Below are 109612 nucleotides of genomic sequence, written 5' to 3'. Positions count from 1 at the left end.
ATTGGAGGCGCGATGCGGATAGGCGACGTGGCCCTGCACGCCGTCGACATAGAGCGTGCCGGATTGCGAGCCGCGGCGGCCGACCTTGATGGTGTCGCCGAGCGTCTCGACATTGGAGGGCTCGCCCAGCACGCAATGATCGAATTTCTCGCCGCGCTCTGCCGCCCACTTCAGCAGCTTGATGGTGCCGTTGATCGAGACGTCTTCCTCGTCGCCGGTGATCAGGAACGAGATCGAGCCCGCCCCGTCGGCGCGCGGCTTGCCGCCGTTGGCGGCCAGATGCTCCAGCACCGCCGCGACCGAGCAGGCGATGCCGCCCTTCATGTCGACCGCGCCGCGGCCGTGCAGGACGCCGTCCTTCACTTCGCCGGAGAACGCGCCGACGCTCCATGCGCTCTCATCGCCCGGCGGCACCACGTCGGTGTGGCCGGCAAAGGTGATGTGCGGGCCTTCGGTGCCGATCCGCGCATAGAGATTGTCGACGTCGGCGGTGCCTTCCTCGCTGAAGGTCACGCGGTGGCAGGTGAAGCCTGCGTCGCCCAAGGCTTTTTCGAGCACCCCGAGTGCACCGGCATCTTCAGGGGTTACCGAGGGGCAGCGGATGAGATCGCGGGCAATGGAGAGAGCATCGGTCATGCGCCCCGCTTAACATGCATGCCGCCGGGTGGGCTAGCACTGGGCGGGACAATTTCGAGCTCGCGGCTCTGGTCCCAGCCTTTCGCAGCCGGCGTTGCGGGCGTGGAATCGTTCTCGGCTTCGGCCAGCGGATCGGGGCCGAACCGGTTGGTACCCGACGTGCCGGGCACAATGAACATCTCGACGAAGCCCCACAGCCAAAGTGCGTAGCCGGCCCAGTCGAGGAAAGCGAACGCTGGAGGCAGCCGGTTCGAGAGGTGAAGCAGCAGGTTGGGGAGGAAAAAGAAAAGCACGATCCACCAGCCGCTCCTGCCGCGGTCGTGGAGCCGTTTGATCGCGGTCGCCAGATAAATCCAGAGGAATAGCGGCGTGCCGAAGCACTTCAGGATCAGCGTCACGCGGTCGGTCGAGGCCAGCAAATGCCAGGCGCCGGGATCGACCACCCGAAAGAGGTCGTCGAGCCCGAAGTCAAAGTCGAACTCGATGCCGAGCCTGGCTGCGGATCTGGTCCCGTCGAGAAGGCCGATGACGGGACTGAGGTTCTCCAGCACCGCCGCCAGCAGCGCGACGATCAGCAGCGCCTGCCACATCAGGGAGCGATTGATGCGGCCGTCGAAACGGAAGAGGTACGAGGTCCAGTCCATGGCGAAGGCTCCGGCGGAAAGGGGCCGCCCGGAAATTGGTCGCGATGGAGGCAGAGGGGGTTCGATACAGGATCAGGCCCGTCGCCCTTCGAGGGCCGCCGAAGAGGCGGCCACCCCAGGGTGACGGGCAGGGAATAGCGCTCGTGGCGCAGCTCAGTCCCGCAGCAGCTCGTTGATGCTGGTCTTGGAACGCGTGCGCTCGTCGACGCGCTTGACGATGACGGCGCAGGCGGTGCTGGGGCCGATCTGGCCGTTCTTCATCGGCTTGCCGGGCAGCGCGCCGGGCACCACCACCGAATATTCGGGGACTTCGCCCATGAAGATTTCGCCGGTCTCGCGGTCGACGACCTTGGTCGAGGCGCCCAGGAACACGCCCATCGCCAGCACCGCGCCCTTGCGCACGATCACGCCTTCGGCGACCTCGCTGCGCGCGCCGATGAAGCAATCGTCCTCGATGATCACGGGCTCGGCCTGCAGCGGCTCGAGCACGCCACCGATGCCGGCGCCGCCTGAGATGTGCACGCGCTTGCCGATCTGCGCACACGAGCCGACGGTCGCCCAGGTGTCGACCATGGTGCTCTCATCGACATAGGCGCCGAGATTGACGAAGGACGGCATCAAGACGACGTTCTTGGCGATGAAGGCCGAACGGCGGACGACCGCGCCCGGCACCGCGCGAAAACCGGCGTCGCGAAAGCGGTTCGGGCCCCAGCCTTCGAACTTCGAGGGCACCTTGTCCCACCAGCTCGCCTTGCCGGGACCGCCGCCAATGACGTCCATGTCGTTGAGGCGGAACGAGAGCAGCACGGCCTTCTTCAGCCATTGATTGACCTTCCACTTGCCGTCGGCGCCGCGCTCGGCAACGCGCGCCTCGCCCTTGTCCAAGGTCTCCAGCGCCTGGTCCACGGCCTCGCGCACCTCGCCCTTGGTCGAGGTCGAGATGGTCTCGCGCGCGTCGAAGGCGCTGTTGATGGTGGATTCGAGGGCTGCAAGGGACATCGGATTTCCTCTGGGAAGCGGGAATTTTGATGGATTGGGGCGCTTTTTCGGGATTTGGAGGAGCGGAGTCAAGGCATACTCCACTGTCGTCCCGGGCTCGCTTCGCGCCCCGCGACGGCACTATTTGTGGGACAGCCTGCCCAAAAACCCCGTCAGATCATCCGTGACGTGATCGACATGGGCGGCGTCCCGGCCCTCCAGTTCCCAGTCTTCCCGCACCACCTCCTTCGTTCCATCAGGCACCACCAGCACGGTGGTCATGCCAAGCTGATGCGGGACGGTGAGGTTGCGGGCGAGGTCTTCGAACATCGCGGCCCGGGTCGGGTCGACCGAATGGTCGGCGAGGAATTTCCGGTAGGTCTGCGCCGCCGGCTTCGGTTCGAACTCGGCGGCAATGATGTCGAACACGCCGTCGAAATGGGAGCCGAGCCCAAGTCGCGCCAGCACCGCGTCGACATGGTCGACCGAGCCGTTGGTCAGGATCAGCTTGCGCCCCGACAATTTTGCGATGGCTTCGCCGAGCGCCGGGTTCGGCTCCAGCGGCGAGTGGTCGATCTTGTGGACGTAGGCGAGATAGTCGTCGGCGGAAACGCCATGCAGGGTCATCATGCCGCGCATGGTGGTGCCGAAGCGCCGGTAATAATCCTTCTGGATGGCCCGCGCTTCCTCCGGGCCGACATTCAGCCAGTTGCAGACGAACTCCCCGATCCGCGCATCGACCTGCTGCCACAGATTGACGTGATGCGGATAGAGCGTGTTGTCGAGGTCGAACACCCAGGTGTCGACATGGGTGAAGGCGCGGGGTGAAGTCATCAAAACCCTCTCGATCACGGCACCGCAAAGCGCAGCGTCTTGCCGCCGCTCGACATATCGACCGCGCCAAATCCCGTCGCCGCGAAGCCGCGCGCGCCGCAATCGGTCTGCTCGTTGGTCTCGAACTTGGTCTCGCGCGTGCAGAGCTGCCTGTCGCCGCCCCAGTTCAGCGGCCGGTCCTTCAACTTGACGGCGCGGTTGTCGGCGTCGACGGCTTCCGCGAAGCTGAAGATCTGCTTCGGGGTGCCGGTCACATCAGGATGCAGGCAGGTCTTGGGATCGATGCGGTACCAGCCGCGGCTGGTCACGGACTTGCCGTCGTCGGTCGCGATCGCCGCCATCACCTTGTGCGGCGTGTCGTTGCACCAGGTGAGGCCGGTCGCAGACGGCGTCTGCACCGCATCGACCATGGTCTTGAAGAAGTTCGGCGAGCCCACGACGTCCGACGACAGACCGCGGCTCTTCAGGAACGCGGCCAGCGCGCCTTGCGTCTTCGGCCCGTCGACGCCGTCGATCGGCGCGGCATCATAGCCTGCGATCACCAGCAGCCGCTGGATGCCGGCAAGGCGCGCCTGCTCGTCGTCATATTCGGAATCCTCGGCGAGATAGGCAGCGAGGTTGCCGTCGGCGCCTTGCGTCGGCGTCACTTGCGTGAACGGGGCCTGGGCCTGGCCGCTGCGGCATTGCCGGGCCGCCGCAATGACGAAATTGTCCTGCGCGACACAGAGCGTGTCGCTGCCGCTCTGCGGGATCGGGGAGGCGCCATAGACGCCGAGCGCGCGGGCGTGCAGCAGAATGCGGTCGGCGGTCAGCGTCCCCTGCACCACCACGCGGCAGGTGGCGGGATCGATCCTGAACCAGCCGCGCGTCGCGGTCGCCGCCTTGTCGTCGATGCCGATCGCAGCCTCGACCACGTAAGACATGCGGTTGCAGATCTTGAGGTCGGCGAAGGCGGGAGCGGAGGAGAAGAAGAACGAGACGGCCGCGGCCGGCAGCGTCATGAGGAAGCGGGTGAGGGCAGAGCGGCGTCGTTGCTTCGCTCTCGATCCGTCAGGCTCGGCCAAAAGCGCGGAGCGCATCTGGACGGGCAAGTCCCGGGCATCCACGTTCTCGGTGCGGGCCGAAAGATCGTGGATGGCCGGGACAAGCCCGGCCATGACGGCTTTCGTTTTTTGCTTCCGCATCACTTGTGGATCAGCGTGCCCGTGCCCTGGTTGGTGAAGAGCTCGAGCAGCACCGCGTGCTGCATCTTGCCGTCGATGATGACGACGCCCTCGACGCCCTGCTCCAGCGCGTAGATGCAGGTCTCGACCTTCGGGATCATGCCGCCGGAAATGGTGCCGTCGGCGATCAGCTTGCGGGCGTCCTTCACCGACAATTGCGGGATCAGCTTCTTCGACTTGTCGAGCACACCCGGCACGTCTGTGAGCAGCAACAGGCGCTTGGCCTTCAGCGCGCCCGCGACCGCACCGGCAAAGGTGTCGGCGTTGACGTTCAGCGTCTGGCCGTCCTTGGAGGTCGCGAGCGGCGCCAGCACCGGGATCAGCTCGTAGCCGATCAGCTGGTTGAGCAGCGTGAGATCGACCTTCTCGGGGTCGCCGACGAAGCCGAGATCGATCGCTTTCTCGATGTTCGAGCCCGGATCGATGATGGTGCGCGTCGTCTTCGACGCCTTCACCATGTTGCCGTCCTTGCCCGACAACCCCACGGCCTTGCCGCCGGCCTCGTTGATGTAACCGACGATCTGCTTGTTGACGGAGCCGGCGAGCACCATCTCGACGATCTCGATGGTCGCGGCGTCGGTGATGCGCAGGCCCGCTGCGAATTCCGATTGAATGCCGAGGCGCTTGAGCATGGTCGCGATCTGCGGCCCGCCGCCATGCACCACGACGGGATTGATCGCGGTCTGCTCGAGCAGCACGATGTCGCGGGCAAAATTCTTCGCGGTCTCCTCGTCGCCCATGGCATGGCCGCCATATTTGATGACGATGGTTTCCTCGTCATACTGCTGCATGTGCGGCAGCGCTTCCGACAGGATGCGGGCCTGGTCGAGCGGGGAGATGTCGGTCATGTCGCGGTCTCGCTGGCGGGACGGTCGGTGCGCGTTCTATCCGATTGGCGGGCGGGGCGCAAAGTGTGGCTGGCATGCGATCTCGTGTCCCGGACGCGGTGCGGCGCGTAGTGCCGCGCCGCTGAGCCGGGACCCGGAAAGCAGTATGGGCCCCGGCTCGGCAACGCACCGCTAAAGCGCTGCGCTGCGTTCGGGGCGCGAGACTTATTTTCTTGCCACCACCGCCGCCAGCGTCACCGCCAGCCACCCCAAAATCATCACCGTTCCCCCAGTCGGCGCCGCCATCGGAAACAGCGCATGCCCGGCATATTGCCGCAAGCTGAGATCGCCCGCGAACAAGGCGGCGCCGATCACGAAGCCGAACGCGGCGGTGAGGCCAATTCCGCCGTGCAGAAGGCCGTGCGCGAGCAGGGCGGTGGTCGCAAGTATGGCAGTTGCATGAAACAGCAGCATGGCGCTCGCCGTGGCGAGCCGGCTTGCATCCGCGCCGTGGGCGGAGGCCGCGGCCAGCGCGACGCCGGCGGCGCCCATCAAGCCGGCAAGCCCAATCAGGAGGCGATGGGCCGCCATTACTTGCTCCGCTCTTCCAAGAGCTTCGCCATCGCGGCGCGCAAGCTTTCCATGCCGGTCGAGCTGCGTGACGATGTCGCGAGCACGTTCGGGAACGCGGCGGGATGTTTGGCCAGCGCGGCCTCGGTCTCGGCGATGCGCGCTTGCAACTCGGACGCCTTCACCTGGTCGGCCTTGGTCAGCACGATCTGGTAGCTGACGGCGGAGCGGTCGAGCGTCCCCAGCACTTCGAGATCGACGTCCTTGATGCCGTGGCGCGCGTCGATCAGCACGTAGACGCGCGCGAGGCTGGCGCGTCCGAGCAGGAATTTGTGAATCAGCTCGGTCCAGGACGCGACCTGGCTCTTGGGCGCCTTGGCATAGCCATAGCCGGGCATGTCGACGAGACGCAGGTCGGTCTTCCCTGGGACCTCGAAGAAGATCAACTCCTGGGTGCGGCCCGGCGTGTGCGAGGTGCGCGCCAGCGCGTTCCGTCCCGTGAGCGCGTTGATCAGGCTCGACTTGCCGACATTGGAGCGGCCGGCAAAGGCGACCTCCAGCCCCGCCATCGGCGGCAGCGTCTGGATCGAGGGCGAGGCCCAGATGAACTGCCAGTCGCGGGCGAACAGCTTGCGCCCGGCCTCGATCAGCTTCGCATCTTTGTCGTCGTTCTTCTCGTTCATGAGAAGGACCTATCCTCTCGTCATGGCCGGGCAAAAGCGCGAAGCGCGGCTTTCCAAAATGTCCCGGCCATCCACGTCTGGTTACTGGACAAGCTTCCAAAACGTGGATGCCCGGGACAAGCCCGGGCATGACGATGTGGAGGCATTTGCACCCGTATGACGGGGCACACTCGCGTGAGACTTACGTCGCCTTCCTCGCGAACGTCGCCTTGAGATTGTCGAACAGCTCCACCTTCACGCCGTTGCGGCGCATGATGTAGCTCTGCTGGACCACCGAGAGCAGGTTGTTCCAGGCCCAGTAGATCACGAGACCCGCCGGGAAGCCCGCCAGCATGAAGGTGAAGATCAGCGGCATCCAGTTGAAGATGATCTGCTGCGTCGGATCCGGCGGCGTCGGGTTCAGCTTCATCTGGAACCACATCGTGATGCCCATGATGATCGGCCAGATGCCGAGCGCGAGGTAATGGCCGAACACCGGAATCGTGGTCGGATCGAACGGGATCAGCCCGAACAGGTTGAAGAGGTTGGTCGGATCCGGCGCCGAAAGGTCCTTGATCCAGCCGTAGAACGGCGCGTGCCGCATCTCGATGGTGACGAACAGCACCTTGTAGAGCGAGAAGAACACCGGGATCTGGATCACGACGGGTAGACAGCCGGCGACCGGATTGATCTTCTCCTTGCGGTAGATCTCCATCATCTCCTGCTGCTGCTTCACCTTGTCGTCGGGGAAGCGTTCCTTCAGCGCCTGCAGCTGCGGCTGGACCGACTTCATCTTCGCCATCGAGGCGTAGGACTTGTTCGCCAGCGGGAAGAACAACAGCTTCACGATCACGGTCACGAGCAGGATCGAGATGCCGAAATTGCCGAAGAAGCGGAAGAAGAAGTCGAGGCCGATGAACATCGGCTTGGTGATGAAGTAGAACCAGCCCCAGTCGATCAGGAGATCGAAATGGTTCAGCCCCAGCTCCTTGTTGTAGCCGCCGTGGCCGGCCAGCGGGAAATTGAGGCCGACGACGCCGGCTTCCTTGGCACCCGCGAACAGCCGCGCATTCGCGGTCGCGGTGCCGCCGATCGCGACGGTGACGGGGTCGAGCAGGTAATCGGTCTGGTAGGTGTGGACGTTGCCTGATGGGTTCGACGAGAAGCGCGCCTGAAGCTGCGCGCTGGTGTCGGGCAGCAGCGCCGAGGCCCAGTACTTGTCGGTCATGCCGAGCCAGCCATTGGTGGCCTTGAAGTTCACCGACTTGGCTTCGTCGATCTTCTTGTAGGCATATTCCTGCAGGCCATCGAGATAGCCGATCAGGCCTTCATGCAGGATGTAATAGCCGGAGACTTGCGGCGCACCGTGGCGCGAGATCAGCGCGAACGGATAGAGGGTGACCGGCGCGTTGCCGACATTGCTCACCTCGTCCTTGACCGTGAAAAGATAATGGTCGTCGACCGCAATGGTGCGGCGGAAGGTGAGGCCCTCGCCATTGTCCCACTTCAGCACCACCGGCGTCGTCGGCGTCAGGCTGCCGCTGCCGTCCTGCTGCCAGACGGTCTGCGCGTCGGGCAGCTTCGCCGTCACGCCCGTCGCCGGCACCCAGCCGAACTCGGCGTAATAGGGTTCCGCGGTGCCCGAAGGCGAATAGAGAATGATCGGCGGCGATTTCGGGTCGACCGTCTCGCGGAACTGCACCAGCGCGATGTCGTCGATGCGGCCGCCCTTCAATGAGATGCTGCCGGCGATCCGCGGCGTGTCGATCTTGACGCGCGGGCTGGCTGCAATCGCGGCATCGCGCGCAACGACCGGCTGGGCCTGGTTCGCGGCCGGTGTCGCCGGTTGAGCTGCGCCGGGCTGCGGCGCGGCGCCGGGCGTCGCCGAGGCGCCGGGCGTCGCCGACGCGGTCGGCTGCGGGGTGCCCTTCTGAAGCTCGGCCTGGGCCTGCTGCTGGGCGCGCTGCTTCTCCATCGCCGGCACGTTGTAGAAATACTGCCAGGCGATCAGCACCAGGCCCGACAGAATGACGGCGAGGATGGTATTGCGGTTGTCGGTCATCATTCTCTCGTCATCAATCCGGTTTGCGGCTGGTCGCGGGAGTGGGGCCGGGTCTTGAGCCGTCGGTTTTCGGGCCGCGTCCCTTGTGCGTATGCCGCGCGGGCTTCGTGAACGCTATGCGCAGATCGTCGAGCATGGTCGTGAAGTCGCGCGAGAGCGCGTCCCTTCGTCCGACCAGCACATAATCATGATGGGGCTGCATCGACACCGGATCGAGGCGCTTCACGAGTTCGCGAAGCCGGCGCCGGATGCGATTGCGCTCGGGGGCGTTGCCGTTCTTTTTGGTAACGGTGAAGCCGATCCGGATCGGGCCGCCGTCATCGCGGGGACGGCTTTGCAGGACGAACGCGCGGCTGTTCACCCGCGCGCCATTGGCAACGGCGAGGAAATCCGCCCGCTGCCTCAGCCGATCCATGATGAAATCCCAAAAAGGGGGTCTGGCTCAGGCGCTCAGACGCTTGCGACCGCGGGCGCGGCGGGCGGCGAGAACCTTGCGGCCGCCGGCAGTGGCGAGACGGGCACGGAAGCCGTGACGGCGCTTGCGCACCAGTTTGCTGGGTTGATAAGTCCGCTTCACGGGTTTTTCTCCGCTGACCGGGCAATTTGCCTGTAGAATTGATGGTAAAGTCCGGAAGATGCGGCCCACAACGGACCCTTTTCGGCCCCAAGAGAGCCGCTCCCGGCGTCACACCGGGTCATCGCGGACAATTTGCGCGGCTTATAAGCGAGCGCCTTGTTTTCGTCAACGCCGCACAAGCGCGCGATTTTCGTGAATATCGCTGTTTGTGCGGGGTTTTTAACGCTTGAGGTGGCGGGTAGCGATATCAGCGCCTACATCCCACCTTGGCAGATTAGCGATCCGTAATTTGACCGGGGCCAGGGGCGGGCCGCATTCTCATACCCGCTAATCCTTCACCCGGCCCCATTCTTAACCCGGTCTAGGCAGCGAGGGCGAATTCCGTGGCAGCGACAGACCTCCAGCCGGTCCAGGATCAGGACCAGCCGGACCAGCCGGCGGCGAGTCCCCGCGGCACGCGCGGGCTCGGGCTGTCGGGCAAGCTGTTGCTGCTGACGGTTCCCCTGGTGATGATCGCGGCCAGCCTGCTGTATGTCCCAGCCATCGCCAACTTCTGGGTCAACCGGCTCAACGATCGCGTCGCGGCGGCGAATACGGCGGCGCTGGTGCTGGATGCGGCGCCGCTCGGCATGGTTCCCGATTCGCTGTCGCGCCAGATCCTGAAAAGCATCAATGCCCGCGCCGTCGCCATCAAGATGGGCCAGCAGCGCCGGCTGCTCGCGAGCGACAACATTCCGGCCGCCATCGAGCATGACATCGATTTGCGCGACATGACGGCGTGGGAGGCGATCACCGGCTCGTTCCGGATGATGCTGGAGACCGGCAACCAGGCCATTCGCATCGTCGGGCCCGGCGTCGGCAATGCCCAGTTCATCGAGATCGTCACCGACGAATTGCCGCTGCGGCAGCAGATGTACCGCTTCTCCCGCAACGTCGTGGTGGTGGCGCTGATTATTGCGGTGCTGACCGCCGGCCTCGTCTATCTCGCGCTTCATTATCTCTTCGTGCGCCCGATGCGGCGGCTGACCGCGAGCTTGGTCGGCTTCCACGAGAATCCGGAAAGCTCGGCGGGAATCATCGTGCCGAGCCAGCGCAGCGACGAGATCGGGGTCGCCGAGCGCGAATTGTCGGACATGCAGCGCGATCTGATGTCGATGCTGCATCAGAAGAGCCGGCTCGCCGCCCTCGGCCTCGCCGTGTCCAAGATCAATCACGATCTGCGCAACCTGCTGGCTTCGGCCCAGTTGCTGTCGGACCAGCTCGCCAGCGTGCCGGATCCGCGGGTGCAACGCTTCGCGCCGAAACTGGTGCGCTCGCTCGAACGGGCCATCGCCTTCTGCCAGTCGACGCTGTCTTACGGACGCGCCCAGGAGGCCGCGCCCGACCGCCGCATGATCCTGATCGAGCCTGTCGTGCTGGAAGTGCGCGAGACCGCGGGCCTCGCCTCCGATGCCTCGATCGCCTGGGTCGCCGCCATCGAGCGCGGGCTGGCGATCGATGCCGATCCCGATCAGCTGTTCCGGGTGCTGCTCAACCTCGTCCGCAACGCCGCCCAGGCGCTGGAGAGCCACGCCTCCGGCGACAGTGGCCCGCAGCAGATCCGGATCACCGGAAAACGCGAAGGCGCCGTCGCGATCGTCGAGGTCTCCGACACCGGTCCCGGCGTGCCCCAGAAGACGCGGGAGCATCTGTTCGAGGCGTTCCAGACCTCCGGGCGTCCCGGCGGCAGCGGTCTCGGCCTGGCCATCGCCGCCGAGCTGGTTCGCGCCCATGGCGGCGATATCCATCTGGTCGAAGGCACCATCGGTGCCACCTTCCGCATCGTGATCCCGGACCGCCCCGTGGAGCTGCTCTCCATCCGCAGCGAGCGGCAGAGGGCGTAAGTCGGCCAGCGGCCGAGCGGGCGGCAATTTCATTCCTTCCGTCATTCCGGGATGGCCCGAAGGGCCGGGCCCGGAATCCATAACCCCGGCTGGTGGTTATGGATTCTCGCCGCTTCGCGTCGCCACGGAATGACGGAGGGGAGAGATGAGTGAAAAACCGCGAAAATCTCCCCATCCCGGACCTTGCCAATCGGGACAAGAGCGGTTAGTCAGAGCGCTCTTTCGCACCCCCTCCGGCCCTGCCGGGGGCTGCGTCGCGGGTCCTGCCCGCGCTGTTTGCGAAACACGCGCCCGTAGCTCAGCTGGATAGAGCATCAGACTACGAATCTGAGGGTCGGACGTTCGAATCGTTCCGGGCGCGCCATTCTTCGCCGAAAGGTCAGGACAAAGCAGCATCTGGTCGCCAGACGGGCCCGAGACCGGATGGCTTCGCCGTGTGAGGAGCGGAATGAAGATATCGCAGGCGTTCAAGTTCGAGGCGGCGCATCGGCTGCCGAACGTGCCCGAGACCCATCGATGCCGCCGGCTGCATGGTCATTCCTACCGGGTCGAGGTTCAGCTGGACGGACCGGTCGACCCGCACACCGGCTTCGTTGCCGACTTCTTCGATATCGAAAAATCCTTCGCCGACATCATGGGCGCGCTGGACCACCACTGCCTGAACGACGTCAAAGGCCTCGAGAACCCGACCGCCGAGAATATCGCGATCTGGATCTGGGACCGGTTGAAGCCGAGCCTCTCACAGCTGTCGGCGGTTCGGGTCTATGAAACGGCCGATTGCTGGGCTGAATTCAACGGGCAGTGACGGACAGTCGAACGTTTCCGGCACGGCATTTCGATAGTACGTTCATCTGATGCACACCATCGATCGCCTGCTCTCCTGTCTCGTTCTTTTCCTTGCCATCGCGGCTGCCCCTGCGCGCGCGGCCGAAACCTGCCCGTTCATCAGCAGCCAGGAGCTCGCCCGCGCGATGCCGGCGTTCAAATGGTCGCTGATCTCAAATCAGGACGGCCGCGGCTGCATCTATCAGGCCGGGCGCGGCGACACGATGATGCTCACCGTGTTCCGCAATCCCGACAAGGACCGCGCCAGGGAGTTGTACGCGACCTTCGTCAAGACGCTTGGCGAGCGCATGAAGCTGAGCGCCGTGGCGGGGATCGGCGAGGAAGGCCAGGGCGGAACGAGCGCCGCCGGCGCGGAGCCCCAGGAGGCCGCGGTCGTCGTCTTGTCCGGCGATTACATTCTCCAGATCACCGTCTATCCGATCGGCCGGCGTGCCGACGATGCGCTGCTCGGGCCGCTCACCGAGGCCTCGCGCATTGCCATTGCCAACGTGAGCAAGAGCAGCGAGCGGTTCGGCACTTGCGAGTGGCTCGCGGCTGCCGATGCTGACGGTTTTCTCGACGCGAGCACGCTGACGGTGCAGCGGACCGGCGCAGGCAGCTGCATGATGTTCGATCGCGAGGCCAACACCATGACGGTCGCGGTGATCGCGACCTCGCGCGACACCGCCGCCGGCATGATGAAGCGCGCAGGCCCTTGCAAGCATGTCGCGATCCCCGATCTCGGCGGCGAAGCGTTCGGCGAACATTCCTGCACCAAGGGCAACGGCAACGCCGTCAACATCTTCGTCTGGAAGAACGGCAGGCAGGCATCGATCCTGTTCGCACCGGTCAAGCCGCACCCCGAGTCCGGATCGGTCGAGCGCCTGAAGGCGGTCGCGGCGCGGGTCTATGGAAAATTGTAAGGGCGCTGGTCGCTTCAGCCCGCCAGCACCTCCTTGCACTTCGCCGCAAACGCCTTGAGGTACGTGCCCATCTCGCTCGCCAGCGCATCGGACCGGTCGACATTCTGCAGGCTCATATTGAGGGCGTAGACCGGGAGCCCGTCCAGCACGATCGGCGTTGCGACGGCGACAACGGCGGGCTGCCATGATACGGCGCAATATCCGTCGCGCTCGACGGCGCTGATCGATCTCCTGACCTCTGCCAGCAGCGCCTTGGTGGCGGCTGCGCTGCGCCGCTTGAACTGCTTCAGCAATCGCTCGCGCTCCGTCTCGGCAAGGCCGGCGAGGTAGGCGCGGCCCAGCGACGTCAGTTCCATCGGGACCTGCTGGCCGGCGACCACGTTGCGCAGCGCCGCGCGCGGGCTGTAGCGGATCGACTCCAGGTAAACCATCATGGTTCGATCCGCGGTCGCAAGTCCGACGTTCAGCCGGCGCTTGGCCGATTCGGCCCGCATCATCGGTCCGATCGCGTTGAGCACGGGCGATCCCGTCCGCATCGCGTGACCGATGCTGATGACGGATGCGGCAAGCCGGTAGGTCCTCTCGCTGCGGACTTCGTCGAGCATCCCGGAATTGACCAGCGTTCGCATCAGCCGGCTGACCGTCGATCGTGGCAGACCTGTTCGCTCCGCGATCTCGCCATTGCCGAGCGTGTCGACACCGGGCCGGAACGCCCTGAGGATCTCGATGCCCCGTTCGAGCGACCGGTTGCCGTCAACCCCGCCCGCATATCTGGGCGCCTGCGCCACATCCAGCCTCCATCGGCATTTCCACTTAGTGGAATTAGGGGGATGTTGCGGCAGGTGCAAGCCGCTATCACCACCGGGAGAAGAATGCCCGGCCGCAACTGGCTCGACGAGGAAACGGCACGGCCCGAACAGCCATTCGACATCCGCGCTGGGTCGCGGTGATCGATCCGACTCCAACCACGGAGCCTGCCATGTCCTATCAGCTCATGCCGTATCAGCTCATCGAATTTTCCGTCGAGGCCGGTGTCGCGACGCTCGCCTTCAACCGGCCGGAACGCCGCAACGCCATGAGCGACGAGATGCGCGCCGAATTCACCGGCGCGCTCGAAACCGTCGCCCGCGACAAGGCGATCAAGGCCCTGGTGCTGACCGGGCGCGGCCAGGCCTTCTGTGCCGGCGGCGACATCAGCGGCATGAAGCGCCGGCTCGAAGCGCCGCAGGGCGAGGTCGCGTTCAACGGATGGAGCCGTCAGCAGGGCGTGCATCACGTGCAGTCGTTGCTGCTGGGCCTTCCGAAGCCGACGATTGCCGCCGTCAACGGCGCCGCCGCGGGGCTCGGTGCGGACACCGCGCTGGCCTGCGACTTCGTCATGGCAACGGAACGATCGAAATTCACCTGGTCCTACATCAAGCGCGGTTTGATCCCCGACGGCGGCGGTCTGTATTTCCTGCCGCGACGGGTCGGGCTCGCGAAGGCCAAGGAACTGATCTTCACCGGCCGCGTCGTCGAGGCCGACGAGGCGCTCGCGCTCGGCATCGTCGATCGCAAGGTGGCTTCGGCCGAGCTGCTGCCGGCCGCGCAGGCCTGGGCGGCCGAGCTGGCTCAGGGGTCTCCGACGGCTCTGGCGCTGAGCAAGAAGATCCTGAACGAGACCTTCGAGCATTCCGCGCACGACATCTTCAATCTCGGCAGCCAGGCGCAGGCCATTTGCTACACCAGCACGGAGCATCGCGACGCGGTGGCGGCGTTCCTCGCGCAATCCTCGTCGAAGGACTGAGCGATGAACGCGATCGAACGCCTGATCCGGCCGCGCAGCATCGCCATCATCGGCGCGTCCGCAGACCCCAGCAAGACGTCGGGGCGACCTGTGTCCTATCTTCAGAAGCACGGCTTTGCGGGCGCGATCTATCCCGTCAATCCCAAGGTCGCAGAGATCGGCGGCATCAAGTGCTACGCCGACGTCGCCTCGCTGCCTGATGTGCCCGACGTCGGCCTTGTCCTCGTCGGCGCCGAGCGCGCGCATATCGCGGTGCGCGAATTGTCCGAGCGGGGAGCCGCCGCCGCGATCGTTCTCGCCAGCGGCTTCACCGAGACCGGAGCGGAAGGTGCCGCGCGCCAGCACCAGCTCATGCAAGCCGCCGGATCGATGCGCGTCCTCGGGCCGAACACGATCGGTCTCGTCAATCTCACCGACAATATCGTGCTGTCGGCGTCGGGCGCGCTGGCGATGGACGACTTCCCGGCCGGGGGCATTGGGCTGATCTCGCAAAGCGGGGGGATTCTCGGCGCCGTGCTGTCGCGCGCCGCGGCGCGCGGAATCGGGCTGTCCAAGCTGGTGTCGACCAGCAACGAGGCCGATCTCGAGCTCTCCGATTTCATCGACTTCCTCGCCGAAGACGATGCGACCAAAGTCATTGCACTCTATATCGAGGCGATCCGCAATCCGCTCCGCTTTCGCGAGGCGGTGCTCAAGGCGCGCCGCGCCGGCAAGCCCATCGTCGCCTTCAAGATCGGGCGATCGGAGGCGGGTGCACAGGCGGCCGTTTCGCACACCGGCGCGCTGGCCGGCTCCGACCGCATGTACGACGCCCTGTTCCGGCAGCTCGGCGTGATCCGCGCCCGGACCTTCGAAGATCTGCTCGACATTCCCGCAGCCCTCAGTGCGGGGCGGAAGCTTTCCGGCCGGCGTGTCGCGATCCTCACCTCGACCGGCGGCGCCGGCACGATCGTATCGGACAGTCTCGGTGTCGCAGGCTTTGTGACACCCGCACCCGATGCGGAGACGGCCGCGCAATTGCGCAGCCTGCAGTCGGGCTCGCATGCCAACCTCGATCGCAATCCGATCGACGTGACCCTCGCCGGCCTGCAGCCGGATTTGCTGCGCGGCGCCATCCGCATCCTGCTCGCAAGTCCGTCCTATGACGCGCTCATCGTCATTGCCGGCTCGTCGGCCGTGGGGTCGCCGGCCCTGATGGCCGACGCCATCCATGACTGCTTGCCGCTCAGCGACAAGCCGGTCGTCGCCTATGTCAGTCCCCACGCGCCCGAGGTGGTGGCTGTGCTGACCCGGCGCGGCGTCCCCGCCTACACCTCGGCCGAGAGCTGCACTGCGGCGCTCGACGGGCTGTTGCGAGCCGCAATGCCGGAGCAGGTCCAGGCATCCGATTCGCCCCCGACGGCGGCGGATGCCAGCGGTTTTCCGGCGGGACCGCTCGATGAAGCACAGGCCAAGGCGCTGTTCGCCCGGTTTGGGATTCCTGTCGTGGCGGAGAAAGTGGTTGCAACAGCGCGCGAAGCCGAGCAGGCGGCGCGCGGCCTCGGGGGCCGTGTCGTGCTCAAGATCCTCTCGCGCGAGATCGCGCACAAGAGCGATGTCGGCGGCGTCGCGATTAACCTGACCACTGAAGTGATCGGCGATCGCCTGGCTGCGATGGCGGCTGAGGTCGAGGCCAGGGCCGGGAAGCGACCCGAGCAGTTCCTGGTTCAGGAGATGATCTCAGGCGGCGTCGAGATCATTCTCGGCATGCATCGTGATTCCCTGGGAACGGCAATCCTTCTCGGCATGGGCGGCGTCGCGGCCGAACTGTTCAAGGACACGACGATGCGTCTGCTTCCGCCGAATGGCGGCCTCGATCTGTCCGAGGCGCGCGCGATGGCGCGCGATCTCGTCACATGGCCGTTGCTGGATGGCTTTCGGGGCCGGCCGACATGCGATGTCGAAGCGCTCGCAGAAGCGGTGGTCGCGTTCTCGCGCATGGTTGCGCAGCTCGGGGATCGACTTTCGGAGGCGGAGATCAATCCGGTGTTCGTGCTGCCGGCGGGCCAGGGCGTGAAGGCAGCGGACGGATTGGTTGTTCTCAATGTCTAGACAGAGTGGGATGGAGCTCCAGATGGCCAGCAGCGGAAGCATCGATCACGACGGCGCGCGGCAGAGGAATTTCGCCGTGCGGCGCCGGCAGAGCCTCGCCATTCTCGCCTGTGCGATCGTCGCGGGGCTCGGACTGACGCCGGCGCGCGCCGAATATCCTGATAAGATCATCAAGATCGTCGTGCCCTTCGCAGCCGGCGGCGGCACCGACATCATGGCGCGTACGACGGCGCAGGAGCTGCAGACGGATCTCGGCAAGTCCGTCATCATCGAGAACAAGCCGGGCGCCGGGACCATCATCGGAACCCAGACGGTGGCGACCAGCGAGCCCGACGGCTATTCGCTGCTGATGGCGACGTTCGCGCACGCGGTCAACCCGAGTCTGTACAACAAGCTGCCGTTCGATCCGCACAAGGACTTCGCGGCGGTCTCGCTGATCGCGCGCTCCTTCAACATCGTCGTGGTCAACCCGGCATCGAAGATCAACTCGATCTCGGATTTGATCACGGAGGCCAAGGCCAATCCCGGCAAGCTCAACCTCGGCACGTTCGGCACCGGCACCTCGGCGCATCTCGCGGGCGAGCTGTTCAACTCCATGGCGAAGGTCAAGATGACGGCGGTGCCCTACAAGGGCGCGGCGCCCGCGATCAGCGATCTCCTGGGCGGCCAGATCGACGTGATGTTCACCACCGTGGCGAGCGCGGCCTCGCTGGTGGCCGCAGGTCAGCTCCGGGCGCTGGCCGTCACATCCGCCGAGCGCTCGGCGGCGTTCCCGCAGTTGCCGACCGTTGCCGAGGCCGGCGTGCCCGGCTACGCCGCCGAATCCTGGTACGGCTTGTACGCTCCGGCCAAGACGCCGGCGCCGGTGATTGCGCGCCTCAATCAGGCGATCGCAAAGGCGGTTCAGTCCGGTGCCTTCAAGAAGCTGGAGGCGAACGAGGGCCTCATCATGGTCGGCAGCGCGCCGCAAGAGCTCGACCGCTATGTCGGCCAGGAGGAGGCGCGCTGGCGCAAGCTGGTCAAGGACGCGAACATCGAGGTGCAATAGCATCGCAGGCGCGTTCGATCACCCTTGGGATGGGCCGCAACGTCTGTACCGTAGGCCGGCAGCCTCTCGCATCGCGGGGGAGGCTGCCGTCGCCTCTCATGCGTGCGTCACGGACAGGGGTGACGCAAACCGTCGTTACCTAGAAAAGTCCCTGAGCCGGGGTCATAGGAGCGATAGCGCTGGGCGCAGTAGGAGGTCGCGTTGGCCTGAGCCTGGCTGCTGGCGATTGCGCCGCCGATGATGGCGCCGGCCGCCAAGCCGCCAAGGACGGCTGCGCCGTTCCCACCGTGATGGTGCCCGTAATAGCCATGCCGATATCCATGTCCGTGCCAGTGCCGGTACTGCACTTGCTGCAAGCCGGAGTCAGCACCCGGATTCGCGATCGGCAGAGGCGCCGCAAGCACCGGTGATGCCGCGGTCCAGAGCATCGCTCCAGCGGCCGCGAGGGCGACGAAAGTTCTGCGCATTTTCATGTCGGGCTCCGTGTTGTTGAGGATGGGGAGCAACGGCCGCTTGCCCGCTCCGTTCCTTCAGCGCGAGACGAGCGACAGAGGGTCGCGGAACATGAATTGTTGGTAAGGATGCAAGCCTGAGATGTGGCTAGCGGTCCTCGCCGTCCCGCCGGCGGAAGGGATCGGCGACATCATCGTGGCCGCTGCGGCTGCTGAAGAACATCAGGGCCATCAGCCCGCAGCCGATCATCAGGGAGAAGAAGGCTCCGAGGCCCAGCGCGATCCAGCCATGCTTGCCCATCTCGACGCCGCTGCTGGTTTCCCAGACTGAGAATCCCCAGACGCACGTCAGGATCAACAAGGCTCCGAGCGCAACCAACAGGGCGATCTGGCCGGCACTGATGTTCTTCATGATTGTTTTCGTTCCCGTGCCTGACGAGGTCAATTGCGAAGGGCGACGAGGCGTTACTGACGACGCCCACCTTCGGCTGCTTCTGAGAGTTCGCCTGCGGAAAAACGCTAGCGAGCCTTGGAAGGGAGCTCGTTGTGCTACAGCAAGTTCCATCGCAGGTCGTCTGTCAAACCCGTGCGACAGGCGGGGCGCGCATCAAGGAGCGGCGCGCCCGCTAACGCGAAAGAGTCATGCTCATTTGGATCGGTCGTTCCCTTCCGATTCGGAGACGGCAAGAACGGTCAACCCTCTGATGCGCTTGTCCGGCGTCTCGAATGCGATGCGCTGTCCCACCGAGAGGCCGATCAGGGCCGCTCCGACGGGCGTCAGGATCGAGATCCGGCTGAGCGCGATGTTGGCCTCGTGCGGATAGACCAGCACGATCTCGCGGCTCGCACCCCTGTCGTCGCGATAGGTCACTTTGGAGCCCATCCTGACCACGCCGCACAAGTCGTTCTCTTCCGCGACCGTCGCGCGGTCCAGCTCGCGGGCCAGAAACTGGGCGACACGGGGAAACAGATCCATGGTCGAATTCGCCAGCGAGCTGAGACGCCGCGATTCGTCTTTTGCGAGCTTGATCGGCGGCAGCGCGGGCTGGTCCCGCCGAATCTCGGCTTCGAAGTTCTGCATTTGGCTTCTCCTATGCTGCAGTCGGTCCAGGATCATCGTCGAGCGGCCGGCTGCGCCGATTTGCGGGAAAGAGCGGAACGACGTTCGGGCTTGATCGGGTGACGTTCAAAACCCTGACGACATTCAGGCAGCCGCCGACGACGTACGGCATTTGATCGCCGACCTGCAGGCCGATCAAAGCCGCTCCCAAAGGCGTCAGGACCGAAATGCGGGCGGGATCCGACCAACATTCCTCGGGCCAGACCAATTGCACGATGCGACGCGGAACGCCCCAGTTCGTGCAAAAGGTGACCCATGATCCGACGATCACCCGCGAACGGAGATCGTCCCATTCGTCCGGCACGATGTCGGCGCGATTGACTTCACCCAGCAGGAAGATTCCGTCCAAATCACCTCGTTGGGCGGCGCGGCGGGCAAGCTGTTCGAGCCGCGGATATTCAGATGCGACGAGCGCAATTTTCGGAAGAGGCAGCACGGCACACTCCTTCTGCTTCAAGACGACCTCTCAGGCAGAGGTCACGAAAGCTGGAAAAGAGCCCGGACGGCGCGAACACCGTCCGGCTAACCGCCTGCTTGGAGGCGGCCGGCGTGAAGACCGAAACGCGCGGTGCGCGCGTCTATGTCGACGACATATGCCATGACATTCTGACTATAGTGATTCATTCCGCTGGAAACATTGCGGCGAAACCGCACAGCCGCGAGCGATCGGATATTTGCGGCAAGCTGCGATTGGGCAGCGAAGCGAGCCTCACATTCCGTGGCTCGGCCTTTCACTGCAGTCCTTGCTCGTCGATCAGGATGCGGTGAATCTCGATGCGCTGCGGCAGCTCGATCAGGAATTCCGCGTCGCGCGCGAGATGATGGACCTTGGTCGGCTCGCCCCCGGTGAAGGCCGTCATGGCTGCGATGTCCGCCCAATAGGAGATGGTCGTGAACCAGGTCTCCTCGTCGCGGTCCTCGCGTAATTGCTGCACACCGAGCGCGGTCTTGCGCAGCGGCGGAATGCCCTCGGCCTGCAGATAGGCCTGGTAGGCGTCGGCGACATCGCGGCGGGTGCGACCGCGCCAGATGCGGGCGATGGTCGGTTTGGTCGGCATGGTGATCTCCCTTCGCGCCAACGCCGTGCTTCGCATTCGCGTTCCCCGCGTCTTCATGTCACTGCTGCCAGCCGCATTGGAACCTCGCCGGGCTCCGCGCCCCGCAAGGCTCCGTCGCGCTGCTGCCCAAGCCGTCGCAGGACTCCCCATCATTGATCTGCAGCAATGATGATCTCGACCACCAATGCTAGAAGGACTCGCAAGTCGCGACTCACGGCTCCCCGGCCGGTCGCGGCCATCGCAACGCGCTTTGGAATCCGAGGGTTGAATGGGACGACTGCTGAATATCGTGACGCCGCTGCATACGGCGACCAAGCGCGATTACATGGGCCGTATGAACGACGACAAGATCGGCTGCTCGCTGAAGGCGCGGGAATACGAGGCCGATTATTGGGACGGCGACCGCCGCTTCGGCTATGGCGGCTACCGCTTCATCGAGGGGCGCTGGGCGCCGGTCGCCAAGGCGCTGATCGAGACCTATGGTCTGAAGGACGGCTCCAGCGTGCTCGACGTCGGCTGCGGCAAGGGATTCCTGCTGTACGAGATGCAGAAGATCCTGCCGGGCTTGAAGGTCGTCGGCTTCGATATCTCCAAGCACGGGCTCGCCAATTCGCACGAGCAGGTGAGGCCGTATCTGTTCAACTATCGCGCCCAGGACGTCTATCCCTATGGCGACGACAGTTTCGACCTCGTCATCTCGCTCGGCACCTTGCACAATCTGCGACTGTACGAGCTCGAGGCGGCCCTCAAGGAGGTCGAGCGGGTCGGCAAGAACAAATACGTCATGGTCGAGGGCTACCGGAACGTCGCCGAGTTGCACAATCTCGAATGCTGGGCGCTGACGGCGGAGTCCATCCTGCACACCTCGGAATGGATCTGGCTGTACGGAAAGCTGGGTTACACCGGCGATTACGAATTCATCTATTTCGAGTGATCGGGCGATCTCCATGGACATCAAGACTGCCAAGGCGGCCATTCTCGTCGAATCGGGCAAGCCGCTGATCGTCGACGAGTTCACCTTGCCGGACAGGCTCGAACACGGCCAGGTGCTCGCGCATGTGCACACGTCGAGCATCTGCGGCGCGCAGATCAACGAGATCGACGCGGTCAAGGGCGTCGACAAGTTCCTGCCGCACCTGTTGGGTCACGAGGCGCTGGCCACGATCGTCGAGACCGGACCCGGCGTCGTGTCCTGCAAAGAGGGGGATACCGTCGTCATGCATTGGCGCCCGGGCAAGGGCGTCCAGTCCAACACGCCGGTCTATTCCTGGCGCGGCAAGCGGCTCAACGCCGGCTGGGTCACCACCTTCAATGAATATGCCGTGGTATCGGAAAATCGCGTCACCCCGGTTCCGGCTTCGATCGACCGCACCAGCGCGCCGCTGCTCGGCTGTGCCGTGACGACCGCGCTCGGCGTCGTCAACAACGACGCGCAGATCGCCATCGGCGAAGCCGTCGTCGTGTTCGGCGTCGGCGGCGTCGGATTGAACATCGTGCAATTTGCCGCGATGGTCGGTGCCTATCCCGTGATCGCGATCGATCGCCTCGACAACAAGCTCGAGATGGCCCGGCAGTTCGGCGCGACGCACCTCATCAACTCCGAAGCGGTCAAGGATGTCGCCGCCGAGGTTCGATCGATCACCGGCGCTGACGGACCCGACAAGGTCGTCGAGACCACCGGCGTCAAGAATCTGATCGAGCTCGCCTACGAGATCACCGCGAAGAAGGGCCGCTGCGTCCTCGTCGGTGTTCCCCGCGAGAAGGCCGAGATCTACACGCTGCCGCTCCATTTCGAGAAGGTGCTGAAGGGTTCGGAAGGCGGGCAATGCCAGCCGGCGCGCGATATCCCGCGGCTGGTTCGCCTGAGCGACGCCGGCAAGGTGAACTACCGTGGGATCGTCACACACGAGTTCGCGCTCGACGGCGTCAACGACGCGCTGGACCTGATGCGCAGCGGCACGTCCGGGCGAATCCTGCTGAACATCAGCTGAGCGCGGCGCAGGCGCCGACGATATGTCGGCGCTGGCGCTGCAGCAGCCAGGCTGCAATCGCGATGTTCACGATATTCCAGGCGATGCCGTTGATCAGCGCCGACGCGTAGGAGCCGGTCGCATCATAGATCGCGCCGGCCATCCAGCCCCCCAGCGCCATGCCCGCGAGCGTGACCGAGATGGCGAGACTGATGCGAAAGCCGGCCTCCCGCGCCGGGAATAGCTCGCGGATGATCACGGCGTAGCTCGGCACGATGCCGCCCTGCGCCAGTCCGAATATAGCCGACACCACATAAAGCGAGACCAGGCCGTTGAACGGCAGATAGAGTGCGAGTGCCGTGGCCTGCATCGCCGAGCCCAGCAGCAGCGTCGGCAGGCCGCCGATGCGGTTCAACAGCCAGCCGAAGAACAGACGGCTCGCCACACTGAAGCCGAGCATGACCGCCAGCATCTCGGCGCCGCGCGCGGAGCCGTAGCCGAGGTCGCCGCAATAGGCGACCAGATGGACCTGCGGCATCGCCATGGCGACGCAGCAGCATATGCCGGCGAGGGCCAGCAGGCCCTGGGTGACGGAAGGGGACAGGCCGATCGACTGCATCGTGTTGCCGCGGCTCGTCGCTTCGCGCGCAGCCGCCTGGACGGGCGGCCGCCGCAGCAGCACCAGCGAGAGCGGCAGCATCGTTGCCAAACAAAACAGGCCGATGCCGACATGGGTCTGCCGCCAGCCGTAGGAGGCGATGGCCTGCTGGACAATGGGTGGCCAGACAACGCCGGCAACGGAGCTGCCGGCCGTCGCCAGGGAAATGGCGAGGCCGCGGTGCCTGTCGAACCACAAGGAGACATCGGCCACCAGCGGCGCGAAGCTCGCCGCGCCGCCGAGGCCGATCGTGACGCCTGAGATCAGCGCGAACATCGGCAGGCTCGGCGCGAAGGCGGTGAGGACGTAGCCGAGGCTCATCAGGATCGTGCCGCCGGCCAGCGGCAGCAGAATGCCGAAGCGATCGGCCAGGCGGCCGACGACGATGCCGCCGATCATGAAGCCGATGATGGTGAGCGTGTAGGGCAGGGCCGCCTCGGCACGGGGCGCATTGAAATCGGCCTGCACTGCCGGCAATGCCACCACCAGCGACCACATGCCGACGCAGCCCAGCGTGCTGAGGGCCATGGAGACGGTGAGACGAATCCAGGAGTACGAATTTTCGATCGACGGCTTTTCGAGCGGCACTGGTTTCCTCGGGCTGCGCTAGGGTCGGCCCTGGGGTATCGCTCGCCGTCGCCGGCGACAAAGCAGGATTTCTCTTTTGTCGCGCGAGCGAAACTCATGCATCCTGCCGGTCTCCCCCCCGCATCGTCCGGAGCCGGCCATGACGTATCTTCTGCCGCCACTCAATGCCCTGCGTGCCTTCGAGGCCGCCGCCCGTCATCTCAGCTTCAAGCAGGCCTCCCACGAGCTGCATGTCACGGCCGGTGCGGTCAGCCAGCAGGTCCGCCTGCTGGAGGAGCGGCTGGGGGTGCAGCTGTTCGAGCGCCGGACACGGCAGGTCATTCTGACGTCGGCCGGCGAGACCTATCTGGAGCAGGTCCGTCAGGCGTTTCGTTGCCTTGCCGAGGCCACCGCCGAGCTCAAGCCCGATGGCGTCACTGCTTTGCTTCATATCGGGCTTCACGCCAGTTTTGCCGTCGACGGGCTGCGTACGCGCCTGGCCCGGTTCCGCCGCGCCGAGCCGCAGCTCGCCATCCGCATCAGTCAGCCGGCGGGGCTGCACGAGCTGCTCGAAGGCAAGGTCGATGTCGTGATCGCGGACCGGGTGCAGCGCTGTCCAGGCTACAAATGCGAGCCTCTGGAGCGCGGCTTCCTGATCGGCCCGCTCGGGACCGCCGATTGCCCGGAGATCGAGACCCTGCGGTCCTGCCTGCTTGGCGATGTCGAGCTCGAGGGCGCCATACCCAGAGCGCCCCTGGTCGCCGGCCCAGCCAAGCCGCGCACCATGACGGCTTCGCGCCGGCCGTAACCGCCGGTTAACCATGGATATTTACGGTGTGAAAAGCCTTTGAGCTATGACAGTCAGTTGATTTCGAGTCCAACCCCATGGCGTTCGGTAGCCGCGCATCTCCGCGAAGCATCGCCCCGACGGAGCCTGCGGCTTCGTGGGAAGCGCCGCGGGCTGCGAGGCCGAAGGCCGACGCCGCTGCGCCGGGGCTGATCAAGGGATCGCTGACCGTCTCCGGAGCACTCTCTTTCCTGCGCGAGAACGGCCGGCGCATTCTCACCCTGGCGGTGGCGCTGTTTGCTCTTGGCGTCATCGTTCTCATGGTTCTGCCGGTCCGTTATGCCGCGACGGCGCTGGTCGTGCTCGATCCCCGGGAGCTGCGTGTCACGACGGAGCAGGACGTCTTGCCGGGCATCGGCCAGGACGCCGCGGCGCTGCAGAGCCAGATCGAGATCGCCAAGTCGGACGGCTTTCTCCGCCCCCTGATCGAACAGCTCAAGATCGCCGAGGACGACGACATCGCGGGCGGTCACACCGAGATGACGCGCCTGCTCGAAAAATTCCGCAGCCGCCTCGAGATCACGCGCCGCGGGCTCACCTATGTCATCGCGATCTCCTTCACCTCGAACCGCCCGGACCGCGCTGCCTACTATGCCAACGCGATCGCCGAGGCGTTCGTCGCGAGCCAGGGCCGGGTCCGCACCGAGGCCACGGACGAGGCGGCCGACTGGCTCAAGGACCGGCTCAAGATATTGAACGAGCGCCTGCGCGCCTCCGAAGACGCCGTCGCCGCCTTCAGGCTCGAGCACAAGATCCTCAATGCCGGCAAGGATTCCACCACGCAGCAATTGCGGGTGACCGATCTCAACCAGCAGGTCTCCGCCGCGCGTCTTCGCACCGAGGAAGCAAAGGCGCGCTACGAGCAGGTGCAGCGCGATCTCAAGGCCAATGTCGAAGGGCCGGTGAAGCAGGATCTCCTCAGCATGCTGCGGGCCCAGCGCTCGACCCTGAACGACCAGATCGCGCAGAAGAAGGCGGTGTATGGCGACCGCCATCCCGACCTCGCGATCTCCTACAGCCAGCTCGCCGACATCAACCGGCAGATCGAGGTCGAGCGGAAGAAGAACATCGAAACCGCCAAGTCCGAATATGAAGCTCAGCTGGAGCAGCAGAACGCTCTGGAAAAGCAGCTCAAATCGGTCGAGACGCAGATGCTGGTCGATGGCCAGGCGCTGGTGAAGTTGCAGGAGTTGCAGCGCGACGCCGACGCCAACCGCAACATCTACGAGCAGTTCCTGTCGCGGTTCAAGACCACCAACGAGCAGCGTCAGCTGCAGGCGTCGCAGACCAAGATCGCGTCACCCGCCATTCCGCCGCTGCGCTCGACGCGCCCGCCGCTGGCGCTGCTGCTGGCGGCGCTGGCGATCGGCTCGCTCTTGACATCGACCGCCGCCGTCGCGGTGATGACGAGCCTGTCCGACCAGTCCGCGCCTGCTGAAGCTCCCATGCAGGCCGCGGCGGAGAACACGCGAGGCCGGCAAGTCCAGCCTCGAGTCCAGCCGCAAGTTCAGCCTCAAGCTCAACCTCCGGCCGCTGACGCAACCCGTCCCGAGACGATGCCGCAGCTTCCGGTCTGGGCTCGCATCCCCGATCTGGCACCGGCGACCGCGACCAACACCGTCTGGCAAAGGCCGATCGCGACCTCCGCCGAGCTCGATCTCAGTGCCCATCTGCGGCCGCTGCTCGAGCGGATCGATCGCGTGCCGGCGCGCGGCTGCAAGGTCGCCCTCGTGCTGTCGGTCGGCAAGAGTGCCGGCGGCAACACCGTCGCGCGCTCGCTGAATCGCGCCGCCGTGAATCGCGGCATGATGAGCGTCCTGATCCGCCTGCAGGGCGAATTCGCAGGTCACCAGCCGCCGGTGACCGAGTGGAACGACGGCTCGACCACAGCGGGACTTCAGTCGATCGACGAGCTGCTGAGCGCCGGCCGCAAGCCCGATGCGGGGCCTGAGGACGATATCCGGTCGGAGTTCGATCTAATCATCGTCCACGCCGGCAATCTCGCCCTGCAGCCCGACGCGATCGCGCTGGCGGCCCATGCGGATCTGATCGTGCTGGTGGCGCGCGCCGGCGAGCTGGGATCGGCAGCGATGCGCCGGGTGACCGCGGCATTGTCGCGGTACGAGGCCGTGCCGACGGGGCTCGTCGTCAATCATGCGCCCGCGGGCTCGCAAGCGCCGCACCCCGAGGGCGGCGCATTGGGTCTTGCGGTCTAGCGATGACAGGCTCGCGCCGTCGTCTGCTGAGTGCTGCGATGCTGCTGTCGATCTGCTTCAGCCCGCCGGCCTTCGCTGAAACTTGCGTGCCCCTGCCGCAGACTGTCGCACCCGGCAGGCTCGCCGCATTGTCGCGCGGCTTCAATGCCGATGGCTGGATCAACGGCGAGGTGCCGAGCCGCGAATTGCTGCAGCAATTGCGCAAGTCGGGCATGAGCCATGTCCGGCTGCCGGTGCCGGCCGAGCGCGTGATGCCTCGTTTCGCATCGAAGGAAGAGCGCGAGATGACGCTGCGCGCGCTCGACAAGGCGCTGAAGCAGCTCACCGCGCTCGGCTATGCCACCTCCGTCGATCTTCATCCCGGCGATCGCTTCAATCGCCTGCACAAGGAGGATCCGGACGCGGCGCTACATCAGATGCAGGAGGCCTGGGCCGGGCTTGCCGGAGTCATTCGATCCTATCCGGCCGAGCGCGTTTTCGCCGAGCTGCTCAACGAGCCCGATATCGACGCGGACAGATGGCAGACCGAGGTCGAGACGCTCGCCGCCTTCGTGCGCAAATTGCTTCCCGCGACCACGCTCATCGTCGGTCCGGTCAATTGGCAGCGCGCGGACTCGCTGCCGCGATTCCGCCCCTTGGCGGATCCTGACGTCGTCTACGCCATCCACTTCTACGATCCCATGGTGTTCACCCATCAGGCGCATTGGGATGCACAGGATCCGCTGCACGACATCATCGATCTGCCTTATCCGCTCAACGCCAGCGATCCCAAGGTTCAGGCGATCCGCCAGGATCTGCAGGCGAGGGGCGCGACCAAGGCGCTCGGCATGATCGATGTCGCGATCACAGCCGCCAAGGACAAGCCGACGGCCGATCGCTGGCTCGCGCCCGCGCTGCAATGGCAGCAGCAATTCGCGCGGCCGATCATCGTCAACGAATTCGGCGTGTTGAAAGCCGGCGCGCCCCGGGAAAGCCGGCTCCGCTGGCTGGCGGAGGTCACTGCTTATGCCAGGGAGCATTGCTGGGGCTGGGCGCATTGGGAGCTGGCGCAGGGCTTTGGCCTGGTCGACCGCAGCACCGGCAGGCCCGATCCCGACGTGATGCGGGCGTTGCTCGGCGCGACCCGGCCCGGCCGGCGCTGATCGCCCGGCGCGGGCCGCTATCGTTAACGAATCCTTACGCATCGGCCCGCTATCGTCACCTCCGCGCGTTGCAAAGGACGATCGATGAGCGCCGGGGACTTGACCCAGGATCAAAGCGTGCAGGCCGAACCATCGGTGCCGGCCTTGCGTGAGATGATCGCGATGTTCTGCATCGCCACGGCCACGATCGGCTTTGCGCCGGTCCTGCATCTGGCCAATCCGGCGCTGGCTATCGCTGTCGAGGTCCTCGTCGGCATCGCCATCGTTCTGGCGGTCCCGACCTATGCGCCGGCCATCGCGATCTTCGTGCTGTTCTTCCAGAACCTGTTCGTCTCGATCCTGTCGCCGCTGGTGCCGCTGCCGTCCGATCTCGACTTCATCAAGGGCTACAATTTCCTCGTCTGCTCCGTCATGTGGCTGGCGACGTTCGGCCTCTACGTGCTGGGCCAGAGGAATCAGTCGGCTGAAGTGAACCGGATCATGCGCTGGGGTGTCGTGACCCTCGCCGTGGTGTCGGTGTATTTCGCGATCGGCTTCATTCAGGACGGACAGCCGGCCGCGGTCTATCTGCGCAACATCGTGCTGCCGCTGTTCCTGTTCCAGCTGTCGCTGCTGACGGCCGCCACCTACGAGGTGCGCATCACGCCGTTCCTGGTGACGCTGGCGGCCATGCTCATCCTGTGTGGGTATGTCGAGCTCGTGTTCCGCGATGTCTGGCTGGCCATCACCAACGGCTATGCGTTCTGGGGCTTCGACGAGCTCAAGGCGACCCATTCGGGTGTTTGGGAGGCCCAGATGAGGGCCACCGGCAATGTGCCCGTCGATCTCAAGGACCGATTCAGCTTCGACTTTCTGAACACACCCTTGCTCGAAGGGTTCGGCCTGTCGAAGCTGCTGCGCATCAACGGTCCGAACATGCACCCGATCAGCTTCGCTTACGGGATCGGCTTTCTCGCCCTGTTCCTGTTCTCGGTGGGACGACCGCTACTGGCTCTCGCGGCCTTGCCGCTGCTGGTGCTTTGCAGCGTGAAGGGCGCGATCATCGTGGTGATCTTCGTGGTTGCGGCCTGGATCGCGACCCGGCTGATCGGCGCCGTGCTGACCTTGTTGCTCGGCTTTCTCGGCATGATCGCCTTCGCGGTTCTGGCGATCCGCCTCGGACTGCAGATCGGCGACTATCACGTCATCGGGCTGATGGGTGGTCTGGACGGGTTCGTGCAGAGACCCTTCGGCCGGGGCCTCGGCATCGGCGGCAATTTGTCGGACAGCTATTTCTCCATCGACTGGAGCGCCGCGCAGGCGGCCGGCACGATCGATGGCGCGGTCGAGAGCGCGATCGGCGTTCTCTTGTACCAGATGGGCATCGCCGCCTTCGTGCCGCTGGCCTTCTATTTCGCGGTGGCGCTCAAGGCCTGGCGCCTCTACGCCTCGTCGGGCTATTTGACGCAGGGGCTCGCCGGCTTCGGCGTCATGGTCGTGCTGCTCAACGGATTGTTTCAGGAAGAGGCCCTGTTCGCGCCGCTCGCGCTGGGGCTCATGCTCTCGCTCACGGGCCTCGTCATCGGCAGCCATGTGAGAATGCAGGCCGTCGCCAGCGAGGACGCGGAGCCGGCGCAGCTCGCGGGCTACCAGCCCGTGACGTAAGCGGACGTTCAGCTCGATGCGCGCCGTTCAGGAACTTCCACTTTTTCCTGGCGTTGACCGACGGCCCGCACCAGCGGCCGATGCACACGATGAAGAACTTTTCCAACGCTGAATTCTCCCCCGAGGTGATCGAGATCATGACGACCGCCCTGGAAGCTGCGGTTGCCACCCTGCCGGAGCCGGTGCACGCCTCGCACGTCAACGCGCTCGCGGAATCCATCCTGCGCACGGCTGGTGCGGGCGAGCGCAACGTCGGGAATTTGCAGCGGATCGCTCTGATGGAGCTGCAACTGGCGCCGCGCAACTGATGAGGCCGACATGAAGACGATGCTTAAGACGATCCTTGCCGCCGCCCTTGCGCTGTTTGCCACCCCCTTCGTTGCCCGGGCCGACAGTTGGAGCAGCTACCGGATTCCGGAGTCGGGGACCTCCGTCGACATTCCCGTCTCGATTTTCACGGAGATGGCCGGCAAGCCCGACGGCTATGGCCAGCAGTTTCGCACGTCCGACGGCAGGGCCGATCTCACCGTCCAGGCCGTTTCCAACCGGCAGGGTCTTTCGCCGGCGCAATTCCTGGCCAGGAAGGATCCGCCCTCCGGCATCGTCTATAAGCGGATCACGCCGAATTTCTTCGTGGTCTCCAGCATCAAGCGCGACAAGATCTGGTACGACCGCTGCAATTTTACGCGGGGCTATGTGCACTGCGTGCTGGTCAATTATCCCGCGGCCGAGAAGCGGCAATGGGACCGGGTCGTCACGCGGATCAGCCACAGCCTGAGCGGCGGGTGAGCAGGCTCGAAGAAAAAAGCTGCCCGGTCGAGCCGGGCAGCAGGTCGTGAGGATTAGCGCGAGGTTGTTGACGTCGTCGACATGGTCGGCTTCGAGCCCGGCACATGCGACATCGTCTTGGTGGTCGAGCCGACCTGCTCGCCGGCCTTGACCTGGGTGCGCGTATGCGAGCGGCTGAACGTGCCGCCGTCATGGGCCTGCGCCCGGGCGTTGGAGTTCATCACGGGGCCGTTGCCCTTGTTCGTGCTGACGCCGGTCTGCGTCTTGCCGTCGACGGCCGCTGCGCTTCCGCCGGCGGCGATCGACGAGCCGGTATTGCCTGTCGCCGAGGTGGAGGTGCCGCCGGTGCCGACTGTGGAGGCGGAGGTGCCGCCCGCCGCGGCCGACCCGCCGCTTCCGCTCGTGACACTCTTCTGGGCGAGAACCGGTGAAGTGGCGGCGAGCAGCAATGCGACCGCCGAGGTCGTAAGCAGAGTTTTCATGTTTCAATCCTCTCGGTGAATCTTATGGGGATGACGTCGAGATCGTGCATCCGTTGACGGTGATGGTGCTGGCGCTGGTGGTGCCAGGACCGCCCGCCGTCGACGAGGAGCTCGAGACGCTGCCGCCGCCCGCCTGTACGTGCACGGACGATCCGCCCGCCGAGCTCGAGCTCGACAGCGAACCGCTCGACGCGGTTGATCCGGTGGTGCCTGAACCCGATGAGCCGACCGCGCTGATGCTGCCGTCGGCATGTTTTTCGACCGTGACCTTGCAGGTCTCGCCCGATGCCGTCTTGCCTGTCTTTTCCACGGTCGCCGCCTGAGCAGCGCCGGTCATCAAGGCCAACACTGCGATCGCTTTGATTGATCTGTTCATGCGAGTTCTCCTCCAACAAAGACAAAGGAGCGGCATCGCTGCCGCTCCCCGGTCAAGGCATCAATTCTTGTCCTTCTTCATCTCGTCCTTGTGGTGGCCCTTGCCCTTTTCCATGCCCATGTCGCTGGCGTGACCCGCAGACGAGCCGGCTGCGCCGACCGTCGAGCCGCTCTTGCCGTCGCCGGCCGACGAGCCGCCGGTGCCGACGGTCGATGCGGAGTTGGAGCCACTGCCAGCCGCCGAGCCACCGGTGCCCACGCTGGACGAGCTCTTGCCGCCGCCGGCCGATGAACCACCGGTGCCGAGTGTCGAAGCCGAGCCGCTGCCCGAGCCGCTACCCGCCGCCGAGCCGCCCGTGCCCACGCTCGAGCTGCTGGTGCCGCCGCCGGCCGACGAGCCGCCGGTGCCGAGCGTCGAGGCCGAGCCCGACCCGCTGCCGCCTGCGGAAGATCCGCCGGTACCGACGGTCGAGCTGCTGGTGCCGCCGCCCGCCGACGAACCGCCGGTGCCGACGGTCGAGCTCGATTGCGCAACGGCGAGCGCCGTGCCGGCGAGCAGCGCGGCCGCAGCCGCAGAAAGCTTCAGGATCCTCATGTCGTTCTCCTCCAGGTTTTCAAAAACCAAATTGCCAAATCAGGCCCGGGATAAACTGGCAATCGCGCAAACGTTCCTGTGTCGGAAGACGCTGACACACAGATTCGTGCTCGTGCTGAGTTCCGGGGCGACGCGGTCGCGCGCCGCGCTCGCTCATTCATTCGTTGTTCATCCGTGCTGAACGCTCGCGGCAACGAACGCGACGTGCGCCGGGGCAGAGTTCAATTCTCTGAGAATGCGCCGACCATCACCTGACGCTCGTAGGGCCGGCGGGCGGCGGCTGTACGCGCCGTTCGTTTCGCGCGAAAGCTCGTTGCTCGAACGGCGCTCGGCTGAGATGCAGCTGTGATCTTCGTTTCCGGCTTCTGCGGCGCCGCCATCGCAAACGCCTGGCTGGAATCGTCCCGCCGCTCGGTGGCAAGCAGGGGCGATGAGACCATGGTCGCGATCTCTGTGGACGTATCGAAGATGATCTTTTCGGGCCAGGTGCGTGCGGAGTGGATGCGGATGATGCTGCGGTCGACGCCGGGGCCTACGGAACTCTCGGCGAGCGGTGGCAGAGCGCGATCGAGTGCGAACAGCAGCGCGACGACGAATGCGCCTGCAAACAGAAAGTATCGAACAATGGGCATCAGGGAAGACCGCGGGGGGAATGAACAAGGTGCGATGACGCGGCGGGCCGCTCCTCCACGGCCCGCCGCGCGGGGCGTTAGTCGACCTCCTGGACGACCATGCGGGTCTCGGGATCGACCAGCATCACGTGGCTGCCCGAATAGACGTAGCGATACTTGGTGAGCGATGGACCCCAGTCGCTCGGAACGGTCGCGAGCTCGACGTCGCGGGGCACCGGCGAGCCGATCACGATCTTCTCGCGCGTTTCGACGGGCCGGATCTTGTGCTCGGTGACGTAAGAGCGGATCTTGGTGCGATATTCCGGCTCGATCTGCACCGCAGCGCCATGGCCGGCGCCGGTCGTGGTGACGACAGTGGTCTGGGCCATCGCGCTCGTCGACACGAGCAAAGCGGCGGCCGATATCAGTATGAACTTCTTCATCGCATTCTCCCTCGCCGCTGTGTGCGGCGCTGCAATGAACTCGCCATCTACCTGCCCGTTCCGCCGGCGAGGGAACGTTTGCCACTTTTTCCTGTTTTTATCGGTGGGAGCAGCGATTGGAGGAGAGGAAAATGCCTGTGTTGATTCTCTGGGCCGTGCCCGCCATCCTGGTCGTCGGCGGCGGCATCTATCTCATTGGCCATATGCATTGAGCGTCAAGGGCCCCGGTTCTGTGACGGAGAACCGGGGCCCGTCATCTGCCTGCTTTGAAGTAGCCGAGGTTGCACCGACCATCATGCCGGTGGCAGCCTTTTTCGCGATCGAGCCGCGGCGCGCCTTCGTAACGCAAGCTCACTTGTAATCTGCTTCACACGCAAACCCCGCCAATGACGTTAGATGAAGCAGGCCCCGCCTGCCGCGCGGCCCGGTTCGGAGCTGGCGATGATGGCTGCACTGGCAAGGGCAATATCCCGCGCGACGCGAACCAATGTCGACGTCGAAACTCTGAAGGTGCTGGCGATTTTTGCAGGCGCAGGCCTGCTGCTCTCCCTCGTTGCCGCGATGATCTACCAGCAGGCCGCGAACGCCGCCTTGTGGTGACATCGGATGGGTTGCTCCGCTTCGGCGGAGCGAACGGGACGGTGAGCCCGTCACGCCGGCACTTGGCGTGGCGGCATCATCGAATTGTCACCGGTTCGTCATTCGCTCTCTATCGATCGCTGGTTCCTTTCGCCGCCCATGCGGCTGGCTGGGCGGGTACTCATTAATCGGGGACGCCGTCCGGGGTTGGGCCAGAACCGGAAGTCGAAACTGGTCCCGAGCTATGCTTGGGCAATGGCCTATCGGTGCGCCCGCACGATGTGAGGACCAGGCCCGAGCACGATGTTTCGCCTCAGGACGCCGTAGTACCGATCCGCGATTTCGGAAAGCCCTAGATCTTCGATCACATCAAACGCCTTGCTTCGCAGCAGTTGCAGCAGTTCGATTGGATCAAAAAAGCTGAGCCAGGGTTCGCCTCTCGACGCCGCCCTTTCTGCCGTTGCCATGACGCCAGCGCGGCGTTCAACAGGATAGTTCTCGAATGGTTCGGCGTAGTCGAAAACCACGGCGGCCCGCGGCACCTCGGAAATAAACCTCAATGTGGAAGAGACCGCATCCTTTGTCAGATAGGGCACTACCCCAAGCCACTGGAAAAATGTCGGCTCATTCAGCTTAAACCCGGCTCTTGCCAACCCCTCCGCGAGGCTTTCTCGTTCAAAATCTACCGGTGCGAAAACAAGCGACGGCGGCTCCGCGAGGCCGGCGGCTTTTATCCGGTCGCGTTTCCAATTTTGTGTCGACGGATGGTCGACCTCGAAAGCGCGAACGCCGAGATGAGCATAGGGATTTCGCAACGAGAAGGTATCCAGGCCTGCGCCCAGCACGACGACCTGTCGGACGCCGGATGCGATGCAATTGCCCATCGTGTCCTCGGAAAACCGGCTGCGCGCTGCGATAAATAGGCGCCAGGGCCGCATCGCGTCATTTGCAGCGATCTCCTTTAGGGCAGCGGCTGTCTCTTGGTCCAATATCCTCGACGCCAACGGATCTTTGAAGATCGCTCCGCCCTCCAGGTCTTGATGAATGGCACGATAAGCAGCTGCACCCTGAGCGGTCTGACTAGGTTGTCCATCGCGCATGATGATCTCGGCAACGGGTACAGGGCTCGTGGCATCGCCGCTGCTCAAGTCCAGCACACCGGATTAGCTTCGCCCGGAAGGATCCCCATCATTCGTCAAGGAGACGAGCCACTGCTGCGCACGAAACGAGGTTGACGGATAATCGTCAACCCGAGCGGATCTTTCCACGCTGCGCGACACTATTCAAAGCCTTTAGCCTTCAAAACGGCCCGGCCGGCAGGCGAGGACAGGAATGCGACCAACGCTTTTGCGGCGTCAGCCTGATTGCTGCCGGTTATGATCCCGGGGGCGAACTGGGTGTAATTCTGTATATCCGGCGGCAACGGGGCAATGAGTTCAACCGTCGGCTGAGCCAGGATTTCGCTTACTTGATTGAAGCCTATCTCGACCTCGCCGTTGGCCACGCTTGCATAAAGTGTTTCAAGCGTTGACAGCCTGGTCTTGGATTTCATTTCCGCGACGATCCCCATTCGTTCGAGCAATTTGGCCACGTAGATGCCACTGGCACCTCCGCCTGCCGGATCGGGATAAGCGATCGATCTTGCGGCCAGCATGGCGCTTTTGAAAGCGTCGGCCGAACTTATATCGGGCTTCGCGGCACCCTTGCGCACAAACGCACCAACGCCGACCTTTGCGACAACGATACGGTTCCCAGGCTCGACCTTGCCTTGCGTCTCAAGCCGACCGACTGCTTGAACCGAACTCAAGATGATGTCGGCTGCCTCACCCTTTAGAATGCCCTCCGCGACAGCACCGGCGGTCCCGTACTCGACCGTCACCTTGTACCCTGAGGATTTTTCAAACTCCGGGATCAGGGCATCAATCGCGGGATGCAAGGCAGAGGCGGATAGGAGCCTGACTTCGGCGGCTTTGGCGGCAGCTCCCACTGTGACGCCGAGCGATACCAGCCCAATCGCAACTCCCGCAAATGTACTTAGCAAGTCGTGCCGGTTCATGGCATTTCCCCCTTGTACGTTTTGTTTCGGTTTCGGCGAGATGCGCAATCATCCAATGATCAGGACGCACGCTCATGGCACCCCGCGCCGAGTTCTTCGCCCAGAGTTTGGCGCAAACCGGCGCGACGCAATGGAAAAGCGCAGATTGTTTCCACATCGTGGACACTGACGAGCAGCTGTGCCACAGTAACGTCGGCACCTCACCGGGAAGCAACATCGTTTCTTGAAGGCGCATCCCATGACGTCTCCTGGCCCTCGCGATACCACCGGCGCCCCATTGCTCGATAAGCCTGGCGGCACGCAAAGTATTCAGAGAGCTGTGGCTGTGTTGCGGATCCTGGCGACGGCCCGCGAGACAGGCCTGGGACTCACCCCAATTTCGAAACAGGCGGAACTAACCCGCCCAACGACACATCGCATCTTGAACGTCTTGATTGCTGAAGGCATGGTCGAGAGGCGACATGGCTCTCGGCGATATATGATCGGCGAGCAGGTACCATTGCTGGCGCTGTCGCGGCGGATACGCGATCCCCTCCTCGATATCGTTAGCCCTCATCTGCGGGCCGCGGTCAGTGAACTCGGTGACACCGGCTTTTTCACACGCCGTGTGGGCCTTGAGACGGTCTGCGTTGCAAGACAACTGGGAGGCTACCCTATCCAGGCGCTCGCTTGGGATGTCGGTGAACGTCGCCCCCTTGGCGTTACCAATGCCGGAATTGCGATCCTATCCAGCATGCAACCCGACGCGGCGCGCGAAGTGCTCGTCAAGAACCGATCGCGTTTCTCTCGCTACGATTTGTCGACGGAAGCGATCTTGCAGGAGGTCGCAATGGCACGATCGAAAGGCTTTGCAAGTCGCGCGATATCCCTCATTCCTGGCGCAAGCCCCATATCCGTGACCATCCGGTCTACTGGTGGCCTAGCTCGTGGCGCTCTTACCATAACGCCAACAACGCGGCAGCGCTCGCCCGAACGCACCGAGGAGATCGCAGCTTGCCTTCGCAGGCACGCCGCGGCGGTTGAATTTGAACTCAGCAAGCGGCCAACCTGAGCCTCCGCGCCGTTAGCTTTGCCAGGCGGCTTCGCCAATGCAAATACGGGGGCAGGTCCGGTTCGGATCATAAGCAGGCGATGCCGACCGAGCGGGGCGACTTCCGCTTAAGCCTCGAGAGCTTACGTTCATGAGTACACGCCCTAGTTCGGCCTGCGAGAAGCCCTCCCGCAAGCGGCCCGGGGCGCGGCTCGCGTGAACAGGCTGAACGCACGGCAGTGCCTTAACGCCACCCCAGCGCAGGCGCGACGTGCTTCAGGATCGCCTCGATCGCTTGCGCGCAGTAATCGACGCCGAGCTGGTTCGGGATCGTCAGCAGCAACGTATCGGCCTCGGCGATGGCTTCGTCCTGCTTGAGCTGCTCGATCAGCACGTCAGGGTCCCCTGCATAGGAGCGGCCGAAGATCGCGCGGGTCTGCGGGTCGATGAAGCCGATCTGGTCCTCGCCGCCGCGCTCTCCGCCGAAATAGGCGCGGTCGCGATCGTTCATCAGTGCGAAGATGCTGCGGCTGACGGACACGCGGGGCTCGCGGGCGTGGCCGGCTTCCTTCCATGCAGCACGGTAGGTGCGGATTTGTGCGGCCTGCTGCACATGAAAGGCTTCACCGGTCTCGTCGTTCTTCAGCGTCGAGCTCTGCAAATTCATGCCGAGCTTGGCCGCCCACATGGCGGTCGCATTCGAGCCGGCGCCCCACCAGATCCGCTCGCGCAGGCCTTGCGCATGCGGCTCGAGGCGCAAGAGGCCCGGCGGATTGGGAAACATCGGCCGCGGATTGGGCTCGGCGAAGCCTTCGCCGCGCAAGAGGTCGAGGAAAACTTCGGCGTGCCGCCGGCCCATGTCGGCATCGCTCTGGCCCTCGGCCGGCTGATATCCGAAATAGCGCCAGCCATCGATCACCTGCTCGGGCGAGCCGCGGCTGATGCCGAGCTGCAGCCGCCCGCCGGCGATGAGGTCGGCACTGCCGGCGTCCTCCACCATGTAGAGCGGGTTCTCGTAGCGCATGTCGATCACGGCCGTGCCGATCTCGATCGTGCTGGTCCTGGCGCCGACGGCCGCGAGCAGCGGAAAGGGCGAAGCGAGCTGCCGCGCGAAATGATGCACGCGGAAATAGGCGCCGTCGGCCCCGAGCTGCTCGGCCGCAACCGCAAGCTCGATCGATTGCAGCAGCGTGTCGCCGGCGGAGCGGGTCTGCGATTGCGGCGAGGGCGTCCAGTGCCCAAAGGACAGGAATCCGATCTTCTTCATGCGGGCAATTTAGGGATGATCGGAACAGTTTGCGAGACGTTGGCCGAGGGAAAGATGGCGACAATGCGTGTCGCCCGTAACTGCCTCTTGAAGCAAGCAGGCCGGCTCGGCTGCTCGCGGAGTCCTCAGATTTCGCAGCGGGCCAAGTTCAGCGCTTTTAGCAAGCCGCCGAACGCCTTGAGCCGACAGGACTCGCTCTCGGTGGCGGCCTTTGCACGCTGAACATTGGCTGTCGGCTTGACGACAGCTGCTGTTGGCTTTGGCTTTGGCTTTGGCTTGGGCTTGGGACGTTCGGCGGTGGCAACCGGCTTCGGCTTGTTTCGCTGACGGACGATCGGCGCCGGCGCGGACGAACCGACGTGGACGTCCTGCGGAGCAACGGGGGTGCCGACCGAAGTTGGCGCCATCGGCACCGCGCTGCTTACGGCGGCGACTTCGAGGCGATCCCCCTTCTCAAGCGCGTCATGCGTAGCAGAGATGCCTGTGCTTTCGGCGGGCGGCTGGACGATCGCGGCGGAGCGACGCGGCGGGGCGCTCAGCTCCATGGCCGACAGCATTCCCACACTCAACAGGATGAGGAGGCCCAACAGCGCCATTCTCAGCATCACGCGCCTCTAACCCAAGTTAGCCCCGCGGAAAATTCTCCGCGCCAATAAGGCAACTTTGCCGGCGGCTGCCGACCTGCAGCGGATCATTTGCCGACAGGGTTAACGGGGGCGGTGCTGATGATAGCTGGCGGGTCTTTCAGTTCGGCGAGTGGGAGCTGCGACCCACCGCTACCGCTGACGCCGTGACGCTCCATGCCGGCGCAAGCCTGATCCGGGGCGGGCTCGCGGCCGCGAGCGGTGATTATTTTTCGCTTTCTTCCGCTTGCTCCCGCTCCAGGGCACTGATCAGCTTCCCGATGCGCTGGGTGGTCGTGGGGCTTTTCGCAGCCCGCAGCAGGCGCTTGGATTGCTCTAAACGAGAAGCGATCTGCTCCTGGCGCGCCAATTGGTCTTCCATCATCTGTCGTCCTCCACGGGGGATGACGATCAGCAGGGCCAATGGTTCAGATCTGTTGCATCAGCGCGCGTCGCTCCGCAGGATACCCGAGGCGCAGCAGCCACAGGAACGAGCAAGGCCAAACGGCAGAGTTGAGAAGGGGGAACGATATCTCGTTATGGTTGTTGTCATGTCGGATCCTCAGACGTGGCAGGGTCGACGACAAAAAGTCAGCAGAACAAAATGGTAGGATCTCTGTCATCCCTCGCGGCTTTCGTGCTCCTTGGAGCGTCGGTGATCGCTTTGCCGGCTTTTGCTCCAAAAGTGCAGGCGGATGAGCTTCAGGCACTGGCCAAAGGGGACCGGCTCGCGATCCAAGCCGCTTCATCGGATTGCTCAGCACAGGTCTGGCCGGACCTTACCACGTCCTGCTTGCGACGCGCCGGTGCTGGAACGAAGATCCAGGAAGCTCGCCTCGTGACTGCCCGGCGATAGATCGGTCGTCCGTCAATCCGCTCGCCTGAGGGATCAGCCCAACCTCCAGTGCTTCCATCCAATCAGCCTGGTCGTGATCGGACCGTCGCGCCGAGACGAGATACCGCTGACGCAGGCGAATTGGCTGGCCTTCTCCGCTCGAGAAGCGCAGCAATGGGTGCGGACGTCGGTCAAGTGCAATCGGCCTAGAGCATTGCGCGGGTGCCGAGACCGCTCGGGCCCGCCGAGAGAGAGCGAGATCACCATGTCGACAGATCCAATCCAGGTGCCGAACGTCCTCGTCGTGGAGGACGAGATGATCCTGCGGATGCGTGCGGTCGACATCGTGGAGGATGCCGGGTTCTGTCCCATAGAGGCGATCAATGCCGACGAGGCAATCTCGGTTCTGGAGTCCCGCTCGGACATCTCGCTGCTGCTGACCGACATTCAGATGCCCGGCAGCATCGATGGCCTCAAGCTCGCCCATGCGGTGCACGAGCGCTGGCCCTCGATCAAGATCATTCTGGTGTCCGGCCAAGTGAAGCCGTCCGAGGCGGAACGGCCAGCGGACAGCAGGTTTTTCGGTAAACCGCTCGGTGTCGAGCAAATGATCACCGAGTTGCAGGCCATGGTCGGCGCGGGTGCTTTGCAGATCGTTCCGACGGCAGGCGACTGGACGCCAAGCAGGATATTTGACGCCGCGCGGACCGCTGCGCCCACCTCCCGGTCGGAGCAGGAGGCTTCCCTGTCTGCCGAGAACGACAGCCTTCGCTTGCTGCTCGAACAGGCCGAGATCGACGCACAGGCTATGATCGTTCAGGCCGGTATCGATGCCGAGCAGCGAAGCGCCGCCGACAAGTTGCAGAAGCTGATTCTCGGAGAGCTGCATCATCGCGTCAAGAACACGCTTGCCATGGTGAGTGCGATCGCGTCCCAGAGCTTCCGCGGAGCGCCGAGTATCGAGCATGGACAGAAGGCCATGGAGGGCAGGCTGCTCGCATTGGGGCGAGCCCATGATCTCTTGATGCAGGTGAGTTGGGCCGATGCGAGCCTCACCCACACGCTGAGTAGCGCAACGGAGCCCTACGACAGTCAGGGAGACCGACGCTTCCACTTCAATGGACCGGATATCCGGATTACCTCCGTTGCCGTCATTGCGCTTGCGATGACGTTCAACGAACTGTGCACCAACACCACCAAGTTCGGCGCGCTGTCGGTCCCGACAGGCCGCGTCGAGATTTCGTGGGCGATTGATGAGGCGAAGCAAAGGCTTCGCCTTGTCTGGACCGAAAGGGGCGGTCCCCCGGTCGAACCGCCAACACGCCGGAGTTTCGGCACCCGGATGATGGGGTCTCTCGGTCAGCAACTGACCGGACAGGTAAGCCTCGCATATGAACGGGACGGATTCGTTTACGCTTTGGACGTGCCACTCGGCTCGATCGCCACGGTCGCGTGAGCTGGCTTTGGTTCGAGCCGTGCGCGAGCTCTGTCGAAAGCGTCCGATACCCTGGCTTGCCCAGCTGGGCCGGCGCTGCTTGGCTCGCCGATCGCCTGAGAATCAAACAAAAAGGCCGCGGTTTGCACCGCGGCCTCTTGAATCCACTCGCTTCGCCGCTCAGTAGGTGCCGATTCCGACACTTACGCCCGGAGCACGGAAGCCAACGCCGCTGCGTTCCTCATAGCCACGCCGCTCGATGTAGCGCTCACGCGGTGCATATCCGTAGGCATCGCGGCCTTCGCGGATGATGACGCGTCTTTCGCTGCGCTCGCGCCAGCACCGTCCGTCTTCGTTGCACACCATGCGAACGTTTTGAAGGTTGCTTTCCGGCGCGGACGACGTGCTGAGGGTAAGCGGTGCTGCCGAAGCAGCCGTTACCATGAGGGTGCCGGCTGCGGCGGCCAAGACTGTGAATATTCTCATGAAGTATCTCCTGAATGAAGCTTGTGTCAGTGAGCCAATGGCCTCGAGGAACAATGGTTCCGTGAGCCCATGAAGAAACTCCTGCGCGGAAAAACCTGTGTGTTCGCTTGGATCGGCTGCTTTCATGAACACCGATGAATTCGATCTCCCGCAGATAACGCTTCGCAGTCGGTTCATGTCCCGAGGCAGGATCGCTTCAGCGGTTGCATCCCTGCAGAGATGACAAAGCCGTGCCGCCTCACGCGTAGGCCACCCAACCGCGGAACGTGAAGCCGGTGTAGAACAGGGTCGGCTCGGCGAAGCCGGCGTCGCGCAAAACCGCTTCGTCCTGCGCGGGCGTGAGGATGTCCAGATGGTTGGTGACGGCGTCCCGCGCGGCTGCCGCCTTGTCGGGCTCGACGCCGGAGAAAGCGAGGAACGCGGAGTACCGCGACAGCCATCGCGGGCGTTCCTCCTCGCCGTCGGGCGCGCTCAAATGCGCGACCACGAAGGGCGCGCCCGGCTTGAGCCGTCGGCGGATTTCCGAGGCAATGCGGCGTCGCTCCGTGACGTCCACGAAGTGCAGGGTGAGCAGGCAGCTCGCACCGTCGAACGGCCCCTGCGGCGCGTCGTCGATATAGCCTTGATGAAGATGTGCGCGCGATGCGAGTGGGCCCAGGGTTTTCCGTGCGAGCGCCAGCATCGCCGCGGACGGATCCACGCCGTCGAAACGCCAGGCGGGCTGCGCCTGCGCAAACGTCTTCAACTCGAGGCCGCCGCCGGCGCCGAGCACGAGGATCCGTGCATCCTCACGCGCGCGCTCGGCCAGCAGGATCGTCGCCATCGACAGCATGGAATTGTAGCCGGGAACGAAGCGCGGCGGTCCCTCGGTGTAGGTCGTCACGGCTTGCGGATCGGAGAACATATCTTGAATGCTGGTCATTGCGTTGTCCTTGGCTAGGCCGGCATCAGGCGTGATGTGCGCTGATGCCTTGAAGCTTGCGGGAGCCGAGGCGCTTGCGAAAATCCTCGCTCAGCATCGCCAGGGTCACCTCGCCGAGCCGCGACAGCAGCAGCGCTTCCGCATCGGCAAAGGCCTGATCGAGCGCGGCGTTGACGGCCTTCTCGACCAGGCAACCCGGCGCTTCCGTGCGATTGCCCATCGCCAGCAACGCCGGGCTGCCAAGCGCGGCATAGACGTCGCGCAGCGTCACCTTCGAGAGGTCGCACGCCAGCGTCCAGCCGCCGCCATGGCCTTTCTCGGAGTGGACGTAACCGAGGTCGCGCAGGCCCGCCATGATGCGGCGGATCACCACGGGGTTGGTGTCCATGGCTTTCGCCAGCGTCTCGGACGTAAACGGGCCGGGGTGTTGCGTCATGTGCAAGAGCACATGGAGCACGCCGGACAGTCGGGAATCTCGTTTCATGTAACTTTATATGTTGCGTGATAGCTCAAATGTCAATCGCTGCCAAGGCCTATGACGTTCTCCCAATTTTGCTACGCGCTAACCCATTGATTCCGCTCATGCCGGCTACTGTGCATGGGGTTGTTTTCGGCTTTTTGTTTCGGCAGGCATGAAGACCGACACCGCCATGCCGATTTGTCACGGTGACGCCGTCGCGCGCCGGGACAACAATCGGCCAGGCACCGCGTGGACTTTTCGTCCGTCACCTCGCGCGGCGCCCGTTTTCATCCATCCATTTTTTTTGGAGGCGCGTCATGCAGGTTTACAATGTGGTGAAGTTCAGGGTGAAGCAGGGCGAGGAAGCCGCCTTCCTCGACGCGCACCGGAACGGCAAGGCGAAATGGCCGGGCCTCGAGCATGGCGTCATCATCAAGACCGGCGAGCAGACCTTCTGCCTGATCGGCACCTGGTCAAGTCAGGACGCGATGATCGCGGCGCGTCCGGCGATGATCAAGACGCTCGACAGTTTCAGGTCGGTGCTCGAGGACCAGGGCAACGGCCGCGGCGTGACCGATGCGGTGTCGGGCGAGGTGGTGCTGGCTCTTTAGGAGCCGCGCCAACCGCTACTTCATGACCCGCAGACCCTTGGTCGTGAACCGCTGCGCCTTGTCGCCCGACCGCACCGGCCGCCGCGTGCCGGCGGCCTTGCCGGTACCGGGCGGCTGATGCGCGGGGACGAGCTGATGCGGCTGCGAGCCGATCAGGTCGCGGCGACCCATCTCGATCAAGGCCTCGCGCAGCACCGGCCAATTATCAGGATCGTGGTAGCGCAGGAATGCCTTGTGCAGCCGGCGCTGGCGCAGGCCCTTGATCGCCTCGACCTTGTCGCTGCCGCCGTGCCGCACGCCGCGCAAGGGATTGACGCCGGTGTGATACATCGCGGTCGCTGTCGCCATCGGCGAGGGCAGGAAGGTCTGCACCTGATCGGCGCGATAGCGGTTCTTCTTCAGCCACAGCGCGAGGTTCATCATGTCCTCGTCGGTCGTGCCCGGATGCGCCGCGATGAAATAGGGGATCAGGTAATATTTCTTGCCGGCGCGTTCAGCGGCTTCGTCGAACATCCGCTTGAACTTGTTGTAGGCGCCGATGCCCGGCTTCATCATCTTGTCGAGCGGGCCGCGCTCGGTATGCTCAGGCGCGATCTTCAAATAGCCGCCGACGTGATGGGTGACGAGCTCCTTGATGTATTCCGGGCTCTCGACCGCGAGGTCGTAGCGCACGCCGGAGGCGACCATCACCTTCTTGATGCCTTTGGTCTCGCGCACCTTGCGATAGAGCCTGATGAGATCGTCATGCGAGGTGTTGAGGTTCGGGCAGATCTCGGGGAAGACGCAGGACGGCCGCCGGCACGCGGCTTCTACCTTCGGATCCTTGCAGGCCATCCGGTACATGTTGGCGGTGGGGCCGCCGATGTCGGAGATCACGCCGGTGAAGCCGGGCGTCTTGTCGCGGATTTTTTCGATCTCGCGCAAAATAGAACCTTCGGATCGGTTCTGGATGATCCGGCCTTCGTGCTCGGTGATCGAGCAGAAGGTGCAGCCGCCGAAACAGCCGCGCATGATCGTCACCGAGAACTTGATCATGTCCCAGGCCGGGATCTTCGCATCGCCATAGGACGGATGCGGCGCGCGGGCGTAGGGCAGATCGTAGACCGCGTCCATCTCCTCGCTGCTCAGCGGGATCGGCGGCGGGTTGAGCCAGAGGTCACGGTCGCCATGGCGCTGCACCAGCGGCCGCGCATTGCCGGGGTTGCTCTCCCGATGCAGCACGCGTGAGGCCCGCGCATAGGCTTCCTTGTCCTGCTCGACCTGCTCCAGCGCCGGCAGCCGGATCACGGTCGCGCCCTTTTGGCGCGTCGCGCCCTCGTCGGCGGAATCGAGATCGTCGGCGAGCAGCTCGGTGTAATCCTCCGGGACTTTCCGGAACAGCGCGACGCCCCTGATGTCGTCGAGCGCCCGCGGCGCTTCACCCGCGGCGAGCCGCTGCGCGACTTCGACGACGGCGCGCTCGGCATTGCCGTAGAGCAGCAGGTCAGCCTTGGCGTCGGCCAGCACCGAGCGGCGCACCTTGTCGGACCAATAGTCGTAATGTGCGATCCGGCGCAGCGAGGCCTCGATGCCGCCGAGCACGATCGGTACGTCCTTGAACGCCTCGCGGCAGCGTTGGGCGTAGACGACGGTGCAGCGGTCCGGCCGCTTGCCGCCTTCGCCGCCCGCCGTATAGGCATCGTCGCTACGGATGCGGCGGTCCGCCGTGTAGCGGTTGACCATGGAATCCATGTTGCCGCCGGTGACGCCGAAGAAGACCTTTGGCTTGCCCAAGGCCTTGAACGGTTCGGCCGAGTGCCAGTCGGGCTGCGAGATGATGCCGACCCGAAAGCCCTGCGCCTCCAGCAATCGGCCGATGATCGCCATGCCGAAACTGGGATGGTCGACATAGGCATCCCCGGTCACCAGCACGATGTCGCAGGCGTCCCAGCCGAGCGCGTCCATTTCGGCGCGGCTCATGGGGAGGAACGGCGCCGGCTTGCGCTTTTGGGCGTGCGCCATCAGGGGCTTTGCGGCGGTGATGATCTGGGTGTCCATGGGGCGTAGGCATAGGACTCCGGGCCTGCGAATACAACCGACGGACGCGTGAAAGATGGCGGTTCCCGAGCCAGCCCCATGCGGTGCGTTAACGGTTTCGCGAGCGCCTGCCGTCTCCTCCCCGACCCGCGGCGGCAGGTGTGTGACGCCGTCCACATACCGGCCGGTGCCGTCGCGTCATGCTCTCTCCAGTCCTCAAGGAGAGCCCCAATGTTTCTGGTCGATGCGCTGCTGATCCTGGCGATGTTGTTTTTCCTGTTCCTGCCGATCACCGATCGCCGGACGGTGCGGATGAGGCTCTGCATGCTGTGCGCGCTGCTCGCGGTGTTCTCGGTCTCGGTCACCCGTACCCCCGTCGTGCCGGTGCTGCTCGCGAGCATCTCCGCCTCTCCCGGAATGGTGCGCGTGCCGCATATGCATATGGACGAGCCGTCGTCGGGGTTCTCACCGCGGCGGACATCGGATATCCGATTGATCCATGGGCAAGGGAACGGGCAAGGAAGCCGGCAAGGAAGCCGGCAAGGAAACCTCTGACGGCGGTCGTGACGCGAGCACCGGTGCATCACCGTCCACGCACGCCTGGCTCGGCGCGATCGCGCTGATCGGCTTCATCCTGGTGGCGACCGCGCAGGCCTCCAATCAGATTCTGGCGCGCGGACTTGCCGGCTCGGTCCCACCCTTCGCGCTCGCCTTCTTCCGCTGGAGCATCGTCGCCATCGGGCTCGCGCCGATCGCGCTCAAGGAGATCCGCGATGGCCGCGTGCCGCTGGCCGGGAACATCTGGCCCATCCTCGCTGCCGGATTCATGGGCATGTTCCTGTGCGGCGGCCCGGTCTATGCCGCCGGCGTATCGACGACGGCGATCCACATCGCGCTGATCATGGCGCTGTCGCCGATCACGGTGCTGCTGATTTCGGCCCTGCGCGGCATCGAGCATGTCGGTCCGCTGCAATGGCTCGGCACGGCGCTCGCGCTCGCGGGCGCGCTGCTGATCATCTCCGGCGGCCATCCGCAGACGCTGATCGAGCTTCAGACCGCGGCAGGTGACGGCCTCGTCGTGATCGCGATGCTCGGCTGGTCCGGCTACACGCTGTTGCAATCGCGCGCCGCGCCAAAGGCCTCGCTGCTGGCACGCATCAGCCTGTTCTCGGGCGCCGGCGCACTATTCTCGCTACCGCTCGCGGCCATGGAGATGTGGGCGATGCCCGCTCAGGTCTTCAGCACCAAGGCGCTCTCGGCCTATGTCTTCGCCGGGATCGTTCCGGGCCTGCTCGCCTATGCCGGCTTTGCCTGGCTCGGCGGCAAGTTCGGCTCGGTGCGAACCTCGCTCGTGCTCTATCTCGGGCCGATCGCGAGCGCGCTGCTGTCTTTTGCCATCCTCGGCGAACCGCCGAAGCTGATCCACCTCTTCGGCGGCCTGCTGATCCTGGGCGGAGTCTGGGCCAGCCTGCGCCGCTAGTTCCATCCGCATGCGTGCTGGTTCATCCGCAGGAACCATCCGGTCTCGTGAACATTCTGATGGAGGTGTTGCGGCGGGCCCCGGCTCGCGCGCGCTCGCAATGTTCGCCGCTGGCGCTGGGGGAGCTGTGAGTACAGTCATAGAGAACCTGCTGTTGCGGAAGCAGAAGCTCGTGGAGCAGCTCGAAAAGGCGCCGTCGGTCGAGGATCGCGACAAGATCGAGCACCAGCTCGATCAGATCAACACCGCGCTGGATTTCCTGGACCGGCCGGGATCGAAGGACGCGAAATAGCCTCGCTCAATCCACCTCAGATGTCTCGACCTTCAAAGCCTTGGCATAGACCAGCCCCGAATTGGTGATGTGCGTGGTCATCAATTCCTCGAAGGCGGCCAGCTCGCCGCGTGCGAACAGATCGAGCAGCTTGTGATGCTCGTCGAACGAGGTGCGGGTGCGCACGTCGATCGGCGAGGTCAGATTGGTGCGGAGCGCGGCGACGCGCCCCGAGACCAGCTGATAGGATTCGGCGAGGTAGCGGTTGCCGCAATGGGTGAACAGCGCCTCGTGAAAGGCGGCATCGGCGCGGCCATAGGCGATGTTGTCCTTGGCCGCGACCGCCGGCTCCATCGCCGCGATCGCCTCGCTCATTGCGGCGATCGCACCGTCGCGGTCGTGGCGACAGGCGAGCTCGGCGGCCCTGGGTTCGAGCGCGATGCGGAAGGTGCAGAGCGCATTGATGTCTTTCGCACTCGGCGTAAAGACGAAACTGCCGACCTGCGGGCGGATCACCACGAGGCCTTGCGCCTGCAATTGTCCCATGGCCTCGCGCACCGGCGTGCGGCTGACGCCGAAGGAATTCGCCACCATCTCCTCTGAGATCGCGGCCCCCAGCGCGAACTCGCCGTCGATGATCGCCTGCCGCAGCCGCTGCATCACCCGCTGCGACAGCGATTTCGGCGTATCGAGCTTGAGCGAGCGCATCTGCCTGTCTCAGACCACCTTGCCGGGATTGAGCAGCTGGTCCGGATCGAGCGCCGCTTTCAGCGTTCGCATCAGCGCGATCTCGGCCTCGCTCCGGGCATGTCCCAGCCATTTCTTCTTGATGGTGCCGATGCCGTGCTCGGCCGAGACGCTGCCGCCGAGCTCGCGCACTAGGCCGTAGATGATCGTATCCATCTCTTCCTTCGGCTGCTGCTCGACGGCAAGGCCGGTGACCCAGGAGACGAGATGCAGATTGCCGTCGCCGATATGGCCGTAATAGACGCTTTCGCAGCCCTTGATGCCGGAGGCCAACGCCGCCTTGCAGCGCGTCGCGAACTCGTCCATCCGCGCCACGGCAAGACCGATATCGTAGGAGATGTGCGGGCCCAGCACCTGGCCGAACTCGGCGCAGATGTCGCGCACGCGCCAGAAGGCCTGCGTCTGCGCCAGCGATTGCGCCACGGCGGCATCCGCCAGCAGCCCGCGCTCCATCAGCTCTTCGAGCCAGGCCTGGAAGCGCGGCGCGTCGACGCTCTCGTCGGTGCCTTGCGCTTCCACCAGCACGTAGAGGCCTTGGTTAGCTGCGACCGGCGGCTTCACGCCGGCGCGTGTCGTGATCACGTCCCAATAATCCGGCCACATCACCTCGAAGGCCGACAGCAGTGGGCCGAGCCCACTGCGCGCCGCGCCGAGCAGCGCGACCACCGCGGCATAATCCTTCAGCGCGCACAGCGCGGCCATGGTCGAGCGCGGCTTCGGAAACAGTTTCAGCACCACGCGGGTGATGATGCCGAGCGTGCCTTCGGAGCCGATGAAGAGATGCTTGAGGTCATAGCCCGCATTGTTCTTCATCAGCTTGTTGAGGCTGGTGATGACGGTGCCGTCGGGCAGCACTACTTCGAGACCGAGCACCAGCTCGCGCGTCATGCCGTAGCGGATCACGCGGTTGCCGCCGGCATTGGTCGAGAGATTGCCGCCGATCGCGCAGGAGCCGCGCGAGCCGAGGTCGAGCGGGAAGAAGAAGCCGGCCTCGTCCGCGGCCTTCTGGATCGTCTCCAGCGGCGTTCCGGCCTTCACCGTCATCGTCATCGACGCCGGATCGATCTCCTCGATGCCGGTCATGCGCTCCAGCGAGATCGCGACCCAGCCGGCCTCGGGCGAGGCGCCGCGGCACAGTCCGGTCAGTCCGCCCTGCGGCACGAACGGCAGATGCGCCTGCCGACATGTCGCAATCGCATCAGCCACGCCTTGCGCGTCCACGGGGCGGATCACCGCCAGCGGCGCCTGCGGCAAGCTCGCGCTCCAGTCGTTGCAATTGCGTGCCGGCACGTCGGTGCCGATCAACACGGCGGCCGCGCCAAGCTTGTCGCGCAGGGCGCCGAGCAATTGGTCGGGTCGCCCGATGGGGGTCACCATGTTCATGCGAGACCTCCTCAATATTTGGCTGCGCCCATGCACGCCGTGACGCCGGAAAGAGTTTGCGTGTCTCTTGTATGTAAGGTACAAGATGAAAAGTAAAGCAAAAACAAGGCTCGGCGCAGCTCCGTAAGATCGTTAGAGATCAGAGGCTTAGGTCGGGATCGAAACAAAGGGCAGTGTGATGACCGAGGCAATTCGCGGGTTCTGGGTGGCATCGGCGACGCCGCTGGCGTCCGACGGCAGCGTGGATTCGGCAAAGCTCGCGGCCCATGCCAGGCAGCTGTTCGGCAAGGGAGTCGACGGCGTCGTGCTGTTCGGCACCACGGGCGAGGGCACCTCCTTCAATGTCAGCGAGCGCACCGCGACCATCGAGGCCGTGCTCAAGGCCGGCATTGCGCCGGAGCGCATCGGCATCGGCGGCGGCTTCCCTGCCATCACCGACAGCATCGCCCTGACGCGCGCCGTGCTCGGCCTCGGCCTGCGTCACGTGCTGGTGCTGCCGCCCTATTTCGACCGCAGCGTCACGCCTGAAGGCATCGAGGATGCCTTTGCTGCGATCATCGACGGTGTCGCCGACGATCGGTTGCGCGCCTATCTCTATCACATCCCGCAGACGTCGGGCGTTGCGATCCCCACGACTGTCGCTGCGAGCTTGCGCAAGCGTTACGGCAAGGTGGTCGCGGGTCTGAAAGACTCCAGCGGCGACTTCAAGCAGTTCCAGGCGTTCCGTGCTGCAGCTCCCGAGCTCGCCATCACCGTCGGCAACGAAGCCGATATCGCCCGCGCGATTGCCGCGGGCGGGGCCGGCACCATTTGCGGCATGGCCAATGTCGTGCCCGAGCTGGTCAAGGGAATGGTCGAGGGCAAGGATGTCGAAGCGCGGATGCAGGCTGCGATCGACGTCGTGCTGAAGACGGCCTCCTTCACGGCGACGTTGAAGGCGATCCTCGCGGCGCAGACCGGCGATGCCGCCTGGCTGCGCGTGCGCCCGCCTCTGCGCGCGTCGTCCGACGGCACTGCGTTGAAGCGCAAGATCGACGAGTTGACGGCGCCTGCCACCGCGTAAAGGCGCAAAAAATTCCGCCGCACGCTGCTTCGCAAATTCGCGCAGCGTGCCGCCTTTGCTGCGGCATCGATCGGTGATTGCCGTTCGGCGTGGATTTACGCTTAGAACGATTCAACACTAGAGCGATTCAAATCCGTCTGCGGTTCTCTTCAATCGAGACGACTGTTACACGCGCACACTTCAATGTTCCTGAATTGAAGTGGAATGAAAGTGCGTGCCTCCGTGGATGGCCTGCATCTCGGCAGCCATCGTCTTCGCGCCGGCGAGAGCCGCGCAGGTCTTCTCATCGGTGCAGCGGTGCTGCTCGCATCTCCCCTCAATACGACGGCTGCGCAGGCCCAATCGGCGCTGCCGCCCGTCACGGTGGACGCGCCGGCGCCGCGGCCGAAACCGGCGCGCGCTTCGGATCAGTCTTCCCGCCGCACGCAGACTGCGGCGCGCCGCCAGTCGAATCGCAATCCGGCACCTGCTACGCCGACGCTCTCGGAGCGCGCCGCCGCGGACGCAGCCGCACAGCAGGCCGCCAAGCTCGGATACCGCGCGATGCCGAGCGCCACGACTTTGCGCAGCGGCGCCTCGCCGCTCGACACATCGCAGGCGGTCAACGTCGTGCCCGAGCAGGTGCTGAAGGACCAGCTGCCGCGCAACATCGACGACGCGCTCATCAACGTCTCCGGCATTACCCAGACCAATACGCTCGCGGGCAGCCAGGACGCCGTGATCCGCCGCGGCTTCGGCGACAACCGCGACGGCTCGATCATGCGCAACGGCATGCCGCTGGTGCAAGGCCGCAGCTTCAATCCTGCGGTCGAGAGCGTCGAGGTGCTGAAAGGGCCGGCGTCGCTGCTCTACGGCATCATGGATCCTGGCGGCATCGTCAACACCATCAGCAAGCGGCCCGAGCTCTACCAGCACGGTTCGGTCACACTGCTCGGCTCGGCCTTCAGCGCTTCGAAGACCGGCGCCGACGGCCTGCTCGACGTCACCGGTCCGATCGGTGACCAGGGCCTCGCCTATCGTTTCATCGGCTACGGCGTCAGCGAAGATTATTGGCGCAATTTCGGCCGGCACCGCGAGATGCTGGTGGCGCCGTCGCTGGCCTGGTACGGCCAGGACACCACGGTGCAGCTCAACTACGAGCACCGCGAGTTCATCTACCCATTCGATCGCGGCACGGCGTTCAATCCAGTGACCAAGGCGCCGCTGGCCGTGCCTGCAACGCGACGGCTGGATGAACCCTTCAACAACACCTGGGGCACCTCCGACCTGATGCAGGCATCTGTCGAGCACCGCTTCAACCAGGATTGGAAGCTCTACGCCGGCTACAGCTACAACACGGAGACCTTCAGCGCCAACCAGCTCCGCATCACCAATATTGACTTCACGACCGGCAGGGAGACGCGCAGCAACGATGGCACGGGAAGTTCGCTCAGCAACGTCAGCTACGGAACGTCCTATGTTTCCGGCAGCTTCTGGCTCGGCGACATGCGCAACGAGGTGGTGTTCGGCGGTGACGGGCAATATCGCACGATCTATCGCGACACCCTGATCCGGCAGACGACGCCCGCCTTCAATGTCTACAATCCCGTCTACGGGCTGATCGGACCGGGCACCACGGCATCGAACTCCGACAGCGCGCAGACCGACAAGCTCGGCCAATGGTCGCTGTTTGCCCAGGACACCCTGCATCTGACCGAACGCTTCGCGCTGGTCGGCGGCGTGCGTTACATGGACTACGATCAGATCGCGGGTCGCGGAAAGCCGTTCAACACCAATACCAACGTGTCCCAGGACAAGGTGCTGCCCCTCGGCGGCGCCATCTTCAAGCTGACCGACCAGATCTCGCTCTATGCGAGCTACACTCAATCGCTGAAGCCGAACTCGACCATTGCGCCGATCGGCGTGGTGATCGATTCCAACGTCCCTCCGGAAGAGGGCGTGTCATACGAGGCCGGCGTCAAGTTCGATCTGAACAAGCGCATCTCCGGCACGCTGGCGCTCTATGATCTCGACAAGAAGAACGTGCAGACGACGAAGACGAACAGCGCGGGTATCGTGGAGCTCCACACCGTCGGGCGTGCACGTTCGCGCGGCGTCGAGCTGGACGTCACCGGGAGGCTCACCGACAGCTGGGCTCTGATCGGCAGCTATGGCTATACGGATGCCCGCGTGACGGCGTCGGAAGATCCGACGCTGTATGGCAAGAAGCTGCAAAACGTCGCCTTGAACACCGCATCGCTCTATCTGGTCTACGACTTCGGCACCGCATTGCCCGGCCAGCTCCGCCTCGGCGGCGGCGCGCGCTATGTCGGCGACCGTCCAGGAGATTCCATCAACTCCTTCTTTCTGCCGTCCTATGTCGTCGCCGATATCTTCGCGACCTATGAGACGAAGTATCAGAACACGCCTGTCATCTATCAGTTCAACGTCAAGAACCTGTTCGACACCGTTTACTATCCCTCAGCGGTCAACAATCTCAACGTCGCCATCGGCGATGCCAGGCGGGTCTCGCTGTCGGCGACGGTGAAGTTCTAGCCATGGCGGCGCGGCTGGGACACACGGTCAAGGCGGTCCTGTTTCAGGTCCACTCCGTCGCGGGCTTGGTCCTGGCGCTGCTGGTGTCCCTGATCGCGCTGACCGGCGCGATCATGAGTTTCGAGGACGAGATCGTCGATCATCTCAACGCCGGCATCATGCAGGTCGCGCCGCGTCAGGCGCCGGCCTTGACGCCGGACGCGCTGGTAGCGCGGCTGAAGGCGGCGCAGGACCTCGGCAAGGTCTCGGCCGTCACGCTGTCGAGCGATCCGTCGGCGGCGGTCCATGTCCGCTTTGCGCGCGACGACCGGGGCGACCGGCCGACCTCGCTCTATGTCGATCCCACCGATGCGCGGGTGCTGGGCTCACCGCGCGGCGAGGCGTTCTTCGCGACCGTGCGCCGGCTGCATCGCTGGCTGCTGGTTCCCGGCGACGGCAAGGGCTGGGGACGTCCGATCACCGGCAGCATCGCGCTCGGCCTGATCGTCATGCTCGTCTCCGGCCTCGTGCTGCGCTGGCCGCGTCGCGCGGGCAGCATGAAGATGTGGCTGAAGCCGAATATCGCACCCGGAGGCCGCGCGCTGCATCGCTCTCTGCACACGGTGATCGGCACCTGGGTTTTGCCGATCTATCTGACGATGGCGCTCACCGGGCTGTATTTCTCCTTCGAATGGTACAAGGACGGCGTGACCTGGCTGCTGGCGCGCCCGCAGGTTGCCGCCACAAAGATGACCGCAAAGCCGCCACGTGCTGCGCGCCCAGCCGAGACCGCGCAGCCGATCGGATTCGATCAGGCCTGGATGACGTTCCAGCGCGAGGAGGGCGACCGGTTCTCCCGGACCTTGCTGACGCTGCCGGCGGGATCGGGCACGGCGATCCGAATCCGCTCGTGGGGCAAGGCGTCGCTGCTGGAGACCACGCGCGATGAATTCCGCATCGATGCTGTCACCGGCCAGCTGGTCTCCGCCGAGCGCTACGCCGACAAGACTTTTGGCGAAAAGATCCTCGCGGCGATCTACGACATCCATCGTGGCGAGATCCTGGGATGGCCGGGCAAGCTCGCCTTCATGATCGCCGCGATCCTGATGCCGCTGTTCGCGGTCACCGGAATCCTGCTCTATCTGTCGCGCCGGGCTGCGGCAACCCGCGCAGAAGCCGCTGGCCCGGCTCGTTCCCGGCGAGTGAGCCGACAAGGCTAGCCAACGCGCCTCTAATCGGTCAAAAGCCCCTGGCTTGTCCTTGCCAGGATTGATGCCATGAAGACCGTCACCCCCGCCGATATCCGCCGCGCGCTGCTGTTGCGCGAAGAAATCGCGCTGCTCGATCTCAGATACGAGGCGGGTTTTGCGACCGGGCATCCGCTGTTCGCCGCCAACATGGCCGCCGACCGGATCGCGATCGAGGCCGAGACGCGGCTGCCGCGCAAGGGCGTGGCGATCGTTCTCTATGATGACGGCGAGGGGCTGGTCGCGAGCGGTGCTGAAAGTCTCGCCGCGCTCGGCTACACCAATGTCAGTGCGCTCGAGGGCGGGCTGAAGGCCTGGCGTGCGGCGGGCTATGAGGTCTTCGAGGACGTCAACTCCTATTCGAAGGCGTTCGGCGAGCTGGTCGAGTCGCGCAGGCATACGCCCTCGCTCAGCGCGGATGAGGTGGCCAAGCTGATCGCGGACAAGGCCGACATCGCCATCCTCGACGTTCGCCGCTTCGACGAATACGCGACCATGAACATTCCGGGCTCGGTCAGCGTGCCCGGCGCGGAGCTGGTGCTGCGGGCAGGCCAGGCCGCGCCCGATCCTGACACCACCATCATCGTCAATTGCGCCGGCCGCACCCGCTCCATCATCGGCACCCAATCGCTGATCAATGCCGGCGTGCCCAACAAAGTGCGGGCGCTGCGCAACGGCACAATCGGCTGGACGCTGGCGCGGCACACGCTCGATCACGGCGCCGACCGGCGCGGCGCGATCGGATCGTTCGACGGCGGTCCGGCCAATGCGCGCGATGTCGCCTATCGCGCCGGCGTGCGCCACATCGGCGCCAGCGAGATGGCTGCGCTCGTCGCGCAGAGGGATCGCACGCTGTACCGCTTCGACGTGCGCGATGCGGAAGAATATGCGGCCGGCCATCTGCCGGGCTTCCGCCACTATCCGGGGGGCCAGCTCGTGCAGGAAACCGACATGGCCGCGCCCGTGCGCGGCGCGCGCATCGTGCTGACCGACGACAGGAGCGTCCGCGCCGACATGACGGCGTCGTGGCTGGCGCAGATGGGCTGGGAGGTCTATGTGCTCGAAGGCGGCTATGACGGCGCGCTCGAGCTCGGCGCGCCGCACGTGCTGCCCAAGCCAGATCCGGCGCACCGCTACCGCCGTCCCTACGAAGGTACCGACGTCGCGGAGAAAGCGATGCAGGCCTATCTCGATTGGGAATACGGCCTCGTCGAGCAGCTCCGCCGCGACGGCACGCACGGGTTTTATGTGATTTGACGGCGAGCGAAACGACCACGGCGCACTGATATGACCGCGCTGGTGGGATGCCAAGCGCATCTCGCGTTCCGCCATCTTCTTCCCGTATCCGACCCCTATTGTGCTGTGCATCGTCAGCGGTCTATGTGCTCAGCCAAAGCTCATGATCCACGGAGACACCATGTCAGCCCCAGGCCAAAGCCCTGAGCGGAGCGCGAAGGCACTGTTGCTCGAAGGCGTCAATGATAGCGCTGTCGACCTTTTCAGGAGTGCGGGCTTCGCCAATGTCGAGCGGCTGACCAAGGCGCTGGACGGCGAGGATCTGCGCAAGGCGCTCAAAGGCGTGTCGCTGCTCGGCATCCGCTCGCGCACCCAGATCACCGACGAGGTGCTCGCCGCCGCCGACGGGCTGCTCGCGGTCGGCTGCTTCAGCGTCGGCACCAACCAGGTCGACCTTGCGGCCGCGCGCAAGCGCGGCATTCCCGTGTTCAACGCGCCGTTCTCCAACACGCGCAGCGTCGCCGAGCTCGTGATCGGCGAGATCGTGATGCTGCTGCGTCGCATATTCCCGCGCTCGGTGTCGGCCCACGACGGCGGCTGGGACAAGTCGGCGACCGGCAGCCGCGAGGTGCGAGGCCGCACCCTCGGCATCGTCGGCTACGGCAATATCGGCTCGCAGCTCTCGACGCTGGCGGAAGCGATCGGCATGCGCGTGATCTATTTCGACCGCACCGACAAGCTCCGCCACGGCAACACCGAGCCGGTCGAGCGGCTGGACGAGCTGCTGGCGCAGAGCGATGTCGTCAGCCTGCACGTGCCGGAGACGCCGGAGACCGCGGGCATGATCGGCGAGAAGGAGCTGCGGGCGATGAAGCCGGGCTCGTTCCTGATCAACAACAGCCGCGGGACCGTGGTCGATCTCGACGCGCTGGCGCGTGCCCTGCGCGACGGTCACCTCGCCGGCGCCGCCATCGACGTGTTTCCGGTCGAGCCGTCCTCGAACGCGGACCGCTTCAAGAGCCCGGTGCAGGGCCTCGAGAACGTCATCCTAACCCCGCATATCGGCGGCTCCACCGAAGAGGCCCAGGAGCGTATCGGTGGGGAAGTCGCGCGAAAACTGGTCGACTATTTCATCACGGGCTCGACCATGGGCGCGGTGAATTTTCCGGAGGTGCAGCTGCATCTGCGGCCTTCCGGCGCGCGCTTCAGTCACGTCCATCGCAACGTGCCCGGCATGCTGCGCAGGCTCAACGAGGTCTTCCTGCAGCGCGACATCAACATCGCCGCGCAATATCTGGAGACGGCAGGCGATCTCGGCTACGTCGTGCTCGATGCCGATCTCGGTGGCCAGGATTCCGCCGCGCTGCTCCAGCAGATCCGCAGCCTCGACGGCACGGTCGGCGCGCGGCTGGTGTTCGAGCACTAACGTCCATTGACGGCTGCCCGGAGGTCGCATTGAATGCGGCCTCTGGTAGACTGAATAAGACACAAGGGGTGGAAACGATGACGCTCACAACAGCGAAGCTGTGCGCATGGCTCGTGGGCGCTGCGGCCGCCCTGAGCGCGAACGCAGTGGTCGCCGCCACCCTGGCGGAGAATGCAGAAACAGTCTGCAAGGGCCTCAACGGCGGCACTGACGCCGCGAAGATCGATTCCGCAACGCTGCAAGCACCGTCGCCGCTCGCTATTGCCGAACGCGGGCCGACGCCGTCGGGGCGCGTCACGCCGGCCAGTCCCGCCTTCTGCAAGGTGCTCGGCCATATCGACCCCGTCGACCCCAAGGCGCCGCCGATCAAGTTTCAGGTCAACCTTCCCGTCGAGTGGAACGGGCGCTCGCTGCAATATGGCGGCGGCGGATTCAACGGCGTGCTGATCACCGGCCTTGCGCTGCCGCCAGCCTATCCGTTCGACAAGCCGTCGCCGCTGGCGCGCGGCTTCGTCACCTACGGCACGGATTCGGGCCATGAGACCAAGCAAGGCGAGCTGCCGCAGGTCTTTGCGCTCAATGACGAGGCGTTCGAGAACTTTGCCCATCGCGCCTACAAGCGGGTGCGCGACGCGGCTGTCGGGCTGATGGAGCGCGCTTACGGCAAGAAGCCTGACAAGATGTACTTCATGGGCTCGTCCGAGGGCGGCCGCGAAGGCCTCACCATGGCACAGCGTTACCCCGACGATTTCGACGGCATCTTCGCCCGCGTGCCCGTGATCAACTGGGTCGGCCTGCAGCACGCCGGCACGCGCTCGGGTCTCGTCACCATGGGCGCAGGCTGGATCAACCCGGCGCAGGTGAAGCTCGTCGGCGAGGCCGTGCGGGCGGCGTGCGACAAGGCCGACGGCTCCGACGATGCGCTGGTGCAGGATCCCGTCGGCTGCAAGGCCGCCTTCAAGGCCGAAACGTTACGCTGCGCGGACGGAAAGACAGGCGATCAGTGTCTCACCGATGCGCAGATCAAGGCGATCGAGACCTTGCACGGACCTTACAAATTCCCGTTCGTGCTCGCCAATGGTCTCGACGATTATCCGGGTTGGGGCGTCTCGGGCGAGGACACGCCGGCGATCGGGCCGACCGGCGGCTGGACCGCGTGGTGGCTCGGCACCGCGCCGCCGGCCCAGCCGCCCGCGCCCAACAACGGCATCGCCTGGATCTACGGCGCCGGCGGCATCCAATATGTGTTCGCGCGCGATCCCAAGCTCGACGTCACCACCTACAAGGTGGAGGAGCACAAGGCGCGGCTGCTCGAAGTGTCGAAGCTGATGGATTCGACCGATCCCGATCTCAGCCGCTTCCGCGCGCACGGCGGCCGGCTGATCATGCTCGAGCACATGGCCGATTATGCCCAGAGCCCCTATGCCGGCATCCGCTATTTCGAGAGCGTCGAGCGCAAGCTGGGCAAGGCCGAGACGACCGAATTCGCGCGGCTCTACACCGCACCCGGCGTCGACCATGTCGGCTCCGGCGCGCCGGCCAATGTCGACATGCTCAGCGTGCTGGTCGACTGGGTCGAGAAGGGCAAGGCGCCCGGCGATCTCGAAGTCAGCGAGCAGAAAGTCGAGGCGCCGTCCTTCGCAGTGACCCGAGCACTGCCGCTGTGCCGATGGCCGGCCTGGCCGCACTACAAGTCGGGACCGGTGACGGAGGCGGCGAGCTTCACCTGCGCGCCGTAGTCAAACGGTTCGTTTGACAACCACCTCGCGCCCGGCTAAATATTTCGCATGCGAAATAAAACGGCTGGCGCGCGGCATCATCGGCTGATTTACCTGCTCAACGTCGCACAGCGCCGCCTGCAGCGCTGGATGGCGGCGCGCCCGGACAACGAGGTGACGCCGGCACAAGCGGGACTGCTGTTCATCCTCGGCAAGCAGGACGGTGTCCTGATGGGCGAGGCGGGCGCGGCGCTCGACATGGGTCCGGCCGGCATTTCCGGCCTCGTCGACCGCACGGAGGCTGCGAAGCTGATCGAGCGACGGGTCGATCGCGAAGACGGACGCGCCTGGCGCATCTTTCTGACGCCGAAGGGACGCACCGCGCTGGCGCAGGCGAAAGCCGGCGCAGAGCAGGTTAACGCGGCGCTGACGGAGGGATTTACGGCGGCCGAGATCGACATCGTCGCGCGCTGGCTGACGAGCATTCAGGACAAGTTTCCAAGATCTTCAGAAACACGACATTCAGACCAAGGAGCAGATCAATGACCGAGCATGTCCGGATCGAGACCAATAGTGGAATCCTCACCCTCACGCTGGCGCGGCCCGACAAGAAGAACGCGCTGACCGATGCGATGTACGGCAAGCTCGCCGACGCCATCGAAGCCGCCGAGAGCGACGTATCAGCCCGCGTGATCCTGATCCGCGGCGAGGGCGACATGTTCACCGCCGGCAACGACGTCGGCGAATTCGCCGCGGTCGCGGCCGGCAAGTCCGAAGGCAGCCGCAATGTCGTCCGCTTCATCCAGTCTCTGGCGCGCTGCACCCGGCCGCTGGTCGCGGCGGTGCAGGGCCGCGCCGTCGGCGTCGGCACCACGATGCTGCTGCATTGCGACCTCGTGGTGCTCGCCGACAACGCGCAGTTGTCGACACCCTTCGTCAGCCTCGCGCTGGTGCCGGAAGCGGCGTCCAGCCTGCTGATGCCTGCGCGCATCGGCCATGCCCGTGCCTATGAGATGTTCGCGCTCGGCGAAACGGTGCCGGCGCAGGCCGCGCTGCACTGGGGCCTCGCCAACCGCGTGGTCCGGCTCGACAAGCTCGATGCCGAGGCGCTCGCGCTCGCCCAGCGCCTGGCACGCCAGCCGGCCGGCGCTCTCACCGCCACCAAGCGCCTGATGCGCAACGGCGAGGTGCTGGTCACGCAGATGCAGGCCGAAGGCGAGCAGTTCGCCCAGCGCCTGCGCACCGCCGAGGCGCGCGAGGCGTTCACGGCCTTTGCCGAGCGCCGTCCGCCCGATTTCACCAAGGTTGGATAAAATGGCGGCCCGAGGGGCGGCGATTAACATTTGACACAAGCTTAACGGACTTTTGGCATGTGACGGTACAAGGTGGCCACTCGTGAAGAGTAGGTCCCTTGGCCCATGTCAATTCTTAAGAAATCGGTAAGCAAGCTCCTGCTGGGCTTGATGGCGCTTCTGGCCATCGGTGCCTTGACCAGCACGGCGATCCAGATGTTCGGCGCCCTCGGTCGCTACAGTGACAGTCTGGAGACCGAGCGGCTCGCGGCTGCCGACAAGGCTATCTTCCAGGGCGTGCTTGCGCTGCGCACCAATCGCGGCGACGCCCAGAGCGCGCTGCTCGGCGAGGACAACGCCCGGCCCAAGCTGGAGGCGGCGGAGAAGGCCGAACAGGCGGGCTATGAGGCCATTGTCGCGGCGCTCTCCACCGTCGAATTTGCCCGGCGCGACGAGCTTGCCGGCACCCTCAAGCAGCGCTGGAGCGAGGCCGCGCCGAAGTTCCAGCTGTTCTACGACGAGGCGAAGCTGCCGCGTGCCGAGCGCAAGATGGAGCGCACTGGCGTCTGGTACGATTCCGTCACCAAGGTGATCGACACGGCGAATCTCGCCTCGACCGCCGTGTCCAACCGCGCCTGGATGAACGATCCCTTCATCGCGCGCATGATTCAGGTCCGCCGCCTCGCCTGGCAGGTGCGCGACCGCTACGGCATCCAATGCTCGACCCTGCGTCCGAACGTCAATGCCAGCAAGCCGCTCGACGAGTCCCAGAAGCAGACCGTGGCAAGCTGGAACGGCATCGTCACCGCCGGATGGACGGGGATGGAGGAACTGCTCGCCGCGCCCGACGTGACGTCGGATCTGACCAACGCGGCGAAGGAAGCACGGGGCAAAACCGACGCGGCCCTCAAGCAGATCGGCGAGCTCGGCAAGAACTTCGACGGCAGCGGTAAACCGGCGATGCCCGCCTCCGAATGGAACGCGCTGTGTCAGTCGCCCTTCACGTCCATCGTCGCGGTCGCCAACAAGGCGCTCGACCAGTCGATCGCGCGTGCCGAGATGGTTCAGGCCAAGGCCCTCACCAATCTCATCGTGCAGTCGCTCGCGTTCCTGCTCGCCCTGGCCGTGACTTTGGCCGGCGTGTTCGTGGTACGCACTCGCCTGATGCGCCCGGTGCGCGCCATCCTCGACGCCATCGCCCGCATCAGCGCGCACGATTATGCGACGCCGGTGCCGCAATCCCGGCATCCTGACGAGTTCGGCACCATGGCCGCCGCGCTCGAAAGCCTGCGCGAGAGCGCGGCGACCGCCGAGCGTCTGGGCCATGAGCGCCAATCGCAGCAGGCGCTGCAGCTCGCCCGCTCCGGCACCGTCGATTCCGCATGCCGCAGCTTCGACGATACGGTTCAGGCGGTGATCCAGAGCGTTGCGGCCTCGACGCGGGAGCTCGATGCCACCGCGACCGGCGTGCGCTCGCTGGTGTCGCAATCGAGCAGCCAGACCGCCGCCGTCTCCTCCGCCGCCGAGCAGGCCACCAACAACCTGGAGACCATCGCGGCGGCGACCGAAGAACTCTCCGCGTCCGTCGGCGAGATTTCCGCGCAGGTGCAGGCCAGCGCCCGCGAGGCCCGTGAAGCCGTATCGCAGGCCGAGCAGACCAACGCGACGGTCGAGATCCTCGACCAGACCGCAAGCCGCATCGGTGAGGTCGTGAAGATGATCAACGCCATCGCCGGCCAGACCAACCTTCTGGCCTTGAACGCCACCATCGAGGCCGCGCGTGCGGGCGAGGCCGGCCGCGGTTTCGCCGTGGTTGCCGGCGAGGTCAAGAGCCTCGCCTCCCAGACCGCGACCGCGACGGAAGAGATCTCGCGTCAGGTCGCGGAGATCCAGGGCGCGACGGGCCAGGCGGTCGCAGCCATCCGTTCGATCGGCGGCGCTATCGGCGGAATCGACGAGAAGATGACGGCGATTGCCGCCGCCGTCGAGCAGCAGCGCGCCGCGACCACCGAGATCTCGCGCAACTTCCAGCAGGCCGCGCAAGGCACCCGCGAGGTCACCGACACCATCGGCAGCGTTGCAAGGCTCAACCAGGAGACCGGCAACGCCGGCACGGTGTTGTCGGAATCCGTCAAGAAAATGTCGGCCGACGCCGATCGTCTCCGCGTCGCGGTCGAGGGCTTCCTGGGCGCGGTGAAGACCGCGTAGTTCCGCCTCATTCTTCCATCCTGACGTCGTGCGTTCGGCATTGCCGCCGATCCGCTCGGCGGGTACATCTGTGCCGCAGCATCACATTTGCGGCGACAGACGTAAGACATCAGGGATGGAGAATTCGATGCCGGTCACCCCACACAAGGCCCAGCGCCCCTATCGCGGCGTGTTTCCGGTCGCGCCCACCATCTTCGACGAGCGCGGCGAGCTCGATCTCGAGGGCCAGCGCCGCTGCATCGATTTCATGCTCGACGCCGGCTCGAACGGCATCTGCATCCTCGCCAATTTCTCCGAGCAGTTCGTGCTCACCGATGCCGAGCGCGAGACCGTGATGCATGCGGTGCTGGAGCATGTCGCGGGCCGGGTTCCCGTGATCGTCACCACCACCCATTTCAGCTCGGCCGTCTGCGCCGCGCGCAGCAAGCAGGCCGAAGCGGCGGGCGCGGCCATGGTGATGGTGATGCCGCCCTATCACGGCGCCACTTTCCGCGTGCCCGAGAAAGGCATCGTCGAATTCTTCAAGGTGCTCTCGGGCGCGATCGACATTCCGATCATGATCCAAGACGCACCGGTGGCCGGCACGCCGCTGTCGGTCGAGCTGCTGGCGCGGCTGGCGCACGACTTCTCCAACATTCGCTACTTCAAGATCGAGGTGCCCTTCGCCGCGGCCAAGCTGCGCAGCCTGATCGAGGCGGGCGGCAAGGACATCGAGGGCCCGTGGGACGGCGAGGAGGCGATCACGCTGCTCGCCGATCTCGACGCCGGCGCCACCGGCGCGATGACCGGCGGCGGCTATCCCGACGGCATCCGCCAGATCGTCGATCCCTATTTCGCCGGTGACCGCGAGAAGGCGAAGGCCGCCTATGAACGCTGGCTGCCGTTGATCAATTACGAGAACCGTCAATGCGGCCTGATCGCCTGCAAGGTCATGATGCAGGCCGGCGGCGTGATCAAATCGGACGCCGTGCGCCACCCGCTGCAGCCGCTGCATCCGGCGGCAAGGGCGGGATTGCTGGAGCTGGCGAAAGAGCGCGATGCGCTGGCACTCAGGTGGGGGAAGTAAGCCTCTCCACCGTCATTGCAAGGAGCCCTTGCGACGAAGCAATCCAGACTGACTCCGCGGAAAGACTCTGGATTCCTACGCTGCGCTCGCAATGACGGAGCCTGCCGGGAGATCTCGGCTAACGCGCCAAGACCCATTCGCCGATGATGCGGAATCTTGCCTTCGCATCATCCTGCTTGAACAACGCGATGCGGTCGATTTCGAGCGTCTCGATTTCGAGAGTCGCAAACCGCGCTCCCAGCATCTCCAGGATCGGCCCGCGCCGTTCCGCATCCAACCGCCCGGTCAGCGTCATGTGGAAGCGGAACTCTTCCATCACGTAAGGGTAGCCCCAGCGGTCGAGATGGTCGCGCTGCCGTTCGCTCAGCTTGTCGGGTCTGCGCCGTGCGCGGTCCTCGGCCGTCAGCTCGGCGCGAAACGAATCGAATTCGCGGACGCAATCGGCGGCGAGCTGCTGCAGCGCATCGACCGGCTCGGCCGGAATGACGGCGATGAAGCCGCTGATGGAATCGACGACCGGCCGGATCAGGGGGAGGGGCCGCGCCTTGCCGGCGAATGCCGCGCATGCGTTCATCAACTCGGCCTCGGTCTTGCCTGATGCCAGCGCCATCGGCGCCTTCAGCGTGCCGTGAAAGCCGTATTTGCGGGGATCGGCGCTGACGTCGCGCCAGTCCGGGGCGACGCGCACTGCGTCCGCGGGAAAGCCCAGTTCGCTGCCGGTATAGGCATCATAGCCAAGCAACTCGGCGCCGAAGCGGGAGAGGGCGCTGTCGCTGCCGGCGGCAAAATAGATCGCGTAGCGGGGAAAACCTGTCATTGCCTCAGCATAACCAATTTACGCCGCAACGACAGCCTCGCGCGGCGTCGCTGCCGCGGTGAGCAGCCGTGTCGCATCGGTGAGATGCACGAGCTTGCCGCCCGAGATCACCGCGATCAGCCGCGGCCGCAGCGGCACGCCGTCGTCGACCAGCAGGATATCTGCGCGGCGGCCTTCGGCGAGCACACCGCGATCGACAAGGCCGGTCGCGCGTGCGGGCCCGGCCGAGATCAGATCCCAGGCTTTCGTCAGCGGCAGCACGCCATCGGCAGCGAGCCGGAACGCGGCGAGCAGCTGCGCGGGATAATAATAGTCAGAGGCCAGCACCGAGCAGAGCCCCTTGGCGATCATGTCGGAGGCCCTGGTCCAGCCGGTGTGGCTGCCGCCGCGCACGACGTTCGGCGCGCCATAGACGATGGCGTCGCCATGGCTCGCCGCCGCCTGCGCCGTTTCCTCGTTGATCGGAAACTCCGCGATGTCGGCGCCGAGCTCGCGAAACTCCCGGCGCATCGCCGGCGTCGCGTCATCGTGCGAGAGCATCCGCACCTCGGCCGCGCGGGCCGTGGCGGCCAGCCGCGACACCGAAGCGGGCACCTCGTCGGCACGCGAGACCACGCGCTCGACCAGCCGGTCGAATTCTTCGCCCGACAGCCCGGTGCGCTCCACCATGCGGTTGCGCTTGCGCGGCTTGGCCATGTCGGCGACCGTGCCGTCCATGTGGTCGTTGAAGGCGAACAGGTCGACACGACCCTCGCTGAGCCATTGTGCGATCTCGGTCTCGGCCTCGAGATTGTAGGTTTCGTGCCTGAGATGGAAGCGGGTGTCGGCGGCGAATTGCGGGCGCTGCCGCTCGATCGCCTCCATCAGCCCGCGCGCATTGTCGCTGCTGCGCAGGCCCGGCTCCCACGAACAGGTCGTGGCGTGAAATACGGTGGTGATGCCGTTGCTGATCGCCTGGCGGTCGCTGTCGGCGAGCGCGACGTCGATCGGGAAGTCGACGCCGGCGCGCGGCATCATCTGGCGCTCGAAGGCATCGCCGTGAAGGTCGACGATGCCGGGCAGCACCAGCAGGCCCCGGGCGTCGATCGCCAGCCGGGTCCGGCCGCGCGAGGCGCCCACTTCTGCGATGTCCTGCCCGGACACCGCCAATGACGTTTCGACGATTTCAGTGCCGACCAGGGCCCGGCCGCCTTCAAGGAAAATGTCTGTCACGCGACCGCGCTTTGCTTGCTTGCAGGGGAAGCTGCCTGTGCTTCATACGTCGAGAGGAAATCTTCAATCCCGAGCTTGCGGAAATCGGGCAGCGCTTCACGCAATTTGTCGTGATCCCAGTCCCACCAGGCGAGCCGCGCGAGCCTTCCGGCGACGTCCTCGGAGAACCGCCGCCGCACGATGCGGGCCGGATTGCCGGCGACGATGGTGTAGGCCGGAACGTCCTTGGTCACGACAGCGCCGGCCGCGATCACCGCGCCGGTGCCGACGTCGCGGCCCGGCAGCACGATCGCGCCGTGGCCGATCCAGACATCGTGGCCGATATGAACGTGATGCTGCCGCCGCCAGTCGAAGAAATCGGCATCGTCGCTCTCGCCTTCGAAATAGGCGCTGGACCGATAGGTGAAATGCGCCTGCGTCGCGCGGTGCATCGGATGATTGCCGGGATTGATCCGCGTCATTGCCGCGATCGAGCAGAACTTTCCGATGGTGGTGTAGGTGATCTGGGCGTCGTTCACGACATAGGAGTAATCGCCCATCGCCACCTCCTGCAGGATCGTGCGCGCGCCGACCTCGGTGTAGGCGCCGAGCCGGGTCTCGTGCAGCTTGGCCGAGGGATCGATGGTCGGCAGGACCGAAAGCGCTTTGGCGGCCATGGTGAATCCGAAATGCGAGGCGGGCGTTCCTCTTCGATCGGCTTGATGACGGTGTCATGACGCGGCGATGACAGGGGATGAGGTGTGTAGGATCGCCGCATCGCAACGCATCTGTCACACAAGTGTTAAGCGCCGGCGTTAGCGGTGGGCCCCAGCTAATCTGGAGCCTTGCATGCTGGTGGTGGATGGTCTGACGTGTCGCTTCGGCGCGAAAGCCGCGGTGGACGACGCCTCGTTTCAAATCTCCCCCGGCGGCTTCGTCGGTGTGATCGGACGGTCCGGCGCCGGCAAGTCGACTCTGCTGCGGAGCATCAACCGCCTGGTGACGCCGACCGAGGGACGGATCTTGTTCGACGGCATCGACGTCACCGCGCTGCGCGGCAAGGAGCTGCGGCAATGGCGGGCGCGCTCGGCGATGATCTTCCAGCAGTTCAACCTGGTCGGCCGGCTCGATGTCCTCACCAATGTCCTGATGGGGCGGCTTGCGACGATGCCGGCCTGGCGCTCGTTGTCGCAAACCTGGCCGGAGCAGGACAAGGCGCTGGCTATGTCGGCGCTCGAGCAGTTCGACATCGCTTCACTCGCCGCGCAGCGCGCCGACCAGCTCTCCGGGGGGCAGCAGCAGCGCGTCGCGATCGCCCGTGCGCTGGTACAGCAGCCCGACATCATCCTTGCAGACGAGCCGATCGCCTCGCTCGATCCGCGCAACACCAAGATCGTGATGGATGCGCTGCTGCGCATCAACAAGCATTTCGGCATCACGGTGCTCTGCAACCTGCATTCGCTCGATCTGGCGCGCAGCTATTGCGACCGCCTGATCGGCATGGCGCAGGGGCGCGTGGTGTTCGACGGCGCGCCGTCCGCGCTGACCGACCACGTCGCCCGTGAGCTCTACGATCTCGAAGCCGCCGACGTCATGGGCGCGATGCCCGTGCCAGCGCCCGCTGGCGTGCCCGCGCTCGGAACGGCCGCGGCCGCCTGATCCATTCGTTTAGTTGCAAATCTTTGCGTCAACCGACCCCAACCGATGAAGAGGGTAACATGTTCACTCGCAGACTGGTTCTCGCCGGCGCCGCCGCGCTTGCGTTCACGGCCTCCGCCTCCGCCGACGACTGGAAGGCAAAATATCCCGAGCTGACCTTCGCCGTCGTCCCGGCCGAGAACGCTTCCGGCGTCACCGAGCGCTGGGCGCCGTTCATGAGCTACCTTTCGAAGGAGCTGGGCGTGAAGGTCACGCTGCGCATCGCCAATGACTATGCCGCGGTGATCGAAGGCCAGCGCGCCGGCAACATCCACATCGCCAGCTACGGCTCGGCCTCGTTCGCGCGTGCCCGCCTGACCGGCGTCAAGACCGACGCCTTCGCCAACGACATCAACGCTGACGGCTCCACCGGCTACTATTCGGTGTTCTTCGTCAAGGCGAGCAGCGCCTACAAGAAGATCGACGACCTCAAGGGCAAGAACATCGGCCTCGTCGATCCCAACTCGACCTCCGGCAACAACGTGCCGCGCTTCGAGCTCGACAAGATGGGCATCCACGATGCCGAGGGCTATTTCAGCAAGGTCGTCTTCACCGGCAGCCACGAGAACGCGATGCTGGCCTTGTCGCAAGGAACGGTCGACGTCGCGGCCAACCAGTGGACCACCGACGACGATTCGACGCTGGCGCAGATGTTGACCAAGGGCATGCTGAAGAATGCCGACGGCTCGGCGATGAAGAAGGACGACTTCCGGATCATCCACAAGTCGGCGCCGATCATCAACGGTCCCTACGCCTACAATTCCGACCTGCCTGATGACGCCAAGGCGGCCATCGCGAAGGCCTTTTTCGACGCGCCGGCGAAGGACAAGGCGGCGTTCGATCGCCTCCAGGACGGCCAGAAGAAGGGGTTCAACCACGCCACCACCAAGGACTGGGATGGCACGATCGAGCTGATCAAGTTCGTCGACGCGCTGCGTAAGAAGAAGGCGTCCTGAGTATCGGGACAACGCACCTGAGCCGGGTCCCTGGACCCGGCTCTTTCTTCGACGGGACCATCTCAAGCCGATGACGACAGCGGTTTCGATCCTCCCCGCCCAGCAGCTCGCCGTGCTCGACGCCGCCTATCGCCGGGCGGTCGGGCGCAAGCGGCTCCGCCTGCTGCTGGGAATCGTGATCTTCGGTGCGGCGCTGGTTCTCGCCGCGATCGGCGCGGAAGTGAATCTGCGCACGCTGTTCACGTATTTCGGCAATTTCGTCAGCTATTTCGATCGCATCCTCACGCTCGACAGCGGCCAGCGCGTCTGGACCGATGTCGGCGAGTGGCTGTGGGGCTGGCGCAAATGGCTGAAGATGCTGGGCGAGACCCTGCTGATCTCCTATGTCGGCACGCTGATCGGCGCGACTGTCGCATTTTGCCTCAATTTCTTCGCGGCCGAGAACACCTCGCCCGCGCCCTGGCTGCGCTTCGTCGTCCGGCGCCTGCTCGAATTCGCCCGCACCGTTCCCGGCATCGTCTTCGCGCTGGTGTTCGTGATCGCCTTCGGGCTCGGTCCGATGGCCGGCGTGCTCGCGATCGCGATCCATTCGACCGGCGCGCTCGGAAAGCTGTTCTCGGAGATCGTCGAGAACGCCGACATGAAGCCGGTCGAGGGCATCCGCTCCACCGGCGCCAGCTGGCTGTCCTGCATGCGCTTCGCGGTGGTGCCGCAGGTGACGGCGGGCTATGCCAGCTACGCACTGCTGCGCTTCGAGATCAACGTCCGCGAAGCCTCCGTCATGGGGTTCGTCGGTGCCGGCGGCATCGGCCAGGAGCTCGTCGTAGCCATCCGCAAATTCTATTATTCGGACGTCAGCGCCATCCTGCTCACCATCATCATCGCGGTTTTCATCATCGACATCACCACCAGCTGGCTGCGCGGCCGCCTGTTCGGCAAGGAGGCGCGGACGTGACGCCGCACGAGGTCGATCCGCGGGCGCTTCGCGCGCGCTATCCTGATGTGTTCGACCGGCCCGCCTCGGCGCGGCTCGCCATACCCGCGATGATCGTCGCGGCCTTTGCGGTACTCGTTTACGGCCTCGTCGATCTCGACTTCTCGCCGTCGCGATTCTTCGCGGGCCTCAGCCAGCTCGGCTGGATCACGTTGATGATGATCCCGCCTGATCCCGGCTCCTCGCTGCCGATCTATCTGAAAGCGCTCGGCGAGACGCTGTCGATCGCGCTGCTGGGGACGACGCTCGCCGCAATCTTCGCGTTGCCGGTCAGCCTGCTGGCCGCGCGCAACGTGGTGCCGTCGAACATCCTGCGCTTTCCGGTCCGTCGCTTTCTCGACTCGATCCGCGGCGTCGACACGCTGATCTGGGCGCTGGTGTGGATCAACGTCGTCGGGCTCGGCCCGTTCGCCGGCGTGCTCGCCATCGCCGTGTCGGATTTCGGAGCGTTCGGCAAGCTGTTCTCGGAGGCGATCGAAGGCGCCGACCAGAAGCAGGTCGAGGGCATCCGCGCCTCCGGCGGCAGCCCGCTGCACGAGATCCGCTTCGGCCTGCTGCCGCAGGTGCTGCCTGTCATCGCCGGCCAGGTGCTGTATTTCATCGAATCCAACACGCGCTCGGCCACCATCATCGGCATCGTCGGCGCCGGCGGTATCGGCCTCCAGCTCGCCGAGCAGATCCGCGTGCTGGAATGGCAGAAAGTGTCGTTCCTGATCCTGATGATTTTGGTTGCCGTCGCCGCGATCGATTTCATCTCCGGCAAGCTGCGCTTTGCGATCATCGGGCGTAGGGCGGTGGCCTGAGTTTTTTCCTTTCTCCCCCTTTGTGGGAGAAGGTGGCGCGAAGCGCCGGATGAGGGGTCTGTCTCCGCAAGTTCGGCGCGAGAGATTCGCTCGCGGAGAGAACCCCTCACCCGTCTCGCCGCAATTGCGGCGAGCCACCCTCTCCCACAAGGGGAGAGGGGAAGAAGCGGTCACGTCACCCGTTCTCCACCAGAAACTCGACTCGCTCGGCTGCAAACCGCGAGTGCTTCGTCATCAGCGGCTTGCCCTGGAGATCGTGGTCGGTCGCGTCCACCACCAGGATCGGGCGTCCCAGCGCGACATCCAGCCGTGCCGCGTCGGTGGCGTCCACGATGCCGGCGGTGATCCGGGTTGCGCCGCGGCGATAGTCGCGCACGCCATAATGCGCCAGCAGTTTCGTCATCGATCGCGTCGCTGCGAAGACGGCCCCCGCATTCGGAAACAGCTCGGCCGAGAGCCAGGTGGTGGAGACGCAGATCGGCGTGCGATCCGCGAGGCGGATCGCCTCGATCCGCACCAGCGGCGCGCCGGCCTTCAGGCCCAGCTCGCGCGCCAGCTCGCGGGTCGCGACATCGTCGGAGGCCTCGATCAGCTGGCCACGCGGCTCGCGGCCGCCGGCGCCGACGATCTCCGAGAAACGGGTGCGCGAGCGCAGAGGATAGGCGAGCTTCTGCGCCTCGACATAGGTTCCGCTGCCGCGCTCGGCGCGCACGAGGCCGCGCTCGGCGAGGGCCGCCAGTGCGCGTCGCACGGTGTGGCGGTTCACGCGATAGCTTTCGGCGATCTCCATCTCGCCCGGCAATTTGTCGCCGGCCGCAAAGCGGCCGTCGGCGATGCCGCGCTCGATGCCGTCGGCAACGAGGCGCCACAGCGCAACGCCGGACGATGCGGTGTCTTGCATGCTCATATCGCCGGTCAGCCTAGCCCAGAAATCACGCTCTTGTCACGAAACAGTCATGGCGCTCCCGTATGAAGTTGTCTATTATCATAGACAACTTCGGCGCGGCAAGTTCTGTCAAAAGGTTCGGTGGATCGGGTGACCCAGCACAACAACCAGCAAGCCCAGCGCAAGGCCGCGATGGCCGTGCTGGCGCACGCGGAGGCGGGCGAGATCGCCGCCCGTCTCCGCGACTTGGCCCTGGATTTGGCCCTGCCGGCCCATCAGGACCTGCGCGCGCCCGAAAACGGCCTCGTCATGCTGCGCGGCCGGGTCGGCGGTGACGGCGCGCCCTTCAATCTCGGCGAAGCTACGGTGTCGCGCGCAGCGGTGCGGCTTGCGAGCGGCGAGGTCGGCTTCGGCTACACGCTCGGGCGCGACGGTGAAAAGGCGCGGCTGATCGCGCTGTGCGATGCGCTGGTGCAATCCCGTGATTTCGGCGGCGCCGTGGAGCGCGACGTGATCGCGCCGTTGCGGGAGCAGCTCATGGTCAGGCGCCAGCAGGAAGCGGCCGAGACCGCTGCGACGAAGGTTGATTTCTACACCATGGTGCGCGGTGAGGGGTGAGATCATGACCACGATTGCGGAATTGCCGCCGGGGTTCGCCGACAAGGTGCTGTCGGCGCAATCGACCTTTCGCTCCGTCATGGACGCGATGGCGCGGCCCGGCTCGGTCCAGCGCATCGTGCCGGGAGCGGGGGCGCCCGAAACGATGATGCGCGGCACCGCCGCGATCGCGCTGACGCTGTTCGATCACGATACGCCGCTCTGGCTCGATGCGCGGATGGCTGAGAGTCTGGACGTCGTGAAATGGCTGAAATTCCACACCGGTGCGCCGGTGGTGCAGGATTCTTCCATCGCGAGTTTTGCACTGATCAGTGACGGCGCGGTGCTTCCTCCGCTCGAGCGATTCGCGCTCGGCACCAGCGAATATCCGGATCGCTCGACCACGGTCATCCTCCAGGTCGAGAGCCTCGACGCAGGCCGCAGCTTCGAGCTGCGCGGTCCCGGCATCGACGGCGCCGCGACGTTGCAGGCTTCGATCAAGCCGTTCGATCTGTTCGAGCGCCTGCGGTTCAACGAGCCGCTGTTTCCGCGCGGCATCGACTTGGTGCTGGTCGCCGATGACTCGGTGGTCGCGATCCCCCGCACCATTCGCGTCGTGAGCAAGGGAAGCTGAAGCATGTATGTCGCAGTCAAAGGCGGCGAACGCGCCATCGAGAACGCCCATCGCCTGCTCGCCCATAAGCGGCGCGGCGACCAGGACGTTGCGGAGGTTTCGCTCGACCAGATCTCGGAGCAGCTCGGCCTTGCCGTGGACCGCGTCATGAGCGAAGGCTCGCTCTACGACCGCGAGCTCGCGGCGCTCGCGATCAAGCAGGCACGCGGCGATCTGATCGAGGCGATCTTCCTGGTCCGCGCCTTCCGCGCCACGCTGCCGCGTTTCGGCGCCAGCGAGCCGGTCGATACCGGCGCGATGCGCGTGCAGCGGCGGGTGTCCTCGACCTTCAAGGACATTCCCGGCGGCCAGATCTTAGGTCCGACCTTCGACTACACCCACCGCCTGCTCGATCCCTCGCTCGCGCAAGGATTTGCGCCGGAGGCTCCGGCCACGGCGGAAGCCTCCACCGCGCCGACGCCGCGCGTGACCGACATTCTCGGCCGCGACGGGCTGATCGAATCCTCGCCGCAGGCCGAGGACGGCGCCGGCGTCGGCGATCTCACCCGCGAGCCGCTGAATTTTCCGGCCGATCGCGATCTGCGCCTGCAAAACCTCGCGCGCGGCGACGAAGGATTCCTGCTGGCGATGGGCTATTCCACCCAGCGCGGCTATGGCCGCAACCATCCCTTCGCCGGCGAGATCCGCTTCGGCGAGGTCGAGGTGGAATTTTTGGCGGAAGACGCCGGCTTCGCCGTGCCGCTCGGCGCGATCGAGCTGACCGAGTGCCAGATGGTCAACCAGTTCAAGGGCTCGGCGACCGAAGCGCCGTGCTTCACCCGCGGCTATGGCCTCGCCTTCGGCCAGAGCGAGCGCAAGACCATGTCGATGGCACTGGTCGACCGCGCGCTGCGTGCCCGCGAGCTCGGCGAGGAGGTGCGTGCACCCGCGCAGGACGAAGAGTTCGTCATGTCGCATTCGGACAACGTCCAGGCGACCGGCTTCGTCGAGCATCTCAAGCTGCCGCATTATGTCGACTTCCAGTCCGAGCTCGGCCTGCTGCGCAAGCTGCGGAAAGAATTTGCCGATGCCCAGACGCCCGATGCCATGAAGGAGGCCGCGGAATGAACGCGCCGGCCTATAATTTCGCCTATCTCGACGAGCAGACCAAGCGGATGATCCGCCGGGCGATCCTCAAGGCGATCGCGATCCCCGGCTATCAGGTGCCGTTCGCCAGCCGCGAGATGCCGATGCCCTATGGCTGGGGCACCGGCGGCGTGCAGGTCACGGCGGCGATCCTCGGTCCTTCCGACGTGCTGAAGGTGATCGACCAGGGCTCCGACGACACCACCAACGCGATCTCGATCCGCAAATTCTTCGCCAAGACCGCCGGGGTCGCCACCACCACGGCGACGGAAGAGGCGACCGTGATCCAGACCCGTCACCGCATCCCCGAGGCAGCGCTCGGCGAAAACCAGGTGCTGGTCTACCAAGTGCCGATCCCTGAGCCGCTGCGCTTCCTCGAGCCGCGCGAGACCGAGACGCGGCGCATGCATGCGCTCGCCGAATACGGCCTGATGCATGTGAAGCTCTATGAGGACATCGCCCGCTTCGGCCACATCGCGACCGCCTATGCCTATCCGGTCAAGGTCAATGCGCGCTACGTGATGGATCCCTCGCCGACGCCGAAATTCGACAATCCCAAGATGGACAATTGCCCGGCGCTGCAATTGTTCGGCGCCGGCCGCGAGAAGCGCATCTACGCGATTCCGCCCTATACGCAAGTGGTGTCGCTCGATTTCGAGGATCACCCGTTCGAGCCCTATCGCTTCAACGCGCCCTGCGCGCTGTGTGCGGCCGAAAATTCCTACCTCGACGAGATCGTCACCGACGACAAGGGCGGGCGCATGTTCGTCTGCTCGGACACCGATTATTGCGAGGGCCGTCAGGCCGCCGGCCATCGCGGCAGCCTTAGCGCTGCGCCCTACAAGGAGAAGGCGCAGGAGGCGTCGAATGGCTGATCCAGACCTGCACGAGAACGACGAGCCGCTGCTGGTCGCGACATCGCTCGGCAAGTCCTTCGGCCGCATCGCCGCGTGCCGCGACGTCTCGTTCTCGCTCTATCCCGGCGAGGTGCTGGCGATCGTCGGCGAATCCGGCTCGGGCAAGTCGACGCTGCTGCAGCTGCTGTCGGGTCAGCTCGCCGCCAGTGCCGGCCACGTCTCCTACCGAATGCGCGACGGTGTCGCGCGCGATCTCGCCACGCTCGGCGAGGCCGAGCGGCGTTTCCTGTTTCGCACCGATTGGGGTTTCGTTCACCAGGATCCGGCGCAGGGCCTGCGCATGGCTGTCTCGGCCGGCGCCAATGTCGGCGAGCGGTTGATGGCGGTGGGCTGGAACCACTACGGCCGCATTCGCGACACCGCGTCCGACTGGCTGACCCGCGTCGAGATCGACACAGCGCGCATCGATGATGCGCCGCGCACCTATTCCGGCGGCATGCGCCAGCGGCTCCAAATCGCGCGCAACCTCGTCACCGAGCCGCGGCTGGTGTTCATGGACGAGCCGACCGGCGGACTCGATGTGTCGGTGCAGGCCCGCCTGCTCGACCTCCTGCGCAGCCTCGTCGCCGAGCTGAACCTCGCCGTCATCATCGTCACCCACGATCTCGCGGTCGCGCGCCTCTTGTCGCATCGCGTGATGGTGATGAAGGGCGGACGCGTCATCGAGACCGGTCTCACCGACCAGGTGCTCGACGATCCCCGCGAGCCCTATACCCAGCTCCTTGTCTCCTCGATTCTGCCGCCATGAGCCTTTCGATATGAGCATTGCAATGACCGCCATGATCGACATCGCCGATGCCAACAAGACCTTCACGATGCACCTGCAGGGCGGCATCGAGCTGCCGGTCGTGCGCGGCGTGACCTTCCAGGTCAATCCCGGCGAGTGCGTCGTGCTCTCGGGGCCATCGGGTGCCGGCAAGTCGTCGATCCTGAAGATGATCTTCGGCAATTACCGCTGCGATAGCGGCCGCATCGGCATCCGCCATCGCGGCGCGCTGATCGATCTCGCCAGCGCCGAGCCGCGCCAGGTGCTCAACGTCCGCCGTGCCACCATCGGCTATGTCAGCCAGTTCCTGCGAGCGGTGCCGCGGGTTGCAACCATCGACGTCGTCGCCGAGCCCCTGATCGTGAACGGCATGGCCCGCGCCGATGCGCAGGCCCGCGCCGGCGAGTTGCTGCATCGTCTCAACATCCCGGAGCGGCTGTGGCAGCTTCCGCCCGCGACCTTCTCCGGCGGCGAGCAGCAGCGCGTCAACATCGCGCGCGGCTTCATCTCGGACCTGCCGATCCTGCTGCTCGACGAGCCTACCGCCTCGCTCGATGCCGCCAACCGCGCTGTGGTGGTCGAACTGGTCGCTGAAAAGAAACGCCAGGGTGTTGCCATGGTCGCCATTGTCCATGACGACGAAATCCGCCATTTGATTGCCGACCGTATCGTCGACGTCACCAGCTTTGCCGCCGCCGCCTGAAGGACATGGACATGAACGCCCCGAAGGACATCGTGATCGCCAATGCCAGGATCGTGCTGGCGGACCGGGTGATCGAGCAAGGCTGGCTCGCCCTTGCCAATGGCCGCATTGCCGAGATCGGCGATGGGACAGCGCCAGCAGGAGCGGAGGATGCCGGTGGCGACCTCATCATGCCCGGCCTGATCGAGCTCCACACCGATCATCTCGAAGCCCATTACGTGCCGCGGCCAAAAGTGTTCTGGAATCCCGTCGCGGCCGTGATCTCCTATGACGGCCAGCTCGCCACGTCAGGCATCACCACGGTGTTCGATTCGCTCCGGGTCTGGCGCGAGGACGGCGCCGAGGAGGTGGACGGCCGTGCCGGCGTGCTGGCCGCAGCGATCGCCACGGCGCGTGACGCCAGCCTGCTGCGCGCCGACCATTTCCTGCATCTGCGCTGCGAGATCCCGATGCCGAGCGTGGTCGAGGAGGCCAGGGAGCTGATCGACCGTCCCGACGTCAAGCTGATGTCGCTGATGGATCACACCCCCGGCCAGCGCCAGTTCCGCGACGAAGGCAAGCTGCGCGACTATTACCGCGGCAAGAACGGCGGCAAGACCGATGCCGAGCTCGACGAGCTGTTCGCAAAGCGCTTCGAATATCAGAAGCAATACGCCGCCGCCAACATGCGCGAGATCGTCGCGCTGGCGCATCAGTACAACATCCCGCTCGCCAGCCACGACGACACCACCGAGGAGAACGTCGCGGATGCCGTGCGCGATCGCGTCTCGGTCGCCGAATTCCCGACCACGCTGGAGGCCGCGCGCGGCCTGCACGAGGCAGGCATCGACATCCTGATGGGCGCGCCGAACGTCGTGCGCGGCGGCTCGCATTCCGGCAACATCGCCGCGGTCGATCTCGCCCGCGAAGGCTTGCTCGATATCCTCTCGTCGGACTACATCCCGTCCAGCCTGCTGATGGCCGCGCTGCATCTTCCCGAGCATGTGCCGGCGATCAGCCTTCCGGCGGCGGTCCGCACGGTGACGAAGGCGCCCGCCGAGGCGGTTGGCCTCACCGACCGCGGCGAGGTTGCGGCCGGCAAGCGCGCAGATCTGATCCGCGTGCACGTCGCCGGCCACGTTCCCGTCGTCCGCAGCGTCTGGCGCGAGGGACACCGCGTCGCATGAGCGGGATCGCGGCCACGGCGCAGGGCGAGGCGGGGGCGATCGGCCCCGGCCGGCTCGTGCTCGTGGTCGGCCCCAGCGGCGCCGGCAAGGACACGTTGCTGCGGCTCGCGCAGGCGGCCTGCGCCGGTGATCGCGACATCGTCTTTCCGCGCCGTGTCGTGACGCGTGCGTCGTCGGCCGATGAAGACAATATCGCGGTCAGCCCGGACGAATTCCGCCGTGCGCGCGAGCACGGCGATTTCGCCGTGCACTGGGACGCGCATGGGCATTCCTACGCACTGCCGCGCGAGATCAACGGCGATATCCGTGCCGGCCGCACGGTCGTCGCCAACGTCTCGCGCACCGTGCTTGGCGCCCTGCGCCGGGCCTACGCCGATGTCGTGGTGGTCGCGATCACCGCGCCGCCGGAGGTCCTGGCCGCGCGGCTTGCCGCGCGCGCGCGGCAGAGCGATGGCGACATCGCGGAGCGTCTCACCCGCAGCGTCGATGACGCCTCGGCGCAGGCCGATGTCACGATCCTCAACGCCGGCAGCGCGGACCGTCACAGCCGCGAGCTCGTGAGCGTCATCAGGAACCAAGGCCGGCAGGAATAGCCACTGCGACCAGGAGAACGGAATGACGGTGATCACGACGGTCGAGCAACTGGAAGCCATCTACGGCGTCACCAATGACGCCTCGACCGTGAAAGTCGCCGACCACGTCACCCCGCTCTACCGGATCTTCATCGAGAAGGCGCCGTTCGCCGCGCTCGCCACCATCGGGCCCGAAGGCATCGATTGCTCGCCGCGCGGCGATCTGCCCGGCTTCGTCCGCATCCACGACCCCAAGACGCTGATGCTGCCGGATCGCCGCGGCAACAACCGCGTCGATTCCTTGCGCAACATCGTGCGCGACCCAAGGGTGTCGCTGATGTTCCTGATCCCCGGCTCGGGCAACGCGACCCGTGTCAACGGCCGCGCCCATCTCTCGGTCGATCCCGAACTGCTGGCCTCGTTCAAGGTCGAAGGCAAGGCGCCGCGCAGCGTCATGGTGATGAAGGTCGACGAGATCTACTTCCAATGCGCCCGCGCCATCGTCCGCTCCGACCTCTGGAATCCCGACAAGCGCGTTGATCCCAAGACCCTGCCGACGCCCGGTCAGATTCTCGCCGAGATGAGCGACAACAAGGTCGGCGGCGACGAATATGATCGGATCTGGCCGGAACGCGCAGCCGCTACGATGTGGTGATTGTCTTACCCTCTCCCCTTGCGGGAGAGGGTGGCTCGACGCAATAGCGGCGAGACGGGTGAGGGGTATCTCTCCATTCGCGCATCTCTCGCGATCGAGTTCGTGGAGAGATACCCCTCATCCAGCTCTTCGCGCCACCTTCTCCCACACGGGGAGAAGGAAAGTGGAGATTGCCGCTTCGCCCCCTCAATTGAACGCCATACCGCCGCTCAGCGCGATCGTCTGTCCGGTCATATAGGCATTGTCCACCAGCAGCATCACCGCCTTGGCCACCTCGTCCGCCGTTCCGAAGCGGCCGAGCGGGATGCGGCTGACGAGCTGGGGCTGGCCGCTCATCATGTCGGTCTCGATCAGCGACGGCGCCACCGCATTGACGGTGATGCCGTCCTTCACCAGCCGCGCCGCATAGCCTCGCGTCAAGCCCTCCATGCCGGCCTTGGATGCATTGTAGTGCGGTCCGATAGAGCCAGCGCCGCGCGCTGCGCCCGAGGAGATGTTGACGATGCGGCCCCATTTCCGCGCGCGCATCGAGGGCAGCACCGCCTGCGTGCACAGGAAGACGGATTTCAGATTGACCAGGATCGTTTGGTCGAAATCCTCCTCGGTGAGATCCTCGATGCCGCGCGTGATGGCGATGCCGGCGTTGTTGATGAGGATGTCGATCGGTCCGAGCCCGCCTGTCACGCGTTCGACCAAGCCGGCCACGGCCCCGGCTTGCGAGACGTCGGCGGCAACGACGATGGCGCGGCCGCCCTGCTTGACGATCTCGCCTGCAAGCTGCTCGGCTTGGCCGATCTGTTCGCGGCAGTTGATCGCCACCGCCGCGCCTGATGCGGCCAGCGCGCGACAGACGGCAGCGCCAATCCCGCGCGAGCCGCCGGTCACGAGCGCGGTGCGTCCTTTCAAATCATGCGTCATCGCTGGACCTCCCGGTTCTTCTGTTCTGTAGGCTGCTGGAATCCTATCATGACGACTGCGTGCCCGCGTTGAACTCATCGCGAGATGAATCCAATTGCCGGTGCTTGCCGCAGGAGAAGCGCTCTGGTGCCGTCATCGCAAATATGGAGAGCCATTTCATTGACCAATCGCCCCGATCGCTCGATAGTCGCAGCATAGAAACTGCTCCTCAAGCCAAAGCCGCCATATGAGAGCCGATCGCCAGCGCAATCCCAACGACATGCATGCGTGCATGACGCGGCGCTGTTTCTCGGCGGCCACCGGCGCCCGTTGTTATTGCTGATCGCCTTCCAGCAACAGCCCACACGACAAATCTCAAAACAGGAACGCCGGGACCTCGGCGAGCGAGCAGTCATGTCCCAAGCCCAATCGAACGCCTACATCATCGAGATCCACGACCGCGCCGCCGGCATCGTCACCAGAGACCAGCGCGGCTTCCGTTTTTTCTCCTCCGAGCGGCTGTTCGACAGTCTCGAAGGCCGCCAGTTCCGCTCGGCGCGCGAGGCTGAACGCGCCGCACGCGCGGTGCTCTCCGAGCGGGGCCGGCGTCTCAGTTGATCAGCTGCGGCGGCGCGCCCTGGTGCGTGCCGCCTTCTTTGCGGCGGCCGAGCGGACCTTGGCACCCTTGGTATGGCTCGCCTTGCGCGCGGCCGCCGAACGCGACGCGGCGCTTCGCCGGCTCGCGGCACGCTTGCTTTGCTTCGACAGCGCGCTCCGCGACGCGGTCGAGCGCGGCTCCTTCTTCAACACGCCTTCGACGGCGCGCGACACACGCGGCCTACGCTTCGGCGTGCGTTTGCCCTGGCCGACCTCGTAGGCATATTTGGCGCTGCGGCGCGTCGACTTTTTGGCTTTTCCCTTGCGCGGAGGCGGTAGGTCGACGCCGGCCCGGCGTGCTTCGGAGAGGCCGATCGCGATGGCCTGCTTCGTCGAGCGCGCGCCGTGCTTGCCCTTGCGGATCCTATCGATCTCATCCTTGACGAATTCGCCGGCCTGCGTGCTGGCCGATTTGCCCGCGCGCTTGTCCTGCTTCGCTTTGCGAATCACTTCTTGTCTTGGCATGGGGTGAGTTCCCTCAACATGTACAGGGATGTCTCACCGCAACGCGCGAGAGGATCGATTGATCCTTTTCAGCTCCGTAAGGCCGCCAGCAGTTCGTCTGGCCGCTCGGCCATGATCATGTGGCCGGCGCCCGGCACCACGACGGTTTTTGCATGTGGAATCGCGGCGGCAAGCGCCTTGCCTGCCTTCGCAGGCGTCATCATGTCCCGCTCGCCGAGGATCAGCGTCGTCGGTACCTTGACGGTCGCCGCGGCGGCAAGCGCATTTGCATAGGCGTTGCAGGCCGACAGATCCCTGAACAGCACACCCGGCTCGCAAGCCTTCAACACGGCCTGCGCGCCGCCATGCATCCACAGGCCCGGCGCAAGGCTGCCGCCGAGCTCGGCGTTGAAGCCGAGGCCCCAGATCGACACCATGTCGTTGGCATCCTGCGAATTGGCTTCGGCGGCCTTCAGGAGATCCGGGCCCACCGTCATGGTCGCGGCGGTGCCGATCAGGCTGAGCGCTGAGACCTTGTCGGGATGACGCGCGGCGGTCTCCAGCGAGATCAGCGATCCCATGGAATGGCCGATCAGATGCGCCTTCGCGGCGCCTGCGGCATCGAGCAGCGCCGCGGTCCAGTCCGCCATCTCGGCGATGCTGCCGAGCGAGGGGCCGGCCGAACGGCCGTGCCCGGGAAGGTCAGGGGCGAGCACGGCAAAGCCGTGATGGGCGAACCAGCGCGTGTGCAGCGCCCAGGTGGAATGGTCGAAGCCGGCGCCATGGATGAAGACGACCGCGGGCAGCGACTTGTCGAAGTCGCGGCCGCCGGTGGCGGCGAACACCTCGAGGCCGTTGACGGAGAGCTTCATGGTGTCAGACCTTCTGCGAGACGCGCAGCGCCTGCGCGAGATCGTCGATGATGTCGCGCGCGGTCTCGATGCCGACCGAGAGCCGCACCAATTCCTCGCCGATGCCGGCCGCCTTGAGCTGTTCGGCGTCCATCTGCTGATGCGTGGTCGAGGCCGGGTGGATCACCAGCGTCTTGGCGTCGCCGACATTGGCGAGATGGCTGATCATGCGCAGGCTCTCGATGAATTTGCGCCCTGCAGGCCGTCCGCCCTTGATGCCGAAGGAGATGATCGAGCCCGCGCCGCGCGGCAGGAGCTGCTTGGCGAGCTGATAATCCGTGTGCGTCTCCAGCGAGGGATGCAGCACCCAGTCGACCGCCTTGTTGGACTTCAGGGCTTCCAGCACGAGGTGCGTGTTCTGCATGTGGCGGTCCATGCGCACGCCCAGCGTCTCGACGCCCTGCAGCAGCTGGAACGCATTGGTCGGCGACAGGCAGGCGCCGAAATCGCGCAGGCCTTCGGTGCGCGCGCGCATGATGAAGGCCGCCGTGCCGAACTGCTCGTCGAAGACGATGCCGTGATAGCCGCCATAGGGCTCGGTCAGCACGCCGAACTTGCCCGATACGCGCCAGTCGAAACGGCCGCCGTCGATGATCGCCCCGCCGATCGCGATGCCGTGGCCGCCGATCCATTTGGTCGCCGAATGCATGACGATGTCGGCCCCAAGCTCGATGGGACGGCTGAGATAGGGAGTGGCAAAGGTGTTGTCGATCAGCAGCGGAATCTTGGCGTCATGCGCGATCTGCGCGACCTTGGGAATGTCGAGCACCTCGAGCCCGGGATTGCCGATGGTCTCGCCGATCACGAGCCTGGTGTTGGGCTTGATGGCGCTGCGGAACGCGTCGAGATCGCGCGGCTTCACAAACGTCGTGGTGATGCCGAAGCGCGGCAGCGTGTGCGCCAGCAAATTGATGGTGCCGCCATAGAGCGAGCTCGACGCCACGATGTGGTCGCCGGCGTTGAGCAGCGTGGCGATCGCCAGATGCAGCGCGGCCATGCCGCTCGCGGTGCAGATCGCGCCGACGCCGCCTTCGAGCGCCGCGAGCCGCTCTTCCAGCACCCCGGTGGTCGGATTGGAGATGCGCGTATAGATGTGGCCGGCACGCTCCAGATTGAACAGCGCGGCCGCGTGATCGGAATCCTGGAACACGTAGGACGTGGTCTGGTAGATCGGCACCGCGCGGGCCCCGGTCACGGGGTCTGGATGCTGGCCCGCATGCAGGCTCAGGGTCTCGAAGGCAGGCGGTTTCGGCGCGGGCATGCATGGCCTCGTTGGGTCGGTCGCGAGGCGGTCGTTTTGCCACAAAACGGCGCGCGGCGTCAGCCCATTGACAGCGCAGGTTATCCCCCGATCGCCTGCTCGATGATCTTGGCCTCCCGCAGCAGGATCTCCGCAACCTCCTGCTCCCGCCTTGGGCCGAGCCTCGTCCGCACCGCGGAGACGGTCATCGCCGCGGCCGGCCGCCCGTCCGGGGTCTTGATCCAGGTCGAGATCGACTTCGTGCCCTGCACGAGGCCGATCTCGCGCATGCCGTATCCCAGCCGCCGCGCGGCGGTGATCTCGCCCAGGACCGTCGCCGTGTCGGTCCGGTAAGCCTCGAACCGCTTCTCGTTGGCTGCGACGATCTTTCGCGCCTCCTGCGCCGGCATCGCGGCGAGGATGGCGACGCCCGCGCTGGAGACGCCGAGCGGCCGGCGCGCGCCGACCTCGATCGACAGCACCTGGATCGGATAGATGCCGATCCTGCGGTCGACGCACAGCGTATCGTTGCCGGTTCGTACCGTCAGAAACAGCGTGTCGCCGATCTCGGCGGACGCGCGCCGCAGCGAGGGATTGGCGGCGACCAGCAGCGGCGACGGCCGCGGCCGTGCCAGCGCCAGCTCCGGCACCTGGTTGCCGATCGCGTAGCGGCCGCTGCGCTCGTGCCGTTCGACGATGCCTTCCTCGATCAGCACGTGGACGATGCGATGCACGGTGGGGCGGGTGAGACCGGTCGCCCGGATCACCTCGGCCAATGGCACACCGTCCTCGCGGCCTGCGGCAAGAATACGCAGCACGGCGAGGGCGCGCCGGATCGCCTGCGCGCCCTGTCGCGGTGCCAGCGCGCCGCGGCCGGCTTTCGCGGAATTTGTTTTGTCCATAATATGGACAAGAACGCCACAATTCACTCGACAGGACAAGAGCGCATCTGGAGATTGCGCCGCGATCGAGATGCCGTCCTCGTTTTCCTTGGGCGACGCCAGCGGCATTCGACGTGGAAATTGGAAGCGCTGCCGGGAGGTTAACATGAGATTAATCTGGATTGCCGTAGCCGCCGCTGCCGCGATGCTGGCGGGGCCCGTATCGGCCCAGCAATGGCCGGCCCGCAGCGTCAAGCTGATCGTGCCTTATCCCGCCGGCGGCAATGTCGACAGCGCCGCGCGCATCGTCGCCGACAAGCTTCAGGAAAAGCTCGGCCAGCCCTTCATCATCGAGAACAAGGCCGGCGCCGGCGGCATGATCGCGGGCGAAGCCTTCGCGAAATCGGCGCCCGACGGCTACACGCTGTTCGTCGGCGCCAACGGTCCGGTGCTGTTCGCGACCGAGATCAACAAGCGCGAAGCCTATAATTGGAAAAAGGACTTCATGCCGATCTCGACGATCTCGATGACGCCCTTGGTGCTCGAGGTGCATCCGTCGGTGCAGGCCAACACTTTCAAGGATTTCATCGAGCTCGCCAAGCGCGAGCCCGGCAAGCTGACGATGGCATCGCCCGGTCCCGGCACCACCAACCATCTGCTCAGCGAGCTGATGCAGGAGAACCTCGGCCTGCAATGGGTCACCGCGCATTACCGCGGCAACGCGCCGGCGATCAACGATCTGCTCGGTGGGCAGGTGCAGTTCGCCTTCGACCAGCTCACGGTCAGCCTGCAGCACATCAAGGCCGGCCTGTTCCGCGCGCTCGCCGTCACCTCACCGCACCGCCTGAAGTCGCTGCCGGACGTGCCGACCTTCGCCGAGCTCGGCTACAAGGACTTCGACGGCCAGACCTTCACCGGCCTGTTCGCGCCCGCGGGTACGCCGGCGCCTGTCATCGACAAGCTGCACGAGACGCTGGTCGCGATCCTCAGAGATCCCGCCGTGGTCGACAAATTCGAAAAACTCGGCGGCGAAGCCGCGCCGATGACGCCGGACGAATTCAAGGCCTATCTCGAGCGCGAGGACGCCAAGTGGATTCCGGTCGTGCGCAAGGCCAACATCAGGGCGGATTGATCGATGCGGATCGATCCCGGCGAGCTCGGCGCGGAGCGCATCTACCGGCTGATGACCGGCATCGTGGTGCCGCGCCCGATCGCGTGGGTCGCTAGCCTGTCGGCCAAGGGCGTGCTCAACCTCGCGCCCTTCAGCGCCTTCACCTTCGTCTCGCAGAAGCCGCCGATGCTCGCCATCAGCGTCGGCCGCAAGGGCGCCGACTACAAGGACACCGCGCACAACATCCTCGACACCGAGGAATACGTCATCCACATCGCCGACACCCCGCTGATGCAGGCCTTGCACGACTCGTCGGTCGAGCATCCCCCTGAGATCAGCGAGGTCGCGCATCTCGGGCTCGAGACGATCGCGAGCGAGCGCATCAAGGTGCCGCGGCTTAGCCTTGCACCGGTCGCGATGGAATGCCGTTTCCGGCAGTGCCTGGAATTCGGTGACGCCAAGAGCCGGCTCATCGTCGGCGAGGTCGTGATGTTTCACATCCGCGACGGCCTCGTGAATGACGGCAAGGTCGAAACCAAAGCGCTCGACCCCATCGCGCGCATCGGCGGCCCCCGTTACGCCCGGCTCGGCGAGATCGTGACGCTGAACACGGTGTTCCAGACGCCCAAATCGAAAGACTGAACGCGCAGGCCTGTCACCGGCCAGGACGCCTCGACATCATCGGAGGAATGACAATGCGACTCCTGACCTATCTCGTCGACGGAGAGCCGCGTTACGGCGCGGCCGTCGACGGCGGCGTGATCGACCTGACCAGGCGGATCGGCCGCGACTTCTCGGACGTCAGGGCGCTGATCGCGGGCAATGGGTTGGGCGATGCGCAGGAAGCCATCGCCGGACAAAAGCCCGACTACGCGTTGGACAAGCTCGTGCTGCTGCCGCCGGTGCTGGCGCCGGAGAAGCTCTGGTGCATCGGCGTCAATTACGCCGAGCGCAACGCCGAATACAAGGACAATTCGGACCTGCCTAAATATCCCAGCCTGTTCGTGCGCAGCATGTCCTCGATGACCGGCTCGGGCCAGCCGCTGGAGAAGCCGAAAGTGTCGGACCAGCTCGACTACGAAGGCGAGCTCGTCATCGTGATCGGGCAGGGCGGCCGGCACATCCCGCGCGAGAATGCGTGGTCCCACATCTTCGGCATGACGCTGTGCAACGAGGGCACGATCCGCGACTGGCTGCGCCACGGCAAGTTCAACGTCACGCAGGGCAAGAATTTCGATCGCTCCGGGAGCATCGGCCCGTGGATCGTCACGTCGGACGAATTGGATCCGCGCGGACCGCACGACATCACCACGCGCGTCAACGGCGAGGTGCGGCAGCAGGACACGACCGAGCGGCTGATGTTCCCGTTCGACTTCCTGATCTCCTATCTCTCGACCTTCGCGACGCTGAAGCCCGGCGACCTGATCGTCACGGGCACGCCGACTGGCGCCGGCGCGCGCTTCGATCCGCCGCGTTGGCTGAAAGCCGGCGACATCGTCGAGGTCGAGTCGAGCCGCATCGGCGTGCTCAGCAACATTGTCGCGGCGGAGCAGTAGACCATGCTGGATGCCGCCACGATCGAACGCCTTGCCGCGCGCCTCGACGAGGCCGAGCGGACCAAGACGCTGATCCCGATGTTCACGAAGGAGCATCCCGATTTCAGCATCGAGGATGCCTACGCCGTCCAGCGCGCCTGGACGAAACTCCAGCTCGGCCGCGGCCGCGTCGTCAAGGGCCACAAGATCGGCCTGACCTCCAAGGCGATGCAGAACGCGGTCGGCATCTCCGAGCCCGATTACGGCGTGCTGTTCGCCGACATGTTCTACGCCGATGCCACGCCGATCCCGTTCGACCGCTTCCATGCGCCGCGCATCGAGGTCGAGCTGGCCTTCGTGCTGAAGGCGCCGCTGCAGGGGCCCGACTGCACCATCTTCGACGTGCTCAACGCCACCGATTACGTCACGCCGGCTCTGGAAATCCTGGAGACGCGCATGCACCGCGTCGACCCCGAGACCGGCAAGACGCGCAAGGTCATGGACACGATCTCGGACAATGCGGCCAATGCCGCGCTGGTGCTCGGCGGCCGGCCGTTCCGCCCGATGGACGCGGATTTGCGCTGGATCGGCGCGCTTCTGTTCCGCAACGGCGAGGTCGAGGAGACCGGGCTTGCGGCCGGCGTGCTCAACCATCCCGCCAACGGCATCGCCTGGCTGGCCAATCGTCTCGCGCCGCATGACGAGCATCTCAAAGCTGGCGAGGTCGTGCTGGCGGGATCGTTCACGCGGCCCGTCGACATCCGGCGCGGCGACACGTTCCACGCCGACTACGGCCCGTTCGGCTCGGTGTCGTGCCAGTTCGCCTGAACCAACACGTAAGAGGGAGCGCACAGTGACAAGTCAAAAACGGCGCAAGAGCATCCACATCGGCGGCTTCAAGCACGTCAACCCGATCCCGAACGCCTGCCGCATCGGCAATCTCGTGATGTCGGGCGTCATCCTCGGCCGCGACCCCGCGACCAACGCGATGCCGGAGAGTCTCGACGCCCAATGTGCCAACATGTTCGCGCATATGAAGGCGACGGTGGAAGCCGCCGGCGGCACCACCGACGACATCATCAAGATGACGGTATGGCTGAAGGACCGCGGCAACCGCGGCCCCGTCAATGTCGAGTGGCTGAAGATGTTTCCGGACGAGCATTCGCGCCCGGCGCGGCACGCGCTGCCGATGGACAATATGGACGGCGGCGCACTGGTCAGTTGCGACTTCACCGCCGTGATCGACTGAAGGAGTTTTGGCATGCCGACCTATCTGCCGTTCGATCCCAACCCGCGCCGCCCCAGCAAGGCGCCGCCGCCGAAAACCGTCGACAGCCAGTTTCACGTGCTGGGTCCGATCGAGAAATATCCGGAACGCCCCGGTGCGGCCTATCGGATGCCGACCGCGACCTGGGAAGCGGCATTGCACATGCACAGGGCGCTCGGCATCGAGCGCGGCATCATCGTGCAGACCACGACCTACGGCGCCGATCATGCCGTCGTGCTCGACGGCTTGGCCGCGATGGGTCCGAACTATCGCGGCTGCGCCAACGCGCTTGTGTTTGCGGAAGCGGACGATGCTTATCTTGCCAAGCTGCATGACGCCGGCGTGCGCGGCGCGCGCTTCAGCTTCCGCCAGGAGCTAGGCGCCGTACTGTCGGACGCCGATTTCGCCCGCGCCATCGCGCGCATCCGCGAGCTCGGCTGGTACGCCAAGATCCAGCCGGAGAAGGACGGCATCATGTCGAGCGTCGCCAAATACGAGAATCTCGACGTGCCCGTGCTGATCGATCACATGGCCCGCCCCGATCCCGAGGCCGGCAGGAACGATCCGAATTTGCGCAAGATGCTGGAGCTGCTGGCCAAGGGCAATTTCTGGGTGATGCTGTCGCTCGGCGAGAAGACCTCGAAGACAGGCGCGCCCTATGACGACGTCATCCCGATCGCGCGCGCCTATATCGAGGCCGCTGTCGAGCGCTGCGTCTGGGCCTCTGACTGGCCGCATCCGGTGTCGGTGAAGCAGCCACCCAACGATGCCGACCTGCTCGAGCTGATGTACCGCTACGTCGCGGACCAGGCCGAGCTGGAAAAGATATTGGTGCACAATCCGGCGAAGTTGTTCGGGTTTGCGGATTAGGGCCCGCTCACGCCCCCAACCTCTCCCGCACCTCGGCCGCGATCTCGAACGAGCGCAGCCGTGCATCGTGGTCGTATATCTGCCCGGTGGCGATCAGCTCGTCCGCGCCGGTCTCGGCGATCAACGTCTTCAGCTTCGCTTCGACCACATCCGGCGAGCCGACCGCGGAGCACGACAGCGACTGGCCGACCATGGCTTTTTCCGCCGGCGACCACCGCGCGTCCATGTCGTCGACCGGCGGCGGCAGCGGACCCGGCGTGCCGCGGCGCAGATTGATGAACGCCTGCTGCAGCGAGGAGAAGATCCGCCGCGCCTCATCATCGCTATCGGCGGCGAACACGTTGACGCCGATCATCGCATAGGGCTTGTCGAGCTGCGCTGACGGCTCGAAACGCGCGCGATATTCGCGCAGCGCCGGCATCATCATCTGCGGCGCGAAATGCGAGGCGAAGGCGAACGGCAAGCCGAGCATCGCGGCAAGCTGCGCGCCAAAGGTGCTCGACCCCAAAATCCACAGCGGCACCTTGGTCCCCATGCCGGGCACGGCGCGGATTGCCTGGTTCGGCTGCGCCTCGCCGAGCAGGGCCTGCAGCTCCAGCACGTCGTGCGGAAAGTTCTCGGAGCTCGTCGCGAGGTCGCGCCGCAGCGCCCGTGCGGTGAACTGGTCGGTGCCCGGCGCGCGGCCCAGCCCGAGATCGATCCGCCCGGGATAGAGCGATTCCAGCGTGCCGAACTGCTCGGCGATGATCAGCGGCGAATGGTTCGGCAGCATGATCCCGCCGGAGCCGACGCGGATCGTCTTGGTGCCGCCGGCGATGTGCCCGATCACCACGGACGTTGCCGCGCTGGCGATGCCGGTCATGTTGTGGTGCTCGGCCAGCCAGAACCGCTTGTAGCCCCAGCCTTCCGCATGCCGGGCCAGATCGAGCGAGTTGCGAAACGCCTGCGCGGCGTCGCCGCCCTGTCGGATGGGCGCGAGGTCGAGCACGGAGAAAGGGATCATGAGGAATACCGGCGAGGAGGAACTGCGCCACCACATGTAGTGTCGGTGCGTAGGATGGGTAGAGCACTTGCCAAACCCATCATCTTCGCCGCTCCAAGCATCCTACGAAGGGTGCTTAAGTGCCTCGCGCGCCCGTTCACAACACTGTTATTGCGACCTTAGGTGCCGTTCGTCGCAACTGGGAGTTTGGCGCCTGCTGTTGTAGCTTGGCGTAGCCATCGCACGGCGATCCCCGTGTCCGGGGCACGAGAGATCATCTTGCGGCGCGCGATCGCGCCGACCGCCAGGAGGAACCGATATGACCACCGTACTCAACCGCCGCAACCTGCTCGTCGCCGGCGGCGCGGTCCTGACAACCGGTATTGTGGCAACCGGCATGCCCGGTCTCGTTCTGCCCGCCCGCGCCGACGGCCTCGCTCCGACCGAGTCGATGTCCGGCGGCGCGAACAACTACCGCAAGGGCGCGGCGGTCGTGGAGCGGATCGGCAAGGGCGGTTTCTGGATGAGCGGCACCGTGCGCCGCGCCGGTGACGGCGCGCCGCTCGCCGGCCAGCGCATCCAGATCTGGGCGCACACGGTCGAAGGCCAGGAGCACGAGCCGCAGAGTCACGGCGCCACGCTCACCGACAAGGACGGCAAGTTCCGGCTCGAGATGCCGCAGATCATTCCGATCTTCGGCCAGCCGCATGGCCACCTCGCCTATGACAGCGGCGAGTTCAAGACCGTCTTCCTGCGGCCGGTGATGCGGAGCGCCAAGGAAACCAGTCTCGAAGCGCACTTCGTGCTGCAGCCGGCCTGACCGGGCCGGCGGATGACGGGGTGGAAGTCGCCGCGGGTGATCCTGATCTGGGTCGCCCTTGCCGTGGCCATCGGCGTGCCGACCGGGTTTGCAGCAACGAGCGAGCAACTCGCCTGGCGCGGGCCGGTCTACATCCTCGCCGGTTTCGCCGGGATCGCCGCGCTCGGTCTCGTGCTGGTGCAGCCGCTGCTGATCGGCGGCTATCTGGCGCCGCTGTCGGCCTATCGCGGCCGGCGTGCCCATCACTGGGTCGGCGGCGCGCTGCTGCTGGCCGTGGTGATCCATGTCGCCGGCCTCTGGATCACCAGCCCGCCCGACATGATCGACGCGCTGACCTATGCCTCGCCGACGCCGTTCTCGCCCTTCGGCGTCACCGCGATGTGGGCCATCTTCATCGTCGCGCTGCTCGCGTCCCTGCGCCGTCGCTTCGAGCTGCGGCCGCGCACCTGGCGCTTCATTCACATGCCGCTCGCGATCGTCATCGTCGTTGGCAGCGTGGTGCACTGCCTCCTCATCGAAGGAACCATGGAGATGGTTTCGAAGGCCGTGCTGTGCGTGCTGGTCGTTGTGGCCACCGCAAAGGTCATGATCGATCTGCAGGTCTGGCGAAAGCGACGGACGCTGCGCGGGGAGAGCCCGTAGTCCGGATGGAACGCAAGCGTAATCCGGGACCGCTGTACCCGCGGCCGACAGCCCCGGATTACGCTGCGTTCCATCGGGCTACGTCGCACTGCTTGTCGCGGTTGGCGACGCGGCATATCCTTGCGGCATGACCGTCACGGCCCCCGATCTGAAAGCGTTCCTGCTCGCGACGCCGTTCTTCGGCGGCCTTCCGGACGGAAGCCTCGATCTCCTGATGTCGATGCTGGTCGAGCGCCGCTTCGAGGCAGGCGCCACCGTGGTGGCGGAAGGCGAGCCGGGACGTTCGATGTTCATCGTCAAATCCGGCCGGCTCGCGGTGAGCAAGCGGACGCATGCGGGCCGCGTCATCCCGATCTCCGTTCTGGAGCGCGGCGACTTCTTCGGCGAAATGACGCTGATCGAAATGCAGAACCGCTCCGCCACGGTGGTCGCGGAAATGCCGACGGTGCTGTACGAGCTGACCGCCAAGAATCTCTACGCCTGCTACAAGGCCGACATCCACGCCTATGTGATCGTCCTGCAGAACATCAACCGCGAACTGTGCCGGCGCCTGCGCCGGGCGGATGAGCGGTTCGCGAGGCGCGCGGCGGATAACGACAATTGATCACGGGTAGAGCCAGCGCTCCCGATGCGGCTACAGCAACGCCATCGAGTGCAGCGAGTTTCGATGAAAGCCGAAGGCAACAATGCCGGAGAGAAGCAACGCAGTCCCAATCACGATCAGGCAAAACGCAAGCACTATCGAAGCCCCGAATTCGTCATCCACGGCAAAGAGAATAATAGATAAAACTTTACCGACAATCGAAAGGAATAATTAACCTTACCTGCGGCCCCGATCGCGACCCGTCGGGCAAAACACTGAAACCCCGTCAAGTCCCTGCCGCAATAATATTCCACTTTACCGAAATTCGGTTTTGGCGTATGTGTCGCCCATTCCGGCTCACCAGGAGGGGCGATCTCGAGGTCGTCTTGATCGCGAGCCGGGTTTGCGGTGGACGCGGCAGCGTCGGCATGAGAGGTGCGGGCAGGGCGGGTAGTCCCTGTGAGCCCGCGGCCGCGTGCAGACGAACGGCGCTGCTAGGCTTCGTCTCGCCAGTAAGTTTCGCAGCTTCGTCGACGGGGCTGGAAATACTGCGGCGACATGGCGGGCCGTGCGTACGGCAAAACCGTGTGGTCCTGGCCGTCGTTGCTACGGTCAAGCCGGATCGAAGATGCGCGCGAGCCCAACCGGGTGGACGGCATCGTCAATTCGAACGGCGAGGGAGGCCAGAAGAAAGTTCGGCTCCCGGGAGAGCGCGGCATAAGCCGTCCGACCATCGCGCAGGGAAGGCCGAGTGATCGGCACCACCTGTATGCTGCTGTGCGGTTTTCTGCGTGCGCGTGCAATTCGCGCAGCGGACCGCGGGTGCGATGTCAGCACCCGGCCTTCCCTGCACCCTCTTCGAGGAAGAGGGTCAAGGAAACGAGCAAAACTCGGGCGCTTCGAGCCGCGAGAATGCTGCTTCATGTGTGGACATCACAATGACCCTACGATCGCGCCTCGCCCATCAGCGACGGGCGGCGGTCGCCGTCAGCTCCAGCCTGACGCCCTTGCCGAGATCCGCAACGCCAATGGCGGCGCGCGCCGGCAGCTGGTCCGCGGTGAAATAGCGCTTCCACACCTCGTTGAACGCCGCCTTGTCGGAGAGATCGGCCATGAAGATGGTCACCTGCAGAACGCAGGAGAGATCGGAACCGGCCCCCTCTAGCAATGTCTTCAGTTGTCGGAGCACATCATCGGCCTGGCCGGCCATGTCGAGCCCGGCATCCTCAGGGACGATGCCGCCGAGATAGAGCACGCCGTTATGCTCGACGATCTCGTGGAGCAGTCCTTCATAGGGCAGGGAACGTTTGATCACGATGGCATCCGTGGAAAGTTGGCGGCTCGCTGGTCAGGCGAAGACGGCTCGCGTCAATCGGGGAAGAGAATGGTGCTGCCAGACAGGATTGAACTGTCGACCTCTCCATTACCAATGGAGTGCTCTACCACTGAGCTACGGCAGCATGTGCTGGTGAAGAATCGGGCGCCCGAGGGGCCTACCAAGCGGGCCGATATCTGCCACAAGCCCCCCTCCTGTGCAAGCTTGCTCGGCCGGTCAAAACGAGAAAATCGGGCCGATATCGGGGCCAAAATGCTCATTTCGGCTCGAAACTACCGGCTTTCCGCCGATTCGCGTTCCGCTCCTCCCCCGCCAACTGGCCAGGTGGCCACGCGACCGGATTCGGTCCATTTCGAGTTTCGCACGACCGGATCGCGAGGAGCCTCTTGAGCTGCCGCAATCTCTGGGCATGGTATCGCCGACGGCAATATCGGACCCCGTGATGATGGACGAGAACGAGAAGAGCGCGCGCCAGGCGAAGACGTCCCGGGACGAGCGCCTGAAATCGGCGCTGCGCGAAAACCTGAAGCGGCGGAAGCTGCAGGCGCGCGAACGCGCCGCAAGCGCTGAGCCCTCGCCAAACGACGATGGTTCCCTCAATGAGGGGGCCGCCGGGAAAGCCGGCACTTGAGACATTGGAATGAATGGGAATGACCATGGGGCAGGACGAACAGCAACGAACCGGTGGTGAGGCGCTGATGTCGCGGTTCACGCGCCCCGAACAGACCTTTCCGACGCTGACGCCGGCCGAGATCGAGCGGATCAGGCATTTCGGCGAGGTCCGCCTCTATCGGGACGGCGAGTTCCTGTTCGAGACCGGCAAGCCCGGTCCCGGCATGTTCGTCGTGCTGAGGGGCCATGTCGCCATCACCCAGCGCGACGGTCTTGGTCATGTCACGCCGGTGATCGACCAGGGACCGGGGCAATTTTTGGCCGAGCTCAGCCAGCTCTCGGGACAGCCGGCGCTGGTCGACGGCCGCGCCGAGGGCGATGTCGAGACGCTGCTGCTGCCGCCGGACCGGCTGCGCGCGCTGCTGGTCGCCGAGGCCGAGCTCGGCGAGCGCATCATGCGCGCGCTGATCCTGCGCCGGGTCAATCTGATCCAGGGCGGCATCGGCGGTCCGGTGCTGATCGGACCGTCGAATTCCGCCGGCGTCGTGCGGTTGCAGGGCTTTCTCACCCGCAACGGTCAGCCGCACCATCTGCTCGATCCCGAGCGCGATCGCGACGCCGCCGAGGTGATCGCGCGTTATTCGCCCAAGCCCGAGGACTGGCCGCTGGTCGTCGCCGCTGATGGCGCGGTGCTGCGCAACCCCAGTGAGACCGAGCTGGCGCGCGCCATCGGCATGATCGGCGGCGCCAAGGATGGCCGCATCTACGACGTGGCCGTCGTCGGCTGCGGGCCGGCCGGGCTCGCCACCGCGGTGTATGCGGCGTCGGAAGGGCTGTCGGTCGCCGTGCTCGACATCCGCGCCTTCGGCGGCCAGGCCGGCGCCAGTGCGCGCATCGAGAATTATCTGGGCTTTCCAACCGGCATCTCCGGCCAGGCGCTGACCGCGCGCGCCTTCACCCAGGCGCAGAAATTCGGTGCCGACATCATGATCCCCGTGACGGTGAAGTCGCTCGACTGCACGCGCAAGGACGGCGCCTTCGCGGTGGCGCTCGACGGCTGCGATCCCCTGCGCGCGCGTTCGGTCGTGGTCGCGAGCGGCGCGCGCTATCGCCGTCCCGAGATCGCAAACCTCGACACCTTCGAGGGACGCGGCGTCTGGTACTGGGCCTCGCCGATCGAGGCGCGGCTCTGCGCCGGCGAGGAGGTGGCTTTGGTCGGTGCCGGCAATTCGGCAGGCCAGGCGGCCGTGTTCCTGTCGGGACACGCCAAGCGCGTCCTGATGATCATCCGCGGCGGCGGTCTCGGCGCCAGCATGTCGCGCTATCTCATCGAGCGCATCGAAGCGACGCCGAACATCGAATTGATGTTCAACACCGAGATCACCGCGCTCGAGGGCGACGAGGCCGCGCTGCTGCGGCGCATCCGCTGGAAGAGCCGGCTGTCCGACGACGAGGATGCTGCCGACATCCGCAACCTCTTCCTGTTCGTCGGCGCCGATCCCGCCACCGCCTGGCTCGACGGCTGCGGAGTCACGCTCGATCGCGGCGGCTTCGTCGTGACGGGCGCGCAGTCCGAGCAGAACCAGGGCCGCCTCGTGGCGCCGCTGGAGACCTCCGTTCCCGGCGTCTATGCCGTCGGCGACGTCCGCTCCGGCTCGGTCAAGCGCGTCGGCGGCGCCATCGGCGAGGGCGCGCAGGTCGTGGCCTCCCTGCACGGCTATCTCGGCGATGCCGCAAAACCGGCGCTTTAGAAGCGTTTTCGAGCAAAATGGATTCCGGTTCGCGTCGAGAAAACGCGTCAAAACAAGAATCTAGAGCCTCGTTCCGATTGCATCGGAAGCGGAACGAGGCTCTAGGCAACGAGAACTCAAGCGAATGGCAAGTCGAATGAGGCTTGCCATCGTGCCGCCAACTGCAGACTATCTCCTCACCATGAGGATCTGAGACTGACAAACAAAACGCTTAACGGGAGGACTAGGAATGGCTGAACTCGTCGTGCTCTACAAGACGCCCAAGGATGCTGCGGCTTTCGACAAGCATTATGCCGAAACGCACATCCCGCTCGCGAAGAAACTTCCCGGCCTGAAGAAATACGCCGTCAGCACGGGCACGGTCGGCTCACCCGCCGGTCCCTCCGGAGTTCATCTCGTCGCCATCCTCACCTTCGACAGCGTGGGCGATATCCAGAAGGCCTTTGGCAGCGAAGCCGGCAAGGCGGCCGCAGGCGACGTGCCGAAATTCGCCAGTGGCGGCGCCGACCTCCTGATCTTCGACACCAAGGAAGTGTGAGCCGCGATTCGACTTTCGTCGAAACCTGAGAGCGCGTAGCCCGGATGGAGCGCAGCGCAATCCGGGACAGCGCCATCCACACGCGAGAACCCCGGATTACGCAGCGCTCCATCCGGGCTACAAACAACAGCCTGCTGTCGTTTGTGACAGCGGTGCAAAAAATTCAGCCATGCGTTTGTCGATTCGCACGATGACGCATGGCTTCGCACGTGCCTGTGACGTCAACGCAGGTGGCAATCCCATGAGGGCCGTAATACTACTCTCCTGAATCTCAATGGAGAGTAGGAGGGATGTCATGGTCCTTGGCTTGAGTCTACCCGCCTTCACGCTGGTCCATGTCGTCATCAGCCTGATCGCCATCGCCGCCGGCCTCGTCGTGATGTTCGGCCTGCTCGGCTCGAAGCCGATGCCGGGCCTCACCGCGATCTTCCTGGCGTTCACGATCCTGACCAGCGCCACCGGCTTCCTGTTTCCGTTCGAGAAGCTGCTGCCCTCGCACATCATCGGCATCATCTCGCTGGCGCTGCTCGCCATCGCCTGCGTCGCGCTGTACGGCATGAAGCTCAAAGGCGTCTGGCGTCCGGTCTATGTCGTGACCGCGATGATCTCGCTCTATTTCAACGTCTTCGTGCTGGTGATCCAGTCGTTCCTCAAAGTGCCGGCGCTCGCCGCGCTCGCACCGGCGGTGGCGCCGGCGCCGCCGTCGGGTCCGGTGTTCGCCGTGGTGCAGGGCCTCGTGCTGGTGTTCTTCGTCGTGCTCACCATCGGCGCCTGGCGCCGCTTCAAGCCGATGGCGTTTGCCTGAGCGATTCTCAAGCGCGGCGCATTCACTGGTCATTCCGGGGCATCGCGCAGCGATGAACTCCGGTGCGCAATCGCGCGCCTGAGATTCTCGATTCAACAATCTCTAGGTTCCGGGGTTCGCGCTTCGCGCGCCCCGGCATGACGTTTCACTCAAAGGAGCCCCAACATGCCCACCATCACCACCAAAGACGGCGTCGAGATCTTCTACAAGGACTGGGGCAGTGGCCAGCCGATCGTGTTCAGCCATGGCTGGCCGCTGTCGTCGGACGATTGGGACGCGCAGATGATGTACTTCGTCACGCGCGGCTACCGTGTCGTCGCCCACGACCGCCGCGGCCACGGCCGCTCGGCGCAGGTCGCCGACGGTCACGACATGGATCACTATGCCGACGACCTCGCGGCGGTGACCGCGCATCTCGACCTCAAGAACGCGCTCCATGTCGGCCATTCCACCGGCGGCGGCGAGGTCGTGCACTACATCGCGCGCCACGGCGAGAGCCGGGTGGCGAAGGCCGCGATCCTCTCGGCGGTGCCGCCGCTGATGCTGCAGACCGCGGCCAATCCGGGCGGCCTGCCCAAGAGCGTGTTCGACGATTTCCAAAAGCAACTTGCCGCCGGCCGCTCGGCGTTCTACCGCGACATCGCCGCAGGCCCCTTCTACGGCTACAACCGCCCGGGCGCAAAGCCCTCGGAGGCCGTGATCCAGAACTGGTGGCGCCAGGGCATGATGGGCGGCGCAAAAGCGCATTACGACGGCATCGTCGCGTTCTCGCAGACCGACTTCACCGAAGACCTCAAGAAGATCAACGTGCCCGTGCTGGTGATGCACGGCGACGACGACCAGATCGTGCCCTACGCCGATTCCGCCCCGCTCTCGGCCAAGCTGCTGAAGAAGGGCATCCTGAAGACCTACAAGGGCTTCCCGCACGGCATGCCGACCACGCACGCCGAAACCATCAACGCGGACCTGCTGGCGTTCTTCAAGGAATAGGGGCGCGCGATTCCTGACCTTCTCCCGCAAGGGAGAAGGTCAGGGAAGCTCACTTCAAGATCGCCCGGATCGCATCGAAGGTGCGCTTGACGAACGCCTCCGGCTTCTCGCGCGCGCCGTCGCCGATCCAGCTCTCGCCGCCGACGCGCATCGCGCCGGTGGCGATCATGGCGACGAGCCTCGCCTTCAGCCGGTCGGATTTGCTTCGCCCGCGCTGGGCGAGCCCATCGGCCAGCGCGCGCTCGAGCTTCTCGTATTTGAGCTGGTCGCGGGCCTGAAGCGCGGGATTGTCGCGCTTGAGCCGCGACATCGCCGCGGTTTCCGCCGGATCGATCCGCTTGATCGCCGCGGCGATCGCGTTCTCCGCTGCCGTCAGCATGGACTCGTCCGCAGGCCGTGCGATGATCTCGGCGGTCAATGCGCTGGCGGCATTCTCCTGCCAGGCGGTGACGACGTCCTCCTTGGACGCGAAATAATGGAAGAAGCTCCGGCGCGACACCTCCGCCGACGCCGCGATGTCGTCGATGGTCGTGGCCTCGAAGCCGCGCTCCAGGAACAGCGTCATTGCCGCCCGGGTCAGCCGCGCGCGGGTCTCCTGCTGCTTGCGCTGGCGTAGGCCGGTGACATCAGGGGCTTTTCCGCCCGCGGGCAATTTCCGGGCAACCTTCGAAGCCTTCAAATCGGTTCACCTCTTGCAAAGTTGCACTCAGTGCACATTTAGACAGGCCGCGGGCCTCATTCCAGCCCCGAACGGAGACATGGCATGACCGACTGGACCACGGCAGACATCCCCTCGCTCAGCGGCAAGACGGTCGTCGTGACCGGAGCGACGGGCGGCCTCGGTTACGAGACGGCGATGGCGCTGGCGGGCGCCGGTGCCATTGTCATACTCACCGGACGCAACGACGCAAAGGGCCTGCGGGCGATCGAAGGCATTTGCGAACGGTTTCCCAATGCGCTGATCGCCTACGAGCATCTCGACCTCGCCAGCCTCGCCTCCGTCGCCGATTTCGCCAGGCGCTTTGCCGCCGGCAACGAGCAGCTCGACCTCCTCGTCAACAACGCCGGCGTGATGGCGCTGCCGAAACGGCAACAGACCGCGGATGGTTTCGAGATGCAGCTCGGCACCAACTATTTCGGCCACTACGTCCTGACGGCGCGGCTGTTGCCGCAGCTGCGCCGCGCCAAGGCGGCGCGTGTCGTCAATCTCTCGAGCCTCGCGCACCGCTCCGGCGCGATCAATTTCGACGATCTGCAAGCCAAGCATTCCTATCGTCCGTGGCGCGCCTACTGCCAGTCGAAGCTCGCGATGCTGATGTTTTCGCTGGAGCTGCAGCGTCGCAGCCTCGCGGCCGGCTGGGGCGTGAAGAGCATTGCGGCGCATCCCGGCTTTGCGCGCACCGACCTCATTGCGAACGGGCCGGGCGCCAACACGTTCCAGTGGCGGATCGGCCGGCTGATCCAGCCGCTGTTCAGCCAGTCCGCCGCCGAGGGCGCGCTGCCCACCCTGTTCGCGGCGACCTCGCCTACAGCCGAGCCCGGCGGCTATTACGGTCCGACCGGATTCTACGAAATGAAGGGGGCACCGGGACCGGCGCGGATCATGCCGCACGCAAAGGACTTTGCCACCGCCGCCATGCTGTGGGATGTCTCGGCCACGCTCACCGGTGTATCGTTCGACGAGATCGCGGCCGCCGCATGAGCCGCGAGCCCGTGGGGGACGTTCCGATGCAAGTCATCATCTTCGGCGCGACCGGCATGGTCGGGCAGGGCGTCTTGCGCGAATGCCTGATCGATCCCGGAATTGGCCGTGTGCTCGTGGTCGGCCGCAGCCCGACCGGCGTGCGCAACGCCAAGCTCGTCGAGATCATCCATGACAATTTCCTGGACTATTCGGCGATCGAAGCGCAGCTGACCGGCTTCGATGCCTGCTTTTTCTGCCTGGGCGTCTCCTCGATCGGCATGAGCGAGGAGCGCTACCGCCACCTCACCTATGACCTCACGCTCGCGGCAGCGACAATGCTGGCACGCCTCAACCCGCAGATGGTCTTCACCTATGTCACCGGTGCCGGTACCGATTCCACCGAGCAGGGATCGCGGATGTGGGCGCGGATCAAGGGCAAGACCGAGAATGACCTGCTCAAGCTGCCGTTCAGGGAGGCCTACATGTTCCGGCCCGGCGCGATCCAGCCCTTGCACGGCGCCCGTTCCAAGACCGCCTGGGTGCAGGCGGTCTATACCGCGACCTGGCCGCTCTGGTCGGTGCTGCGCCGGCTCTCGCCTTCGCTCGTCACTTCGACCGAGCAGATCGGCCGCGCCATGATCCGCGTCGTCCGGGAGGGGTATCCGCGGAAGGTGCTGGAGATGGAGGATATCAATAGCCTCTAGGCCACCGGCCCGTTAGTTTGTGCGGAAATTTCGGGGCCTGCACGCGTTGAGCCCTGTCCATGTCCGAAGGAGAAGCGTCGGCGATGTCGCCCCAGCTCAAACTGATCGCGCTCGACGCCGACGATCTCGCCGTGATCTCGACCCACGTCCAGGACGCCCGTGTCCACGCCTCCGACATCATCTGGCGGCAAAGCGAGAAGCGGCTTGTGGTCGGAATGAGCCGGCTGGACTGGGAGCAGACGCTGGAGGGCGAGGCCGAGCCGCGCCGACTGGTTGCGGCGCTCCGCTTCGACCGCGTGCTCGCCTGCAAGTCGCGCAACATCGACCTCAATGCTCCCGACAAGGTCCTGGACCTCGTCGGCATCGAGTTTCACCCGAGGGACGGGCGCGACGAGGAGCCCGCCGGCAGTGCCCTGCTTCTGTTCGCTGAAGGCGGTGCCATCCGGCTCGACGTCGAATGCCTGGAATGTGAGCTGACCGATCTCGGGGCGGACGCGCTGGGAACGGGGCTGGAGATCGAGGGGGAAGGTTGAGGCGGCCTGTATACCAGCGGCACCGGCTCGGGCCTGCGCCAGAACGGCAGCCCGCAAGGGTTGACGCCGCTTCCCCGCCGCGCCATTGAGCAGGGGACCCGGTGCGCCAACCCGCCCCAAAGACCAGCCAGAAGCCAAGCCAGATATTAAGCCAGACATGCCCGTTCGCCTCGACCGCAGCAGCGCCGATTTTGACCAGCGATTCGCGGCCTTCCTCGCCGCCAAACGCGAGGTCTCGGCCGACGTCGAGGCCGCCGCGCGCGCCATCGTCGACGATGTCGCCAGGCGCGGCGACGCGGCCCTGCTCGAGGCCACCGCCAAGTTCGACCGATTGACGCTGGATGCATCCGGCCTGCGCGTCACCGCCGCGGAGATCGAGGCCGCCGTGAAGGCCTGCGATGCCCCGACGCTGGATGCGCTCAAGCTCGCGCGCGACCGCATCGAGACCTACCATCGCCGCCAGCTTCCGCAGGACGAACGCTTCACCGACGCGCTCGGCGTCGAACTCGGCTGGCGCTATACCGCGATCGAATCCGCCGGCCTCTACGTGCCCGGCGGCACCGCGGCCTATCCGTCCTCGGTGCTGATGAATGCGGTGCCCGCAAGGGTCGCCGGCGTCTCGCGCCTCGTGATGGTGGTGCCGTCGCCCGACGGCAAGCTCAATCCGCTGGTGCTGGCGGCCGCGCATCTCGGCGGCGTCACCGAGATCTACCGTGTCGGCGGTGCGCAGGCCGTGGCCGCGCTGGCGCACGGCACCGCGACCATCGCGCCGGTCGCCAAGATCGTCGGCCCCGGCAATGCCTATGTCGCCGCCGCCAAGCGGCTGGTGTTCGGCAAGGTCGGCATCGACATGATCGCAGGTCCCTCTGAGGTGCTCGTGATCGCCGACGACACCGGCAATGCCGACTGGATCGCCGCCGACCTTCTGGCACAGGCCGAGCATGATGCCAGCGCGCAGTCGATCCTGATCACCGATTCCGCGCGCCTTGCCGCCGACGTCGAAAAGGCGGTCGAGGCGCAGTTGAAGACGCTGCCGCGCGCCGCGATCGCCGGCGCGTCCTGGGCCGATTTCGGCGCCATCATCATGGTGAAGAGCCTTGCCGACAGCATTCCGCTCGCCAATGCGATCGCCGCCGAGCATCTCGAGATCATGACTGTCGATCCCGATGCGCTTGCCTCAGAGATCCGCAATGCCGGCGCGGTGTTCCTTGGGGCCCATACGCCCGAGGCGATCGGCGATTACGTCGGCGGCTCCAACCACGTGCTGCCGACGGCGCGCTCGGCGCGATTCTCCTCGGGGCTGTCGGTGCACGACTTCATGAAGCGCACCTCCATCCTGAAATGTGGCCCGGACCAGCTGCGTGCACTGGGACCGGCCGCGATGACGCTCGGGCAAGCGGAGGGGCTGGACGCCCATTCGCGTTCGATTGGACTGCGCCTCAATCTGTCATGACAGAGCTGCCCGAACAGGACGACTCCAACAATCGCATCGTCGGCGTCACGCTCGACGAAGAGTCGATCGGCCGTTCCGGGCCCGATATCGAGCACGAGCGTGCGATCGCGATCTACGATTTGATCGAGCAGAACCTGTTCGCGCCCGATGGCGCCGAGGGCAAGGGCCCGTTCACGCTGCATCTCGGCATCACCGGCAACCGGCTGATGTTCGACATCCGCCGCGAGGACGGCACGCCCGTCGTCGCGCATCTGTTGTCGCTGACGCCGTTCCGGCGGATCGTGAAAGACTATTTCATGATCTGCGACAGCTACTACCAGGCGATCCGCACCGCGACCCCCGACAAGATCGAGGCCATCGACATGGGCCGTCGCGGCATCCATGACGAGGGATCGCGCACGCTGCAGGAGCGGCTGAAGGGCAAGGTGCGGGTCGATTTCGAGACCTCGCGCCGGCTGTTCACGCTCATAACCGTCCTTCACTGGAAGGGTTAAGCGCGATGGCGGCGCCGCCACGCGCACGCGATCCGCAATCGGTGCTGTTCGCCTGTGCGATGAACAGCGTGCGCTCGCCGATGGCCGAGAGCCTGCTGCAGCACATGTTTCCGCAGGGCCTCTACGTGAAGTCGGCCGGTGCGAGGAAGGGCGAGCTCGATCCCTTCGCGGTCGCCGTGATGGCCGAGCTCGGCCAGGACATCTCTGCCCACAAGCCGCAGACCTTCGAGGAGCTGGAGGACTGGGAGGGGCTGAATTTCGACCTCATCATCACGCTCTCGCCCGAGGCGCACCACAAGGCGCTGGAGCTGACGCGGACGCTCGCGGCCGACGTCGAATACTGGCCGACGCAGGATCCCACCACCATCGAGGGCAGCCGCGACCAGAAGCTGGCGGCCTATCGCGACGTCTGCGACCAGCTCTCGATGCGCATCCGCCGGCGGTTCGCGAAGGTGGGTGCCGCCAGCGGATAGCGCGCGTGCCCCGGACGCAGCGCAGCGCGTCTTCGCGAGGCGCTGCAGAGCCGGGGCCCATCTCACCTCCAGGTGGGAAGCCGTGGGTCCGGCTCAGCGTCGCAGCATTTCATGCCGCGCCGCGTCCGGGACGCGAGACCTCCCGTAACACCGGCGTCACAGACCGCGGGCACGGATGTCGGAAACCTCGAATCACCAAACCTCGGGTTCCCGGGTTGTGAAATCAGCCCCCTTCCGATAGGTTCCGCGCGCAATTAACCCCCGCTTCATCCCCCAAATCACCTGATGCTTGGCCGCCCCAAATTCGTACTTGCCTCCGGTTCGCCGCGGCGTCTGTCGCTGCTCAACCAGGCCGGCATCGAGCCGGACGCGCTCCGGCCGGCCGACGTCGACGAGACGCCGAAGCGGGGCGAGCTGCCGCGCGCCTGCGCCAATCGGCTGGCGCGGGCCAAGGCCGATGCGGCGCTGAAATCGGTGCAGCTCGACGACGAGCTGCGTGGTGCCTTCATCCTCTCCGCCGACACGGTGGTCGCGGTCGGCCGCCGCATCCTGCCCAAGGCGAATCTGGTCGACGAAGCCGCGCAGTGCCTGCGCCTGCTGTCGGGTCGCAACCACCGCGTCTACACCGCGATCACGCTGGTGACGCCGCGTGAAGCCTTCCGCCAGCGCCTGGTCGAGACCCGCGTCCGCTTCAAGCGTCTCTCGGAAGACGACATCCAGGCCTATATCGGCTCCGGCGAATGGCGCGGCAAAGCCGGCGGCTACGCCGTGCAGGGCATCGCCGGCTCCTTCGTGGTGAAGATGGTGGGGTCCTACACCAACGTGGTCGGACTGCCGCTCTACGAGACCACGACTCTGCTCGGCGGTGAAGGTTTCCCAATCCGTTTCGGCTGGCTCAACGCCACCACTGCGGTGTGAGCCGGCCAGCCGCCCAACAAAATCGCGAAAACAACCCCATGCACAGTAGAATGGCCTGACGGGGACTATGCGCCGCCATCTGGGGAACCCGTCTGCCGACAGGCTCTTGAACCCTTTCACTCCCCTGCAAGCTGCCGACATCATGGACGACAAGGTCAAAAAGCCCGCCAGCCCGCTCAAAACCTGCCCGATCTGCGGCAAGCCGCAGTCAGAGGCCACCCGCCCGTTCTGCTCCTCGCGCTGCCGCGATGTCGATCTGAACCGATGGCTGAAAGGCTCCTACGTCATCCCCGGCCGCGACGACGAAGTAGATGACGTAGAATAGCTAAATATTATCAATGTCTTGACTGAGCGGTCGTAACGCTGCGCGACGGCCGCGGCGAGCCCGTGCGAGCTTGTGCACAGCCGGGCCGCGCCGGGCGAAGCCTCTTGGCGAAGCTGGGTGGACAGGCCGCTTCCGGCCCACTATAAACCGCCCGCTCGATGGGCTTTGGCCCCTCTCTTGGAGCACGCCCAGGTAGCTCAGTTGGTAGAGCATGCGACTGAAAATCGCAGTGTCGGTGGTTCGATTCCGCCCCTGGGCACCACGCTTCGGTTACGCCTAGCGTAGCCACGCTCATCCCGCAGCGAACGCGTGAAGGTCGCCGACCGGCGCCGACGATGGTTCGCAGCAGCGCGGAAAGTCCTTGCCGCATCCAGGCGGGCGCTGTCGCTTCCCCACGTTGAAGCCCTCAAATGGAAATGCTCGTAGACATAGGGCGACAATGCTCGTCGCAAGCCGAACCTGCGCGCCATGGGCCACATTGCCACCCTTGCTCAATTGCAATCGCCGCAAGCGCTCGTGTTATAGTCCCAACTTTCGGTCGGCCCCGCGCTTTTCATCACGTTTGGATTGAGGAAGGGAAACGCCATGGACGAGGTCTTGATCAACACGACCACAGCCGGCGATCAAAGCCAGCCCAGCGTGTGCGGCCTTCAGGGCACCCAATTCGTCGTCGTGTGGGAGGACGACAGCGACAACACGATCAAGGGCCAGATGTTCGGTGCGGGCGGCGCCAAGAGCAGCGACCAGATCCTGATCAACCTGCCGACGCCGCCGGGACCGCGGCGGCAGCTTCCCGTGACCGTGGAGTACGGATCGGGCTTCGTCGTGGCCTGGAACGAGCAGGCGGCCGGCAGTGCCGCGACGGCGCCGACCCAGCTCAAGCTTCGTATCTTCGATGCCGATACGCTGTCGGGACCGGAAATCCAGGTCTCTACGTCGCCGGTCGAGCCTTTGATCCGGCCCGCTCTGGCGCGCCTGCAGGACGGAAACTTCATTGTCGTCTGGGCGGACAAGCGGGCCGACCAACGCATCCGCGCGCAACGTTTCGGCGCCGACGGAAGCAGGATCGGCGCCGAGTTTCGCGCCAACACCACCGCTGGGCTGCACAAGGTCCCGATGGTGGCGTGCCTGACCAATGGCGACGTCGTCATCGGATGGCGGGCGCGGATCACAGGTCCCCTGCATATTCGCTATCAGCTCTTCAACGCGAAGGGAGCGGTGGGCAGCGAGCACATCACGCCCGCGACGACCACCGCGGCAGCCATGGCCGCGATCGACGGCGGCCAGTTCGTCATCGCGCATCTGAACGATTTCGGCGAAGACGCCACGGTGAGCACCCTGATCGTCGTGGAAGCTGACGTCTACAAGGCCGATGGCTCGCCCGCCAATCTCCACCTCGTCTCGACCAGCGAACAACGTATCCAGGCGACCTGGCCGACCCTCTCGCCGCTCTCGGGCGGACGCTTCCTGATCGGCTGGGTCCAGCTCAACGTCGACCAGCCCGCCACCACCAACGTGAAGGCGCGGGTTTTCTCGACCGGAGGGCCGCTGGGCAAGGTCGTCCAGTTCAACACGTCAACCGGCCACAACCGCTTCAGCCTCGCGGTTGCCGCGGCTTCAGGCCCAAGGGACGAAGTGGCCTTCGCGGCCTGGACCGACGACACCCAGAGCGGCAAGGACATTGCGGGACGGGCGATCCGCGGACGTCCACTGACGGTGCCGGCAGCGGGGTTTTAGCAGCCCAGCGGGCGCGCGATTCCCCTTACCCCCGCCGTGCAAACACGAAGTGCCCGACGTCGATCTTTCCGGCGCGAAAGCCTGCCTCGCAGTAGCACAGATAATATTCCCACATCCTGCGGAAGGGCTCGTCGAATCCCAGTGAGGTCAAGTCGATCCAGGCCCGGCTGAAACTATCGCGCCAGAGTGAGATCGTCCTGGCGTAGTCCTGCCCGAACATGCGCTCTCGAACGACGGGCATCTCGAAACGTTCGCCGAGCGTCCGCAAAATGGCGGCCGACGGCAGCATGCCGCCCGGGAAAATGTATCTCTGGATGAAGTCGACTCGCTGCCGATAGCTGCCGAAGAGCTCGTCGTGAACCGTGATGGCCTGGATGCCGGCAAGTCCGCCGGGCTTCAGCCGCTGCTTCAGCTGATTGAAATAGGCAGGCCAGAATTGCTCGCCGACGGCTTCGATCATCTCGATGGAGGCGATGCGGTCGAAGCGGCCGTCCTGGTCGCGGTAATCCTGCAAGCGGATCTCGACCTTCTCCGCCAGCCCGGCCTTGTGGATCCGGCGGCGGGCAAAATCATGCTGCTCCTTGCTGATGGTGAGGGCCAAGACCCTGGCGCCGTAAGTCTTGGCGGCGAATTCCGCAAAGCCACCCCAACCGCATCCGATCTCGAGCACGCTCTGACCGGGCTGCAATTCGATCGCCTTTGCCAGCTGTTCGTATTTGTGATGTTGCGCAGCAGGGAGATCGGTCGTCTCGGACGAGAACAGCGCCGACGAGTAGGTCATGCTGGAATCGAGCCATGCAGAGAAGAACTCGTTTCCGAGATCGTAATGCTGGTGGATGTTGTGCCGCGATCCTTCCTTGGTGTTGCGGCGCAGGCGATGGAGCGCTCGCCGGCAGAGGCGAACCAGCATATTCCCGGCGAATGCGCTGTCGACCAGCTCCTCGTTGAGACAGAACACGTAGAGAAGCTGAGCGAGATCGGGCGTGGTCCAGTCGCCCCGGATGTAGGCCTCGGCCATGCCGATGTCGCCACCGATGACGAGGCTGCGCGCGAACCTGTAGTTCTTCAGCTCGATCGTGGCCGACGGCCCCTGAAGCTGCCCACGCAACGTCACCATCCTCTGGTCGGGGAGACGCACATGAAGGGTGCCACAGCGAAGCTGTGATGCAAGGCGCAGAGCCAGGCGGGCGAAGAACGGGACGCCATCAAATTGAACGGCGGGATGGGTGGCTGCCAGGTCCATGGTTCAGATCTCGCGTTGTTTCAAACGAGGCACGTACGAAACGCCTTTCAGCCAGAGCCGCATCGCTTCCCAATGAATGGCTGCGATGACCTTCAAGGTCAGGAAAGGCAGACCAAAGAGCGCCGCCAGCAGGGAGCGGCTCGTCAGAGCGCGGCGTCGCCCACAAAATGCTGCCGCAAACATAGCGCCCTGCGCGCCGCTCTGCAGGATCCTGACTTTCACATCCTGCTGGGGTGGAGAAACGCTGAAACGGTAATACGTTTCCATCTCCATGAAGGGTGAAACGTAGAACGCCTTCGCCTGGTTTTGGCGGATGGCCGGGCCCGCGCTGTCCTGTTGCACTGGCAGGACGTAGGAGTGCATCTCGCCGAAGGTGTTGCGGACTTCGTAGATCATCAGCGCGACATTGCCGGACGCGCCATAGCAGAAGTAGACCGAGAGCGGATTGAACACGTAACCGAAGACCCTGGGATAGCAGAGCAAGAGAACGCGGCCCCCGGACAGGTCGATGCCGTGGTCGGCCGCGAGCTGTCGGGCGTGTTCGCTGAGGCCTGCGCCGCTGCCGTCGCCATGATCGCGCTCGTGAAAGCTGAAGGGGGCCGCTCGGTTGACGCCGAACAGCCGGGATTGGCGATCCGATTCGCCCAGCCGGTCGAGATCGATCAGCAGACTCATCACGCGATAGGTGAACCTGTGCTGCACGGGGCGCCAGCGCGCGTGCATCACCTTTCCCCAATAGAGCGCGGCGGGCGCTGTCGCAGTCTCAGTTTCGGCTGGTGTGGTTCGGACCATCGCCTTACTCGGCAGCCTCGGCCAGGGCCGGATCCGGTTGACGCCAAGGAAGTTCGACGCCGAGTGCCTCGGCAACGGAAATGCCGGCCTGCAGGCCATCCTCGTGAAAGCCGTAGCCGGTCCAGGCGCCGCAGAACCAGGTTCGACGGCGTCCTTGAATCGCGGGCAGCTTTCGCTGCGCCGCGAACGCAGCCATGTCGTATTGCGGATGGGCGAAGGTGAATTGTCCGAACGTCAGACCGGCCGCCGGCTCGAAGGGAGGGTTGAGGCTGACGAACAAGGGTCTGCGCTCGTCGATCCCCTGCAGCCGGTTCATCCAATAGGTCACCGCGACGTCGTTCAGGGCAGGCGTTTGCCGCGGCCAGCGCAGGAAGTTCCAGGAGGCCCACGCCTGACGCCGCCGGGGCATGAGACTGGGATCGCGGTGCAGATAAATGGTGTTCGGAGCATATCTGATGGCGCCAAGGATGGAACGCTCCGTGGCGTCGGCGTCCGACAACGTCGCCAAGGCCTGGTCGCTGTGACAAGCCATCACCACCGCATCGTAAGTCTCTATACCGCCATGACTGTCGCGGACGGTCACGCCATGCACCGTCCGGTCGATCGATGTCACCGCGCAGCCTAGCCGAATGTTGTGCTTGAACGAAGTGGTCAGCTTGTCCACATAGCGCCGGCTGCCACCCTCGACCGTGCGCCAGCGCGGTCGATCGAGGTGCAGAAGGCGGTGATTGTCGAAGAAGGCGACGAAGTTCTCCGCCGGGAACGACAGGATGTCGTCGGACGAAGACGACCAGATCGCCGCCCCCATCGGACCGAGATAGTCGGAGAACAGGCGCGGCCCGAACGATTGCCGGCGCAGATATTCGCCGAGGGTCAGGCCATGCAGCCGGCCGGCGCGCAGATCGGCCACGCTCTGCTTGTTGAACCGCGCGACCTCGGCCAGCATGCGGAAATATGACGGGGATGCGAGGTTGCGGGGTTGCGCGAACAGGCCGCAGACCGTTTGCAGGGCGCTCTCGCCGCCACCGCGCCATTCGAACCGGCCGTGGTCGGAGGACAGGGCGAAGCTCATGCAAGTCTCGACGGTCTTCACGCCGAGATGCGTGAACAGCGACGTCAATTGCGGGTAGTTGGTCTCGTTGAACACGATGAAGCCGACATCGACATCGATGGGCTCACCGTCATAGTCGACGCGAACGGTGTGGCTATGCCCCCCCGGCTGCAGCTCGCGCTCGTAAACGGTGACTGCGTAACGTTTCGACAGGAGCCACGCGGCGGCATTGCCGGCAATTCCCGTCCCGATCACGGCCAAACGCATTCTATTTCGCCCCCACTGCGGTACCGTCAGCTGCGGCCCTTGAAGCAACCCTCAGGAAACGTTCGGCGGGAGGTCGCGGATCACTCGCCCGAGCCTGGCGCCGGGGGTGAAACCGCAGCCCGGACATGACGTATCGACAGGGTCAATTTGGGTGAGGACATGATCCTTCCGTACATTCAGGCGATCGGCTGCATGGCGCTGGGCTGCTGTCTCTTGATGGGACTGGCCTGGGTTGTCCAGCAGCGCACGGGAAATTCCGGCTGGGTCGACGCGATCTGGTCCTATTCGTGCGGTCTCGTCGGTGCAGCAGGTGCCCTGTGGCCGCTTGCCGGCACCTTGCCGGGCCGCCAGGCGCTCGTTGCCGGGCTTGTGCTGCTCTGGTCGGTAAGGCTGGGCACGCACATTGCGCGCCGCTCCGCAGCCGGGATCGACGATCCCAGATATGCGAACTATGCGCGCGAATGGGGAGCGGATGCCCCGCGCCGAATGTTCTTCTTTCTGCAATCACAGGCGCTGGTCTCGCTGCCGCTCCCCTTCGCCGTGTTCCTCGCGGCGCACGCACCGGCGCCGGGGCTGCGGCTGCAGGACTACATCGGCATCGTCATCGTCCTGATTGCCGTCGTCGGCGAGGCCATGGCGGACCGGCAGCTGCGGCTCTTCAAACGCGACCCCTCAAGCAAGGGACAGGTCTGCGATGTCGGTCTGTGGCGCTGGTCGCGGCATCCGAACTATTTCTTCGAATGGCTGGGGTGGCTGGCTTACCCGGTCATCGCGCTATCATCAGGATATGCCTGGGGCTGGGCCAGCCTGGCGGCGCCGGCGATCATGTACTGGATCCTAGTCCATGTGACGGGAATACCGCCGCTCGAAGAGCAGATGCTGCGATCGCGCGGCGAGCGCTATCGCCGATATCAGGCGCGCACCAGCGCCTTCTTTCCATGGCCGCCGCGGCAGGCTTCGCGATGAACAGTGTCGAGGCCGCCGCGATGCCGGCCAGCTGGGCCGGCAAACCGAATGCGTGGCGGATGTGATCCGCAACGGCTTGTCGAGCGTTAATCTGACGGGCGGCCGATAAGCCGGATGCAGGGTGACGAGACGCGCGACATGAATCTGTTCTTGACCTATCTTGCTGTGGCCGTGACCTTCGTTGCCATCGACATGGTCTGGCTGACGATCATGGTCGAAAGACTGTATCGACCGGTGCTGGGTGACATGTTGCGGGCTCAGCCGAACCTGCCGACCGCGGCCGCGTTCTACGTGTTGTATCCCCTCGGATTGATCTGGTTTGCCGTGCTGCCGGCGCAGCAGGATGGCGGCGCGTTGCGCGCTTTCACATCCGGCCTGCTGCTTGGCTGCTTCACCTATGCGACCTACGATCTGACCAACCAAGCGACGTTGCGAAACTGGTCGACCGGACTGACCCTTGCGGACGTGTGCTGGGGATCCTGTCTCGCCGGCGTCAGTGCCTGGATCGGATTTCTTGTCGCGCAGAAGCTGGCGCACTGAGTCGGCGCGACCGCATCACCTTGCATCAGGGGGCCGTCGGGTCCGATTGCTTCCGACCTTCCAGCAGCTCGAACGCCTCTCTGGTTTCCGCGATCTTGTCGGACAAGGATTTGAAGGTCTCGTGAGCCTGGATCTTTGTCGGCTCGTCGAGCAAGAGGTTCGCGAGCTCGACCAGTTGATCGCCCATGCGCTCCATGATTGCGAGCAGCCGATCGACACCGGCCGCAGGCTCGTGGGCGACGACACTTTCGACTTCTCTCACGATCGCTTCGAGCCTTGCCGTCGAGGAGACAAGCCGGTTCTCGCGCCCACGCTCGGGAAATTCAATAATCTCTGCGTCCATGCACGCGTTCTCGCCGGCTTCAAGCCGCAGCCGATGCGCTGAGGCAATCCTTGCGCACCGACAAGATGGTTCGGTGCAGCCAGGTCTTGATCGTGCCCACCGGCACACCGAAGCGTTGAGACAGGCTCGCGCGGCTCTCGCCTTCGAGATAGGCCAGTGCGACCAGCCTGCGGCGATCTTCCGGCAAGCGGGCCAATGCGCCCAGCGCAATGGGTTCGGCGCTGGCGT

The 109612-nt window shown here is 65.2% G+C and carries 121 protein-coding genes, 3 tRNA genes and 2 pseudogenes (2 of these 126 running past the window's edge); 75 read left to right on the top strand and 51 right to left on the bottom strand.

What is annotated here, in order from left to right:
• The 11 genes from dapE to rpmH form a co-directional block, all read right to left on the bottom strand.
• On the bottom strand, positions 1-636 hold the 5' portion of the coding sequence (gene dapE / locus XH83_RS33135; RefSeq protein ID WP_194404764.1) for a succinyl-diaminopimelate desuccinylase. It extends 531 nt beyond the left edge of the window; 636 of the gene's 1167 nt are visible here — the first part of the coding sequence; it begins with the start codon at positions 634-636; its stop codon lies beyond the left edge, outside the window.
• Positions 633-1280, bottom strand: coding sequence for a DUF805 domain-containing protein (locus XH83_RS33130; RefSeq protein ID WP_194404763.1), 648 nt, complete (start codon positions 1278-1280; stop codon positions 633-635). Before XH83_RS33130 ends, dapE begins: the two co-directional genes overlap by 4 nt.
• Positions 1281-1433: 153 nt before the next feature.
• Positions 1434-2279 carry a 2,3,4,5-tetrahydropyridine-2,6-dicarboxylate N-succinyltransferase gene (gene dapD, locus XH83_RS33125; RefSeq protein ID WP_194404762.1) on the bottom strand — a complete coding sequence of 282 codons (846 nt, stop codon included), beginning with the start codon at positions 2277-2279 and terminating at the stop codon, positions 1434-1436.
• 120 nt (positions 2280-2399) lie between these two features.
• On the bottom strand, positions 2400-3092 hold the full coding sequence (locus tag XH83_RS33120; RefSeq protein ID WP_194404761.1) for a pyrimidine 5'-nucleotidase: 693 nt from the start codon (positions 3090-3092) through the stop codon (positions 2400-2402).
• A gap of 14 nt (positions 3093-3106) precedes the next feature.
• On the bottom strand, positions 3107-4093 hold the full coding sequence (locus tag XH83_RS33115; protein WP_194408479.1) for a DUF1036 domain-containing protein: 987 nt from the start codon (positions 4091-4093) through the stop codon (positions 3107-3109).
• 182 nt (positions 4094-4275) lie between these two features.
• On the bottom strand, positions 4276-5163 hold the full coding sequence (gene argB / locus XH83_RS33110; RefSeq protein WP_194404760.1) for an acetylglutamate kinase: 888 nt from the start codon (positions 5161-5163) through the stop codon (positions 4276-4278).
• A gap of 204 nt (positions 5164-5367) precedes the next feature.
• On the bottom strand, positions 5368-5733 hold the full coding sequence (locus XH83_RS33105) for a DUF423 domain-containing protein (protein ID WP_194404759.1): 366 nt from the start codon (positions 5731-5733) through the stop codon (positions 5368-5370).
• The gene (gene yihA, locus XH83_RS33100) at positions 5733-6395 is read right to left on the bottom strand and encodes a ribosome biogenesis GTP-binding protein YihA/YsxC (RefSeq protein ID WP_194404758.1); all 663 of its coding nucleotides are present in this window, start codon (positions 6393-6395) and stop codon (positions 5733-5735) included. The genes XH83_RS33105 and yihA overlap by 1 nt, the downstream gene beginning before the upstream one ends.
• A 181-nt stretch (positions 6396-6576) precedes the next feature.
• Positions 6577-8436, bottom strand: coding sequence for a membrane protein insertase YidC (gene yidC, locus XH83_RS33095; protein ID WP_194404757.1), 1860 nt, complete (start codon positions 8434-8436; stop codon positions 6577-6579).
• Positions 8437-8449: 13 nt separating this feature from the next.
• A complete protein-coding gene (gene rnpA, locus XH83_RS33090; protein ID WP_194404756.1) occupies positions 8450-8851 on the bottom strand; it encodes a ribonuclease P protein component in 402 nt (133 codons plus the stop codon).
• 27 nt (positions 8852-8878) lie between these two features.
• Positions 8879-9013 (bottom strand): 50S ribosomal protein L34, encoded by a 135-nt coding sequence (rpmH, locus tag XH83_RS33085; protein WP_008542748.1) that lies wholly within the window; start codon positions 9011-9013, stop codon positions 8879-8881.
• Positions 9014-9396: 383 nt separating this feature from the next.
• On the opposite strand from rpmH, the gene XH83_RS33080 reads away from it, so the two are divergent.
• The 4 genes from XH83_RS33080 (at position 9397) to XH83_RS33065 (ending at position 12644) form a co-directional block, all read left to right on the top strand.
• Positions 9397-10896 carry a HAMP domain-containing sensor histidine kinase gene (locus XH83_RS33080; RefSeq protein ID WP_194404755.1) on the top strand — a complete coding sequence of 500 codons (1500 nt, stop codon included), beginning with the start codon at positions 9397-9399 and terminating at the stop codon, positions 10894-10896.
• A gap of 287 nt (positions 10897-11183) precedes the next feature.
• Positions 11184-11260 (top strand) — tRNA-Arg (locus tag XH83_RS33075).
• A gap of 84 nt (positions 11261-11344) precedes the next feature.
• On the top strand, positions 11345-11701 hold the full coding sequence (gene queD, locus XH83_RS33070) for a 6-carboxytetrahydropterin synthase QueD (protein ID WP_194404754.1): 357 nt from the start codon (positions 11345-11347) through the stop codon (positions 11699-11701).
• Positions 11702-11750: 49 nt separating this feature from the next.
• Positions 11751-12644 (top strand): hypothetical protein, encoded by an 894-nt coding sequence (locus XH83_RS33065; protein ID WP_194404753.1) that lies wholly within the window; start codon positions 11751-11753, stop codon positions 12642-12644.
• Positions 12645-12658: 14 nt separating this feature from the next.
• Here XH83_RS33065 and XH83_RS33060 read toward each other — a convergent pair whose 3' ends face one another.
• Entirely contained in the window at positions 12659-13432 is a 774-nt protein-coding gene (locus XH83_RS33060) for an IclR family transcriptional regulator (RefSeq protein WP_194404752.1), read from the bottom strand.
• 206 nt (positions 13433-13638) lie between these two features.
• Between XH83_RS33060 and XH83_RS33055 the strand changes: the two genes are divergently transcribed.
• The 3 genes from XH83_RS33055 to XH83_RS33045 are packed head-to-tail and all read left to right on the top strand — an operon-like array spanning position 13639 to position 17569.
• Positions 13639-14430, top strand: a complete 792-nt coding sequence (locus XH83_RS33055) for an enoyl-CoA hydratase/isomerase family protein (RefSeq protein WP_194408478.1) — start codon at positions 13639-13641, stop codon at positions 14428-14430.
• Positions 14431-14433: 3 nt separating this feature from the next.
• Positions 14434-16521 carry an acetate--CoA ligase family protein gene (locus tag XH83_RS33050; RefSeq protein ID WP_194404751.1) on the top strand — a complete coding sequence of 696 codons (2088 nt, stop codon included), beginning with the start codon at positions 14434-14436 and terminating at the stop codon, positions 16519-16521.
• A 10-nt stretch (positions 16522-16531) separates the two neighbouring features.
• Positions 16532-17569 (top strand): tripartite tricarboxylate transporter substrate binding protein, encoded by a 1038-nt coding sequence (locus tag XH83_RS33045; protein WP_194408477.1) that lies wholly within the window; start codon positions 16532-16534, stop codon positions 17567-17569.
• Positions 17570-17676: 107 nt separating this feature from the next.
• Here the strand turns inward: XH83_RS33045 and XH83_RS33040 are convergent, their stop codons facing one another.
• From XH83_RS33040 to XH83_RS33020, 5 genes are all read right to left on the bottom strand, one after another.
• The gene (locus tag XH83_RS33040; protein ID WP_194404750.1) at positions 17677-18042 is read right to left on the bottom strand and encodes a BA14K family protein; all 366 of its coding nucleotides are present in this window, start codon (positions 18040-18042) and stop codon (positions 17677-17679) included.
• Between the two features lie 127 nt (positions 18043-18169).
• Entirely contained in the window at positions 18170-18433 is a 264-nt protein-coding gene (locus XH83_RS33035; RefSeq protein WP_194404749.1) for a hypothetical protein, read from the bottom strand.
• 234 nt (positions 18434-18667) lie between these two features.
• Positions 18668-19102, bottom strand: a complete 435-nt coding sequence (rnk, locus tag XH83_RS33030) for a nucleoside diphosphate kinase regulator (RefSeq protein ID WP_194404748.1) — start codon at positions 19100-19102, stop codon at positions 18668-18670.
• 10 nt (positions 19103-19112) lie between these two features.
• Complete coding sequence (locus tag XH83_RS33025; protein ID WP_194404747.1) at positions 19113-19598, bottom strand: GreA/GreB family elongation factor; 486 nt, start codon at positions 19596-19598, stop codon at positions 19113-19115.
• 274 nt (positions 19599-19872) lie between these two features.
• Entirely contained in the window at positions 19873-20199 is a 327-nt protein-coding gene (locus XH83_RS33020) for a hypothetical protein (protein WP_194404746.1), read from the bottom strand.
• Positions 20200-20467: 268 nt separating this feature from the next.
• On the opposite strand from XH83_RS33020, the gene XH83_RS33015 reads away from it, so the two are divergent.
• Entirely contained in the window at positions 20468-21133 is a 666-nt protein-coding gene (locus XH83_RS33015; RefSeq protein WP_194404745.1) for a class I SAM-dependent methyltransferase, read from the top strand.
• A gap of 13 nt (positions 21134-21146) precedes the next feature.
• A complete protein-coding gene (locus XH83_RS33010) occupies positions 21147-22190 on the top strand; it encodes a zinc-binding dehydrogenase (protein WP_194404744.1) in 1044 nt (347 codons plus the stop codon).
• Here XH83_RS33010 and XH83_RS33005 read toward each other — a convergent pair.
• Complete coding sequence (locus tag XH83_RS33005; protein WP_194408476.1) at positions 22183-23355, bottom strand: MFS transporter; 1173 nt, start codon at positions 23353-23355, stop codon at positions 22183-22185. The genes XH83_RS33010 and XH83_RS33005 overlap by 8 nt on opposite strands.
• Before the next feature lie 199 nt (positions 23356-23554).
• Here XH83_RS33005 and XH83_RS40325 point away from each other — a divergent pair, with 199 nt between their 5' ends.
• The 6 genes from XH83_RS40325 (at position 23555) to XH83_RS32975 (ending at position 30032) form a co-directional block, all read left to right on the top strand.
• Positions 23555-24202 (top strand): LysR family transcriptional regulator, encoded by a 648-nt coding sequence (locus XH83_RS40325; protein WP_305825906.1) that lies wholly within the window; start codon positions 23555-23557, stop codon positions 24200-24202.
• Positions 24203-24279: 77 nt separating this feature from the next.
• Positions 24280-26457 carry an exopolysaccharide transport family protein gene (locus XH83_RS32995; protein WP_194404743.1) on the top strand — a complete coding sequence of 726 codons (2178 nt, stop codon included), beginning with the start codon at positions 24280-24282 and terminating at the stop codon, positions 26455-26457.
• A 2-nt stretch (positions 26458-26459) separates the two neighbouring features.
• Positions 26460-27599: a glycoside hydrolase family 5 protein gene (locus XH83_RS32990; protein WP_194404742.1), complete on the top strand. Its 1140-nt coding sequence runs from the start codon at positions 26460-26462 to the stop codon at positions 27597-27599.
• Between the two features lie 84 nt (positions 27600-27683).
• A complete protein-coding gene (locus XH83_RS32985; protein ID WP_194404741.1) occupies positions 27684-29243 on the top strand; it encodes a hypothetical protein in 1560 nt (519 codons plus the stop codon).
• 89 nt (positions 29244-29332) lie between these two features.
• Positions 29333-29551, top strand: a complete 219-nt coding sequence (locus tag XH83_RS32980) for a hypothetical protein (RefSeq protein ID WP_194408475.1) — start codon at positions 29333-29335, stop codon at positions 29549-29551.
• Between the two features lie 10 nt (positions 29552-29561).
• The gene (locus tag XH83_RS32975) at positions 29562-30032 is read left to right on the top strand and encodes a hypothetical protein (protein WP_371746209.1); all 471 of its coding nucleotides are present in this window, start codon (positions 29562-29564) and stop codon (positions 30030-30032) included.
• Positions 30033-30085: 53 nt separating this feature from the next.
• Here XH83_RS32975 and XH83_RS32970 read toward each other — a convergent pair whose 3' ends face one another.
• Complete coding sequence (locus XH83_RS32970) at positions 30086-30514, bottom strand: hypothetical protein (protein ID WP_194404740.1); 429 nt, start codon at positions 30512-30514, stop codon at positions 30086-30088.
• 53 nt (positions 30515-30567) lie between these two features.
• Here XH83_RS32970 and XH83_RS32965 point away from each other — a divergent pair, with 53 nt between their 5' ends.
• Positions 30568-30837, top strand: coding sequence for a hypothetical protein (locus tag XH83_RS32965; RefSeq protein ID WP_194404739.1), 270 nt, complete (start codon positions 30568-30570; stop codon positions 30835-30837).
• Positions 30838-30950: 113 nt separating this feature from the next.
• Here XH83_RS32965 and XH83_RS32960 read toward each other — a convergent pair whose 3' ends face one another.
• The 3 genes from XH83_RS32960 to XH83_RS32950 form a co-directional block, all read right to left on the bottom strand.
• Complete coding sequence (locus tag XH83_RS32960; protein WP_371746207.1) at positions 30951-31484, bottom strand: hypothetical protein; 534 nt, start codon at positions 31482-31484, stop codon at positions 30951-30953.
• Positions 31485-31705: 221 nt separating this feature from the next.
• Positions 31706-32116, bottom strand: coding sequence for a hypothetical protein (locus XH83_RS32955; RefSeq protein WP_194404738.1), 411 nt, complete (start codon positions 32114-32116; stop codon positions 31706-31708).
• 77 nt (positions 32117-32193) lie between these two features.
• A complete protein-coding gene (locus XH83_RS32950) occupies positions 32194-32538 on the bottom strand; it encodes a DUF1236 domain-containing protein (RefSeq protein ID WP_194404737.1) in 345 nt (114 codons plus the stop codon).
• 396 nt (positions 32539-32934) lie between these two features.
• Between XH83_RS32950 and XH83_RS32945 the strand changes: the two genes are divergently transcribed.
• Positions 32935-33138, top strand: a complete 204-nt coding sequence (locus XH83_RS32945; protein WP_194408510.1) for a hypothetical protein — start codon at positions 32935-32937, stop codon at positions 33136-33138.
• 239 nt (positions 33139-33377) lie between these two features.
• Here XH83_RS32945 and XH83_RS32940 read toward each other — a convergent pair whose 3' ends face one another.
• Together XH83_RS32940 and modA are read right to left on the bottom strand one after the other, a co-directional pair.
• Positions 33378-34265, bottom strand: a complete 888-nt coding sequence (locus XH83_RS32940) for a class I SAM-dependent methyltransferase (RefSeq protein ID WP_371746206.1) — start codon at positions 34263-34265, stop codon at positions 33378-33380.
• Positions 34266-34396: 131 nt separating this feature from the next.
• Complete coding sequence (modA, locus tag XH83_RS32935) at positions 34397-35173, bottom strand: molybdate ABC transporter substrate-binding protein (protein WP_194404736.1); 777 nt, start codon at positions 35171-35173, stop codon at positions 34397-34399.
• Positions 35174-35247: 74 nt separating this feature from the next.
• Here modA and XH83_RS32930 point away from each other — a divergent pair, with 74 nt between their 5' ends.
• The 3 genes and pseudogenes from XH83_RS32930 to XH83_RS32925 all read left to right on the top strand — a co-directional run bounded on the left by XH83_RS32930 (position 35248) and on the right by XH83_RS32925 (position 36224).
• Positions 35248-35400, top strand: coding sequence for a hypothetical protein (locus tag XH83_RS32930; protein WP_194404735.1), 153 nt, complete (start codon positions 35248-35250; stop codon positions 35398-35400).
• Between the two features lie 11 nt (positions 35401-35411).
• Positions 35412-35573, top strand: a pseudogene (locus XH83_RS40435) (hypothetical protein); the annotation flags it as partial.
• A gap of 21 nt (positions 35574-35594) precedes the next feature.
• Positions 35595-36224: an IclR family transcriptional regulator gene (locus XH83_RS32925; protein WP_246776367.1), complete on the top strand. Its 630-nt coding sequence runs from the start codon at positions 35595-35597 to the stop codon at positions 36222-36224.
• Positions 36225-36447: 223 nt separating this feature from the next.
• Here XH83_RS32925 and XH83_RS32920 read toward each other — a convergent pair whose 3' ends face one another.
• The 3 genes from XH83_RS32920 to XH83_RS32910 all read right to left on the bottom strand — a co-directional run bounded on the left by XH83_RS32920 (position 36448) and on the right by XH83_RS32910 (position 38478).
• Positions 36448-37470, bottom strand: coding sequence for an LLM class flavin-dependent oxidoreductase (locus tag XH83_RS32920; protein WP_194404733.1), 1023 nt, complete (start codon positions 37468-37470; stop codon positions 36448-36450).
• Between the two features lie 125 nt (positions 37471-37595).
• Positions 37596-38075: a hypothetical protein gene (locus tag XH83_RS32915; RefSeq protein WP_194404732.1), complete on the bottom strand. Its 480-nt coding sequence runs from the start codon at positions 38073-38075 to the stop codon at positions 37596-37598.
• Between the two features lie 244 nt (positions 38076-38319).
• Entirely contained in the window at positions 38320-38478 is a 159-nt protein-coding gene (locus tag XH83_RS32910) for a hypothetical protein (RefSeq protein ID WP_194404731.1), read from the bottom strand.
• Positions 38479-39193: 715 nt separating this feature from the next.
• On the opposite strand from XH83_RS32910, the gene XH83_RS32905 reads away from it, so the two are divergent.
• Positions 39194-40384, top strand: coding sequence for a sensor histidine kinase (locus tag XH83_RS32905; RefSeq protein ID WP_194404730.1), 1191 nt, complete (start codon positions 39194-39196; stop codon positions 40382-40384).
• Between the two features lie 159 nt (positions 40385-40543).
• On the opposite strand, the gene XH83_RS32900 is transcribed toward XH83_RS32905, so the two are convergent.
• The 3 genes from XH83_RS32900 to XH83_RS32890 form a co-directional block, all read right to left on the bottom strand.
• Positions 40544-40849, bottom strand: coding sequence for a hypothetical protein (locus tag XH83_RS32900; RefSeq protein ID WP_194408471.1), 306 nt, complete (start codon positions 40847-40849; stop codon positions 40544-40546).
• 238 nt (positions 40850-41087) lie between these two features.
• Entirely contained in the window at positions 41088-41771 is a 684-nt protein-coding gene (locus tag XH83_RS32895) for a class I SAM-dependent methyltransferase (RefSeq protein WP_194404729.1), read from the bottom strand.
• Positions 41772-41796: 25 nt separating this feature from the next.
• Entirely contained in the window at positions 41797-42255 is a 459-nt protein-coding gene (locus tag XH83_RS32890) for an Rrf2 family transcriptional regulator (protein ID WP_194404728.1), read from the bottom strand.
• 293 nt (positions 42256-42548) lie between these two features.
• Between XH83_RS32890 and XH83_RS32885 the strand changes: the two genes are divergently transcribed.
• On the top strand, positions 42549-42842 hold the full coding sequence (locus tag XH83_RS32885) for a DUF718 domain-containing protein (protein ID WP_194404727.1): 294 nt from the start codon (positions 42549-42551) through the stop codon (positions 42840-42842).
• Positions 42843-42857: 15 nt separating this feature from the next.
• On the opposite strand, the gene XH83_RS32880 is transcribed toward XH83_RS32885, so the two are convergent.
• Positions 42858-44879 carry a YgiQ family radical SAM protein gene (locus XH83_RS32880; RefSeq protein WP_194404726.1) on the bottom strand — a complete coding sequence of 674 codons (2022 nt, stop codon included), beginning with the start codon at positions 44877-44879 and terminating at the stop codon, positions 42858-42860.
• Between the two features lie 210 nt (positions 44880-45089).
• Here XH83_RS32880 and XH83_RS32875 point away from each other — a divergent pair, with 210 nt between their 5' ends.
• The 3 genes from XH83_RS32875 (at position 45090) to XH83_RS32865 (ending at position 46630) form a co-directional block, all read left to right on the top strand.
• Positions 45090-45413 (top strand): hypothetical protein, encoded by a 324-nt coding sequence (locus XH83_RS32875; protein WP_194404725.1) that lies wholly within the window; start codon positions 45090-45092, stop codon positions 45411-45413.
• On the top strand, positions 45358-46338 hold the full coding sequence (locus XH83_RS32870) for a DMT family transporter (RefSeq protein ID WP_194404724.1): 981 nt from the start codon (positions 45358-45360) through the stop codon (positions 46336-46338). Before XH83_RS32875 ends, XH83_RS32870 begins: the two co-directional genes overlap by 56 nt.
• 127 nt (positions 46339-46465) lie before the next feature.
• Entirely contained in the window at positions 46466-46630 is a 165-nt protein-coding gene (locus tag XH83_RS32865) for a hypothetical protein (protein WP_194404723.1), read from the top strand.
• Between the two features lie 6 nt (positions 46631-46636).
• On the opposite strand, the gene XH83_RS32860 is transcribed toward XH83_RS32865, so the two are convergent.
• Entirely contained in the window at positions 46637-47317 is a 681-nt protein-coding gene (locus tag XH83_RS32860; RefSeq protein WP_194404722.1) for a GntR family transcriptional regulator, read from the bottom strand.
• A gap of 9 nt (positions 47318-47326) precedes the next feature.
• The gene (locus XH83_RS32855) at positions 47327-48739 is read right to left on the bottom strand and encodes an FAD-binding oxidoreductase (protein WP_194404721.1); all 1413 of its coding nucleotides are present in this window, start codon (positions 48737-48739) and stop codon (positions 47327-47329) included.
• A 178-nt stretch (positions 48740-48917) separates the two neighbouring features.
• Here XH83_RS32855 and XH83_RS32850 point away from each other — a divergent pair, with 178 nt between their 5' ends.
• The 10 genes and pseudogenes from XH83_RS32850 to XH83_RS32805 all read left to right on the top strand — a co-directional run bounded on the left by XH83_RS32850 (position 48918) and on the right by XH83_RS32805 (position 62509).
• Complete coding sequence (locus tag XH83_RS32850; RefSeq protein WP_194404720.1) at positions 48918-49802, top strand: dihydrodipicolinate synthase family protein; 885 nt, start codon at positions 48918-48920, stop codon at positions 49800-49802.
• Between the two features lie 204 nt (positions 49803-50006).
• Positions 50007-52337: a TonB-dependent siderophore receptor gene (locus XH83_RS32845; protein ID WP_194404719.1), complete on the top strand. Its 2331-nt coding sequence runs from the start codon at positions 50007-50009 to the stop codon at positions 52335-52337.
• A gap of 2 nt (positions 52338-52339) precedes the next feature.
• A pseudogene (locus tag XH83_RS32840) lies at positions 52340-53522 on the top strand (PepSY-associated TM helix domain-containing protein).
• 71 nt (positions 53523-53593) lie between these two features.
• On the top strand, positions 53594-54820 hold the full coding sequence (locus tag XH83_RS32835; RefSeq protein WP_194404718.1) for a rhodanese-like domain-containing protein: 1227 nt from the start codon (positions 53594-53596) through the stop codon (positions 54818-54820).
• A 160-nt stretch (positions 54821-54980) separates the two neighbouring features.
• Positions 54981-56225 carry a phosphoglycerate dehydrogenase gene (gene serA, locus XH83_RS32830; RefSeq protein WP_194404717.1) on the top strand — a complete coding sequence of 415 codons (1245 nt, stop codon included), beginning with the start codon at positions 54981-54983 and terminating at the stop codon, positions 56223-56225.
• A 77-nt stretch (positions 56226-56302) separates the two neighbouring features.
• Complete coding sequence (locus XH83_RS32825; protein ID WP_194404716.1) at positions 56303-57964, top strand: tannase/feruloyl esterase family alpha/beta hydrolase; 1662 nt, start codon at positions 56303-56305, stop codon at positions 57962-57964.
• A gap of 48 nt (positions 57965-58012) precedes the next feature.
• Positions 58013-58489: a MarR family winged helix-turn-helix transcriptional regulator gene (locus tag XH83_RS32820; protein WP_194404715.1), complete on the top strand. Its 477-nt coding sequence runs from the start codon at positions 58013-58015 to the stop codon at positions 58487-58489.
• The gene (locus tag XH83_RS32815) at positions 58486-59256 is read left to right on the top strand and encodes an enoyl-CoA hydratase (protein ID WP_194404714.1); all 771 of its coding nucleotides are present in this window, start codon (positions 58486-58488) and stop codon (positions 59254-59256) included. Before XH83_RS32820 ends, XH83_RS32815 begins: the two co-directional genes overlap by 4 nt.
• Positions 59257-59361: 105 nt before the next feature.
• Entirely contained in the window at positions 59362-61443 is a 2082-nt protein-coding gene (locus XH83_RS32810; protein WP_194404713.1) for a methyl-accepting chemotaxis protein, read from the top strand.
• 127 nt (positions 61444-61570) lie between these two features.
• Positions 61571-62509 (top strand): dihydrodipicolinate synthase family protein, encoded by a 939-nt coding sequence (locus XH83_RS32805; protein ID WP_194404712.1) that lies wholly within the window; start codon positions 61571-61573, stop codon positions 62507-62509.
• A gap of 118 nt (positions 62510-62627) precedes the next feature.
• Here XH83_RS32805 and XH83_RS32800 read toward each other — a convergent pair whose 3' ends face one another.
• Genes XH83_RS32800 through XH83_RS32790 form a run of 3 tightly spaced genes read right to left on the bottom strand, consistent with a single transcriptional unit; the run spans position 62628 to position 65194 of the window.
• Positions 62628-63326, bottom strand: a complete 699-nt coding sequence (locus XH83_RS32800) for a DUF1045 domain-containing protein (RefSeq protein ID WP_194404711.1) — start codon at positions 63324-63326, stop codon at positions 62628-62630.
• Between the two features lie 18 nt (positions 63327-63344).
• Positions 63345-64538 (bottom strand): alpha-D-ribose 1-methylphosphonate 5-triphosphate diphosphatase, encoded by a 1194-nt coding sequence (locus tag XH83_RS32795; RefSeq protein ID WP_194404710.1) that lies wholly within the window; start codon positions 64536-64538, stop codon positions 63345-63347.
• Positions 64535-65194 carry a chloramphenicol acetyltransferase gene (locus tag XH83_RS32790; RefSeq protein WP_194404709.1) on the bottom strand — a complete coding sequence of 220 codons (660 nt, stop codon included), beginning with the start codon at positions 65192-65194 and terminating at the stop codon, positions 64535-64537. The genes XH83_RS32795 and XH83_RS32790 overlap by 4 nt, the downstream gene beginning before the upstream one ends.
• A gap of 172 nt (positions 65195-65366) precedes the next feature.
• On the opposite strand from XH83_RS32790, the gene phnC reads away from it, so the two are divergent.
• The 4 genes from phnC to phnE (XH83_RS32770) all read left to right on the top strand — a co-directional run bounded on the left by phnC (position 65367) and on the right by phnE (XH83_RS32770) (position 68968).
• Complete coding sequence (phnC, locus tag XH83_RS32785; RefSeq protein ID WP_194404708.1) at positions 65367-66176, top strand: phosphonate ABC transporter ATP-binding protein; 810 nt, start codon at positions 65367-65369, stop codon at positions 66174-66176.
• A gap of 59 nt (positions 66177-66235) precedes the next feature.
• Positions 66236-67171, top strand: a complete 936-nt coding sequence (phnD, locus tag XH83_RS32780; protein ID WP_194404707.1) for a phosphonate ABC transporter substrate-binding protein — start codon at positions 66236-66238, stop codon at positions 67169-67171.
• Positions 67172-67241: 70 nt separating this feature from the next.
• Positions 67242-68126 (top strand): phosphonate ABC transporter, permease protein PhnE, encoded by an 885-nt coding sequence (gene phnE, locus XH83_RS32775; RefSeq protein WP_194404706.1) that lies wholly within the window; start codon positions 67242-67244, stop codon positions 68124-68126.
• Positions 68123-68968: a phosphonate ABC transporter, permease protein PhnE gene (phnE, locus tag XH83_RS32770; RefSeq protein WP_194404705.1), complete on the top strand. Its 846-nt coding sequence runs from the start codon at positions 68123-68125 to the stop codon at positions 68966-68968. Before phnE (XH83_RS32775) ends, phnE (XH83_RS32770) begins: the two co-directional genes overlap by 4 nt.
• A 175-nt stretch (positions 68969-69143) precedes the next feature.
• Here phnE (XH83_RS32770) and phnF read toward each other — a convergent pair whose 3' ends face one another.
• Positions 69144-69875, bottom strand: coding sequence for a phosphonate metabolism transcriptional regulator PhnF (gene phnF / locus XH83_RS32765; RefSeq protein WP_194404704.1), 732 nt, complete (start codon positions 69873-69875; stop codon positions 69144-69146).
• A 120-nt stretch (positions 69876-69995) separates the two neighbouring features.
• Between phnF and phnG the strand changes: the two genes are divergently transcribed.
• Genes phnG through XH83_RS32720 form a run of 9 tightly spaced genes read left to right on the top strand, consistent with a single transcriptional unit; the run spans position 69996 to position 76989 of the window.
• A complete protein-coding gene (phnG, locus tag XH83_RS32760) occupies positions 69996-70472 on the top strand; it encodes a phosphonate C-P lyase system protein PhnG (RefSeq protein ID WP_194404703.1) in 477 nt (158 codons plus the stop codon).
• Positions 70473-70476: 4 nt separating this feature from the next.
• Complete coding sequence (phnH, locus tag XH83_RS32755; protein ID WP_194404702.1) at positions 70477-71085, top strand: phosphonate C-P lyase system protein PhnH; 609 nt, start codon at positions 70477-70479, stop codon at positions 71083-71085.
• 3 nt (positions 71086-71088) lie between these two features.
• A complete protein-coding gene (locus XH83_RS32750; protein ID WP_194404701.1) occupies positions 71089-72192 on the top strand; it encodes a carbon-phosphorus lyase complex subunit PhnI in 1104 nt (367 codons plus the stop codon).
• Positions 72189-73085, top strand: coding sequence for an alpha-D-ribose 1-methylphosphonate 5-phosphate C-P-lyase PhnJ (locus tag XH83_RS32745; RefSeq protein ID WP_194404700.1), 897 nt, complete (start codon positions 72189-72191; stop codon positions 73083-73085). Before XH83_RS32750 ends, XH83_RS32745 begins: the two co-directional genes overlap by 4 nt.
• Positions 73078-73875 (top strand): phosphonate C-P lyase system protein PhnK, encoded by a 798-nt coding sequence (gene phnK / locus XH83_RS32740; protein WP_194404699.1) that lies wholly within the window; start codon positions 73078-73080, stop codon positions 73873-73875. Before XH83_RS32745 ends, phnK begins: the two co-directional genes overlap by 8 nt.
• Positions 73876-73897: 22 nt before the next feature.
• Positions 73898-74596: a phosphonate C-P lyase system protein PhnL gene (gene phnL / locus XH83_RS32735; protein WP_194408470.1), complete on the top strand. Its 699-nt coding sequence runs from the start codon at positions 73898-73900 to the stop codon at positions 74594-74596.
• Between the two features lie 11 nt (positions 74597-74607).
• Positions 74608-75762 (top strand): alpha-D-ribose 1-methylphosphonate 5-triphosphate diphosphatase, encoded by a 1155-nt coding sequence (locus XH83_RS32730; protein WP_194404698.1) that lies wholly within the window; start codon positions 74608-74610, stop codon positions 75760-75762.
• Entirely contained in the window at positions 75759-76355 is a 597-nt protein-coding gene (gene phnN, locus XH83_RS32725; protein ID WP_194404697.1) for a phosphonate metabolism protein/1,5-bisphosphokinase (PRPP-forming) PhnN, read from the top strand. Before XH83_RS32730 ends, phnN begins: the two co-directional genes overlap by 4 nt.
• A gap of 22 nt (positions 76356-76377) precedes the next feature.
• Positions 76378-76989 (top strand): pyridoxamine 5'-phosphate oxidase family protein, encoded by a 612-nt coding sequence (locus tag XH83_RS32720; protein WP_194404696.1) that lies wholly within the window; start codon positions 76378-76380, stop codon positions 76987-76989.
• Between the two features lie 186 nt (positions 76990-77175).
• Here XH83_RS32720 and XH83_RS32715 read toward each other — a convergent pair whose 3' ends face one another.
• On the bottom strand, positions 77176-77907 hold the full coding sequence (locus XH83_RS32715) for an SDR family NAD(P)-dependent oxidoreductase (protein WP_194404695.1): 732 nt from the start codon (positions 77905-77907) through the stop codon (positions 77176-77178).
• A gap of 393 nt (positions 77908-78300) precedes the next feature.
• Between XH83_RS32715 and XH83_RS32710 the strand changes: the two genes are divergently transcribed.
• Positions 78301-78504: a hypothetical protein gene (locus tag XH83_RS32710; RefSeq protein WP_194408469.1), complete on the top strand. Its 204-nt coding sequence runs from the start codon at positions 78301-78303 to the stop codon at positions 78502-78504.
• Here the strand turns inward: XH83_RS32710 and XH83_RS32705 are convergent, their stop codons facing one another.
• The 4 genes from XH83_RS32705 to XH83_RS32690 all read right to left on the bottom strand — a co-directional run bounded on the left by XH83_RS32705 (position 78505) and on the right by XH83_RS32690 (position 82040).
• The gene (locus XH83_RS32705) at positions 78505-79008 is read right to left on the bottom strand and encodes a DUF6496 domain-containing protein (RefSeq protein WP_194404694.1); all 504 of its coding nucleotides are present in this window, start codon (positions 79006-79008) and stop codon (positions 78505-78507) included.
• 68 nt (positions 79009-79076) lie between these two features.
• Complete coding sequence (locus XH83_RS32700; RefSeq protein WP_194404693.1) at positions 79077-79859, bottom strand: alpha/beta fold hydrolase; 783 nt, start codon at positions 79857-79859, stop codon at positions 79077-79079.
• 4 nt (positions 79860-79863) lie between these two features.
• Positions 79864-81159, bottom strand: coding sequence for an O-acetylhomoserine aminocarboxypropyltransferase (locus tag XH83_RS32695; protein ID WP_194404692.1), 1296 nt, complete (start codon positions 81157-81159; stop codon positions 79864-79866).
• 80 nt (positions 81160-81239) lie between these two features.
• Entirely contained in the window at positions 81240-82040 is an 801-nt protein-coding gene (locus tag XH83_RS32690; protein WP_194404691.1) for an IclR family transcriptional regulator, read from the bottom strand.
• Positions 82041-82185: 145 nt separating this feature from the next.
• Between XH83_RS32690 and XH83_RS32685 the strand changes: the two genes are divergently transcribed.
• From XH83_RS32685 to XH83_RS32660, 6 genes are read left to right on the top strand one after another with little or no spacing between them, the layout of a single operon-like run.
• Positions 82186-83151, top strand: coding sequence for a tripartite tricarboxylate transporter substrate binding protein (locus XH83_RS32685; protein WP_194404690.1), 966 nt, complete (start codon positions 82186-82188; stop codon positions 83149-83151).
• 3 nt (positions 83152-83154) lie between these two features.
• Positions 83155-83772 carry a flavin reductase family protein gene (locus XH83_RS32680; protein ID WP_194404689.1) on the top strand — a complete coding sequence of 206 codons (618 nt, stop codon included), beginning with the start codon at positions 83155-83157 and terminating at the stop codon, positions 83770-83772.
• 53 nt (positions 83773-83825) lie between these two features.
• On the top strand, positions 83826-84686 hold the full coding sequence (locus XH83_RS32675) for a fumarylacetoacetate hydrolase family protein (RefSeq protein ID WP_194404688.1): 861 nt from the start codon (positions 83826-83828) through the stop codon (positions 84684-84686).
• 3 nt (positions 84687-84689) lie between these two features.
• Entirely contained in the window at positions 84690-85493 is an 804-nt protein-coding gene (hpaH, locus tag XH83_RS32670) for a 2-oxo-hept-4-ene-1,7-dioate hydratase (protein ID WP_194404687.1), read from the top strand.
• 25 nt (positions 85494-85518) lie between these two features.
• The gene (locus XH83_RS32665) at positions 85519-85914 is read left to right on the top strand and encodes a RidA family protein (RefSeq protein ID WP_194404686.1); all 396 of its coding nucleotides are present in this window, start codon (positions 85519-85521) and stop codon (positions 85912-85914) included.
• A gap of 12 nt (positions 85915-85926) precedes the next feature.
• Positions 85927-86802: an amidohydrolase gene (locus XH83_RS32660; protein WP_194404685.1), complete on the top strand. Its 876-nt coding sequence runs from the start codon at positions 85927-85929 to the stop codon at positions 86800-86802.
• Positions 86803-86809: 7 nt separating this feature from the next.
• Here XH83_RS32660 and XH83_RS32655 read toward each other — a convergent pair whose 3' ends face one another.
• Entirely contained in the window at positions 86810-87805 is a 996-nt protein-coding gene (locus tag XH83_RS32655) for an LLM class flavin-dependent oxidoreductase (RefSeq protein WP_194404684.1), read from the bottom strand.
• A gap of 298 nt (positions 87806-88103) precedes the next feature.
• On the opposite strand from XH83_RS32655, the gene XH83_RS32650 reads away from it, so the two are divergent.
• From XH83_RS32650 to XH83_RS32640, 3 genes are all read left to right on the top strand, one after another.
• The gene (locus XH83_RS32650) at positions 88104-88604 is read left to right on the top strand and encodes a Twin-arginine translocation pathway signal (protein WP_194404683.1); all 501 of its coding nucleotides are present in this window, start codon (positions 88104-88106) and stop codon (positions 88602-88604) included.
• Positions 88605-88616: 12 nt separating this feature from the next.
• On the top strand, positions 88617-89246 hold the full coding sequence (locus XH83_RS32645) for a ferric reductase-like transmembrane domain-containing protein (protein WP_194404682.1): 630 nt from the start codon (positions 88617-88619) through the stop codon (positions 89244-89246).
• 127 nt (positions 89247-89373) lie between these two features.
• Positions 89374-89850 (top strand): Crp/Fnr family transcriptional regulator, encoded by a 477-nt coding sequence (locus XH83_RS32640; RefSeq protein ID WP_194404681.1) that lies wholly within the window; start codon positions 89374-89376, stop codon positions 89848-89850.
• Positions 89851-90793: 943 nt separating this feature from the next.
• Here XH83_RS32640 and XH83_RS32635 read toward each other — a convergent pair.
• Entirely contained in the window at positions 90794-91144 is a 351-nt protein-coding gene (locus XH83_RS32635) for a RidA family protein (RefSeq protein WP_194404680.1), read from the bottom strand.
• Positions 91145-91214: 70 nt separating this feature from the next.
• Positions 91215-91289 (bottom strand) — tRNA-Thr (locus XH83_RS32630).
• A gap of 318 nt (positions 91290-91607) precedes the next feature.
• Here XH83_RS32630 and XH83_RS32625 point away from each other — a divergent pair.
• The 5 genes from XH83_RS32625 (at position 91608) to XH83_RS32605 (ending at position 95861) form a co-directional block, all read left to right on the top strand.
• On the top strand, positions 91608-91796 hold the full coding sequence (locus XH83_RS32625) for a hypothetical protein (protein WP_194404679.1): 189 nt from the start codon (positions 91608-91610) through the stop codon (positions 91794-91796).
• Between the two features lie 25 nt (positions 91797-91821).
• Positions 91822-93528 (top strand): FAD-dependent oxidoreductase, encoded by a 1707-nt coding sequence (locus XH83_RS32620; RefSeq protein ID WP_194408468.1) that lies wholly within the window; start codon positions 91822-91824, stop codon positions 93526-93528.
• Between the two features lie 229 nt (positions 93529-93757).
• Positions 93758-94066 (top strand): EthD family reductase, encoded by a 309-nt coding sequence (locus XH83_RS32615; RefSeq protein WP_194404678.1) that lies wholly within the window; start codon positions 93758-93760, stop codon positions 94064-94066.
• 295 nt (positions 94067-94361) lie between these two features.
• Positions 94362-94871, top strand: a complete 510-nt coding sequence (locus XH83_RS32610) for a hypothetical protein (protein ID WP_194404677.1) — start codon at positions 94362-94364, stop codon at positions 94869-94871.
• Positions 94872-95036: 165 nt separating this feature from the next.
• Positions 95037-95861 carry an alpha/beta fold hydrolase gene (locus XH83_RS32605; RefSeq protein ID WP_194404676.1) on the top strand — a complete coding sequence of 275 codons (825 nt, stop codon included), beginning with the start codon at positions 95037-95039 and terminating at the stop codon, positions 95859-95861.
• 49 nt (positions 95862-95910) lie between these two features.
• Here XH83_RS32605 and XH83_RS32600 read toward each other — a convergent pair whose 3' ends face one another.
• Positions 95911-96540 (bottom strand): TetR/AcrR family transcriptional regulator, encoded by a 630-nt coding sequence (locus tag XH83_RS32600; protein WP_194404675.1) that lies wholly within the window; start codon positions 96538-96540, stop codon positions 95911-95913.
• A gap of 84 nt (positions 96541-96624) precedes the next feature.
• On the opposite strand from XH83_RS32600, the gene XH83_RS32595 reads away from it, so the two are divergent.
• The 10 genes from XH83_RS32595 to XH83_RS32550 all read left to right on the top strand — a co-directional run bounded on the left by XH83_RS32595 (position 96625) and on the right by XH83_RS32550 (position 104182).
• Entirely contained in the window at positions 96625-97563 is a 939-nt protein-coding gene (locus tag XH83_RS32595) for an SDR family oxidoreductase (protein WP_194404674.1), read from the top strand.
• 26 nt (positions 97564-97589) lie between these two features.
• Entirely contained in the window at positions 97590-98249 is a 660-nt protein-coding gene (locus tag XH83_RS32590; RefSeq protein ID WP_194404673.1) for an epimerase, read from the top strand.
• An 83-nt stretch (positions 98250-98332) separates the two neighbouring features.
• Positions 98333-98782, top strand: a complete 450-nt coding sequence (locus tag XH83_RS32585) for a DUF2948 family protein (protein WP_194404672.1) — start codon at positions 98333-98335, stop codon at positions 98780-98782.
• 157 nt (positions 98783-98939) lie between these two features.
• Complete coding sequence (hisD, locus tag XH83_RS32580; RefSeq protein ID WP_194404671.1) at positions 98940-100235, top strand: histidinol dehydrogenase; 1296 nt, start codon at positions 98940-98942, stop codon at positions 100233-100235.
• Positions 100232-100729 (top strand): UPF0262 family protein, encoded by a 498-nt coding sequence (locus XH83_RS32575; protein ID WP_194404670.1) that lies wholly within the window; start codon positions 100232-100234, stop codon positions 100727-100729. Before hisD ends, XH83_RS32575 begins: the two co-directional genes overlap by 4 nt.
• A 5-nt stretch (positions 100730-100734) precedes the next feature.
• Entirely contained in the window at positions 100735-101202 is a 468-nt protein-coding gene (locus XH83_RS32570) for a low molecular weight phosphatase family protein (RefSeq protein ID WP_194404669.1), read from the top strand.
• 285 nt (positions 101203-101487) lie between these two features.
• Complete coding sequence (locus XH83_RS32565; RefSeq protein WP_194404668.1) at positions 101488-102120, top strand: Maf-like protein; 633 nt, start codon at positions 101488-101490, stop codon at positions 102118-102120.
• Positions 102121-102262: 142 nt separating this feature from the next.
• Entirely contained in the window at positions 102263-102445 is a 183-nt protein-coding gene (gene yacG / locus XH83_RS32560) for a DNA gyrase inhibitor YacG (protein ID WP_106948850.1), read from the top strand.
• A 186-nt stretch (positions 102446-102631) separates the two neighbouring features.
• A tRNA-Phe gene (locus tag XH83_RS32555) sits at positions 102632-102707 on the top strand.
• Between the two features lie 323 nt (positions 102708-103030).
• Complete coding sequence (locus XH83_RS32550) at positions 103031-104182, top strand: hypothetical protein (protein WP_194404667.1); 1152 nt, start codon at positions 103031-103033, stop codon at positions 104180-104182.
• Between the two features lie 25 nt (positions 104183-104207).
• On the opposite strand, the gene XH83_RS32545 is transcribed toward XH83_RS32550, so the two are convergent.
• The 3 genes from XH83_RS32545 to XH83_RS32535 form a co-directional block, all read right to left on the bottom strand.
• Positions 104208-105425 (bottom strand): cyclopropane-fatty-acyl-phospholipid synthase family protein, encoded by a 1218-nt coding sequence (locus XH83_RS32545; RefSeq protein ID WP_194404666.1) that lies wholly within the window; start codon positions 105423-105425, stop codon positions 104208-104210.
• Between the two features lie 3 nt (positions 105426-105428).
• Positions 105429-106148, bottom strand: coding sequence for a DUF1365 domain-containing protein (locus XH83_RS32540; protein WP_246776366.1), 720 nt, complete (start codon positions 106146-106148; stop codon positions 105429-105431).
• A gap of 73 nt (positions 106149-106221) precedes the next feature.
• On the bottom strand, positions 106222-107535 hold the full coding sequence (locus XH83_RS32535; protein WP_194404664.1) for an NAD(P)/FAD-dependent oxidoreductase: 1314 nt from the start codon (positions 107533-107535) through the stop codon (positions 106222-106224).
• 159 nt (positions 107536-107694) lie between these two features.
• On the opposite strand from XH83_RS32535, the gene XH83_RS32530 reads away from it, so the two are divergent.
• Together XH83_RS32530 and XH83_RS32525 are read left to right on the top strand one after the other, a co-directional pair.
• Positions 107695-108501: a DUF1295 domain-containing protein gene (locus XH83_RS32530; RefSeq protein WP_194404663.1), complete on the top strand. Its 807-nt coding sequence runs from the start codon at positions 107695-107697 to the stop codon at positions 108499-108501.
• Between the two features lie 138 nt (positions 108502-108639).
• On the top strand, positions 108640-109041 hold the full coding sequence (locus tag XH83_RS32525) for a DUF2177 family protein (RefSeq protein WP_194404662.1): 402 nt from the start codon (positions 108640-108642) through the stop codon (positions 109039-109041).
• 25 nt (positions 109042-109066) lie between these two features.
• Here XH83_RS32525 and XH83_RS32520 read toward each other — a convergent pair whose 3' ends face one another.
• Both XH83_RS32520 and XH83_RS32515 read right to left on the bottom strand, forming a co-directional pair.
• A complete protein-coding gene (locus XH83_RS32520) occupies positions 109067-109384 on the bottom strand; it encodes a hypothetical protein (protein ID WP_194404661.1) in 318 nt (105 codons plus the stop codon).
• A gap of 19 nt (positions 109385-109403) precedes the next feature.
• Positions 109404-109612, bottom strand: the 3' portion of a protein-coding gene (locus XH83_RS32515) for an RNA polymerase sigma factor (protein WP_194404660.1). It continues 376 nt past the right edge of the window; only the last 209 of its 585 coding nucleotides appear in the window; its start codon lies off the right edge, out of view; it ends in the stop codon at positions 109404-109406.

This window comes from Bradyrhizobium sp. CCBAU 53351 (genome assembly GCF_015291745.1).
Classification (GTDB): Bacteria; Pseudomonadota; Alphaproteobacteria; order Rhizobiales; family Xanthobacteraceae; genus Bradyrhizobium.
This window is presented reverse-complemented; position numbering and strand designations above follow the sequence as displayed.

Bases quoted from the DNA above. Each gene is read 5' to 3' on its own strand.
- XH83_RS33130 (WP_194404763.1), bottom strand. From the start codon at position 1,280: ATGGACTGGACCTCGTACCTCTTCCGTTTCGACGGCCGCATCAATCGC.
- dapD (WP_194404762.1), bottom strand. From the start codon at position 2,279: ATGTCCCTTGCAGCCCTCGAATCCACCATCAACAGCGCCTTCGACGCG.
- XH83_RS33120 (WP_194404761.1), bottom strand. From the start codon at position 3,092: ATGACTTCACCCCGCGCCTTCACCCATGTCGACACCTGGGTGTTCGAC.
- XH83_RS33115 (WP_194408479.1), bottom strand. From the start codon at position 4,093: ATGACGCTGCCGGCCGCGGCCGTCTCGTTCTTCTTCTCCTCCGCTCCC.
- argB (WP_194404760.1), bottom strand. From the start codon at position 5,163: ATGACCGACATCTCCCCGCTCGACCAGGCCCGCATCCTGTCGGAAGCG.
- XH83_RS33105 (WP_194404759.1), bottom strand. From the start codon at position 5,733: ATGGCGGCCCATCGCCTCCTGATTGGGCTTGCCGGCTTGATGGGCGCC.
- yihA (WP_194404758.1), bottom strand. From the start codon at position 6,395: ATGAACGAGAAGAACGACGACAAAGATGCGAAGCTGATCGAGGCCGGG.
- yidC (WP_194404757.1), bottom strand. From the start codon at position 8,436: ATGACCGACAACCGCAATACCATCCTCGCCGTCATTCTGTCGGGCCTG.
- rnpA (WP_194404756.1), bottom strand. From the start codon at position 8,851: ATGGATCGGCTGAGGCAGCGGGCGGATTTCCTCGCCGTTGCCAATGGC.
- queD (WP_194404754.1), top strand. From the start codon at position 11,345: ATGAAGATATCGCAGGCGTTCAAGTTCGAGGCGGCGCATCGGCTGCCG.
- XH83_RS33065 (WP_194404753.1), top strand. From the start codon at position 11,751: ATGCACACCATCGATCGCCTGCTCTCCTGTCTCGTTCTTTTCCTTGCC.
- XH83_RS33055 (WP_194408478.1), top strand. From the start codon at position 13,639: ATGCCGTATCAGCTCATCGAATTTTCCGTCGAGGCCGGTGTCGCGACG.
- XH83_RS33050 (WP_194404751.1), top strand. From the start codon at position 14,434: ATGAACGCGATCGAACGCCTGATCCGGCCGCGCAGCATCGCCATCATC.
- XH83_RS33045 (WP_194408477.1), top strand. From the start codon at position 16,532: ATGGAGCTCCAGATGGCCAGCAGCGGAAGCATCGATCACGACGGCGCG.
- XH83_RS33040 (WP_194404750.1), bottom strand. From the start codon at position 18,042: ATGAAAATGCGCAGAACTTTCGTCGCCCTCGCGGCCGCTGGAGCGATG.
- XH83_RS33035 (WP_194404749.1), bottom strand. From the start codon at position 18,433: ATGAAGAACATCAGTGCCGGCCAGATCGCCCTGTTGGTTGCGCTCGGA.
- rnk (WP_194404748.1), bottom strand. From the start codon at position 19,102: ATGCAGAACTTCGAAGCCGAGATTCGGCGGGACCAGCCCGCGCTGCCG.
- XH83_RS33020 (WP_194404746.1), bottom strand. From the start codon at position 20,199: ATGCCGACCAAACCGACCATCGCCCGCATCTGGCGCGGTCGCACCCGC.
- XH83_RS33015 (WP_194404745.1), top strand. From the start codon at position 20,468: ATGGGACGACTGCTGAATATCGTGACGCCGCTGCATACGGCGACCAAG.
- XH83_RS33010 (WP_194404744.1), top strand. From the start codon at position 21,147: ATGGACATCAAGACTGCCAAGGCGGCCATTCTCGTCGAATCGGGCAAG.
- XH83_RS33005 (WP_194408476.1), bottom strand. From the start codon at position 23,355: ATGGCCCTCAGCACGCTGGGCTGCGTCGGCATGTGGTCGCTGGTGGTG.
- XH83_RS40325 (WP_305825906.1), top strand. From the start codon at position 23,555: ATGACGTATCTTCTGCCGCCACTCAATGCCCTGCGTGCCTTCGAGGCC.
- XH83_RS32995 (WP_194404743.1), top strand. From the start codon at position 24,280: ATGGCGTTCGGTAGCCGCGCATCTCCGCGAAGCATCGCCCCGACGGAG.
- XH83_RS32990 (WP_194404742.1), top strand. From the start codon at position 26,460: ATGACAGGCTCGCGCCGTCGTCTGCTGAGTGCTGCGATGCTGCTGTCG.
- XH83_RS32985 (WP_194404741.1), top strand. From the start codon at position 27,684: ATGAGCGCCGGGGACTTGACCCAGGATCAAAGCGTGCAGGCCGAACCA.
- XH83_RS32980 (WP_194408475.1), top strand. From the start codon at position 29,333: ATGAAGAACTTTTCCAACGCTGAATTCTCCCCCGAGGTGATCGAGATC.
- XH83_RS32975 (WP_371746209.1), top strand. From the start codon at position 29,562: ATGAAGACGATGCTTAAGACGATCCTTGCCGCCGCCCTTGCGCTGTTT.
- XH83_RS32970 (WP_194404740.1), bottom strand. From the start codon at position 30,514: ATGAAAACTCTGCTTACGACCTCGGCGGTCGCATTGCTGCTCGCCGCC.
- XH83_RS32960 (WP_371746207.1), bottom strand. From the start codon at position 31,484: ATGAGGATCCTGAAGCTTTCTGCGGCTGCGGCCGCGCTGCTCGCCGGC.
- XH83_RS32955 (WP_194404738.1), bottom strand. From the start codon at position 32,116: ATGCCCATTGTTCGATACTTTCTGTTTGCAGGCGCATTCGTCGTCGCG.
- XH83_RS32950 (WP_194404737.1), bottom strand. From the start codon at position 32,538: ATGAAGAAGTTCATACTGATATCGGCCGCCGCTTTGCTCGTGTCGACG.
- XH83_RS32945 (WP_194408510.1), top strand. From the start codon at position 32,935: ATGAAGCAGGCCCCGCCTGCCGCGCGGCCCGGTTCGGAGCTGGCGATG.
- modA (WP_194404736.1), bottom strand. From the start codon at position 35,173: ATGAACCGGCACGACTTGCTAAGTACATTTGCGGGAGTTGCGATTGGG.
- XH83_RS32930 (WP_194404735.1), top strand. From the start codon at position 35,248: ATGGCACCCCGCGCCGAGTTCTTCGCCCAGAGTTTGGCGCAAACCGGC.
- XH83_RS32920 (WP_194404733.1), bottom strand. From the start codon at position 37,470: ATGAAGAAGATCGGATTCCTGTCCTTTGGGCACTGGACGCCCTCGCCG.
- XH83_RS32915 (WP_194404732.1), bottom strand. From the start codon at position 38,075: ATGCTGAGAATGGCGCTGTTGGGCCTCCTCATCCTGTTGAGTGTGGGA.
- XH83_RS32910 (WP_194404731.1), bottom strand. From the start codon at position 38,478: ATGATGGAAGACCAATTGGCGCGCCAGGAGCAGATCGCTTCTCGTTTA.
- XH83_RS32905 (WP_194404730.1), top strand. From the start codon at position 39,194: ATGTCGACAGATCCAATCCAGGTGCCGAACGTCCTCGTCGTGGAGGAC.
- XH83_RS32900 (WP_194408471.1), bottom strand. From the start codon at position 40,849: ATGAGAATATTCACAGTCTTGGCCGCCGCAGCCGGCACCCTCATGGTA.
- XH83_RS32895 (WP_194404729.1), bottom strand. From the start codon at position 41,771: ATGACCAGCATTCAAGATATGTTCTCCGATCCGCAAGCCGTGACGACC.
- XH83_RS32890 (WP_194404728.1), bottom strand. From the start codon at position 42,255: ATGAAACGAGATTCCCGACTGTCCGGCGTGCTCCATGTGCTCTTGCAC.
- XH83_RS32885 (WP_194404727.1), top strand. From the start codon at position 42,549: ATGCAGGTTTACAATGTGGTGAAGTTCAGGGTGAAGCAGGGCGAGGAA.
- XH83_RS32880 (WP_194404726.1), bottom strand. From the start codon at position 44,879: ATGGACACCCAGATCATCACCGCCGCAAAGCCCCTGATGGCGCACGCC.
- XH83_RS32875 (WP_194404725.1), top strand. From the start codon at position 45,090: ATGTTTCTGGTCGATGCGCTGCTGATCCTGGCGATGTTGTTTTTCCTG.
- XH83_RS32870 (WP_194404724.1), top strand. From the start codon at position 45,358: ATGGGCAAGGGAACGGGCAAGGAAGCCGGCAAGGAAGCCGGCAAGGAA.
- XH83_RS32860 (WP_194404722.1), bottom strand. From the start codon at position 47,317: ATGCGCTCGCTCAAGCTCGATACGCCGAAATCGCTGTCGCAGCGGGTG.
- XH83_RS32855 (WP_194404721.1), bottom strand. From the start codon at position 48,739: ATGAACATGGTGACCCCCATCGGGCGACCCGACCAATTGCTCGGCGCC.
- XH83_RS32850 (WP_194404720.1), top strand. From the start codon at position 48,918: ATGACCGAGGCAATTCGCGGGTTCTGGGTGGCATCGGCGACGCCGCTG.
- XH83_RS32845 (WP_194404719.1), top strand. From the start codon at position 50,007: ATGAAAGTGCGTGCCTCCGTGGATGGCCTGCATCTCGGCAGCCATCGT.
- XH83_RS32835 (WP_194404718.1), top strand. From the start codon at position 53,594: ATGAAGACCGTCACCCCCGCCGATATCCGCCGCGCGCTGCTGTTGCGC.
- serA (WP_194404717.1), top strand. From the start codon at position 54,981: ATGTCAGCCCCAGGCCAAAGCCCTGAGCGGAGCGCGAAGGCACTGTTG.
- XH83_RS32825 (WP_194404716.1), top strand. From the start codon at position 56,303: ATGACGCTCACAACAGCGAAGCTGTGCGCATGGCTCGTGGGCGCTGCG.
- XH83_RS32820 (WP_194404715.1), top strand. From the start codon at position 58,013: ATGCGAAATAAAACGGCTGGCGCGCGGCATCATCGGCTGATTTACCTG.
- XH83_RS32815 (WP_194404714.1), top strand. From the start codon at position 58,486: ATGACCGAGCATGTCCGGATCGAGACCAATAGTGGAATCCTCACCCTC.
- XH83_RS32810 (WP_194404713.1), top strand. From the start codon at position 59,362: ATGTCAATTCTTAAGAAATCGGTAAGCAAGCTCCTGCTGGGCTTGATG.
- XH83_RS32805 (WP_194404712.1), top strand. From the start codon at position 61,571: ATGCCGGTCACCCCACACAAGGCCCAGCGCCCCTATCGCGGCGTGTTT.
- XH83_RS32800 (WP_194404711.1), bottom strand. From the start codon at position 63,326: ATGACAGGTTTTCCCCGCTACGCGATCTATTTTGCCGCCGGCAGCGAC.
- XH83_RS32790 (WP_194404709.1), bottom strand. From the start codon at position 65,194: ATGGCCGCCAAAGCGCTTTCGGTCCTGCCGACCATCGATCCCTCGGCC.
- phnC (WP_194404708.1), top strand. From the start codon at position 65,367: ATGCTGGTGGTGGATGGTCTGACGTGTCGCTTCGGCGCGAAAGCCGCG.
- phnD (WP_194404707.1), top strand. From the start codon at position 66,236: ATGTTCACTCGCAGACTGGTTCTCGCCGGCGCCGCCGCGCTTGCGTTC.
- phnE (WP_194404706.1), top strand. From the start codon at position 67,242: ATGACGACAGCGGTTTCGATCCTCCCCGCCCAGCAGCTCGCCGTGCTC.
- phnF (WP_194404704.1), bottom strand. From the start codon at position 69,875: ATGAGCATGCAAGACACCGCATCGTCCGGCGTTGCGCTGTGGCGCCTC.
- phnH (WP_194404702.1), top strand. From the start codon at position 70,477: ATGACCACGATTGCGGAATTGCCGCCGGGGTTCGCCGACAAGGTGCTG.
- XH83_RS32750 (WP_194404701.1), top strand. From the start codon at position 71,089: ATGTATGTCGCAGTCAAAGGCGGCGAACGCGCCATCGAGAACGCCCAT.
- XH83_RS32745 (WP_194404700.1), top strand. From the start codon at position 72,189: ATGAACGCGCCGGCCTATAATTTCGCCTATCTCGACGAGCAGACCAAG.
- phnK (WP_194404699.1), top strand. From the start codon at position 73,078: ATGGCTGATCCAGACCTGCACGAGAACGACGAGCCGCTGCTGGTCGCG.
- phnL (WP_194408470.1), top strand. From the start codon at position 73,898: ATGACCGCCATGATCGACATCGCCGATGCCAACAAGACCTTCACGATG.
- XH83_RS32730 (WP_194404698.1), top strand. From the start codon at position 74,608: ATGAACGCCCCGAAGGACATCGTGATCGCCAATGCCAGGATCGTGCTG.
- phnN (WP_194404697.1), top strand. From the start codon at position 75,759: ATGAGCGGGATCGCGGCCACGGCGCAGGGCGAGGCGGGGGCGATCGGC.
- XH83_RS32720 (WP_194404696.1), top strand. From the start codon at position 76,378: ATGACGGTGATCACGACGGTCGAGCAACTGGAAGCCATCTACGGCGTC.
- XH83_RS32715 (WP_194404695.1), bottom strand. From the start codon at position 77,907: ATGACGCATGATTTGAAAGGACGCACCGCGCTCGTGACCGGCGGCTCG.
- XH83_RS32710 (WP_194408469.1), top strand. From the start codon at position 78,301: ATGTCCCAAGCCCAATCGAACGCCTACATCATCGAGATCCACGACCGC.
- XH83_RS32705 (WP_194404694.1), bottom strand. From the start codon at position 79,008: ATGCCAAGACAAGAAGTGATTCGCAAAGCGAAGCAGGACAAGCGCGCG.
- XH83_RS32700 (WP_194404693.1), bottom strand. From the start codon at position 79,859: ATGAAGCTCTCCGTCAACGGCCTCGAGGTGTTCGCCGCCACCGGCGGC.
- XH83_RS32695 (WP_194404692.1), bottom strand. From the start codon at position 81,159: ATGCCCGCGCCGAAACCGCCTGCCTTCGAGACCCTGAGCCTGCATGCG.
- XH83_RS32690 (WP_194404691.1), bottom strand. From the start codon at position 82,040: ATGGACAAAACAAATTCCGCGAAAGCCGGCCGCGGCGCGCTGGCACCG.
- XH83_RS32685 (WP_194404690.1), top strand. From the start codon at position 82,186: ATGAGATTAATCTGGATTGCCGTAGCCGCCGCTGCCGCGATGCTGGCG.
- XH83_RS32680 (WP_194404689.1), top strand. From the start codon at position 83,155: ATGCGGATCGATCCCGGCGAGCTCGGCGCGGAGCGCATCTACCGGCTG.
- XH83_RS32675 (WP_194404688.1), top strand. From the start codon at position 83,826: ATGCGACTCCTGACCTATCTCGTCGACGGAGAGCCGCGTTACGGCGCG.
- hpaH (WP_194404687.1), top strand. From the start codon at position 84,690: ATGCTGGATGCCGCCACGATCGAACGCCTTGCCGCGCGCCTCGACGAG.
- XH83_RS32660 (WP_194404685.1), top strand. From the start codon at position 85,927: ATGCCGACCTATCTGCCGTTCGATCCCAACCCGCGCCGCCCCAGCAAG.
- XH83_RS32655 (WP_194404684.1), bottom strand. From the start codon at position 87,805: ATGATCCCTTTCTCCGTGCTCGACCTCGCGCCCATCCGACAGGGCGGC.
- XH83_RS32650 (WP_194404683.1), top strand. From the start codon at position 88,104: ATGACCACCGTACTCAACCGCCGCAACCTGCTCGTCGCCGGCGGCGCG.
- XH83_RS32645 (WP_194404682.1), top strand. From the start codon at position 88,617: ATGACGGGGTGGAAGTCGCCGCGGGTGATCCTGATCTGGGTCGCCCTT.
- XH83_RS32640 (WP_194404681.1), top strand. From the start codon at position 89,374: ATGACCGTCACGGCCCCCGATCTGAAAGCGTTCCTGCTCGCGACGCCG.
- XH83_RS32625 (WP_194404679.1), top strand. From the start codon at position 91,608: ATGATGGACGAGAACGAGAAGAGCGCGCGCCAGGCGAAGACGTCCCGG.
- XH83_RS32620 (WP_194408468.1), top strand. From the start codon at position 91,822: ATGGGGCAGGACGAACAGCAACGAACCGGTGGTGAGGCGCTGATGTCG.
- XH83_RS32615 (WP_194404678.1), top strand. From the start codon at position 93,758: ATGGCTGAACTCGTCGTGCTCTACAAGACGCCCAAGGATGCTGCGGCT.
- XH83_RS32610 (WP_194404677.1), top strand. From the start codon at position 94,362: ATGGTCCTTGGCTTGAGTCTACCCGCCTTCACGCTGGTCCATGTCGTC.
- XH83_RS32605 (WP_194404676.1), top strand. From the start codon at position 95,037: ATGCCCACCATCACCACCAAAGACGGCGTCGAGATCTTCTACAAGGAC.
- XH83_RS32595 (WP_194404674.1), top strand. From the start codon at position 96,625: ATGACCGACTGGACCACGGCAGACATCCCCTCGCTCAGCGGCAAGACG.
- XH83_RS32590 (WP_194404673.1), top strand. From the start codon at position 97,590: ATGCAAGTCATCATCTTCGGCGCGACCGGCATGGTCGGGCAGGGCGTC.
- XH83_RS32585 (WP_194404672.1), top strand. From the start codon at position 98,333: ATGTCGCCCCAGCTCAAACTGATCGCGCTCGACGCCGACGATCTCGCC.
- hisD (WP_194404671.1), top strand. From the start codon at position 98,940: ATGCCCGTTCGCCTCGACCGCAGCAGCGCCGATTTTGACCAGCGATTC.
- XH83_RS32575 (WP_194404670.1), top strand. From the start codon at position 100,232: ATGACAGAGCTGCCCGAACAGGACGACTCCAACAATCGCATCGTCGGC.
- XH83_RS32570 (WP_194404669.1), top strand. From the start codon at position 100,735: ATGGCGGCGCCGCCACGCGCACGCGATCCGCAATCGGTGCTGTTCGCC.
- XH83_RS32565 (WP_194404668.1), top strand. From the start codon at position 101,488: ATGCTTGGCCGCCCCAAATTCGTACTTGCCTCCGGTTCGCCGCGGCGT.
- yacG (WP_106948850.1), top strand. From the start codon at position 102,263: ATGGACGACAAGGTCAAAAAGCCCGCCAGCCCGCTCAAAACCTGCCCG.
- XH83_RS32550 (WP_194404667.1), top strand. From the start codon at position 103,031: ATGGACGAGGTCTTGATCAACACGACCACAGCCGGCGATCAAAGCCAG.
- XH83_RS32545 (WP_194404666.1), bottom strand. From the start codon at position 105,425: ATGGACCTGGCAGCCACCCATCCCGCCGTTCAATTTGATGGCGTCCCG.
- XH83_RS32540 (WP_246776366.1), bottom strand. From the start codon at position 106,148: ATGCACGCGCGCTGGCGCCCCGTGCAGCACAGGTTCACCTATCGCGTG.
- XH83_RS32535 (WP_194404664.1), bottom strand. From the start codon at position 107,535: ATGCGTTTGGCCGTGATCGGGACGGGAATTGCCGGCAATGCCGCCGCG.
- XH83_RS32530 (WP_194404663.1), top strand. From the start codon at position 107,695: ATGATCCTTCCGTACATTCAGGCGATCGGCTGCATGGCGCTGGGCTGC.
- XH83_RS32525 (WP_194404662.1), top strand. From the start codon at position 108,640: ATGAATCTGTTCTTGACCTATCTTGCTGTGGCCGTGACCTTCGTTGCC.
- XH83_RS32520 (WP_194404661.1), bottom strand. From the start codon at position 109,384: ATGGACGCAGAGATTATTGAATTTCCCGAGCGTGGGCGCGAGAACCGG.